General features: G+C 64.4%; 99 protein-coding genes and 1 pseudogene (1 of these 100 running past the window's edge). 39 read left to right on the forward strand and 61 right to left on the reverse strand.

The features are described 5' to 3' along the window. From IM733_RS06865 to IM733_RS06955, 19 genes are all read right to left on the reverse strand, one after another. On the reverse strand, positions 1-215 hold the 5' portion of the coding sequence (locus IM733_RS06865) for a curli assembly protein CsgF (protein ID WP_248920147.1). It extends 205 nt beyond the left edge of the window; 215 of the gene's 420 nt are visible here — the first part of the coding sequence; its start codon is at positions 213-215; its stop codon lies off the left edge, out of view. Then, positions 212-604 (reverse strand): curli production assembly/transport protein CsgE, encoded by a 393-nt coding sequence (csgE, locus tag IM733_RS06870; protein WP_248920148.1) that lies wholly within the window; start codon positions 602-604, stop codon positions 212-214. The genes IM733_RS06865 and csgE overlap by 4 nt, the downstream gene beginning before the upstream one ends. Next, the gene (locus tag IM733_RS06875) at positions 601-1,122 is read right to left on the reverse strand and encodes a type II secretion system protein (protein WP_248920149.1); all 522 of its coding nucleotides are present in this window, start codon (positions 1,120-1,122) and stop codon (positions 601-603) included. The genes csgE and IM733_RS06875 overlap by 4 nt, the downstream gene beginning before the upstream one ends. After that, on the reverse strand, positions 1,097-1,471 hold the full coding sequence (locus IM733_RS06880; RefSeq protein ID WP_248920150.1) for a type II secretion system protein: 375 nt from the start codon (positions 1,469-1,471) through the stop codon (positions 1,097-1,099). The genes IM733_RS06875 and IM733_RS06880 overlap by 26 nt, the downstream gene beginning before the upstream one ends. A 5-nt stretch (positions 1,472-1,476) precedes the next feature. After that, positions 1,477-1,947, reverse strand: a complete 471-nt coding sequence (locus IM733_RS06885) for a type II secretion system protein (protein ID WP_248920151.1) — start codon at positions 1,945-1,947, stop codon at positions 1,477-1,479. Then, positions 1,944-3,791, reverse strand: coding sequence for a secretin N-terminal domain-containing protein (locus IM733_RS06890; RefSeq protein WP_248920152.1), 1,848 nt, complete (start codon positions 3,789-3,791; stop codon positions 1,944-1,946). Before IM733_RS06890 ends, IM733_RS06885 begins: the two co-directional genes overlap by 4 nt. After that, positions 3,788-4,294 (reverse strand): hypothetical protein, encoded by a 507-nt coding sequence (locus IM733_RS06895; RefSeq protein WP_248920153.1) that lies wholly within the window; start codon positions 4,292-4,294, stop codon positions 3,788-3,790. The genes IM733_RS06890 and IM733_RS06895 overlap by 4 nt, the downstream gene beginning before the upstream one ends. Next, positions 4,294-4,845 carry a type 4a pilus biogenesis protein PilO gene (gene pilO / locus IM733_RS06900; protein ID WP_248920154.1) on the reverse strand — a complete coding sequence of 184 codons (552 nt, stop codon included), beginning with the start codon at positions 4,843-4,845 and terminating at the stop codon, positions 4,294-4,296. The genes IM733_RS06895 and pilO overlap by 1 nt, the downstream gene beginning before the upstream one ends. Continuing rightward, entirely contained in the window at positions 4,832-5,374 is a 543-nt protein-coding gene (locus tag IM733_RS06905; RefSeq protein WP_248920155.1) for a PilN domain-containing protein, read from the reverse strand. Before IM733_RS06905 ends, pilO begins: the two co-directional genes overlap by 14 nt. A gap of 1 nt (position 5,375) precedes the next feature. Continuing rightward, positions 5,376-6,158 carry a hypothetical protein gene (locus tag IM733_RS06910; RefSeq protein WP_248920156.1) on the reverse strand — a complete coding sequence of 261 codons (783 nt, stop codon included), beginning with the start codon at positions 6,156-6,158 and terminating at the stop codon, positions 5,376-5,378. Then, positions 6,139-7,824, reverse strand: a complete 1,686-nt coding sequence (locus IM733_RS06915; protein WP_248920157.1) for a GspE/PulE family protein — start codon at positions 7,822-7,824, stop codon at positions 6,139-6,141. The genes IM733_RS06910 and IM733_RS06915 overlap by 20 nt, the downstream gene beginning before the upstream one ends. A 57-nt stretch (positions 7,825-7,881) precedes the next feature. Next, entirely contained in the window at positions 7,882-8,412 is a 531-nt protein-coding gene (locus IM733_RS06920; protein WP_248920158.1) for a response regulator, read from the reverse strand. 239 nt (positions 8,413-8,651) lie between these two features. Then, entirely contained in the window at positions 8,652-9,293 is a 642-nt protein-coding gene (locus IM733_RS06925; RefSeq protein WP_248920159.1) for a SurA N-terminal domain-containing protein, read from the reverse strand. Positions 9,294-9,418: 125 nt separating this feature from the next. Continuing rightward, positions 9,419-10,894: an ABC transporter substrate-binding protein gene (locus IM733_RS06930; protein WP_248921135.1), complete on the reverse strand. Its 1,476-nt coding sequence runs from the start codon at positions 10,892-10,894 to the stop codon at positions 9,419-9,421. Between the two features lie 143 nt (positions 10,895-11,037). Continuing rightward, entirely contained in the window at positions 11,038-11,664 is a 627-nt protein-coding gene (locus IM733_RS06935; protein ID WP_432760414.1) for an SCO family protein, read from the reverse strand. 26 nt (positions 11,665-11,690) lie between these two features. Further along, positions 11,691-12,344, reverse strand: a complete 654-nt coding sequence (locus IM733_RS06940; protein WP_248920161.1) for an SCO family protein — start codon at positions 12,342-12,344, stop codon at positions 11,691-11,693. Further along, positions 12,341-14,320: a cytochrome D1 domain-containing protein gene (locus IM733_RS06945; protein ID WP_248920162.1), complete on the reverse strand. Its 1,980-nt coding sequence runs from the start codon at positions 14,318-14,320 to the stop codon at positions 12,341-12,343. Before IM733_RS06945 ends, IM733_RS06940 begins: the two co-directional genes overlap by 4 nt. A gap of 335 nt (positions 14,321-14,655) precedes the next feature. Further along, entirely contained in the window at positions 14,656-14,919 is a 264-nt protein-coding gene (locus IM733_RS06950) for a DUF3077 domain-containing protein (RefSeq protein WP_248920163.1), read from the reverse strand. A gap of 31 nt (positions 14,920-14,950) precedes the next feature. Beyond that, on the reverse strand, positions 14,951-15,169 hold the full coding sequence (locus tag IM733_RS06955) for a hypothetical protein (protein ID WP_248920164.1): 219 nt from the start codon (positions 15,167-15,169) through the stop codon (positions 14,951-14,953). A gap of 712 nt (positions 15,170-15,881) precedes the next feature. Between IM733_RS06955 and IM733_RS06960 the strand changes: the two genes are divergently transcribed. Next, positions 15,882-16,454, forward strand: a complete 573-nt coding sequence (locus IM733_RS06960; protein ID WP_248920165.1) for a glyoxalase superfamily protein — start codon at positions 15,882-15,884, stop codon at positions 16,452-16,454. A 207-nt stretch (positions 16,455-16,661) separates the two neighbouring features. Here IM733_RS06960 and IM733_RS06965 read toward each other — a convergent pair whose 3' ends face one another. From IM733_RS06965 to IM733_RS06985, 5 genes are all read right to left on the reverse strand, one after another. Beyond that, complete coding sequence (locus tag IM733_RS06965; protein ID WP_248920166.1) at positions 16,662-17,771, reverse strand: hypothetical protein; 1,110 nt, start codon at positions 17,769-17,771, stop codon at positions 16,662-16,664. A gap of 453 nt (positions 17,772-18,224) precedes the next feature. Then, positions 18,225-20,801, reverse strand: coding sequence for an AAA family ATPase (locus tag IM733_RS06970; protein ID WP_248920167.1), 2,577 nt, complete (start codon positions 20,799-20,801; stop codon positions 18,225-18,227). Between the two features lie 235 nt (positions 20,802-21,036). Further along, positions 21,037-26,877 carry a manganese-oxidizing multicopper oxidase MnxG gene (mnxG, locus tag IM733_RS06975; protein ID WP_248920168.1) on the reverse strand — a complete coding sequence of 1,947 codons (5,841 nt, stop codon included), beginning with the start codon at positions 26,875-26,877 and terminating at the stop codon, positions 21,037-21,039. A 149-nt stretch (positions 26,878-27,026) separates the two neighbouring features. Then, positions 27,027-29,117: a putative bifunctional diguanylate cyclase/phosphodiesterase gene (locus IM733_RS06980; RefSeq protein ID WP_248920169.1), complete on the reverse strand. Its 2,091-nt coding sequence runs from the start codon at positions 29,115-29,117 to the stop codon at positions 27,027-27,029. A gap of 127 nt (positions 29,118-29,244) precedes the next feature. Next, positions 29,245-30,114 carry a LysR family transcriptional regulator gene (locus tag IM733_RS06985; protein ID WP_248920170.1) on the reverse strand — a complete coding sequence of 290 codons (870 nt, stop codon included), beginning with the start codon at positions 30,112-30,114 and terminating at the stop codon, positions 29,245-29,247. 220 nt (positions 30,115-30,334) lie between these two features. Between IM733_RS06985 and IM733_RS06990 the strand changes: the two genes are divergently transcribed. Next, complete coding sequence (locus IM733_RS06990; protein ID WP_248921136.1) at positions 30,335-31,327, forward strand: NAD(P)H-quinone oxidoreductase; 993 nt, start codon at positions 30,335-30,337, stop codon at positions 31,325-31,327. A 259-nt stretch (positions 31,328-31,586) separates the two neighbouring features. Here the strand turns inward: IM733_RS06990 and IM733_RS06995 are convergent, their stop codons facing one another. The 9 genes from IM733_RS06995 to IM733_RS07035 form a co-directional block, all read right to left on the reverse strand. Next, positions 31,587-34,430, reverse strand: a complete 2,844-nt coding sequence (locus IM733_RS06995) for a hypothetical protein (RefSeq protein ID WP_248920171.1) — start codon at positions 34,428-34,430, stop codon at positions 31,587-31,589. Between the two features lie 188 nt (positions 34,431-34,618). After that, positions 34,619-35,182, reverse strand: coding sequence for a nucleotidyltransferase family protein (locus IM733_RS07000; RefSeq protein WP_248920172.1), 564 nt, complete (start codon positions 35,180-35,182; stop codon positions 34,619-34,621). Beyond that, positions 35,179-36,150: an XdhC family protein gene (locus IM733_RS07005; RefSeq protein WP_248920173.1), complete on the reverse strand. Its 972-nt coding sequence runs from the start codon at positions 36,148-36,150 to the stop codon at positions 35,179-35,181. The genes IM733_RS07000 and IM733_RS07005 overlap by 4 nt, the downstream gene beginning before the upstream one ends. A gap of 3 nt (positions 36,151-36,153) precedes the next feature. Beyond that, the gene (locus IM733_RS07010) at positions 36,154-37,365 is read right to left on the reverse strand and encodes a c-type cytochrome (protein WP_248920174.1); all 1,212 of its coding nucleotides are present in this window, start codon (positions 37,363-37,365) and stop codon (positions 36,154-36,156) included. Between the two features lie 2 nt (positions 37,366-37,367). After that, entirely contained in the window at positions 37,368-37,907 is a 540-nt protein-coding gene (locus IM733_RS07015) for a (2Fe-2S)-binding protein (protein ID WP_248920175.1), read from the reverse strand. Next, positions 37,900-40,731 carry a xanthine dehydrogenase family protein molybdopterin-binding subunit gene (locus tag IM733_RS07020; protein ID WP_248920176.1) on the reverse strand — a complete coding sequence of 944 codons (2,832 nt, stop codon included), beginning with the start codon at positions 40,729-40,731 and terminating at the stop codon, positions 37,900-37,902. The genes IM733_RS07015 and IM733_RS07020 overlap by 8 nt, the downstream gene beginning before the upstream one ends. 524 nt (positions 40,732-41,255) lie before the next feature. Continuing rightward, positions 41,256-42,392, reverse strand: a complete 1,137-nt coding sequence (locus tag IM733_RS07025; RefSeq protein ID WP_248920177.1) for a glycerate kinase — start codon at positions 42,390-42,392, stop codon at positions 41,256-41,258. 138 nt (positions 42,393-42,530) lie between these two features. After that, positions 42,531-44,351 carry a di-heme-cytochrome C peroxidase gene (locus tag IM733_RS07030; RefSeq protein ID WP_248920178.1) on the reverse strand — a complete coding sequence of 607 codons (1,821 nt, stop codon included), beginning with the start codon at positions 44,349-44,351 and terminating at the stop codon, positions 42,531-42,533. Positions 44,352-44,486: 135 nt separating this feature from the next. After that, the gene (locus tag IM733_RS07035; protein WP_248920179.1) at positions 44,487-45,581 is read right to left on the reverse strand and encodes a sugar diacid recognition domain-containing protein; all 1,095 of its coding nucleotides are present in this window, start codon (positions 45,579-45,581) and stop codon (positions 44,487-44,489) included. 163 nt (positions 45,582-45,744) lie between these two features. On the opposite strand from IM733_RS07035, the gene IM733_RS07040 reads away from it, so the two are divergent. After that, positions 45,745-47,070, forward strand: a complete 1,326-nt coding sequence (locus IM733_RS07040; RefSeq protein ID WP_248920180.1) for an MFS transporter — start codon at positions 45,745-45,747, stop codon at positions 47,068-47,070. Between the two features lie 72 nt (positions 47,071-47,142). Here the strand turns inward: IM733_RS07040 and IM733_RS07045 are convergent, their stop codons facing one another. Beyond that, positions 47,143-48,246: a P1 family peptidase gene (locus tag IM733_RS07045; RefSeq protein ID WP_248920181.1), complete on the reverse strand. Its 1,104-nt coding sequence runs from the start codon at positions 48,244-48,246 to the stop codon at positions 47,143-47,145. Positions 48,247-48,263: 17 nt separating this feature from the next. Then, positions 48,264-49,628, reverse strand: a complete 1,365-nt coding sequence (locus IM733_RS07050; RefSeq protein ID WP_248920182.1) for an APC family permease — start codon at positions 49,626-49,628, stop codon at positions 48,264-48,266. A gap of 297 nt (positions 49,629-49,925) precedes the next feature. Between IM733_RS07050 and IM733_RS07055 the strand changes: the two genes are divergently transcribed. Beyond that, positions 49,926-50,711, forward strand: coding sequence for a helix-turn-helix transcriptional regulator (locus IM733_RS07055; RefSeq protein WP_248920183.1), 786 nt, complete (start codon positions 49,926-49,928; stop codon positions 50,709-50,711). A gap of 65 nt (positions 50,712-50,776) precedes the next feature. On the opposite strand, the gene IM733_RS07060 is transcribed toward IM733_RS07055, so the two are convergent. The 3 genes from IM733_RS07060 to IM733_RS07070 all read right to left on the reverse strand — a co-directional run bounded on the left by IM733_RS07060 (position 50,777) and on the right by IM733_RS07070 (position 54,588). Next, complete coding sequence (locus IM733_RS07060) at positions 50,777-52,159, reverse strand: aspartate aminotransferase family protein (protein ID WP_248920184.1); 1,383 nt, start codon at positions 52,157-52,159, stop codon at positions 50,777-50,779. A 22-nt stretch (positions 52,160-52,181) separates the two neighbouring features. Continuing rightward, entirely contained in the window at positions 52,182-53,672 is a 1,491-nt protein-coding gene (locus IM733_RS07065; RefSeq protein ID WP_248920185.1) for an aldehyde dehydrogenase, read from the reverse strand. A 67-nt stretch (positions 53,673-53,739) separates the two neighbouring features. Continuing rightward, entirely contained in the window at positions 53,740-54,588 is an 849-nt protein-coding gene (locus IM733_RS07070) for a helix-turn-helix transcriptional regulator (protein ID WP_248920186.1), read from the reverse strand. Positions 54,589-54,957: 369 nt separating this feature from the next. Here IM733_RS07070 and IM733_RS07075 point away from each other — a divergent pair, with 369 nt between their 5' ends. From IM733_RS07075 to IM733_RS07085, 3 genes are all read left to right on the forward strand, one after another. After that, positions 54,958-56,028, forward strand: coding sequence for an enoyl-CoA hydratase/isomerase family protein (locus IM733_RS07075; RefSeq protein WP_248920187.1), 1,071 nt, complete (start codon positions 54,958-54,960; stop codon positions 56,026-56,028). Between the two features lie 16 nt (positions 56,029-56,044). Beyond that, entirely contained in the window at positions 56,045-57,196 is a 1,152-nt protein-coding gene (locus tag IM733_RS07080; RefSeq protein ID WP_248920188.1) for an acyl-CoA dehydrogenase family protein, read from the forward strand. A gap of 160 nt (positions 57,197-57,356) precedes the next feature. Then, entirely contained in the window at positions 57,357-58,247 is an 891-nt protein-coding gene (locus tag IM733_RS07085; protein ID WP_248920189.1) for a universal stress protein, read from the forward strand. A 94-nt stretch (positions 58,248-58,341) separates the two neighbouring features. Here the strand turns inward: IM733_RS07085 and IM733_RS07090 are convergent, their stop codons facing one another. From IM733_RS07090 to ptrR, 4 genes are all read right to left on the reverse strand, one after another. Beyond that, positions 58,342-58,863, reverse strand: coding sequence for an acyloxyacyl hydrolase (locus tag IM733_RS07090; protein WP_248920190.1), 522 nt, complete (start codon positions 58,861-58,863; stop codon positions 58,342-58,344). Between the two features lie 210 nt (positions 58,864-59,073). Beyond that, positions 59,074-59,817, reverse strand: a complete 744-nt coding sequence (locus tag IM733_RS07095; protein WP_248920191.1) for a phytanoyl-CoA dioxygenase family protein — start codon at positions 59,815-59,817, stop codon at positions 59,074-59,076. Between the two features lie 92 nt (positions 59,818-59,909). Next, positions 59,910-60,353: a carboxypeptidase regulatory-like domain-containing protein gene (locus IM733_RS07100; RefSeq protein ID WP_248920192.1), complete on the reverse strand. Its 444-nt coding sequence runs from the start codon at positions 60,351-60,353 to the stop codon at positions 59,910-59,912. 109 nt (positions 60,354-60,462) lie between these two features. Beyond that, the gene (ptrR, locus tag IM733_RS07105) at positions 60,463-61,335 is read right to left on the reverse strand and encodes a putrescine utilization regulator PtrR (protein WP_248920193.1); all 873 of its coding nucleotides are present in this window, start codon (positions 61,333-61,335) and stop codon (positions 60,463-60,465) included. Positions 61,336-61,440: 105 nt separating this feature from the next. Here ptrR and IM733_RS07110 point away from each other — a divergent pair, with 105 nt between their 5' ends. Beyond that, positions 61,441-62,826 carry an aldehyde dehydrogenase family protein gene (locus tag IM733_RS07110; RefSeq protein ID WP_248920194.1) on the forward strand — a complete coding sequence of 462 codons (1,386 nt, stop codon included), beginning with the start codon at positions 61,441-61,443 and terminating at the stop codon, positions 62,824-62,826. A gap of 39 nt (positions 62,827-62,865) precedes the next feature. On the opposite strand, the gene IM733_RS07115 is transcribed toward IM733_RS07110, so the two are convergent. Next, on the reverse strand, positions 62,866-63,765 hold the full coding sequence (locus IM733_RS07115) for a helix-turn-helix domain-containing protein (protein WP_248920195.1): 900 nt from the start codon (positions 63,763-63,765) through the stop codon (positions 62,866-62,868). Positions 63,766-63,915: 150 nt separating this feature from the next. On the opposite strand from IM733_RS07115, the gene IM733_RS07120 reads away from it, so the two are divergent. The 9 genes from IM733_RS07120 to IM733_RS07160 all read left to right on the forward strand — a co-directional run bounded on the left by IM733_RS07120 (position 63,916) and on the right by IM733_RS07160 (position 72,777). Next, positions 63,916-65,274: a glutamine synthetase family protein gene (locus tag IM733_RS07120; protein WP_011534065.1), complete on the forward strand. Its 1,359-nt coding sequence runs from the start codon at positions 63,916-63,918 to the stop codon at positions 65,272-65,274. Between the two features lie 174 nt (positions 65,275-65,448). Then, complete coding sequence (locus IM733_RS07125; protein ID WP_248920196.1) at positions 65,449-66,537, forward strand: polyamine ABC transporter substrate-binding protein; 1,089 nt, start codon at positions 65,449-65,451, stop codon at positions 66,535-66,537. A gap of 13 nt (positions 66,538-66,550) precedes the next feature. After that, positions 66,551-67,846 (forward strand): NAD(P)/FAD-dependent oxidoreductase, encoded by a 1,296-nt coding sequence (locus IM733_RS07130; RefSeq protein WP_248920197.1) that lies wholly within the window; start codon positions 66,551-66,553, stop codon positions 67,844-67,846. A 172-nt stretch (positions 67,847-68,018) separates the two neighbouring features. Continuing rightward, entirely contained in the window at positions 68,019-68,696 is a 678-nt protein-coding gene (locus IM733_RS07135) for a DUF3313 domain-containing protein (RefSeq protein WP_248920198.1), read from the forward strand. 262 nt (positions 68,697-68,958) lie between these two features. Next, a complete protein-coding gene (locus IM733_RS07140) occupies positions 68,959-69,552 on the forward strand; it encodes a DUF1842 domain-containing protein (RefSeq protein ID WP_248920199.1) in 594 nt (197 codons plus the stop codon). A 22-nt stretch (positions 69,553-69,574) separates the two neighbouring features. Continuing rightward, entirely contained in the window at positions 69,575-70,024 is a 450-nt protein-coding gene (locus tag IM733_RS07145) for a DUF1842 domain-containing protein (RefSeq protein ID WP_248920200.1), read from the forward strand. 154 nt (positions 70,025-70,178) lie between these two features. Beyond that, a complete protein-coding gene (locus IM733_RS07150) occupies positions 70,179-71,096 on the forward strand; it encodes an AEC family transporter (RefSeq protein WP_248920201.1) in 918 nt (305 codons plus the stop codon). A 48-nt stretch (positions 71,097-71,144) separates the two neighbouring features. After that, the gene (locus IM733_RS07155) at positions 71,145-71,756 is read left to right on the forward strand and encodes a cell wall hydrolase (protein ID WP_248920202.1); all 612 of its coding nucleotides are present in this window, start codon (positions 71,145-71,147) and stop codon (positions 71,754-71,756) included. Positions 71,757-71,922: 166 nt separating this feature from the next. Further along, a complete protein-coding gene (locus IM733_RS07160) occupies positions 71,923-72,777 on the forward strand; it encodes a CAP domain-containing protein (protein ID WP_248920203.1) in 855 nt (284 codons plus the stop codon). 102 nt (positions 72,778-72,879) lie between these two features. On the opposite strand, the gene IM733_RS07165 is transcribed toward IM733_RS07160, so the two are convergent. Then, entirely contained in the window at positions 72,880-73,845 is a 966-nt protein-coding gene (locus tag IM733_RS07165; protein ID WP_248920204.1) for a GlxA family transcriptional regulator, read from the reverse strand. Positions 73,846-73,945: 100 nt separating this feature from the next. Between IM733_RS07165 and IM733_RS07170 the strand changes: the two genes are divergently transcribed. Next, positions 73,946-74,557, forward strand: a complete 612-nt coding sequence (locus IM733_RS07170) for a LysE family translocator (RefSeq protein WP_248920205.1) — start codon at positions 73,946-73,948, stop codon at positions 74,555-74,557. Here IM733_RS07170 and IM733_RS07175 read toward each other — a convergent pair whose 3' ends face one another. Together IM733_RS07175 and IM733_RS07180 are read right to left on the reverse strand one after the other, a co-directional pair. Beyond that, entirely contained in the window at positions 74,558-75,757 is a 1,200-nt protein-coding gene (locus IM733_RS07175; protein ID WP_248920206.1) for an MFS transporter, read from the reverse strand. Between the two features lie 156 nt (positions 75,758-75,913). Beyond that, a complete protein-coding gene (locus IM733_RS07180) occupies positions 75,914-76,813 on the reverse strand; it encodes a LysR family transcriptional regulator (protein WP_248920207.1) in 900 nt (299 codons plus the stop codon). Positions 76,814-76,887: 74 nt separating this feature from the next. Between IM733_RS07180 and IM733_RS07185 the strand changes: the two genes are divergently transcribed. Beyond that, the gene (locus IM733_RS07185) at positions 76,888-77,217 is read left to right on the forward strand and encodes a cupin (RefSeq protein WP_248920208.1); all 330 of its coding nucleotides are present in this window, start codon (positions 76,888-76,890) and stop codon (positions 77,215-77,217) included. On the opposite strand, the gene IM733_RS07190 is transcribed toward IM733_RS07185, so the two are convergent. Then, the gene (locus IM733_RS07190; RefSeq protein WP_248920209.1) at positions 77,205-78,575 is read right to left on the reverse strand and encodes an MATE family efflux transporter; all 1,371 of its coding nucleotides are present in this window, start codon (positions 78,573-78,575) and stop codon (positions 77,205-77,207) included. The genes IM733_RS07185 and IM733_RS07190 overlap by 13 nt on opposite strands. A gap of 103 nt (positions 78,576-78,678) precedes the next feature. On the opposite strand from IM733_RS07190, the gene IM733_RS07195 reads away from it, so the two are divergent. The 3 genes from IM733_RS07195 (at position 78,679) to IM733_RS07205 (ending at position 83,455) form a co-directional block, all read left to right on the forward strand. After that, complete coding sequence (locus tag IM733_RS07195) at positions 78,679-79,272, forward strand: TetR/AcrR family transcriptional regulator (protein WP_248920210.1); 594 nt, start codon at positions 78,679-78,681, stop codon at positions 79,270-79,272. A gap of 136 nt (positions 79,273-79,408) precedes the next feature. Then, positions 79,409-81,805: a glucose/quinate/shikimate family membrane-bound PQQ-dependent dehydrogenase gene (locus IM733_RS07200; RefSeq protein WP_248920211.1), complete on the forward strand. Its 2,397-nt coding sequence runs from the start codon at positions 79,409-79,411 to the stop codon at positions 81,803-81,805. 258 nt (positions 81,806-82,063) lie between these two features. Beyond that, positions 82,064-83,455, forward strand: a complete 1,392-nt coding sequence (locus IM733_RS07205; RefSeq protein WP_248920212.1) for an APC family permease — start codon at positions 82,064-82,066, stop codon at positions 83,453-83,455. Positions 83,456-83,469: 14 nt separating this feature from the next. Here IM733_RS07205 and IM733_RS07210 read toward each other — a convergent pair whose 3' ends face one another. After that, positions 83,470-84,222, reverse strand: a complete 753-nt coding sequence (locus tag IM733_RS07210) for a methyltransferase domain-containing protein (RefSeq protein WP_248920213.1) — start codon at positions 84,220-84,222, stop codon at positions 83,470-83,472. Positions 84,223-84,327: 105 nt separating this feature from the next. On the opposite strand from IM733_RS07210, the gene IM733_RS07215 reads away from it, so the two are divergent. After that, the gene (locus IM733_RS07215) at positions 84,328-84,996 is read left to right on the forward strand and encodes a class I SAM-dependent methyltransferase (protein WP_248920214.1); all 669 of its coding nucleotides are present in this window, start codon (positions 84,328-84,330) and stop codon (positions 84,994-84,996) included. Positions 84,997-85,041: 45 nt separating this feature from the next. On the opposite strand, the gene IM733_RS07220 is transcribed toward IM733_RS07215, so the two are convergent. Continuing rightward, entirely contained in the window at positions 85,042-85,950 is a 909-nt protein-coding gene (locus tag IM733_RS07220) for a hypothetical protein (protein WP_248920215.1), read from the reverse strand. A 344-nt stretch (positions 85,951-86,294) separates the two neighbouring features. On the opposite strand from IM733_RS07220, the gene IM733_RS07225 reads away from it, so the two are divergent. The 3 genes from IM733_RS07225 to IM733_RS07235 all read left to right on the forward strand — a co-directional run bounded on the left by IM733_RS07225 (position 86,295) and on the right by IM733_RS07235 (position 89,250). Continuing rightward, positions 86,295-87,131: a bifunctional allantoicase/(S)-ureidoglycine aminohydrolase gene (locus IM733_RS07225; RefSeq protein WP_248920216.1), complete on the forward strand. Its 837-nt coding sequence runs from the start codon at positions 86,295-86,297 to the stop codon at positions 87,129-87,131. Positions 87,132-87,253: 122 nt separating this feature from the next. Continuing rightward, complete coding sequence (locus tag IM733_RS07230) at positions 87,254-87,853, forward strand: START domain-containing protein (RefSeq protein ID WP_248920217.1); 600 nt, start codon at positions 87,254-87,256, stop codon at positions 87,851-87,853. A 215-nt stretch (positions 87,854-88,068) separates the two neighbouring features. Then, positions 88,069-89,250 carry an MFS transporter gene (locus IM733_RS07235; protein ID WP_248920218.1) on the forward strand — a complete coding sequence of 394 codons (1,182 nt, stop codon included), beginning with the start codon at positions 88,069-88,071 and terminating at the stop codon, positions 89,248-89,250. Here IM733_RS07235 and IM733_RS07240 read toward each other — a convergent pair. Then, a complete protein-coding gene (locus IM733_RS07240; RefSeq protein ID WP_248920219.1) occupies positions 89,209-90,258 on the reverse strand; it encodes an alpha/beta hydrolase family protein in 1,050 nt (349 codons plus the stop codon). The genes IM733_RS07235 and IM733_RS07240 overlap by 42 nt on opposite strands. A gap of 137 nt (positions 90,259-90,395) precedes the next feature. Next, positions 90,396-91,007 carry an FMN-dependent NADH-azoreductase gene (locus IM733_RS07245; RefSeq protein WP_248920220.1) on the reverse strand — a complete coding sequence of 204 codons (612 nt, stop codon included), beginning with the start codon at positions 91,005-91,007 and terminating at the stop codon, positions 90,396-90,398. 133 nt (positions 91,008-91,140) lie between these two features. Here IM733_RS07245 and IM733_RS07250 point away from each other — a divergent pair, with 133 nt between their 5' ends. Both IM733_RS07250 and IM733_RS07255 read left to right on the forward strand, forming a co-directional pair. Then, on the forward strand, positions 91,141-92,043 hold the full coding sequence (locus tag IM733_RS07250) for a LysR substrate-binding domain-containing protein (protein ID WP_248920221.1): 903 nt from the start codon (positions 91,141-91,143) through the stop codon (positions 92,041-92,043). Then, the gene (locus tag IM733_RS07255) at positions 92,036-92,416 is read left to right on the forward strand and encodes an MmcQ/YjbR family DNA-binding protein (RefSeq protein ID WP_248920222.1); all 381 of its coding nucleotides are present in this window, start codon (positions 92,036-92,038) and stop codon (positions 92,414-92,416) included. The genes IM733_RS07250 and IM733_RS07255 overlap by 8 nt, the downstream gene beginning before the upstream one ends. Positions 92,417-92,437: 21 nt before the next feature. On the opposite strand, the gene IM733_RS07260 is transcribed toward IM733_RS07255, so the two are convergent. Together IM733_RS07260 and IM733_RS07265 are read right to left on the reverse strand one after the other, a co-directional pair. Continuing rightward, positions 92,438-92,839: a DUF1294 domain-containing protein gene (locus IM733_RS07260; RefSeq protein WP_248921137.1), complete on the reverse strand. Its 402-nt coding sequence runs from the start codon at positions 92,837-92,839 to the stop codon at positions 92,438-92,440. Next, positions 92,839-93,669: an undecaprenyl-diphosphate phosphatase gene (locus IM733_RS07265; RefSeq protein WP_248920223.1), complete on the reverse strand. Its 831-nt coding sequence runs from the start codon at positions 93,667-93,669 to the stop codon at positions 92,839-92,841. The genes IM733_RS07260 and IM733_RS07265 overlap by 1 nt, the downstream gene beginning before the upstream one ends. A gap of 389 nt (positions 93,670-94,058) precedes the next feature. On the opposite strand from IM733_RS07265, the pseudogene IM733_RS25670 reads away from it, so the two are divergent. The 11 genes and pseudogenes from IM733_RS25670 to IM733_RS07315 all read left to right on the forward strand — a co-directional run. Next, positions 94,059-94,730 (forward strand): annotated as a pseudogene (locus IM733_RS25670) (cache domain-containing protein); the annotation flags it as partial. Positions 94,731-94,868: 138 nt separating this feature from the next. Next, on the forward strand, positions 94,869-95,603 hold the full coding sequence (locus IM733_RS25675; protein WP_432760415.1) for a methyl-accepting chemotaxis protein: 735 nt from the start codon (positions 94,869-94,871) through the stop codon (positions 95,601-95,603). Positions 95,604-95,803: 200 nt separating this feature from the next. After that, positions 95,804-96,370, forward strand: a complete 567-nt coding sequence (gene pnuC / locus IM733_RS07275) for a nicotinamide riboside transporter PnuC (protein ID WP_248920225.1) — start codon at positions 95,804-95,806, stop codon at positions 96,368-96,370. Further along, complete coding sequence (locus IM733_RS07280; RefSeq protein WP_248920226.1) at positions 96,367-96,918, forward strand: AAA family ATPase; 552 nt, start codon at positions 96,367-96,369, stop codon at positions 96,916-96,918. Before pnuC ends, IM733_RS07280 begins: the two co-directional genes overlap by 4 nt. Before the next feature lie 294 nt (positions 96,919-97,212). Then, positions 97,213-97,653 carry a hypothetical protein gene (locus tag IM733_RS07285; RefSeq protein WP_248920227.1) on the forward strand — a complete coding sequence of 147 codons (441 nt, stop codon included), beginning with the start codon at positions 97,213-97,215 and terminating at the stop codon, positions 97,651-97,653. Between the two features lies 1 nt (position 97,654). Then, a complete protein-coding gene (locus IM733_RS07290) occupies positions 97,655-98,227 on the forward strand; it encodes an adhesin (protein ID WP_248920228.1) in 573 nt (190 codons plus the stop codon). 52 nt (positions 98,228-98,279) lie between these two features. Further along, on the forward strand, positions 98,280-99,764 hold the full coding sequence (locus tag IM733_RS07295; RefSeq protein ID WP_248920229.1) for a heme utilization protein: 1,485 nt from the start codon (positions 98,280-98,282) through the stop codon (positions 99,762-99,764). Between the two features lie 66 nt (positions 99,765-99,830). Next, entirely contained in the window at positions 99,831-100,511 is a 681-nt protein-coding gene (locus tag IM733_RS07300; RefSeq protein ID WP_248920230.1) for a C39 family peptidase, read from the forward strand. Between the two features lie 32 nt (positions 100,512-100,543). Further along, a complete protein-coding gene (locus IM733_RS07305; RefSeq protein ID WP_248920231.1) occupies positions 100,544-101,290 on the forward strand; it encodes a hypothetical protein in 747 nt (248 codons plus the stop codon). Between the two features lie 46 nt (positions 101,291-101,336). Continuing rightward, positions 101,337-102,620, forward strand: a complete 1,284-nt coding sequence (locus tag IM733_RS07310) for a hypothetical protein (RefSeq protein ID WP_248920232.1) — start codon at positions 101,337-101,339, stop codon at positions 102,618-102,620. Positions 102,621-102,765: 145 nt separating this feature from the next. Further along, positions 102,766-104,955: an LTA synthase family protein gene (locus IM733_RS07315; RefSeq protein WP_432760416.1), complete on the forward strand. Its 2,190-nt coding sequence runs from the start codon at positions 102,766-102,768 to the stop codon at positions 104,953-104,955. 113 nt (positions 104,956-105,068) lie between these two features. Here IM733_RS07315 and IM733_RS07320 read toward each other — a convergent pair whose 3' ends face one another. The 8 genes from IM733_RS07320 to IM733_RS07355 form a co-directional block, all read right to left on the reverse strand. Then, positions 105,069-105,875: a CpsD/CapB family tyrosine-protein kinase gene (locus IM733_RS07320; protein WP_044488146.1), complete on the reverse strand. Its 807-nt coding sequence runs from the start codon at positions 105,873-105,875 to the stop codon at positions 105,069-105,071. An 11-nt stretch (positions 105,876-105,886) separates the two neighbouring features. Beyond that, positions 105,887-107,455 (reverse strand): GumC family protein, encoded by a 1,569-nt coding sequence (locus tag IM733_RS07325; RefSeq protein WP_248920234.1) that lies wholly within the window; start codon positions 107,453-107,455, stop codon positions 105,887-105,889. 21 nt (positions 107,456-107,476) lie between these two features. Next, positions 107,477-108,592, reverse strand: coding sequence for a hypothetical protein (locus IM733_RS07330; RefSeq protein ID WP_248920235.1), 1,116 nt, complete (start codon positions 108,590-108,592; stop codon positions 107,477-107,479). A gap of 28 nt (positions 108,593-108,620) precedes the next feature. After that, on the reverse strand, positions 108,621-109,175 hold the full coding sequence (locus IM733_RS07335; protein ID WP_248920236.1) for a polysaccharide biosynthesis/export family protein: 555 nt from the start codon (positions 109,173-109,175) through the stop codon (positions 108,621-108,623). A gap of 314 nt (positions 109,176-109,489) precedes the next feature. Next, positions 109,490-109,666 carry an EPS-associated small membrane protein EppA gene (gene eppA, locus IM733_RS07340; protein WP_167535660.1) on the reverse strand — a complete coding sequence of 59 codons (177 nt, stop codon included), beginning with the start codon at positions 109,664-109,666 and terminating at the stop codon, positions 109,490-109,492. A 432-nt stretch (positions 109,667-110,098) separates the two neighbouring features. Beyond that, positions 110,099-111,217: a glycosyltransferase family 61 protein gene (locus tag IM733_RS07345; RefSeq protein WP_248920237.1), complete on the reverse strand. Its 1,119-nt coding sequence runs from the start codon at positions 111,215-111,217 to the stop codon at positions 110,099-110,101. A 45-nt stretch (positions 111,218-111,262) separates the two neighbouring features. Continuing rightward, positions 111,263-112,417, reverse strand: a complete 1,155-nt coding sequence (locus IM733_RS07350) for a hypothetical protein (RefSeq protein WP_248920238.1) — start codon at positions 112,415-112,417, stop codon at positions 111,263-111,265. Positions 112,418-112,764: 347 nt separating this feature from the next. Next, a complete protein-coding gene (locus IM733_RS07355; RefSeq protein WP_248920239.1) occupies positions 112,765-114,999 on the reverse strand; it encodes a putative bifunctional diguanylate cyclase/phosphodiesterase in 2,235 nt (744 codons plus the stop codon). Between the last annotated feature and the right edge of the window lie 45 nt (positions 115,000-115,044).

Raw genomic sequence — 115,044 nt, forward strand, 5'->3', positions numbered from 1 at the left:
CTGGTGCCGGCGAACGCCGAGGCACGATCCTTGAGGTCCGGGTCGTCGTGGTCGTTCTGCGCCTGGGCGTTGTTGAGCAGCCAGGTGCCGTTCAGCGGGTTGCCGCCGAACGCCGGGTTGACCGGCGTATACACCAGCTCCGTGGCCAGGGCCTGGCCGGCGAGGCTGGCAGCCAGCAGGCAGGCGGCGATACGCAGGGGGGTGTGGTGGCTCATAGCTCGTCCCTCTCCAGGTCGGTGGTGTCCTGCAGCAACCGTTGCAGCTTGCGCTGGACGATCTGCTGGCGGACCAGGTCCGCGGCCTCGATGGCCTCGTCCTTCAGTTGCGTGGTGTTGGGCGGCAGGAAGCGCCGGTACACCACCTCGCGTTCGTATTCGACGGTGACCAGGCTGCCCCAGCGGGCATCCGGGCGTTCGCGCACCACCAGGTTGAAATCCAGCCGGCTGGTGGCGCGCAGCCGGTCGCTGAAGGCGTAGTAGAAGTCGTGGCCGATGTGCGAAATGGTGTTGTCGACGATGAAACCCATCATCTCGTCCTCGTCACCGGCGTGTGCCTGGCCCGCCAGCGCCAGGCACAGGCACAGGGCGATGGCCAGGCGGTTCATGGCGCGTCTCCCGGGCCGTTGTGCCGGCGCGCGCCACCGGCACCTTCGGCGAAGGCCTGCTCGGCGACGAACTGCCAGTCGCTGTAGTGCTCCAACCCCTCGAAACCGCTCCACTGGGCATCGAAGCCGCTGCGCTTGAGCGGCTGCGCATCGGAGCGGCTGTGCACGCCGGTGATGCGGCCATCGACCGCGCGCAGCAGGCCCCAGTCGTCGCTGCCGGTCAGCGGGTCGGGATACAGCCTGCGGATATGCCGGCGTGGCGTGGGGAAGCGGTTATCCTCGACCAGCTCGCCCAGGCCCTGCGGGTACTGGGCCAACCCCGGCGAGGCACGGTAGTAGCTGCGCAGGGCCTGGGCGTACTGGCCGCCCACCCACAGCAGTTGGCGCTCGTGCTCGCGCTGGGCGCTGGTGGCCCACAGCGTGCCGGTGGCGGCCAGGGCCACGCTGCTGACCGCGATCAGCAGCAGCACGCCCAGGTAGGTGAAGCCGGTTTCACCATTCGGCATAGAGGCTGCCATCGCGCGCCCTCCCACTGGCTCCGCTCTTGATGTCGGCCACCCCGCCCGCCACACCCTCGGGCGGCGGCACCAGTTGCCAGCCATCGCGGCGTTCGCTGATTGGGTCGAGCGGGGTATTGCGCAGGTAGCGCTGCTCCACCAGTTGCTCGAGGGAATCGGGGTAGTGCCCGGTGTCGCCGTAGTAGTGGTCCAGGGCCTCGCGCAGCACCGCCAGGCTCTGGCGCAGGGTCGCCTCGCGGGACGCTTCGAGGCTATTGAAGTAGCGCGGCAAGGCGATGGTCATCAGGGTCGCGATGATCGCCATCACCACCAGCAGCTCGATCAGGGTGAAACCTTGGTTGCGTTTCATCACTGTCACCATTGCCCGTAGGGGATGCCGTTCAGGCCTTTGCCTGTGGCGGTGGAATACACGTCGAACACGTCCTCGCCGTCGCGCGGGTTGTCGGCGCTGCTGGCGTAGGCGCGCAGCCCCCAGCCCCCCTGGTCGTCGGCCTTGGCCGGGCGCAGCGGGTCGTGGGGGATGCGCCGCAGGAAGTAGAACCGCGCGCCCTTGGCGCTGCGCACGTCGCGCACGCCCTCCACCAGCACCTGCAAGCTCGGCGGGTAGCCGCTGGCGTTCAGGCGCTCCTCGATATAGCCGGCGTCGAAAGCGCGCTTATAGGCGTCGATGGCGTCGCGGATCTGGTACAGGGCCTCGCGCAGCTGTTGTTCCTTGCCACGGCGCACCACGGTCTCAGTCAGCGGCGCGGCCAGGCTGGCGAGCAGGCCCAGCAAGGCCAGGGTGAGCACCACCTCGATCAGGCTGAAACCCTGTTGGCGGTTCATGGCCGCGGCACCACGGCCATCTGGCCTTCGACCATGGGCACGCTACCCGGTTGTGCGTCGCCATCGCTCGCGGGCAATGGCCGGGCCATCTGCCGCACCTGCATGCTCGACTCGGTGCCGGTGCCGAATTCCATGTCCGACGGGCTCTGGTACGGCAGGTTGCGCACGATGCGCGGGGTGATCGCCAGCACCAGCTCGGACTTGCTCATGTCGTCCTTGTTGCTGCCGAACAGCCGACCCAGGCCGGGAATGTCCCCCAGCCCCGGGATCTTGTTGCCGCTGGCGTTGTGGTCGTTGCGCACCAGCCCGGCCAGCACCTGGGTTTCGCCGTCGTGCAGGCGCAGGCTGGTCTGGGCATTGCGGGTATCGACCTGGACCGGGATAGTGCCCTGGCGGGTCGCCTCCAGCGGCGTGGCATTGCTTACCTCCAGCGCCACCTTGATCGCCACCTCATTGTTCAGGTGCACGGTGGGCTGCACCTCGAGCTTCAAACCGACATCCAGGTAGGTGACGCTTTCGGTGATCACCGGCCCTTGGGTGGAAGGGACGGAAGTGGCGCTGATGATCGGCACCCGCTGGCCGATGTGGATGCGCGCCTGTTCGCGATTGCTGACCCGGATCACCGGGCTGGCCAGGGTGTTGATGTCCTTGTCCTGGGCGTTGATCTTGGCTTGCGGCGCCGGCGAGATGCTGATGCGGCTGGAGTCGATGCCGCGCAACTGGTCGAGCACGCTGACCGACTTGCCGTCGCTGGTCAGCACGCCAAACGTGTTGGGCCATTGCAGGCCGAGGTCGAGGATGCGCGAGGTGGCCACCTCCATCACCTCCACCTCCAGCACCACCTCGGGGTTGGACTGGTCCTGGGACTGCAGCAGCTTCTCGGCCATGCGCACCGCGTCGGGGGTGTCGCGCATGGTCAGGGTGTTGAGGCGTTCGTCGACGAACACGTCGCGGGTCTTGAGCATGGTCTTGAGCATGTTCATCGCGGTGTTGGCGTCGATGCTGGTCAGGTAGAAGGTGCGCATGACCAGTTCCTGGTAGTCCTTGGTCTTCTGCGGCGAGTCCGGGTAGACCAGCAGGGTGTTGTCGTTGACGATCTTCTGGCGCAGCTGGTTCTGCTCCAGCAACAGCGCCACGGCGTCCTCGATGCGCACCTCGCGCACGAAGATGGTGGCTTTCATGTCCGGGCGCAGGTCGCGGTCGAAGATGAAGTTGATCCCGGCGACCTGGGCCAGCACCTCGAAGATGGTCTTCAGGTTGGCGTCGCGAAACTCCAGGGTGACCGGCCGCTCCAGCTTGCTGCGCAGTAGCGGGAACGGCTGGGCGGTGCGCGCCTGGACGTTCTCGATATCGCTGCGCAGCATGATGCCCTTCTGGTTCTGCGGGTCCAGGCGCAGCACCTCGCGCATGTAGCGCTCGGCGCCGAACAGGTCGCCCTGGCGCAGCGCCGCCTGGCCCAGGGCGACACGCTCGTCGAGGGTGCGGATCAGCTCCAGCTGGCGGATGCCCTCCTGCGCGCGGCGGTTGTTCGGCTCGAGGGTCAGCACCCGGCCGTAGCCCATGCGCGCGCCGGCAAAGTCGTGGCGGATGCGGTCGCTGTCGGCCTGGCCCAGCAGGGCCTCGACCGCCGCCTGGCGGCCATGGGCCAGGGCGATGTTCAGCTCGGTGTCGCGCGGGTCATCGCGCAGGGCTTCCTCGAGCCGGGCGATGCCGGCCTCGTACTGGCCCTCCTTCATCAGTTCGGCGCTATCCTTGCGCACGGCGCTGGAGCCGCATCCGGCGATGGCCACGCACAGGGCCAGCAGCAGGAACGGAGCAGGCGTGCACGACTTCGAAGGCTTCATGGTGCGCTCCCTACAGACAGGGTCTGTGGCTGGTGCAGTGGCAGGTAGACCAGGCTCAGCTCGCTGGCCGAGACCCGGTCGAGGCGGTAGGTGTCTTCGATCACGTCGCCCTGGCGCACGACGTAGAGCTTCTCGCCGTTCTGCAGGAACACCTGCAGGTCGTCGCGGTCGCCCAGGCGGCCGACGAACTGGAACGGCAACGCCGGCGCCGTGGGCGCGGCCACCACGGGGGCGGTGACCACGGGTTGTTCGGTGACGGTGGCCAGGGGTTGCGGTGGGGTCCATTGCTGGGCCGGGAACAGGTCCCTGGAAGCCTGTACCGGCCCTTTCGCCGCTGAAGCCGCTCCTACAGATTCCGTAACCGCCGCCGCCCCTGCAGGAGCGGCTTCAGCCGCGATTGAAGCCAACTCGTCTTCCTTGCCGAACCAATGCCCCGGCGCCCACGCCAGCAAAGCACTGACCCCAAGAAACCCACCCCACAGCACCACGCGCTGAATGTTCATCACGACCTCGACAGGTAAAGGGTCATGCGTACCCGGCCGGTGAGTTCACGCTCGCCGATCCGCTTGCGTTGCAGCTCCAGGTCTTCCAGCACCAGGGTCGGCAGCTGGCCCAGCAGCGCCTTGAGAAACCCGCGGATCTGCGGATAGCTGCCGCGCACCGGCAGGACGATCTGGTAGCGCGCCAGCTGGGTCTTGGGATCGACGCCCAGGGCATACTCGCCGCGGGCCAGGCTGATGCGCTCGGCCTCGGCCAACCGGTACAGGCGCTCGATCAGCTCGCTGGCCTGGGGCTGGCCGGGCAGTTGCTGGCGCAGATCGTCCAGCGCCTGTTGCTCAGGCTGCACCTGGACTTTCAGCTCGCCACGCGCCAGGCGCCGCACCTGGACGCTGGCGTCCGCCTCGCTGGCACGCAGCTCGCGCACCTGCTGCCACAGCGGCAGCACCCCGGCCAAGGCCACCGCCGCCACCAACAGGGCCATCAGGATCGCGGCCAGCCCCACGCGCCCCAGGCGCTGGGCGGCCTCAAGCAGGATCAGGCTAGGGACGCGCATGGCCGGTCTCCCAGGTGGCGGTGAGGTTGAAACGCACGGGATACTCGGCCTGCCCAGCAACGATCTCGTGGTTGAGCAGCGACACATCCGACAGCGCTTCACTGCGTTCCAGGCGCTGGTGGTACTGCAACATGGCCTCTAGGTCGCGGGCCTCGGCCGTGATGCGCACCTGCCCTTTACGCGCATCGGGCGTGAGGCTGAGCAGCGCCACATCCTCCTGGGGCATGGCCTCGAGCATGGCGAACAGCTGCTGCCAGGGCCGTTGCAACTGCTGCGACACGCTGCGCATCTGCGCCAGGCGCTCGGCCTGCTCGCGCACCACCGCGCTGCTTTGTGGCGCGGCGCTGGCCGGGCGGCGACCGAGTTGCAGCTCAAGCTGATGCACACGGGCTTCCAGGCCCGCCTGCTCGCTCACCAGCTGTTGCTGGGCCAGCACCAGCACCGCCAGCGCCGCGCCCCCCAAGGCCAGCAGCGCCCAGGCCAGCGAGCCGTTGCGCCGGGGTTGGAATTCCAGGTCGAGGCGGCGCATGTCAGGCCACCGCCCGCCACATGGCGCACAGCGGATCGGCCTCGCCGGCCAGCGGGCACAGCTGCACCGCACCGATATCCGCCAGCGCCTGCCGCCCGGGGGCATGCAGGTAGACCCGTGGCGGCGGCCCGCCGTACAGCTCGCAAGTGCGCGCGATCAATGCCTGCAGGGCCTGGTCGGTGTCGGCGCAGCCCTGGGCCAGCACCTGTTGCCAGGCGCCGTCCGCTGCCAGCAGCAGCACGCTGCGGCGTGGCTCGGCGAGCACGAAGAGGAAATCCCCCTGCGCCATCCGCGCCGCGCAGTGGTTGTAGGCGGCCATCAGGTAAGGCTGTACCGAGCGCAGGCTCAGGCGGCGCTCCCGGCCCAGCTCCCGCAAGCCCTGCAACAGCGCCTCTGGCAGTGCCGTGGCAATGCGCGCGGCACCGGCAGGCTCCGGCGACAGCATGATGCGCCAGTCATCCAGCGGCTGCCCGTAGAGTTGCTCGAAACAGGCTCGGGCATAGGTGTCCAGCTCGCGGGGCGTGCCGATGGCAGCACTCCAGGGCACCAGGCAGAAGCGGCTGAAGCGCGCCGACAGCAGCACCCGCAGTTGCCCACCCTTCACCGGGTGCGCACCGAGCAGTTCGCCCAGGGCGTCCAGCGCCGCGCCCCAGGCCGGTTGTGCGGCCTGGCAGTCGAACGGGCGGCTGCCCAGCCAGTGATGGTGACGACCGTGCCAGCCTCCCAGGCCGACACCCTCGGCGCCGAGCACGGCGCAATAGTGATCAGGCAATGAATGTGACACGGTTGATCTCCTCCAGTGTGGTTCGGCCCGCGCGGACCAGGTCCAGGGCCGAGGCCCGCAACAGGCGCAGGCCGCGCTGGCAGGCCAGCTGGCGGATCTGCGCCAGGGGCCGGCGTTCGACGATCATCTGCCGCAGGTCGTCGTCCAGGTGCAGCAGTTCGGCGATGGCGCTGCGCCCGCGATAGCCGCTGCCGCGGCACTGGCCGCAGCCCTGGGCGCGCATGAACCGCCAGCCCGCTACCCCGTCACGGCTCAACCCCGAGGCCGCGAGCAGTTCGTCGTCCGGCACGCAGGCCACCGCGCAATGCGGGCAGGCCAGGCGCACCAGGCGCTGGGCCAGCACGGCGTTGAGCGCCGAGACGAAGCTGTACGGGTCGACCTGCATCTGGCTGAAGCGGCCGATCACGTCGAACACGTTGTTGGCGTGGATGGTGGTGAACACCAGGTGCCCAGTGAGCGCCGACTGCACGGCGATCTGCGCGGTGTCCGGGTCGCGGATCTCACCGACCAGGATCTTGTCCGGGTCGTGGCGCAGGATCGAGCGCAGGCCACGGGCGAAGGTCAGGCCCTTTTTCTCGTTGACCGGGATTTGCAACACCCCGGGCAGTTGATACTCGACCGGGTCTTCGATGGTGATGATCTTGTCGACGCCGTGGTTGATCTCGCTGAGCATGGCGTACAGCGTGGTGGTCTTGCCGCTGCCGGTGGGGCCGGTGACCAGGATCATGCCGTAGGGCTCGCTGGCCAGCCGGCGCAGGGCGCGCAGGGTATCGTCCTCGAAGCCCAGGGCCTGCAAGCGCACGCCGCTGGCCTTGTCCGACAGGTCCTGCTTGTCGAGCACCCGCAGCACGGCGTCCTCGCCGAAGATGCTCGGCATGATCGACACGCGAAAGTCGATCTGGCGCTCGCCGATGGCCACCTTGAAGCGGCCGTCCTGGGGAATGCGCTTCTCGCCGATATCCAGCTCGGCCATCACCTTGATCCGCGAGATCACCTGCTCGGCGAAGGCGCTGCCGCTGGCCTTGCCAGCGCCGTTGAGCACGCCGTCGATGCGGTACTTGATGGTCAGGCCCTGGCCGGTCATACCCAGGTGGATGTCGCTGGCGTGCTGCTTGAGGGCGTCATAGAGGGTGGCGTTGACCAGCTTGACCACCCGGCTCTGGTCTTCGCTGATGCTGGTCAACGACAGGCGTTGCAGTGGGTCGGCGTCACTGCCGGCCTCGCTGTTGCTGTCGAGGGTATCGACGGCGTGGAAGCTCTCTTCGTGACGCGCCAGGAACGCCGCCAGGTCGGCGGCGTGGGTCAGGTACAACGGCGCACCCTGCAAGCAGTCGTCGATCCAGGCCAGGCGGGCGCTGTCGAAGGGGTCGGCGAACACACCGACCCGTTGCCCTTGGTGTTCGACCAGAACGAATTCGCGTTTCAGGCACTGGGCCAGGTTGACCTGGTCGAAGGCAGGCTTGCTGTCGAACAGGGCCTGGGGGGCGAGCACCGGGTAATGCAGGGTGGCGGCCAGGCGCTGGGTGAAGGTGGCGGGCGGGTCGTTGGCGAGGCGTTCGAGGTGGGTCAGCAGGCGCTCTTCACCTGCCAGGGTGCGGGCCTGGTTCAGCAGATCGCGAGCGTAGCCCTGCGCTTTTTGTGAGTCTGTATCGAATGCCTGGGACATGGCCTGCGACTCCGCTCAGGGGCGCGTCGCAGGCTGGGGAAGTGGCCGCGGGCGCCGCTATTCCCCGGTGAGCAGTTGGTCGTCAGGTTCGGTGGGCTGGCCACCGTTGCGTCGGCGGTCGGCCAGGACCCAGCTGCCATCGTACAACTGCAAGGGGAACGACTCGTTGCTGTTCAGGCGTCGTTCGACGAAACCCTCGGCCGGGCGGTCCGTGGCCTTGCGCTGGCGCTCGATGCCCATCAGGTCGAAGATCGCGCGGGCCAGTTCCATCAGCGGGAACGGCTTGAACAGAACATGGCTCACACCCAGTTCGGCGGCCCGCTCACGCACCTCGATGGTCGGGTGGGCGGTGATCAGCACAAAATGGCACGGCCTGTTCCTGCGCACGGTCTCCAGAACCTGAAACCCCTCCATGTCGGGCAAGCGATAGTCCAGCACGATCACATCCGGCGCCAGGGTTTCAGCCTCGCTGATGCCGCTGGCGCCATCGTGGGCGACGTGGACTTCCAGGCCTTGCGCCTGCAGATAGGCTTGCAGGTTCTGCGCAAGGGTCTGTTCGTCATCGACTACCAATACTCTGTTCACCAAGGTCCACTCCCATGAACTGCCCGGTTTCCCGGACTACGAAGTGCGGCCTTGTAGAGGCTTGAGCAGGCTTCGTGCCAGGCATGAAGGGGCATTGCGCACCACATTCAACTAACTGTTTCTTATCGAAATTTTTATATCGCCCGGGGCTTGCGTGCGCGCACTCCCCCATAACCGGGGAAGTGATGGCATTTGGCCAAACCCGCTTTCCCCACTGTTGGGGAAACGCCTTGGTGGGCGGCTCAGTCGGCGCGCTCCACTGTAGCGGATTCACGCAAACGTTGGCGCACGGCCTGGCGAGCCTGGCCCTGCAACTTCGCGACGAGCGCATCCCTGGCCAGGCGCGGGTCCGGTTCCGATAAGACAGAAGTAGTATCACTTTGGTTCTGCATCCCTTGCAGTCTTTGCCGGTTGGCGTGTTGGAAGGCCGCGATCTCGGCGGCGCTGGGCTCGTCGACCACGGTCAGCCGCGCGAACGCTTCCTGGGCGGCCATCTCATGTCGAGTGTAGTCAGCGAAGCGGTCGTGATCGAAGCCTGCCTCTTCCAGACGGCGGGCAAACACGGCCGGGCTGCCGAAAGCGGCCTCGATGTCGGCGATCCGCGCCCTCACCTGCTCATCGTCGATGACGATGCCTTGCCGGCGCGCCTCCTGCCACAGCAGCTCCTTGTCGATCAACTCGTCCAGTGCTTGCTCGCGCAGGCGCTGGTACAGGTTGGGGTTGCGGATGCTGGCCACCGCCCGCCCCTGGGCCTGGAGGTACTCGGTGAAGTAACGCTCCAGGCGTAGCGCGCCGATTTCCACGCCGTTGACCCGGGCCACGGGGACGTCGGCAAAGATGGCCGGGGTGACGCCCAGCAGCAGGCACAGCAGCAAGATACGCATGGCAACCTCCTCTCATCGTGTCGTCTGGCACGCCCCTTGTAGGAGCGGCTTCAGCCGCGATCCCCCGCCAGCGGGTGCCCTGCACCGTGTTGGATTCATCGCGGCTGAAGCCGCTCCTACAGCATTCATGGCGCCTGCGCCGCGGCGCGATACGGCGCGACCTCGGTGAAACCCGGCCCCGGCAAGCTCACCGCGACCACATGAGCACCGGCCATGCCCTGCCGCCGCCCCGGGCCAAAGCCCAGGGGTGGGGTGAGGCCGGTGTCGAGCGCATGCAACTGCTCCAAGGCGTTGATCAATTGCTCACGGCTGGCGTCCCGCCCGATCCGCTTCAACGCTTCGGTCAGCAACCGCCAGGCGCACAACGTGCCGACCTGCAGCGACGCCTGCCGGGCATCCAGCCCCTGGCGTTGACGAACCCCGGCCAGCGTCGCCCGGCCCGTGTCGGTCCAATCACCTGGGACGAACGGGTACGCCAGCAACAGACGCTGCGACCACTGCGCCGAGAGCGTCGGCAGCACGCTGGCCACCTGGCTGGAGGCGGCGAACAAGTACGGTGTTCGCCCCTGCGCCTGCAACGTCGCGGCCAGTTCGGCAAAGGCCGGGGCACCACCGAGGAAAAGAATGCCCTCAGCGCTCGGTGCCTGGCCATTGAATGCCTGCGCCTCGGGCAAGGCAAAACCCAGGCTGCGCAAGCGGCCCTGTAAGGCGTTGGCGGCGGCCGCCTGGTTTTCGCCGGCAAACACCACCTGCAAGGTATCGCCGCGCAGACCGAGCCCATCACGCCCATGCACGGCCAGGCTGAGCAACTGCTCGGGCAGTGAGGGCAGCGGGTCGAACACCGGCGTAGCCCCGCCGTCACGCGGCGTGCTGCCGATCAGGGGCACGCCTTCGCGGGCCAGCGTGGCACTGTCCAGCTGCGCGGCCAGTGGCGCGATCAAGGCGAACACCTGCTCCTGATGCAACAACCTGTCCAGCGCCTGCCCGGCGCTGGCCGGATCGTACCCAGGGTCCAGCGCGACCAGCTGCAAGCGCCGCCCATGCAAGCCACCTTGCTGGTTGATCTGGGCGACGCCATCCTCCAGCACCGCTTTCACCACGCGCCCAGCCTCGGCCAGGGGGCCGCTTTGCGGCAGCAGCGTGCCCAAGCGCAGCACCCCCTCCTCCAGCCCTGGGTCGCGTTCCTCACCCAGGCGTTTAAGGTAGGCCGTCAGGTTGCGCTGGTCGGCCAGGCTCAGCTCGAAGCGCGGCATGGCTGGGTCCAGGCGGTTGCCGGCAGGGTCGATGCCGCTGCGGATGACCTGCGCCAGGCTCGATTCTGTATAGGCCGGGTAGCGCCGGCTGTTGGTTTCGCGTACGCCCGGCCCAAGGGCCAGGCGCTGCCAGTCCAGGCTCGCTGGCCGCACCCCGCCCTCACTGCGGCCGCGCCCGTCGTTGCCATGGCAACTGGCGCAGGGCAGCACACTGGCGGGTACCGTGATGTCGCTGGCGCCGACCCGGGCCAGCAGTTGGGCGTCGCTGCTGGACACCCCTTCGCGATACAGCCGCTTGCCGGCCTGCTCCTGGGCTGTCAGGTCGAGGGCTTGGGCCGTGTTGCACATTACCAGGCACAGCAGCAACGCTCTGATGCCTGCCGCCCCCCCCGTAGGCGCCGGCCTTGCCGGCGAACAGCCTAGCCTGGCCACCGCCAGCCCCATGCCCCCACAGCCGATGTGTCGCCCATTGGCCCAGCGGCTCATGATGCTCACCGCCCCGCCAACGGCTGCGCCAGCAACTGCATGCGCTGGGCAATCGCCGCAGGCGGCGCGTCGGGGCGGACCTTGCTCCAGCGCTTGCCCGCCACATCCCCGGCGATCAGTTGCGTCGAGTGCTGCTCGGGGCTGGGCAGGAACTGCCCCAGACGCCCCAGCACCAAGTCGACGCTGGCTTTATCGCCGGTCAGGAACAACCAGTTGGGCCCGTCCACGCCCTGCTTCACGGCAAAGGCCTTGAGTACATCGGGGGTGTCGTTGAGCGGGTCGCTGCTCACCGAGACGAAGGTCACCTGCGCCGCCAGTTCCGCGCCCATCGCCTCGCGCACCTCGCGCAATTTACGGGTGATCAACGGGCAGGCGTCGTTGCAGTGGGTGAACATGACATTAAGCAGCACCACCTTGTCCTTGAGTACATCGCTGTAGAAACGCAACTCGCGGCCGTTCTGGTCCTTGAGCACGGTGTCGGTGAACCAGGTCTGCGCATCACGCGTACCACCGCCACTGGCCATTGCCTGGGGCGCGGGCTGCGGCGCCGGGGCATGGCCCTCATGGGCGTAGGCCACCGAGGCGAGAATCCACAAACAGGCCACCAGCACCACCCAGTCGAAACTGCGCATGCCGGCCGGGCGTGGGTTCAGGCTGCTCATGGCTGCACCTCCTGGCCGGCAATGGCCGTGGTCTTGGCATGCACCCGCCGGGCACTGAGGCGGTTGAGCTCGGTGATCAACACGTTGGGGTCGGTAAAGCCGTAATAGCGCGTCCAGTGCCCGGTGCGGCCGTCGCCCACCAGGATCAGCGGCGGGTGCTCGCTGAGGTTGGCACTGAAGCTGCCCAGGCCCTTGAGCGTTTCACTGATGGCGTAGGGCGAACCGGTCAACCAGCTCCACCCCGGCCCGTGCTGGAAGGCCCGGGCATAGCTGGCCAGGCGCTTGGCATCGTCACGCTGCGGGTCGACGCTGATCGACACCAGGCGGATCTCCTCGCCCACCCGCCCACCCAACTGCTGCTGGACCTTGCCCATGATCGACGACACCACCGGGCACACCGTGGTGCAGCTGGTATAGATGAAGCCCATCACCACCAGGCGGTCCCCCACCAGGTCCTGCTCCAGGCGCACCGGCATGCCGTCCTGGTCGAGCAGCGACACATCGGCGAAGCGCACGCTGGCCTTTTCCTGGTGGGCCGTCGGCGGTGGCGCGGGCGGGCCACCATGGTCGTGCCCGCCATGGGCCAGGGCCAGCTGGCTGGCCAGCAGCAGGCTAAGGGCGATCAGTTGGCGAGGATGGTTGGCGTTCATCGCACACTCCTGGGTTCCCCTTGGGAAGCGGTAGGCGCCGCGGCGGCCGGCAGGACCCGCAGGCTGGTGTAGTTTTCTTCGGCGAACTTGCGCCCCAGGCTCGGCGATTGCACATGCAGGTACCAGGCGCCGGCCTCGGGCAGGGTCAAGGCGGCCTGGTACTCGCCCTCGCCCACTTCGTCGAGCGGCAGGTTGCGCGGCAGCGACGACGGCGCCAGGAAGTAGCGCAGGCTCAGGTCGCCCAGGCCCGTGCGCGGCTTGCCGTCCTCCCTCAGGATGCGCACCCGCGCCATGAACGGGCTGTGCTGCAGCAGCGGCCGGTCGGTACCGATGAACTCCGCGCGCACCGCCTTGTGCCCGCCGGCCTGGGGCAGTGCCGCCACCACGGTGCTGAAGCAATGGATGATCTGCGGTTGATTGAGCAGGAACGCCACGTCGAAGGTGCCTGCGGCCGGCAGCCTGACCGTCGAGCCATACACCCCGGGCGCCACCTCGCGCAGGCTGCGGTCGATGACGATCGCCGCGCGGGCCTGGTGGCCACGGTTGTTGTAGCCAGACATCGGTGCGTTCATGCCTTCGGCATAGAAGTAGGTGGTGTTGTCCACCGGGTTGACCACGAACACCGCGTTGTCGTCGCGGGACACGCTCAGCCCTTGGGCCAGCGGCAGGTCGCCGGCCTGGCGCGGCGCGGCGGGGCCGGCCTCGAAGCCCTGGACGATCGGCGTGCGCCCCTGGCCGAGGCTGGCCAGGTTGATCATGCTCACCTTCGGCGAAGCCAGGCCGCGCACATAGGCGTAGGCCTTGGTGAAGGTCAGCTGGTACGGCTCGGCGGCCACAGGAATGCGGTGGATCAACTGGTCGGTGCTGGCGTCGATCACCAGCGCCTGGTTCTCCAGGGTGTTGAGCACCACGCCAAAGCGTCCGTCGCCGCTGAAGCGCATCGGCCCCAGGCCCTGCTCGGCCTTGACGGTGTGCCGTGGCAGGTGGCTGCGAGCATCGATCACCCGCACCGTGCCTTCCTGGCCATCGACCACGTAAACCGCCTGGGACAGTGGCGAGTAGGTGACGGACAGGGGCTGCGGCCCCACCTCCAGGGTCTTGGCCAGGCGCATCTCAGTGGTGTCGATCACGCTCAGGGTGCCGGCGTCGCGGTTGCTGACGAAGGCGTAGCGCGAGTCGGCGCTGAAGGCGATCTCGTGGTGCCCGGAGCCGGTGCTGAACGACTTCAGCGTGGTGCGGCTGGGCACGTCGATCACCGTCACCCCACCCTTCGCTGGGTTGTCGCTGTTGTTGCCCACCCACAGCAGGCGCTGGTCGGGTTGCAGCGCCACCCGCAACGGCTGCGCGCCGGCCTCGAGGGTGGCCACACGGCGGAAGGTCTCGGTGTCGATCAGCGCCACCTGGCCGCGTTCGGGCATCGACACGAACACCTGCTTGTCGTCGCCGGTGGCCACCCAGTCCATGGGCCGGCCTGGCAGGTCGATGCGCGCCAGGGTGCTGGTGACGCCGCCCACCGAGACGGTCGGGTCGATGACCGTGAGGCTGGCGTCCTTGTTCAGCACCAGCAGGAAGTAGCTGTTCAGGTCCAGCAGCGGCCGCGCGCCGATGCTGCTTTTGAGGAACAGCGCCACCCGCGCCTTGCAACTGCTGTCGCGGTCGCCAGGTGGCGCCGATTGCGCGGGGTCCAGCCAAGCGCCGGGGGCCATGCCCGACAGCGGCTGGCCGCTGCTCTGGTCGCTGACCTTGAAGCGGATATTGGCGAAGTCGCCCTCGCGCAGTTCGCTGCCGGCCAGGGGGCTGGCCTCGAACTCCACGGTCACGCCGTCGCGGCTGAGGCGGTGTTCGGCCAAGGGGTCGGTGGTTTCCTGCAAGAGCTCGCGGGGGTCGCACCAGAGCTTTTCGTAAGCCACCCCCAGGCCGATCAGCGCCAGGCCGATCAGCAACCCCAGGTAGGCGGGGCGCAACTTGCCGCTCATGTTGGCGCGCCTCGGTGGCGGGGGGTTGGATGCGGCGCGCGCGGGGCGGCGCCTTCGAGCGGGATGACCATGCTGCACCTCCACGGAGACCTAGGGTTCTGTGGAGGGAGTAGCAAGCGTTGTGCCACTGATGAAGTGCTTTTAGATCAGTGGGTTGGAGAATCAATGCGAGAAAGTTGGGGAGCAGTCCCCAAGGCGATTCCCCGAAGGCGGGGGGGCACTTGGGGCCGCTGCGCGGCCCATCGCGGGTAAACCCGCTCCTACAGGATCTGTGGTGACCGCAATCCCTGTAGGAGCGGGTTTACCCGCGATGGGCTGCAAAGCAGCCCCGAATATCAATGCACCATGCCCAGCTCGGCATCATCCATCAGCGCCTTGGCCAAGGCACTCAGGTAGTGGGCCGCCCAGACCATGCGTTGGTCGTTCTCCATCACCCCGACCAGGGTCAGGTGGCGCACGCAGTCCATCAGTTCGGAGGATTGTTCGCGGGCGTGCCGGCATGGGATGCCGGGCTCGATGCAGAACAGCGGCTGGGTGTTGTTTTCACCCTGGTAGAAGCGGGTCTGGCCGACGGTGGTGTTGGGGTCTTCCGGTGTCATGGGGATCTCCTTGAAGTGGGCATTTCAGCCATCAGTGCAGGGTTGCCTGCACTTGCGCCAGCGCCGAATCCAGCAAGGCCTTTACCGTCTCCATCTCGTGCAAAGCAGCCAGCACGAGCATCGAGCCGGGGGACCGGGAAATGAGCTGGATGGACTGCTGGGCGACGGCCAGGGCGCAGTGGACGTGTTCGGAGGTCTGGACGAGGGTGTCTTCAAGGATGGTGGGGGGATCGGGGACTATCTTCAGCATTGATCTACTCCTTAGTCGGGCGGTCACCAACCCGCTGTCAAACAGGTGGTGACAGCTGTACGTAGGTTGACAGACCGGCGGAGTTGATCAGTAACCGGCGCACGCGAGCGTGCCCTACGCACAGCCGCCATTGAAGGACTAGCCATGCGATCACCCCGTAGCGGCCTGTCAAAGCCATGTCGCTGATTGCAGCGACCCAGCGAGACTAGAGGGCACTGATTGCCACCGCAACGGAAAAACGGCGCGCGCATTATCTTTGGGAAACGACCTACAAGAAAGCGGCTAAATCTGATGATCTTTTGCGGTTGGCATGCCATGAACCAGGTCGCCGTTTCAACATCGCCCCCTCGCGACCATGATTCGAAGCATCAGGAATGTCGCCTGGCACAAGCGCTGCGGCGAAAGTCACACGCGCTTGCCGGTGGCAATTCAATGGCATTGTTTTTTGCACACTACCTAGAAAGCGCCACAATAGCCATGATGGTGTTAGGTGGGGCTCGCCGCTTACCAACGTCGGAATTGACTAGGGGCTGAAAAAGCTGAGGCTTCGTCTTGCAAATAGGAGCGACCTGGAATAGCTTTGGTTTCGGCTGCTTGCTGCCCGCCCCCTCCGCTAAAAGGTGAAAGCAAGAAACACCTCTGGTGATTCTCACCGGCAGGTCGCAATGGAGGGACGACACCCAAAGGGACGCCGGAATTTGGGGATTCGACCATGCTTACGACCACTGCATTAAAAGAGCAGAGCAAACGCCTGCGAAATCATCTCGCCAAAAACAATATTGTCCTCTCCCATAGTCAGTGCCTGGAGGCCGTTGCAGCCCTGCACGGCCATAGAGACTGGAATACAGCCAGTGCTGTGTTGGGAAAGGCTGAGCCTGTTCCCGACTATCCAGATGCATCTCTCCAACAGAGCCCCGTGTCTCAGTCCTCAACCGGTGCCACCGCTGAGCTGTCAAAAAGTAGCCAGCCTGAATACCCGGCTTACCAGCCATTGAAAGTTATCAACCGCGGGGTGGGCTCGCTTGCAGGATGCCTCAACGCTGAGGGGAAACTCTTAGTTGAGAACACTGACCAAGCGAAGCTTCTCGGCTTCATGCTAGGTGACAGCTCCTTGCAGAATCCTGAAAATCTTTTGATTGTGTTGAAACCATCAAAACTCGCTGGTCATTGGAAATGTGAAGGGCGAGACCATAGGCTTGGTAGTCCTTGGATCTCTCCTCCATTCATATTCAGCTTGGAAGACAGTGATAGCAGCGAGACTTCGAAAGCTCAACAGGCTCACTAGCGCAGGCTGCGCTATCATCGGATCAAAAAAAGCCGTGGCATCGCTCCGGCTTTTGATTTTGAGAAACGGGACAGTGAATCCCTCTCAACGTTTCGCTCAAAGCACCACGAGTGAATGACAGTGGCATGTGGCGCTTCGAAGGCTGCGCTCGGCCGAGCGCAGATCTGAGACACAGCTTGGGATCTGAGAGTCTGAGCGTCGCTATTGTCAGCCAACACCAGGGAATGGCTGCTCTTTATAGCCTTCGCCCAAAAGCATTTTCAGCTCACGATTTTTCAGATCCCATGCTTCCTTTAAAGTGAGAGCTGGAGAATCAACGATCTTCATCAGACCACGTTGAAGGGGTACATATAGAGGGTTTGCTGCTCGAGGGTTGATTACAAGAGAGCCCGGACGCAATAGAGTTTCACAGAGACGATCCTCAGTCTCAGCCTTCTCGCGCAGCAGCATCAGAACGCCGTAGTCCTCCCTTAGCGTCACCTGGAGCACAGCAGAAATTACTGACGCGCGCTGAGCAATTTCGGCAGCCTCATCCTGTTCAGGCGTTTTAAATAGGCTCACAGGCACCGGCCCACGAGCACTACCATCCCGTGCAGGCTCAGGCCGGTTATCCACGATCTCCCTGTACGTGCTCTTCCTAACGTGATTTATCCCCTCGCTGTCCGGCTCCCAGATAGAGTGACCAAAGCCATAAACGGCATGCTCAGCAAGGGATTGGCCACCAACCCCAGCATCAGCGTTGTGACTTACTCCGTAGAAGAATGAATCAGGACAAAGGAGCGCATCGTTCACTACGATTACAAGTACATCCTCAGTGCCGATCACTCCATCTCTCAGATAGCCTTCGTATTTGCCGAGCTTCTCTGCAATCGCCGCAGTCACTCTGAGTAACGTTCGTTGCCGTAACTCAGTCGCAGCGTTAGGGCAAGGACGCAGCGGATCATGAGATTTGAAGAGCTCCTTGATTTTTGTGTCGTCGCCGGTCGACGGAGTGATTAGCTCAAGACAGATTTGCTTTCCATCTTGCCGCACCAGGAAATCCGGTCCCCAGCCATTCGGCGATGGTTTGGGGTCGTACCCTGCATGCTCAAGGCGCTCAAAGAGCAAGATTTCGCCCAGGCGCTGGGCAGATTTATTGACGTTTGCAGAGCACAGCTCGTTAAGAAATTGTGCGTCGGCGCACCCACTGGCATTAAAGCGCGCGTAGGCGGCCAGTAGGTTTTCATGAGCTTTCTCGACAAACTCGGCAGGAAAGCCTTGCCCGTACCGCCGATGTAGTGTTGCCTTCCAGCGCTGGAATACCTCTTCGATGTTCATCACCGCCTTCACCTCATCCTGAAATTCGCCCTGCAGCCGAAGCCGCGTCAAGGGCACAACGACTTCCGTAGAGCCTTTGCTACTCAATTAGCTCGGCGCCGACGTAGCCTACCCCAACCTACACGGGGATTCCACACGCACTTGGACACTGACTCCACGGCCACTTGGACAGTGTTTTTTCACCGATCAGTCCCAAGCTCAGGTGAGCAGCGACTCAGGATTATTCACTACCATCGACCTCATTTATCGAAGCGAGGATGGTCAGATACTCAAACATAATGGCGCTTGGTGGCAGATGATCTCTCTGTTGAATGCTCAGGCGACAGTTGGAGCTGTAGACGGAAAGGGAGCGGTGCAGATAGCTACGCAAAACCAAGGTTGGTGTGGTAACTGGGTGAAAAAGTATCCCCCCTCCAGACAAGCGCCCTCAGGAGAAGGCGCTGATGAGGCTCGCTAAGCTACCGCGGCACGACGTTTGATCAACTGGTCGCGCCAGGCCCCGAGAGTCTCCAAATCTTGGCGCAGCTCAGGTTCATCCGGAATCACGATAGGTATCTCACTCGACTGACTGTGCTCATAACAGCTGTATTTGGTCATGAAATCATCAAGCAGCTTGCAGTCCTCAAGCAGAATGCCCCGGATGTCACGGAGTCGACCATCGGTCTGGACACCTCGCCTATGCCTTAGCACGACCTTGTTGAGTAAGTCCTCTTCGATAGTACGCTCCAGAAGCTTACGGAACTCGCTGCAAATACTCTGAGCCAGGCGTTGATAAGCCGCTGCACCATCCGCCTCCCCTGCTTTTTTCGCGACTGCCAAGCGGTTGAGCAACAAGTTATTGGCTTTCTTAGTCGTCGCATTCCACACCTCCTGGTCAGCAGGATGTCCAGCAACACCTCCGTAGGATTCGATGCGCATCTGTCGGAAGTGCTGTTTTTTCCATTCGTCGCCGACCTTCCTGGCCAGCTCGTCCAGAACGCCATACAGAGATAGGCGGTGGGTCAGGATTATCACCTGACGGGTTTTCGCCAAAGCTATTAGCCGGCAAGCGACGGCCCATTCAAAGTCGTGATCCAATGAGGAAATCGGGTCATCGAAGATAAACGGTGCGGAGCCCGGCCGCTCGCAGACGTCAGCTAGAAATGCCGCCAGCGAGATGATACGCCGCTCCCCTTCACTCAAAACCCCGTGCGGCTGGATCTTCGCGTCCTGGGCACCCTTAAGTCGAATTTGGTGCAGCACTACGGCGTTGCGGGTTCGAGCTTTTACCAGTTCGACCTGGATACCATGGGCCCCAAGTGCCTTGAGCTCTTGGTTAAACCGAGCGACATAAGCGTCGGTCACCACTGCTAACGTTACCTCGGCTGCTTTGGTGGAGATCGGTCGAGAATTGGTCAGCGCCTTCCAGTCCTCATACTCTTTGATCTTCTTAAGCCGCTCCACCTCAGCGCGCACTGCGGCGGCCTGTTGGGTGATCCATTTGCGCGCTTCCAGAGCAAGCTTCTCTCTCGTGGCGTGAGCACGGTCAAATTGCACAGCGTCAGCTTCATATTGTGTGGCAGTCTCGGCCAGCTCCTCACCATACTGGGTGAGCGTCTTGATGTTTGTCGTTTGAGATGCAACAGGTAGTGCGGGTGCATCAGCCTCATGATTAATCAGAGCTGCACGCGTCAGCGCAGCGTTCCTCCAGAAGCCTTTCAGGAAATCTGGCCACTCCTGTGCACCCAGTCCAGCAGCTTCGCATTGAGTCGCTATTTCCTGATCGCCCTGGATTCTGGGAAGCGCCTCCAGGGCTTGCGTATACAGCACTTCTGCTTGCTTGGCATCGGCCTCAAGTTTTCCCTGAACGTACTGTTCGAAATCCTTAAGCCTGCGCTGGGCCTGTTCATCCAGGGTCTGTTGGCAGAGGGGGCAGCGAGCCTGGTCATGGGTGGCTGGGAAAGGGTGCTGCGGATATGGCGTGGACGAGAAAGCCCGTGCTGCCTCCCACATAGCTCGCCAAGTGGGAATTCCGACCCCGTCCAATTCCGCCATGTTTATTTTGGCGCTCTCGACGGCAGCCTGTCGCTTTTGTGCTGCGGTTTGCCTGAGTTCGCGTAAAGACTGGAAACTGGCGCCCCCATAGGACTGCTCAGCAATGGTCAATGCTGTGATGACCTTTTGTAACTCGGCTTTTGTCCGTCGCTTCTGAACAGCTAACGCTGCCGGATCCTCAGCCTTCAGCCGTTCTGTGAGCGCAACAAGCTGCTTTTCATCATCCGCCTTCCAAACCAAGACTTCATCCAATTCAGCTGCGGTCGCTGTCCCAAGACCCTGGTATAAGCGTTTGCCTGGCGTGCCATCGTAAATGGCGGGCAACTGCGGCAGCGCGGTTACTAACCTTGACTGTTCTGCGGTCAAGGCATCGCGAACCTGTTCAACAACGCCAGCGAGCTTTTCAAACAGACTTACAATGGGCGGGATGTAGGTCGCGGCACTCTCTGCAGTCAAATAATGGCTAGCCTCATCGCTGTCGAAGATATCTATGTCGCGAAGCGCTTCTAACGTAGGGTGACCGACATGCCATTCATGTGCCGTTTCCTGGCCGTTGAGTTGGACGGTGACGTGACATTTGCTAGCTGCCGGAGCGGCTTTGAACACGTTGGCTTTCAGCTCGCTGGCTCGCGGCTTGCCTGAGAGTTTTTTCAATATCCGGGTGTAGCTAGATTTCCCTGATCCGTTGTGACCGTAGATGACGGAGAGATTTTCAGATCCGAACTCCAATGGAACACGAGGTGCCAAATTTTCGATTCCAGATACCTCACTAATCTTTACAAGCCGAAGTTCCCGGTGTGCGGTATTTCCCTGACTGAGCTCCGCAAATGGCCTGTGCTTCGAGGCCTTGCGTCCATCCGGTGTCTTGATAATGGCAACCAGAGCTGCGATATCAGTCCCATCCACCTGCCCTTGCTTCAAGAGTCGATCCGCCGCCTCTTGCAACCAATCGCTTTGTCTATGAAGCCACGAAAGGATATCCACCTGCGCCTGCATACTTGCCCACTCCTAGACAGTTAGTCTTGGCAAAACGCTAGCAAAGGGCCATGAACCTCGCCATTTTCTACCAGTATTGCCTGGTAGATCTTTGACGGAGCGATTGACAATTTACGTGGACAATCGACTCTAAGCTTTGCGGGGCAATGCCTGGGAGCTGGCGAAGCCTTCGATGCGCCGCGCGGGCGGCGCTCGATCTCATAGACGCAACATCTCTCTCACCAGGCGCCCTCCTTCACTGCGCCGGCGCCACCGCTGGCGGCGCCTCGTTGGTCACCCGCATAATCCCCCACAACCCCGAGGTATTCCCATACGCCGCATAGTCGCGGAACAGGTAATCCCCCGGCACCGCGTTGGCCCCGCCGGCACTCGGCAGCATGAAGCTGAAGTGCGCCGCCGGCAGCACGCTCTCCTGGGCGCCGATGTACATCGCCATCGGGTTGTAGCCGAAGCGCACCGAGCCAATGCCCGGCAACCCCATGGGGTAACCGTCCACATCGCTCTTCTCGGCCTGGTAATTGTGCAACGGCCACACGTGCCCATCGAGCTGGTAGGTCATGCCACGGCTGCCGCCACTGGGCATCACGATATGGTTGCGCAGCGGCTGCCCCGGCTTGGCATACAGCACCGGGGTCTGCGGATCGCCACCGACCAGGGCGTTGCTATACGCCATGTGCACGTTGGGAATATCCGCGAACCCAAGTCCGTCGGCACGGCCGAACGGTGCGTCCGGCGCCACCCCAAAGCGCAGCCACAGCGGCTCGGTCTTGTAGTTCACCGCCATGTTGCCGTTGTCCTGCGGGTCGCCCGCCGCGCCATTGCCCTCGGTATTGATGCCTGCCACCGGGCGACCATCGGCCCAACGCATGTTCAACGCCCGCTGCCACACCGTGACGAAGTCGCGGTAGTCCGGCTGGCCACTGACCTTCACCGTGGCCTGGGCGCGGCTGGCCGTGTCCTCGGTCCAGGTGGCGGTCTGCGGCAGGATGCTCATGCCCCCCACCAGGCCCTTCTGCGGTTGCTTGATGACATCCGCCGGGGTGAGGTTGAGGCCGCCGAACTCGATGGCGGTGGTGTTGATGTTGTCCACCGTGCGCCCCAGTTGCAGGGTCGGCTTGCCTTCACGCTCCAGGTGCCCGGCGTAGTACTGGTACACCTTGGTCGGCCAGGCGCCGCTGCCGCCACTGCGCGGTGGCACGGTCTGCACCGGGTTGAGGCCGACGTTGACGCCGTCCGACTTGGTGATGTCGTAGGCCAGCAGTTGGGCGTGCAAGCCCACATGGCTGGACGGGCGCATCAGGTTGTTGGCAAAGGCGGTGGCGCCCTCGCTGTCGAAGCGGTCGCGCTTGACCACGTTGTGCATCACCGCGGTGCTGGGCAGGTCCGGCATCACCAGCGGCAGGCGGTTTTCCAGGGTGATGCTGATGCAGTCGCCGGCGTTGGCACGCAGGATCAGCGGCTCCACCGGTACCCCGGCCTTGAGCTTGCCGGTGCTGGCGTCGAGGTCAGCCTTGCGCACGTACAGGATGGCAGTCGGGTCGTGCAGTGGCGCGCTGTGGCCACCGATGGTGAAGGTCTCGCCATCCTCCGGGTCGACCCCGCTGACCAGCGGGATGCTGGTGCGCCGGCTATTGAACACCAGGGTGCCGCCGTTGGCCTTGAGCGGGCCGCCGACATGCTGGCCGATCCCGGCCGGGTCGTTGATGCTCACCCCCTGGCGGTTCTCGAGGATGTCGTTGGCCAGTGCCGCCACCACTTCATAGCTGCGCTTGACCGTCGGCCGGGTGCCCACGCCAGTGGGGTTGGCCGTGGTTTTCGGGCAGATGCCGTCGAAGTTCACGGTGTTGCGCATGGCCACCGGCTGCGGGTTGTTGGGCAGCGCGAACAGGTCGGCGCGCTGGGCGGTGTAGTTGCGCATGATGCCCCAGATGCCGTTCCAGTAGCCCTCCAGGGCCGCATCCAGCGAATACAGGTAGTCACCGTTGGTGGCGGCGGAGCTTGAAATCATCGACACCGGCGCCATGAAGCCCAGTTGCTCGGAGATGCCGATCATCTGCGACGACTTCCACCCCGAGTTGGAGCTGTTGCCGAAGCCCGAGCCGTTCTGCAGCCACTTCACGCCGTGCAGGGTGACGTTGTGCTCTTCTTCATGGCCACCGGCGTGCATGCGCAGGCGCACGTTGTCGCCGGAATAGGTGCGCAGCATCGGCGTGAAGGGGTCGCCTGGCTCGCTGCCAGCCTTGTTGATGTGCGGCGGGAACAGCGTGGTGCCGCCTGTTGGACCGACCGCCTGGGTGATCGCCGAAGGTGCCAGGTTCATCGCTGGGATGGCGCGGTCGGTGCGGGTCTGCAGGGCGTAGGCCAGGTCGCCGCCCAGGCCGTCGGCCTGCATGCCGCGCTTGCCGTCGGGGCCGACCTTGTTGGGGTCGAACACGCGCAGGGCCAGGGGTTCGTTGCGGTAGTTGACGACGAACATGCCGGGGTCGTCCACCGAGATCGCCTGCGGGCACGGCCGGCTTGGGCAGCCGGGGTTGAGGCCGCCACGGGTCTCGACGATGGCCTCCAGCAGGTTCGAGGCCTTGCCGCGCACGGGCGGGTTGATGGCGTAGCGGAAGCTGTCGGCGGTGGCCGGATAGCTCTGGCCGTCGGGGATACCGTTGGGGCCGGCGCCCACGTACACACCGGCTTCATAGGCGTGCTGGAAGTCGCTGTACTCGAGGAAGAACTCGCGGTAGCTGTCGTTCTTGCCGTCGCCGTCGTGGTCGCCGGTCTGGATCACCGCCTGCCACGAGGTCGGGCCACCGTCCTGGCGGCTGGCCGGGTTGTACAGTTGTTCGCCGGTTTCGGCGTGATACCAGGTGGAGCCGGCCGGCTCGGCCAGCACGGTGGCATACAGGCCCAACTGCTGGTGGGTCGATGGGCCGAGGTGGTCGTGGGTGAAGATGGTGCCCAGGCCGCGGTCGACGTTATGCACGTTCACCAAGGGGTCTGCGAACCAGCGTTGCATGGCCGTGCGCGCACCCAGCCAGTCGGCCCGGCCGAAGCGCCCGAAGTACGGGTGCTGCTTGGCGTTCGGGCAGGCGGCGGTGCCGTCGCGGGCATCGCCTTCGGTGCAATTGTTGAACGCGCGGATGGCATGCACCCGCTCCACCACGCTGCCGGGCGAGAGAATCCCGTCCTCGTAGTTCCAGCCGTTGGCCGAGCCGTCGGCGGCGGTCAGGTCCCACTTGGGCAGGTGGATATGCTGGCCGATCACGTCGGTGGGCGTGCGTACCTGGTAGTCGTCCATCTCGTAGAACGATGGGATCAGGTTGGTGTGCACGTACTGGGTGCAGTCGAAGGTGTTCATGCGCAGCACCATCGGCTCTGGTGGGCGCTGCTTGGTGATCACCGGCCAGGCGTCCTCCCACAGCGCCAGGATGCGTGCCTGCGGGAAGTGGTAGCCGACTTTGTTGTACACGGCGTCGAACTGGATGTTGGCGGCCTTGTAGATACGCGGCCGGTCGGCGGTGAAGGTGGACGAACCGCGGAAACTCATGCCGGTGAGGTTTTCACCGCTGAAGAACTCGCCAATGCCCGAGGACTGGGTCAGGCGCTTGCCACGGTCATCCATGCACGGCTCGTAGTACGGCGCGCCCGCCGTGGGCAACGCGCCGTTGGTGCGGAACGCCTTGGCCACCGGCGAACTGCCGGGGATCAGGGCGAAGCTGGGGTGCTCGGCCTTGGCATGGAACTGCATGGCCGCCTGCTCGACCTCGGTGCCCTCTTCAGGCAGGTAGATCGGCTTGGCCTTGTGCACCACCTTGGAGAAATCCAGCTTGGTGGTGGTGGTCACTGCCTCGCCGCCAGCCGACACGCCATCCAGCGCGTGGCGCCCGAGGCCGCCGTCCCAGCCATCGACCTGATTGGGGTCGAGGTTGGCCCACAGCGCCTTGCCGCTGTCTTTGAGCTGGCGCGCCAGGGCCGGGTCGAGCATGTCCAACGGCGGGGTCGGCGGGCGCTGGCCGACGCTGCTTTCCATGCCGCCGATCCAGAACGGGTAGCCGGGGTTCTTCAGCGAACCGTCGGCGTTGCGGTTGGTCTCGCTGCGGTCGACCAACGCCAGGGAGCCGACAGCGCGTGGCGTGGCAGGCGCGTCCGGGTGGTCATCGCCCTCCTCGCCCTCGTCATGCTCGGCCACCAGGGTTTCGGACAACTTCGGCACCACGGTCACGTTGCCGGGCATCGGCGCCATGGCCTTGCCGGGCAGCGGCACGATGGCCGGGATCGGCGTGCCGGCAACGATCTCGCCGTCCGGCAGTGCCCGGGCGCCCGCAGCGGGTTTGCCGTTACGCAGGGCAAACGGCGTGCTGTGGTAACCATTGGCGCCCTCGCCGCTCACCTCAAGGCGAGTACCCGGCTCGAACACGTCGTGCACCCGCCACATGGCCCACATGCCCTGGGCGAAGTGCGGGTAGAAGTGGCAGTGGTAGATGGCGTCGCCCGCCACGCGGTTGCGGTTGCCCGAGCCGCCGTTGGCGATTTCATAGGTGTAGCCCACACCCGGCCCGATGCCCTGGGCATCGATGTAGTCAGAGTTGTCGTCGTTGGGGTTGAACAGCCACTGGTGGCCATGCAAGTGGAATATGTGCTGCTCGTGGCCATTGTGGGTGTTGCGGAACTTGGTGAAGTCGCCGATGTAGCTGTGGTGCACGTTGGCCGGCTCGGCTGGGTACAGGGCCATGGTCGCCTTCACACCCGTCGCGCTGGCCGGCGGCACTTCGCCTGGGCGGATGTGCTCGAGCCCGACGTTGGCCGGGATGTCCACCAGCGTGCCGATGTCGCCCACGGTATGGGCGCTGAGGAAGAACTCTTCATAGGCGCACGACAGGCAATCGTGCATCGGCCCCACCCCCAGCCGGTTGGCCACCACTTCGGCGCCCATGCCGCCGGCGGCGTAGTTGATCATGAACGAGTCGCGGGCCGGTTCCAGCACATGGCCCATCACCGGGTCCGCCCAGTAGCCGGGGAAGGCCTGGGTGCCGGCCACTTCATCGGCGAATTGCGCGGCGAAATCACGGAACGCCTCCAGCCGGTTGGGCAGCGCCGGGTTGCGCTTGCCCACGCTTTCCAGGGGGTAGGTGGCTTTCGGGAAACTGCCGTCCGGGTTGGGGCCCATGACGATGGCATCGGTCTCGCTGTTGAGGATCTCGTTGCCGTCGACCATGGCGATGATCGGCTTGCCGGCCTTGCCTTCGGCGATCCACGGTTCTGTCTGCGGGTAGCGCGCCGCGTAGTCGATCACCGGCTGGCCGGTGGCCGTGCGCCCAGTGGTGGCCAGGCGCATTTCTTCTTCGGTGAGGGTGTTGCGGTAGGTGCGCCCGCCTTTCGGTACCACCACCACCTGGCCGAACAGGCCGTTGGCGACGTTGCCGGCGTTGCCCTCGCCACCGAATGGCGCGCCACGGCTGGACACGGCGAAGGCGCCTTCGCGCTCGGCGTACAGGGTGTAGCTGCGGGTGCTGCCCGGGGCGACCAGGAAGTTGCCGTTGCGCCCGGTGTTGGCGGCGATATCAGCGATGCTATTGACCGCCTGCATGCCGTTGACCTGGAAACCGGTGTGGCGGTCGGTGACCTGCTGATCAGCGACGAAGTGCTCGTCACCCTCGACCTCCGGCACCTCGGCCTCCTGCCCCTCTTCGCCTTCAGGTTCTTCTGGGTGGATGCCGTGCTTGTTGGGGTTGGCCTGGTAGGCCAGCAGGTTGGTCAGGTTGACCGTCAGGCAGTCGCCTGCGGCCACCCGCAGCACGATCGGCCGCGGGCGCTTGTCCGGGCGCAGGGTGACCTTGCCCGGCACCGCCGCGCCGCCCTTGTTCAAGGGCACCTGGTGCTCATCCACCACGTCCTGGCGCAGGGCGAACATCATGCCGTTGGCGTTCTGCGCGCCAAGGCGGTTGAACATCAGGGGCTGGTCCAGGGCCACCACGTTGGCCGTCAGCGTGCGCTGGCACTGCACGGCGGCCTCGCCGCTGGCCTGCCAGCCCAGCAAGGCCAACAGCAAGGTGGACAGAACAGGGCCTTTGCACGGGGTCGACATGGGGCACCTCCGGAGGACACGGGGACTCTGGAGGGGTGGGGAGCAAGTCTTATGCCACGAAAATAGGCATTGATTTTCAATGGCCTGAAACGACAAAGGCAGCGCACTGGGGCCTATTCCCCAGCCGCTGCCCCTGAATCGGGTGAAGCTCAGCTAACGGTGTGCCCGGCTTTTTTGCCGGCCTGCTCCAAGCGTTGCATGAACTGCTCGGGCGGCACCGGTTGCCCCAGCAAGTACCCCTGCAGCGAATCGCACCCCAGGCGGGTGAGGAAATCCTGCTGACGGTCGGTCTCCACGCCTTCGGCGACGATACGCAAGCCCAGCGCCTGGCCCAGGGCGACGATGGCCGAGACAATCGCCGCATCGTCGCTGTCCTGCTCCAGGTCGCGGACGAAACCACGGTCGATCTTCAGCTCGTTGGCCGGCAGGCGCTTGAGGTACATCAGGCTGGAATAACCGGTGCCGAAGTCGTCGATGGACAGGTCGACGCCCATGTCGGACAGGCGCTGCAGCACTGTCAGGCTGGCGTCGGCGTCGCGCATGGCGGTGGTTTCGGTGATTTCCAGGGTCAGCCGGTTGGCCGGCAGGCCATTGTCGTTCAACGCCCGCGCCACGCTGTCCACCAGCCCGGCATGGCAGAACTGGATCGCCGACAGGTTGACCGCGATGCGCCAGTCGGCGTGGCCCTGGTCCATCCACTGGCGCATCTGCCGGCAGGCTTCGCCCAGCACCCACTCGCCAATGGGGATGATCAGGCCGGTCTTCTCGGCCAGGCCGATGAAGCGGTCCGGCAGCATCAGGCCATGGTGCGGGTGCTCCCAGCGCAGCAGCGCCTCGGCGCCGATGGGCTGGCGCGCCGCTGCGTCGAACTTGGGTTGGTAATGCAGGCGGAACTGGCCCTGCTCCAGTGCCGTGCGCAGGTCCTGCAGCAGTTGCAGCTGCTGGCGCGCATTGGTGTTCATCGAGGCGTCGAAGAACCTGTAGCCGTTCTTGCCGGCGCTCTTGGCGTGGTACATGGCGGCGTCGGCGTTGCGCAGCAGTTCGTGCTGGTCGGCGCCGTTGCCCGGGTACAGCACGATGCCGACACTGGCCGTCAGTTGCAGGTCGTGCTCGGCCACGCGGAATGGCCGCGACACCAGGTTGACCTGCTTGACCGCCACGCCCATGGCGTCGTCCGGCTCGCCCAGCTCGACCAGCAGCACGAACTCGTCGCCGCCGATCCGCGCCAGGGTGTCCTGGCTGTGCAGGTGCCCGCGCAGGCGTGCCGCCACCGCCTTGAGCAGCAGGTCGCCGACATGGTGGCCGAAGGCGTCGTTGACCGGCTTGAAGCCGTCCAGGTCGATGAACATCAGCGCGAAGCAGCCGCCCTGCTCGGCTACCCGGCCAATGGCCTGGTCGATGCGGTCGGCCAGTAGCGTCCGGTTGGGCAGGCCGGTCAGGGTGTCGTGCAGGGCCAGTTGAGTGAGCTCCTGGTTGGCCAGGGTCAGCGAACGCGCCAGCTCCGCCGTGCGCGCCTCCAGGCGGGCATCGAGCACCGAGGTCAGCAGCGCCACCGCCAGCACCGCCAGGGTGGTGATCAGCACCAGGTAGTCCAGGCCATCGCCGGCCAGGCCGTCGACCAGCGCACCGCAGTAACTGCCGGTGGGGAAGTTCGCCGCAGCCATGCCGGTGTAGTGCATGCCGACGATGGCGATGCCCATGACCACCGCCGCCAGCCCCCGGAACTGCCGCACGTAGGGCGTGTGCTGGCGCAGGCGGAAGGCGATCCACAGTGCGGCAGCCGAGGCACCGACGGCGATGGCCAGCGAGGCGCCGAACAGTGTCGGGTCATAGTCGATGCCCGGCTGCATGCGCAATGCCGCCATACCGGTGTAATGCATGCAGGCGATACCGCTGCCCATGATCAGCGCGCCAAAGCCCAGTTGCATCAGTGGCAGTTTCGGCTGGCTCACCAGCCACAGGGCAAAGCCCGAGGACGCCACCGCGATCAATAGCGACAGCGCCGTCAGCGTGGTGTCGTAGCCCAGGCTGATCGGCAGGCTGAACGCCAGCATGCCGATGAAATGCATCGACCAGATGCCGATGCCCATGGCGAAGGCGCCGCCCAGCATCCACAGGTGCACCGCCCGGCCCTTGGCCGTGGCGATGCGCCCGGTGAGATCCAGGGCCGTGTAGGAGGCGAGAATGGCCACGCACAGCGAGATCAACACCAGCGAGGAGGAGTAGCTACCGATCAGCATGTGCACACCCAGGAGCAGGCCACGGAAGGGCCCAGAAAAAGCCGATGATTGTACTCAAGCTTTGGCGAAACGCACGGGGTTTTCACGCGGCGTAACGGATCCAATCAGGGGGGTTCACCGGGCAAGATCAGGCATATGCAGCGAACGCCCGAACCAGATGGTCGATCACCACGCGCACCCGGGCGGTGTGGCGCAGGTCCTGGTGGGTCACCATCCACACTTCATAGGGCTTTGCCCGTGTGAGGTTTGGCCAGAGCCGCTGCAGGCCGTCACGCAGGCCAAGCTCCACAGGGATTTCACCAATGCCCAGGCCCTGGCCGATCGCCCGGCGCAGCATGAGGCTGGCATTGGCCGCCAGGACCACCCTGCCCTCGCCGATGGGCACGTCGACCAGGGCGGGCCGGGCCTGGTCGCGCCAGTACGGCTCGTATACCACCAGTTCATGGCCCGCGAAACTGCCGACGGCCGGCACGCCCCGGCGCTGCACATAGTCCGCCGAGGCGAACAGCCCCATGGTCCAGCTGGCCAGCTTGCGCAGGACCAGGTCGGGGTTGTCCGGGCGCAGGTTGCGGATGGCGATGTCGGTTTCGCGCTGGGACAGGTTGACGACCTCCGAGCTGCCGCTGAGCAGCACGCGGATGTCGGGGTATGCCTGATGCAGCTCGGCCAGCGCCGGGATGACGAAATCCTGGGCCAGGGAATCGGTGGTGGCGATGCGCACTTCGCCGGCCAGTTCGTTGTCGGCGCCGCCGATGCGCCGGGTCAGTTCGAGGGCGGCCTGCTCCATCTTCAGCGCCGCTTCCACGGCTACCTCGCCGATGGCGGTCAGCTGGTAGCCGGCCGGGGTGCGCAGGAACAGGGTCGAGCCCAGGTCCGCTTCCAGCGCCGCCACCCGCCGGCCCACGGTGGCCTGGTCGACCCGCAACACCCGTGCGGCGCGGCGCAGGGTCTGTTCGCGGCTCAGGGCCAGGAGCATGCGGGCGTCGTCCCAGTTCAAATGATTCATTCCTCGCGGGGGTGTGCTGGCCGTATGGGCCTGTTCGCCAGCAAGGCTGGCTCCTACAGGGTCATGTTGCCTGAAGCAATTTCGCAACGCTGCGCCGCAAAATCGCCGCGCGACCCCATTGTGGTTGTTCCCTACCCTGTCATCCAGCGGGCCAACCAGGCCCTTGTTCAGAATGACAGAGGTGCCCATGCGTCACATCATCCCGTCCCACATGACCGCCATCGACATCACTCAACCCGGTGGCCCGCAGGTCCTGCAACCCACCACTCGCGAAACGCCGCGCCCAGGCCCACGGGAAGTGCTGGTGCAGGTCCATGCCGCTGGCGTCAACGGCCCGGACCTGCTGCAACGCAAGGGCCTGTACGCGCCACCGCCCGGCGCCTCGGATATTCCAGGCCTGGAGATCGCCGGCAGGGTCGTCGCCGTCGGTGAACAGGTCAGTCGCTTCGTCATCGGCGACGCGGTCATCGCCCTCGTGCCGGGCGGCGGCTACGCAGCGTACGCGGTGGCCGACGAGCGCACCAGCGCACCGCTGCCGCATACCCTCACCATGGTCGAGGGCGCGGCGCTGCCGGAAACCTTCATGACCGTCTGGGTCAACCTGTTCCAGCGCGGGGGGTTCAAGGCGGGCGAATCGGTGCTGATCCACGGTGGCGCCTCGGGCATCGGCACCACCGCCACGCAACTGGCCAAGGCCTTCGGCGCCTCGAAGATTTTCACCACGGTCAATGGGGCCGGGCAACAGGCCGCCAGCCTCGACCTGGGCGCCGACCTGGCCATCGACTACACCCGCGAAGACTTCGTCGAGCAGGTGCTGCGGCATACCGACGGCCAGGGCGTGGATGTGATCGTCGACATCATCGCCGGTGACTACGTCGCCCGGAACTTCAAGGCCGCGGCCATGGATGGGCGCATCGTGCAGATCGGCGTGGTCAAGGGCCCAGCCACCGAAGTGGACCTGTTCCCCCTGCTGGTCAAGCGCCTGACCCATATCGGCTCGACCCTGCGCGCGCGCAGCATCGACGACAAAGCCTCGATCCTCGCCGATTTGCAGGCCAGGGCATGGCCCCATGTACACAGCGGTGCGGTGAAACCGCTGATCCACGCGACCTTCCCGCTGGCCGCCGCGCGCCAGGCCCATGAGCTGATGGAGTCTGGCCAGCATATCGGCAAGGTGGTGCTGAGCGTGGCACACCAGGGCTGAAGCGATCAGCCCAACGCGCCACTGCCCAGGGCGATCCTGATCGCCTGGGCGGTGGCGGCCACGCCAACCCAGGGCCCGCCCAGTAGCCGTTACGGCTGCTTTCCGGCTTGGTCTTTCAGTATCGAAGCTCGCGCCGCCCAGGTTTTAGGGAAATCCAGAAGAAGACTTCCCAAGTCGGGTGACGGCCTCATGGGCGACTATTCCTTTACGAAATGCACCTATGTGAAGTCCAGACAAAGCAAATGTCTTCACTCAACCTCTAGGGTATGTACTGCGCATTAACACTATGCACATAAGAAGTTCTCCCTTGAATAAATATTTTTAGCGCAAAACTTCTTGGAGCATAGGAGGTGGTCAGCGTCCACGTTATCCCTTCGTTCAAGTAAACCAATCTACCGAGGTCTGGCCTCGACGTTAACCACGGGACATCATCAACTTCCAACTTAGCCTGTAAAGCAAGATCGCGTATAGGGCTGCCAGGCCTAGGCTCAACCGACAACGCAAGCTCAGTATCTTCACGAAACAATACTGGGTGAACGCCATCGTAGGGTTCACCATTAACCTTGATCTCTAATTCATCAAGAAATCTTGCCGACGCTAGCACTATATTTTCCCAGCTAAAACCCTTGAATCCCACCATATGAAAATCAAGTCCAAATAGGCCACTGGTGCCCTTCTTACCACTGATCTCCCATTCCAACCCCTCCTCCGTCATACAGCGTTCTTCGCCGTAGTCCGGCTCGACTTCCACATTCACCTTAGGCAGGCCGCCTTCCTTGAAGCCCAGGCTGACGGGGCCATCCCCCAACAGCAGCGCACTATCACGTTTCGGCTTGACTTTTAGAGAATATTTTACGCCTCGTAACAGTATCGGTTTCAACGGCCAAAGCACGGTACTGAGTGTGACATTCACTTCATCAATCAAGTTTTCCGACCGCAATATCGCGTCCCTCGAGACAGTCGTCACGAACCCCGGCATTTGAATATCAAGTCCGAATGTACCCCTGGCCGTACCCTTTACCTCCCACTCCAACCCGCTTGCGGTCAGGGCCCTCTCTTCCTTGTAGGGCGGAGATGCCGGCACCTGACTCGCGTCGGTCAGGCTTTTAGCTATGAAATCCAATTTGCATTTTTCGCCCAGGCTCGCCAGTGGGCTGCTGGGCTCGACCCTGATCTTGCGCGACTTCTCTAGATGGAAGATCAACAGATCATTCCCCGTATCGCCATCGACCATCACCGTCACTTCGTCACTTAAATTCGGTGACAGCAGCACCACCCTCGTCAACGTCGTCTTGCCCTCAAAGCTCTCGACGTGAATCGCCAGGCTCAAGCTGCCACTGACGCTCGCCCCCGTCAGTGTCCAGCTCAGCCCCTCTGCGGTCATTTCCTGCATGGCGGCATAGTCTGGATTCGCGGGTACCTGCCCTTGCTGCAACTCTTCGCTGGCAAAGGTGATCCAGCCCTTGAGCGTTGTGCCTCCCAAGCCACTGTTCGGTTGCGGCTTCAGCTTGATCATGAGCGGTGTGTTGCGACGCAAGACCAGCATGTCATCGCCTAACGGGATATCACTGTCGTCGATGAATACCTGCGCTTCCTTGTCCAGCTCGCTGAACAGCGCCAGCGCCTCTGGTAGAGCCAGACCAGCGGTGAAGCCAGGCATCTCGACCCGCAGGCCAAAGCGGCCGCCGTTACCCGTGATCAGGGGGGTGAGCGCCCACTCGACGCCCCCCTCCGTTACCTCGCCTGTCTCGCTGCCGTAGGCCGGGATGGCGGGCGCCTGGCTTGCCGGGAAGCGGCTTTCGATTTCGTTGAAATGCAATTTGGCGGTCAGTTTCATCTGGGCCAGCGGGCTCCCTGGCTTCGGCACGATGCGTACGGCCTTGGCCACCCCACGGTGGAAGATGGGCCACTGAACCTGCGGGTCGACATCGACGTTGAGCTCGGCTTCGTCAGCCAGCTGGGTCGACATCTGCACCCCGGGCAGCTGAAATGGCATCTCAAGCTCCGGCACTGTCGCCTCCAGGGCGAACACGCCACTTTCGGTGCCGCCAGTCACATCCCAGCTGAGCCCGTCCACGCCCATCACCTGCGCACCCTTTGGCATGAAATCGATGCCCAGTTGCTGGCTCTCCGCTCGCCAGCCCAACGTGACCGACTTGCCGATAAAGTAACTCGTGTCGAGTTTGGGCTTGATGACCAGCTGGTACTTGCCCGCGCGGTTCAGGCGCATCCCCAGCGCCGAAGGTTCCGTGACCGGGCCATCCAACGCCCGCAGCTCCACCGTCAGCTCGTCAGCCCAAGGGCTTTCGAGAAACGCCAAGATCGTGACCTCTTGGCAGCTCGACTGCTGCAGCGCATCCTCGCAAGTGGCCGTGAACATCAAGCCCTTACGATCCCCCACTTCTTCCGCCGTGGGCTTGTACACCAGCTTCGACTCACCGCTCGCGTCGGTCGGGATGCGCTGGTACTCCTTGCCTGCGAGGTACCACACCACCATCGCATCCTGCAGGGCGTGTGACTCATCGAAGGGGGTCTTCACCGTGGCCGTCAGGGTGGTGCTGTTCCCGCTCTCGACAATCGGCACGATCCCGTCCCATGTCAACTCAGTGATGCCGTGGCGAAAGTGGCCCACGCTGGCTTCGATCAAGTACTTGGGCGCCTGCCAGTAGCTGCTCAAGGCTACCGTCACATCACCGGATTTCAGGTGCTCGCCAGCGCGCGCCGACAACTGCCACTTCGTGCCATCACCAGTTCCCTTTCTCTGTGCCTGCTGGCGTTCACCGGCGAGCAGAACCTGGTAGCCGTCTTCCCCATCGCCGTCATCGTCGACAAATTGAGGGGTAGCGCTCAAGCCGTAGCCGCCTGGAGCAGTGTCACTGGGCGCCACCCAGCGCAGCCCGAGTTTCTGCCCTATCCAGCTACTGCCATCCGGCGCTCTGACTTGCAGCTCATGTTCGGCACCGTGACACAGCTTCAGCGGCGTTGTCGTCTGGACGACATCCTCGGAGCCATCCGGCTTGAACAGGACCAACCGCAAAGGCGAAATGGCCGCTTCGTGGGTTTGGAGTGAAGTGAGCGTTTGGGGGACTTCGTTCTTGGTCATTGCGATCTCCGGCCGGCGTCTGCACCGTGTGACGAAGACCTTAGCGAACGTGCCTGGCCAGCGAAACTGGCAGAAATGCTAGGTATCCAGCCTGTGAAGGCTCAGCTGTTCCCTGCCCGAGGCGTGGTCGGCGTGCATCCTGCGAGGTGTTTTGGCCGGCAACGATCGTGAAATGCGAGCAGAGCACGCTAGCCGAGCGCAGCCGGCGTATCGACGTCGCGCAATACCCCGGCGTCGCTCACCTCGACCACCCGCCAGTGTTGCCGATGCCGTTGCAGCACCGAACGCGCGCCCGCGTCACCCGCCAACTGGGCCAGTTCAGGCCAGTAGCTGCGCCCGAACAGCACCGGATGCCCATTCTGCCCCTGATGACGTGGCACCACGATGGCCGTTGCACTGGCCGCTTCGATCAGGTGCCGGAAGGTCTGCGCCTGAACCCAGGGCATGTCGCCCAGCACGATGGCCACGGCTTCGGCGGCGCAATCGTCGAGCGACGCGGCACCGGCCGCCAAGCTATGGCCCATGCCATGTCCCGCCTCGGGGCTGGCGACGATGCGACAACCCGCGGGCAGCTCCAGGTCCTCGCCCTGCTCGCCAGCACGCAACACCACGCGCACTTCGTCGAACACCGCCAAGGCGCGTTCGACACTGTGCTGCAACAGGCTGCGGCCATCGGCCAGCAACGCGCGACGCTTGTCAGCACCGAAGCGCGAACCTTGCCCCGCCGCCAATACCAGCGCGACGACGCTCACAATGCCTCGCGGGCAATGCCACTGCGGGTACGCAGGATATCGGCGAGCACTGCCAGGGCGATCTCGGCCGGGGTCTTGCTGCCCAGGTTGAGGCCAATGGGCGCGTGGATGCGTGCCATCTGCGTGTCGTCCAGCCCGCCGATACGGCGCAGGCGCTCGCGGCGCTTGGCGGAGGTTGCGCGCGAGCCCATCACGCCTATATAGAAAGCTTCGGTCTGTACGGCTTCGAGCATGGCCAGGTCATCGATCTTCGGGTCGTGGGTGAGCGCCACCACCGCAGTGTCGCGGTGGCAGCCACCGTTGGCGATGAACACCGACGGCAGCTCACGGCGGATTTCTACCCCGTCGAGCACCACGTTGTCCATCACCTCGTCCCGGGGGTCGCACAGCACCACCTCGAACCCCAGGCCCTTGCCGAACTCGGCGCAGAACTGCGCGACGCTGGAATAGCCCGCCAGCAACAGGCGCTGGGCGGCGCCGACGCGCAAACGCACCCGGCCCTCGCCCTGCTCCACCCGTGGCCCCTGGCTGTGGTCGTCGCACACCTGGCGTTGGCCGGTGCTCAGGTCGACCTCGCGCAGCAGGCGACGGCGCCCGCGCAGCGCCGCCTCCAGTTCACCGAGGTGGGCCTGGGTGGCACAGTCGCCGGGCAGGTTCTCCACCAGCACGTCGAGGATGCCGCCACAGGGCAGGCGAATATTCGAGCGGCTGTCGCTGCCGTCGCCATAGCGCACCACAGCCACCGCCTCGACGAACTCGCCGGCGGCAACGCGTTCGAGAAAGTCCTCCTCGACGCAGCCCCCGGACAGCGAACCGACCCAGTGCCCGTGATCGTTGACCGCCAGCAGCGAGCCCGGCGCACGTGGCGCCGAGCCGTAGGTGCAAAGCACCGTGCACAACCAGACGCGCAAGCCATCGCGCGACCACTGCGCCGCCTGTTGCACCACCTGCAGGTCAAGATGCTGCACGGGTCAGTCCGCCTTCAGCTGGGCCAGCTGCTCAGTGGTCAAGTCGCCCGGCAGGCCGCCCCAGGCTTCGCGCAGGTAGTTGACCATGTCGGTCAGTTGCTGGTCGTCGAGCTTGTCGGCGAAGCCCGGCATCGGCTGCATGCGCTCGAAGCCGGTGAACTGCTGTTCACGGATGCCATCGACGATCGCCTTGACCAGGTTGCGCGAGTCGGCCTGGCGCAGGATGGTGTTGCCCTGCATGGCCACGGCGATGTGCGGCTTGCCCTCGCCTTCGCCGCCATGGCAGCCGGCGCAGACGTTGAGGTACTGCTGGCGGCCGCGCTTGGCGCTCTCGCCCAGGGTTTCGTGGGCGACGGCCTGCACCACCTTGGCCGCCGGCGGCTGGTCGCCCAGCAGGTAGGTGGCCATGGCCGACAGGTCGCTGTCCTGCAGATGCTGGGTGCTGTGGTGCACCACCGGGTACATCTCGTTGAACATGCTGCCCTGGGCACTCATGCCGTGCTTGAGGAAGGTGGCCAGGTCGGCGTGGTTCCAACCGCGATCAGCCAGGTCCTGGGCCAACAGGCTCGGGGCCAGGTAGCCCTGCAGCAGGCCACCGGTCAGGCGCTTGTCTTGCTGCAGCGCACCAATGGGGTTGCGCGGGGTGTGGCACTCGCCGCAATGGCCGAGCACCTCGACCATGTACTGGCCGCGCTTCCAGGCCTCGCTGTTGCCCTTGCCCTCCTCCAGCCGCACGCTCTTGCCGTACAGCATGTTCCAGCCCATCAGGCCCAGGCGCACGTTGAACGGGAAGCTCAGGCTGGTCTCTGGCGCCGGGCGGTTGATCGGCGCCACGGTCTTCAGGTAGGCGTGGATGGCGTCGGCGTCCTCGCGCGGGATCAGGTGGTACGAGGTGTAGGGCATGGCCGGGTACAGGTTGGCGCCGTCCTTGCGCTTGCCTGCGGTGAGGGCGGCGAAGAACTCGTCGTCGCTGTAGTTGCCGATGCCGTACTGCTTGTCCGGGGTGATGTTGGTGCCGTAGATGGTGCCGAACGGCGAATGGATCGGCAGGCCGCCGGCATACGGCGCGCCGCCTTCGGCGGTGTGGCAGGCCATGCAGTCGGCGGCGCGGGCGAGGTACTCGCCGCGCTTGACCTGTGCCGGGTCATCGGCCTGGGCGCTGAAGGCCATTACCGCGCCGATAGCCATCGCCAGGCCACTCAGAACGTGCTTCATGCTCAACCCTCCTTGACCAGGCCGAGGTCGCCCAGCACTTCGCGGGTGGCCTCGTAGTAACGCACATAGCCGGTGCAGCGGCACACGTGGTGGCCAAGGCTGGCCTCGATGGCGTCCTCCAGCTGGCTCTTTTTCAGCGGTTGGCGCTGGGCCTTCTCCACCAACACCGTGGCGGCGTTGACGAAGCCGGGTGCGCAATAGCTGCACTGGAAGGCGAAACGGTCGACGAACTTCTGCTGGACCGGGTTCAGCTCGCCAGGGTTGCCGGCCTCATCGAGCTTGGCGTGGCCCTCGATGGTGCGCACTTTCTTGCCTTCGAAGTAATGCGCGCCGGTGATGCAGGTGCGCACCTCCTCGCTGGTGCCGTCGGGGTTGTCGACGATCACCACGCAGGCGTGGCAGATGCCCTGGCCGCAGCCCAGGCGCGAACCGGTGAGGTTCTGGTATTCGTGCAGGTAGTCGATCATCGCCAGGTCGTCGGGGACCACTTCGGTGACGACAGGTTGACCATTGAGGGTCAGTTGCAGCTTGCGGTCAGCCATTGAGGGCCTCCTTGACTCGGGCGGGGGTGATGGGCAGGTCGCGCACGCGCTTGCCGATGGCGTGGGCCACGGCGTTGCCGATGGCGCCAACCACCGGGATCATCACCACTTCGGCGATGCCTTTGGAGGGGTCGGTGGGTGACAGCGGCGGCAGGATCTCCGAGGTCTGTTTCCACACCGCCACATGTTTGGCCATTGGCAGGCGGTAGCGGTTGAAGTTCCAGTCGCCCTCGCCCGGGCCGCCCTCGTACAGCGGCATTTCTTCCAGGAGTGCGTGGCCGATGCCCATGGCGATACCGCCTTCGAGCTGGCCCTTGACCAGCTCCGGCACCAGCACCCGGCCGCACTCGACCCAGCTGTGGTGGTTGAGTACCGTCACTTCGCCGCTGCCCTTGTTCACCTTGACCTCGACGAGGGTCGCCACCGGGCTGTAGTAGGTGACCATGGCGTTGTTCAGTTGGGTGGCCGGGTACGTGGCGTTCTGCCGGTCCAGCAGGTGGAAGCCGTTGCTGTTCATCTGCGCTTTCTTGGCGTTTACCGCGCCGTCGCCGTACTTCACCGCCACGGCGTCGAGCGGCAGGCGTTCGCGCACGCCGTCGATGACGAAGTCGGCCTCGGCCCAGCTCCAGCGGTTGAAACCGTGCACGCTGACACCGGTGACCAGGCCCATCTCATGGGCTTTCTTGGCCAGCGTGGCGAATGGAATGGGCGCCAAACCGTTGCCGGTCAGCTCACCGTTGACCCACACCGCGTTCTCGCGGCGCACCACCAGCGGGTTGGCCTGGCCGCCATACGGGCCTTGGCTCCACAGCGCCATGGCCGCCGGCCACAAACCGTGGTTGAACAGCACGCGGGCGGCTTCGCGGGTGGCGTGGCTGAAGTAGAACGCCGAGTTGGTCGCCGACGACGGCGAAGCCAGTTTGCCGACCCAGCGCGGGTTGCGCAGCGCGGCGTCCTGTTCGGCCTGGCTGATCAGGTACGGGTTGCCGCTGGTGCTCAGTTGCAGCTCCGGCCACTCGGTCTGGGCGGTCTTCACTTCGTCGGCGACACGGCCGAGGAAATCGCTGACCACCAGGGCTTGCGAGGTCGACATGCCAGTGCCCAGTTCAGTGCCGATATGGCGCAGGCTAATGCGCCCATCAGCGGTGAACTCGACGGCCGCCATCGGCGCCTCGGAGCCGGTGCCGAAATCTTTCTGGGTGATGGCGAAACCAACCCCATACCAGTTGTCGTGGTCCTTCTTGTCCTCGGCCTGCTTGCGCGCATGGCGGTTTTTCCACCAGTCATGCTCGGCGGCCTTGTCGAGGATTTCATGCAGGCGCAGGGCACCGGCAGGCACCGCGCCCTGGGTGTTCTTCATGCCCGACTTGAGCGCGTTCTTGCGGCGCAGGTCGATGGCGTCAACGCCCAGGCGGTCGGCGATCTCGTCGACCATCATCTCGGTGGCGGCCATGCTCTGCAGGGTGCCGTAGCCGCGCATGGAACCAGCCTCGACGCCGCGGGAATGATAGGCGGTCACCGACAGGTCGTTCTGCGGCATGTAGTAGATCGATTGCGCCGCAGTGGCGCCCACGGCGGCCACCGACGGGCTGTAGTTGATGCGCCCGCCGCCGTCGACGGTCATGTCGGCGCGGAAGATCTTGAAGCTCATGTCCCGCTTGTCGACGGCCAGCTGGTAGCGGATGTCGAACGGGTGGCGCTTGATGCCGCTCTGGAACTGCTCGTAGCGGTCGTTGGCCAGGCGAATCGGCACACCGGCACCGTACAGGGCGGCGACGGCGGCGTAGAACACGAAGATGTTGTTGTCCTTGGAGCCGTAGCCGACGGTGTAGCCAGGGTGCATGTTCAAGTGCTTCAGGGCGAAACGCGACGGCTTGATCATGTGCACGCATTCCTGCGCCACTTCGAACGGGCACTGGGTGGCCACGACGAAATGCAGGGTGCCGGTGGCCGGGTCGTACCAGCCGTTGCCGTTGTCCGGCTCCAGCGCGGCGGGCTCGATCGACGGGGTCTTGTAGCGTTCGTCGAACAGCAGCCAGTCTTCGGGCGGCTGCTTGAGCTGCTCGTCGATGCGCTGGGCGTAGAACATGCCCTGCTCGGTGAGGGTGCCGTGCTGCTTGGGCTCGGCGGTCCATACCGGTTTGCGGGCGAGGATGGTGGGGAACAGCATGGTGTTCTTGAGGCTCGAGTACTCGTCCTCATCGAACGGCGTCTTGCCGCCCACGCGCACGAAACGGAAGCTGCCGTAGGGGTCGCGCTGGTACAGCGGGGCCTGGGCGCCGTAGCGGATCGCCTTGTCGTTGAACTGCAGCTTGAGCTTGGCCTTGCGGAAGCGTTCGAAGTCGTTCCAGATCAGGATCGCCACCGGGTGGCCGATGAACATCGGTACCTGGCCGGGCGGCAGTAGCGGGTCTGGCGAATGGGCTTCAGGCCAGGCGATGCCGTCCTTCTTCAGGTCGTCGGCGGTGACGATGCGGTCGGGCTGCAGGTCGGCGCCGAGCAGCGACAGGTCATGGCCTGCGTAGATGCGGTCGGCCTTGGTGGCCTTGAGCAGCATGGCGTGGCCTTGCTGCTGCGGCCAGCCGGGCATGTCCTTGGCGCGGATGTCGCGGGCGAAGACTTTGTTGCCGCAAACTTTGGACAGCGCGTCGTTACGGAAACGCGCCTTGCCGTCGTGGTTCATCCACTTCTGTGGCGAGGTGGTGACCTTGTTTTCCATCAGGGCGGCGAAGGCCTGGCTGCCCAGCGGGGCCAGGGTCACGCCGACACCGGCGATCAGCCCGCCTTGCAGGAACGAGCGCCGGGAAATATCACGGTTGGACATGGTTGATCCTCTGGGCGGTCGGGCGCCGCCCATGCTTTGTTCTGGTGCTGTGAGACACGGAGGGCGCGCAATTTCACAAAATCTGACCTTTAAGTCAAGATACACGGCTTGTTACATGCGCTTAAAGTCAAGCAGACAACTTGTCGCGGGCTGGGGAATTGGCTTCGGCTTTCAGCGTGTGGGTTTGGGGTTTTGTGGGCATATCCATCGGCGATGGAGACGCTGATTCACCTTTGCGCCCTTGCGGCGGCCTACTTTTTTCTTGGTGTATGGGCTGGAGACATGGTGAATCGGGCATCAAGATCAAGAGCCCGGCGAGGCTGCTGCGCGCTCACAGAAGCGAAGAGCGGAAACTTTGATGGGTTTGTAATGGTGTAATAGTCGGGGTGTTTGCACCCATGATTCGCCGGCAAGGCCGGCTCCTACACGGGTGGTGTACATCGCCCGGTAGGCGCCGGCCTTGCCGGCGAAAGGGCCTGTTCGGTCAGAACAACCCCCTTGTCCCCACGGTGAACAGGTGGCGCCTATCGGCCGGCCACTTGCCACAACCGCGCCACATCCTCCGCCCGCGCCTTGAGCAGCGCACCGGCCTCGGCGCACGCCTGCTCCAGCGTCATCGGCCCGCTGGCCAGGGCGAACGCGGCATCGATACCATGGGCATACAGCTGCTGGTAACCCGTGCCCAAGGTCCCGGCCAACACCACCACCGGCACACCATGGCGCTTGGCCGCCCGCGCCACACCCAACGGGGTCTTGCCCCGCAGCGTTTGCGCGTCGAATCGACCCTCGCCGGTGATCACCAGGTCGGCGCCCCGCACCAAGGCGTCCAGCCCGGCCAACTCGGCGACGACCTCGACACCTGGGCGGAAACGTGCCCCCATGAAGGCCTTGGCCGCAAACCCCATGCCGCCGGCCGCGCCGCTGCCTGGCTCTTCACGTACATCCTTGCCCAGCAAGCGGGCGCAGTGGTCGGCAAAGTGCCCCAAAGCTTGGTCCAGCGCCTGCACCTGTTCCGGGCTGGCGCCCTTCTGCGGGCCGAAAATCGCCGAGGCACCATTGCTGCCGCACAGCGGATTATCAACATCGGCAGCGACCTCCACCCGCACCTCGGCCAAGCGCGGATCCAAGTCGCTGGCGTCAATGCGATCCAACCGAGACAACGCCAGCCCACCTTCTGCCAGAGGCTGGCCGTCGACATCGAACAGACGCAGGCCCAGCGCGCGAAGCATGCCGCTGCCACCGTCGTTGGTGGCGCTACCACCAATGGCCAGGACGATACGCCGCGCACCGGCTGCCAAGGCCGCTGCGATCAGCTCGCCGGTACCCCAGGTGCTACTGCGGCAGGCATCGCGCTGGGCGCTGGGAAGCAACTGGATACCACTGGCCTGGGCCATCTCGATCACCGCCGTGCGGCTTTCCGGCAGCCAGCCCCAACCAGCCTCGACAGCCTCACCCAGCGGGCCACGCACCTGAAGGTGACGCAGCTCGCCATGGCTGGCGGCGAGGATCGCCTCCATGGTGCCTTCACCACCGTCGGCCATCGGGCATTCGAGCAGTTCGGCCTCGGGCCAGACTACTGAGAGGCCGCTGGCGATGGCCTGGGCGACGCCAGCAGCATCGAGGCTGTCCTTGAACGAGTCGGGGGCGATGACGATCTTCATGGGATTCTCCTGTCCTGATGACCGCATGCTGACAGGTACGACCTACCGGCGCTTTGGTCGGATGCACAAAACAGGAAGTGGCGTGTTTGGGCGTTTCCAACACCCCTGGGGCCGCGCAATCCCCCGGCACCGCGCGCCTCACAGTGTTTTCAGGTATTCGAGCAAGGCCATGCGCTGCTCGGGCTCGAGCGAACCGACACCATAGTCGTGGCCTGCGTTACTGTTGCCTCGCAGCGTGGTGTCGAAGCGGAAGCGGTTGCCCTGCCCTTGCGTGGTGACGAAACCGACGTTTTTCGGGTCGAACTCGGTCGTGCCGGTGTAGAACACTTTCATGCGCTGCGTCGGTGGCAACAGCAGCTCATACAGGCTGGCAACAGAGCCGTTATGCAAATAGGGAGCGGTTGCCCAGATGCCCGTAAGTGGCCGTGCCTTGTAAGCCAGGGTCGGCACACTGTCCGCTGCGTTGTAGCAATTGATTTCGCGCAGGTCTTGCTCATCCTTGGCGGTGAACAGCGCGCGGTTACGTAAACCGCGCACGCGCTCAGGTTTTACCGGGACGCCCAGGAAGCCCCCGGCGACCAGTTCGGCGACATCGTGGCGTTGGCCCAACAGCGTTTGCTTGACCGTTACCGCCAGCATGTTGGCAACCCGGTCATAGGGCTGGACAGGCTGCGACTTTTCGCCCTTGAAACTGGGTGCCGACATGCCTGCCAGCACGCCGGCATCGGATTTGTACTGATAGGCGTTGCAGGCCATCCCCGGGTCGGTGCCGATGCGTTCGGGGGACTGGGTTTCCTGGCTGGCGATCGTCACCATGTGCGCCTTGATCGGTGTGCGCAGGTCGGTGCGTTCGAGCTTGGCATGGCAACTGTCGCACTTGAGGTGGTCGTACAGCCTGGCGCCTGTGGCCACCAGCGCCTTGTCGGGCACGCCCAGCACCGCATCGGGCCAACGCGGTGGCTTGAGCGTACGCAAGGACTCCTCGAGCACTTCCAGGTTCTTGACCTTCACGCTGGAGACGAAGCCTCGCAGCCATTTAGGGTCCTTCACGGGCACCACATCGGCGAACACACCGATCACCTCGCCGACATTGCGCCCCAGCGCGCCCACATCGATGCTCTGATGCTTGAGCACAGTCAGGCGCTGGTTCTGCACCATGCCGTTCCACTGCACCTTGTCATGCTGCGGCACGTTCCACAGGAACGGGTAGCTGACCGGTGCGTCGGCGGCGTTGGCCTGCGGGTTGGCCGCCCCGCTGATCTGGCTGACTTTGTTGAGGATATGGCCGACCGCATCAAGCCGCCCGGGGCCGTACTCGATGGCATTGCCATTGAGCTCGCGATTGCGGGCATAAAAGGCGTTAAGCCGCGCCAGCGACTGCATCAACTGCTGGCGGTTGCCTCGGCTGTCCTGGTTACCCAGCACAGCCTGGGCAAAGCGTTCAAACTTGGTGGCGTCGCGCTCGGTTTCCCGCATGGCGCGTTCCATGTCGTTGAAGAAGGCCTGGAAGTCCGCATTGGTCGGCCCGCCCTGGACCACCATGGCCTGCCCTTGGTAGCGCACGGTGCTGGTATGGCAGGCCGAGCAGTTCATGCCCAACCAAGCCTCCCGGTCACCCTGACCGGCATACCAGCGCAAGCGGGTGTAGGACAGGTGGCGGTCATTGTTGTCATCGGGGACGAAGCCGGCCGGCAGGAGCAACGTACGCCCTTGATACTGCGCCTGATACGCCGTGTAACCGTAGTTGGCCAGGTTGCGCTCGGTGATGAAACGGCTTTGCTGGCCGGGAGCCTCCAACGCTTGGGCCCAGGACAATGGTATGTAGCGCGACCCTTGCGATAGCTGCTGCCAGTTGCCGAGCGTCTGGCCATCCCAGCCTTGGTCCAGGTCGACGGCGTGCGCGGTCGTTGCCAATGCAAACAGCCCCCACAACAGCGTCACCTTCCTTGATGTGCGCATCGCAGCAACTCCTTTGCTTGTCCCGATCAGCGCACTGTAGCCCAGCACCTGCAGGACACCAGGGCGATGGCATAACAATGGCGGCATTAGCAGAACGTAGCGCTAGCAAGAATCAGAGTTACCTACGACCCTCTCTCAAGCCCGAATCAGTTGCAGCCCCAGGTACAGACTGAGCATGCCCTCCATCCGCAACGGATCCACCTCGCCGACTTCGGCAATCCGCTCCAGTCGGTAACGCAGGCTGTTGCGATGGATCCCCAGGGCATCGGCGCAGGCCTGGCTCTGCCCGTCATGCGCACACCAGGCACGCAGAGTGGCGAGGAGCTGGCCACTGGTATCCTTGGCGCGGATACGCTGCAGCGGCTCGAGCAGTTCGTCCAGGGCATCATCGTTGCGGTGGCGCCAGAGCAACGCGGGCAGGCGGTAGCGCGCCAACGAGAGCAGGCATTCACGGGGCAGCACTTCACGGCCGTAGGCCAGCAGGTCGCGTACCCGCCGGTATCCGCGGCGCAGTTGGTCCAGGCTCTGCGCCGGGCTGCCCAAGGCCAACCGCTCGACGCCCCAGCCATGGCGTTGCAACCGCTCGACCAGGCGCGCCTCGTCCAGCACAACGCCCGCCGGCCGGCACCACAGCAGCGATTGCCGGGCGGGGCTGACGCACCAGCTGTCCGGGTAACGGCTCATCAGCCACGCCGACAGTGCCTCGGCCGGTGGCCCCGATTGCAGCTCGAACAAGCAGGGAATGCGTGGCAGGTTGGGCTTGAGGCCAAGCTGCTGGGCTTCATCGACCAGCCGAGGCGAATCGCCACTGCCGCCCAGGAGCAACGCCAACAGGTCATCGCACCGCTGGCGCCGCCACTGCTGCTCCACCTGCAGGTGGCGCTGGGCCAACAGCATCTCGGCGGTCATGCGCACCAGCTCGCCGTAGGTGCGCAATTGCTGCGGATCACCGGTCAGCCCCAGCACGCCGATCAGTCGGCCGTCGAGCATCAACGGCAGGTTCACGCCGGGTTGCACGCCCTTGAGGCATTTGGCGGCCTCTACGTCGAGCTCGACGATCCGGCCATTGGCCAGCACCAGTTGGGCGCCTTCGTGGCGGGTGTTGATGCGCTCGGGTTCGCCACTGCCGAGGATCAGCCCCTGGCTGTCCATCACGTTGACGTTGCACGGCAGGATGGCCATCGCCCGGTCGACGATGTCCTGGGCCAGGTCGTGGTCCAGCTCGAACATGCAGGGTTCCTTGCAGTGGCGGGTGTTGTTCAGTAGCACAGCCGCCCGCGCCCGGCGCTGTGCGAAAGCACAAAGACAGCCGCGCTACACTCCCCGAGACTCTTCGAGGCGAGCGCCGGAACAGGCGACGCGGTGCACAACCATAACAAAAGAGAACCCGATCATGGCACATAGCCCCGCCCTTGACCAAGGCATCGAGATCACCCGCGACGCGCTGTACCGGCGTGTCACCCTGCGGCTGATCCCGTTCATTTTCATCTGCTACCTGTTCAACTACCTGGACCGCGTCAACGTCGGCTTCGCCAAGTTGCAGATGCTCGACGCCCTGAAGTTCAGCGAAACGGTGTACGGCCTGGGCGCCGGCATCTTCTTCATCGGCTACGTGCTCTGCGGCCTGCCCAGCAACCTGGCGCTGAACCGCTTCGGGCCGCGGCGCTGGATCGCGCTGATGATGATCGCCTGGGGCAGCTTGTCCACCTGCCTGCTGTTCGTCACCACGCCCACCGAGTTCTACACCCTGCGCCTGCTCACCGGCGCCGCCGAGGCGGGCTTCTTCCCCGGCGTGGTGCTGTACCTCTCGCGCTGGTTCCCGGCTGATCGCCGTGGCCGGATCATGGCCCTGTTCATGTCGGCAATCCCGGTTTCCGGGCTGCTGGGTGGGCCGTTCTCCGGTTGGATCCTCAACCATTTCGCCGCGGGCCAGCATGGCCTGGCCGGCTGGCAGTGGATGTTCCTGATCCAGGGCCTGCCCACCGTGGTGCTGGGTGCGCTGGCGATCGTGCTGCTCAGCGATGGCTACCAGAAGGCCGCCTGGCTGAGCCCGGCCGAACGCCGGATGATCGAGGCCGACCTCCAGGCCGACGCCGCGAGCAAGCCTGCCACCCGCGGCGGCAGCCTGCTCGCGGTGCTGACCAACCCGTTGATCTGGACCTTCGGTTTCATCTACTTCTGCATCCAGAGCGGGGTCTACGCGATCAATTTCTGGCTGCCGTCGATCATCAAGAACATGGGCTTCGACAACCCGTTGCTGATCGGCTGGCTGAGCGCCATCCCCTACCTGCTGGCCGGGGTGTTCATGATCGTCGTCGGCCGCTCGGCGGACCTGCGCAACGAGCGGCGCTGGCACCTTGTCGTGCCGATGCTGATGGGCGCCCTGGGGCTGCTGATGGCGGTGAACTTCGCGGCCAACCCGACCATCGCCATCCTCGGGCTGTCGATCGCCACCATGGGCGCGCTGACCGGCCTGCCGATGTTCTGGCCGATGCCTACCGCGCTGCTCAGCGCTGGTACCGCTGTGGCGGGCCTGGCGATCATCAACTCGGTGGGGCAGATGGCGGGCTTTCTCAGCCCGTACCTGGTGGGGTTCATCAAGGACCAGACTGGCTCGACCGATGCAGCGCTGTATGCGCTGGCGGGGTTGATCTTGGTGGGTAGCATCGTGGCATTGCGGGTTTCGCGCGCGGGTCGCAGTACACTGGTTCAAGCCTAGGTCTCGCTGGCGAACGGGGCGACGCTGAAATCGGCGTTGGCCCGGTTCGCCAGCAAGGCTGGCTCCTACAGGTTAGCGGGCCGCCGATTTCCAGCCCGTTTGATGTAGCGCCGTCAGTAACGTGTCCCCCTCCAGCGCCGGCACCACCAGCCCACCCTTGCCCACCATCGTGCGCCCTGCCAGCAAGGCATTGACGATGGCCTCCTCCACCGCCTCCGCCGCTGCCATGAACAGCGCCGAGATGTGGTCGTTGTTGAGCATGCGCACCTGGGTGCACTGCGCCAGGTCCTGGCGCGCATAGTCGGCCGGTGGCAGCCCTTCGTTGCCGGTGGCGAACGCCAGGAAGATATCGCCACTGGAGTCCTCGGTGCCGCCACCAGTGCGGGCGATACCGATCGACGCCCGCTGGGCCAGGCGCTGGCACTGGTGTGGCAGCAAGGGTGCGTCGGTGGCGATCACCACCACGATCGAGCCCATGCCCGGCGTGCCGCTGCGTTGCTCGGCAAACGGCGATGGCAAGTGCCCCAACTGGCGCCCGACCGGGTAGCCATCCACCCGCAATTCCCGGCGCTGGCCATGGTTGGCCTGGACCAGAGCGCCAACGGTCCAGCCGGCCTCCAGGCGCCTTGAGGCGGTGCCAATGCCCCCTTTGAACTCATGGCAAATCATCCCCGTGCCACCGCCCACCGGCCCTTCTGCCACCGGCCCCGAGCTGGCGGCATCCAGCGCCTGGCGCACCTGCGCCGGCGTCACATGCTGGCCCCAGATGTCGTTGAGCACACCGTCGTAGGTTTCCATCACCACCGGCATGCACCAATACACGGCCTCGTCCGGCAGGCGCTCGCGCTCGGCGGCGATCAGCGCGTCGCGCACCACGCCGACGCTATGGGTGTTGGTGATGGCGATCGGTGTGGTCAGCAGGCCGGCCTCGCGGATCCACTCCAGCCCGGTGGCGTCGCCATTGCCATTGAGCACATGGCAGCCGGCGAAGCACGGCTGCAGGCGCGCCGCGCCGGGGCGGGGCTCGATGACGGTCACCCCGGTGCGGATCGGCGCCGGGCGTTGTTCGTCGATCAGGGTGCTGTGGCCAACCCGCACCCCCGGTACATCGGTAATGGCATTGAACGGGCCCGGGGTGCCGTGGCCGAGGGTGATGCCCAATTGACGCGCACGCATGTCTGCTCCTTGGATGTTCACAGTTTCTGGAAGGTCGGGCTCAGCCGACCGTGGGTGCTGTAGAGGGTGATCGACACCGCCAGCAACCCGAGGATGATCAGCAAGTCACGCCACGACGCCTCGCCCAGCAGCGTTACCAGCAACCAGCCGGCGCCGCTGACCGCCAGCAGTGCGGGCAATGGCCACAGCGGCATGCGATACGGGTGTTGGTGATCGCGGCGCAGTACCCGGCTGCACAGGGCGCAGGCGGCGACCACCAGGTAGATCAGCAACAGCAGCAGCACGGTGAAGGTAGTCAGCTCCTCCAGGCTGCCGGACAGGCTCAGCAACGCCGAGGGGACCGCGAAGAACAGCGTCGCCAGCCACGGCGACTCCCAGCGGGGATGGATCACGGTGAAAGCGCGGTTCAGGCCAGGTGTCCAGATCGCGTCGCGGCCACTGCTGTAAACCACCCGCCCGACTTGGATGACGATCGCGACAATGGCGTTGAACACGGAGAGGAAGATCCCGGCGCTCACCAGCCGCGCCAGGGTTTCGTTGCCATGGACGGTGAGCAGGTAGCCGATCGGGTCACCGCTGATCAGCATTGCCTCCAGCGAGGGCGCGCCAATCAGCAGCGCCGCCAGGGGGATCACCTCGATGGCCACCACCACCGCCAGCGACCACATCACCGCGCGATGCACGGTGCGGCCACGGTCTTTCATGTCTTCGGCCAGCAACACCGCGCCGCCATAGCCGTTGAAGGCGAACAGCGCCATGCCCACCGCCCCCAGCACGAGTGCCCAGGGCACCGCGGTCAAGGCACCCTGCTCGAGCATCTGCGGCTGCAACAGGCTGGCCGCTGGTTGGCTGGCGTGGCCGAAACCCAGTACCACGATCACCAGCAGCGCGGCGACCTCGCAGAATAGGAACAGTCCGGTGATCCAGGCGTTCAGGCGGATGTTGAGAATGCCCAGGGCATAGCTGGAGACGACGATCATCAGTGCCACGGCCTGAGTATCGAAGCGCGTACCCAAGGCGTTGTTCAGGTAAGTGGCGGCGCCCGCGGCAAGCACCGGCGGGATGAACAACATGGAGGCCAATACGGTGAGGAAGGTGGCATAACCCGCCAGCCCGCCGAACACCCGCTTGGCGTATACGTATTCACCGCCAGCGGAGCTGTGGGCACGCCCCAGTTCGGCATAGCACCAGGCGAACATCAGTGCCAGGGCCGCGGCCATGACGAAGGACAGGAAGGCACCGCTGCCGGCCTGCTGGATGGCGAACGGGGCGATGACGAACACGGAGCTGGCCGGGGTGACCCCCGACACGGTGATGGCGACCACATCGAACACGCCCAGGCGCGGCTTGAGCGCGCTGGCGGGAGCTTCGCTGGAGCTCATGGCGTTTTTCCTCTGAATTGTTATTGGTGGTGAGGGGAAAACCGGTCGGGCGGCCGCGGGACCTGGGCTGGACTGTAGTGTGTGGCGGCGGGGCGGCCAATTACCCTATGGGGGTACGCCCCTTGACGGAAGGCAAGCAACATCCCAAGACTGGGCATGGCCGTTGTAGAAGCGGCTTCAGCCGCGAAGGGGGCAGCACGGTGGGTGGCACCGGCTTCGCCGGTGTTCGCGGCTGAAGCCGCCCCTACAGGTGTGTGCCATGTCGATAGAGACCGCGAACAACAGCAACGGGGCCGCATGCACAACTTGTTTACCGAAGCCAGTACCCACGCGGGCTTGGCCCGCACCATCGAGCAGATCGGCCAGCCACGCTTCTGGCGCCAGTTGATCCTGCTGGTGCAGCAGTGGCTGCCGTTCGACAATGCCCTGGCGATGCTCTACCCCCGCGAAGGGCTACCCAGGGCGTTGGAAATCCACGATACCCGGGGCGAAGGCAACCCCGAGGCCATGGCCCTGTACCTGAGCGGCCTGTACCAGCTCGACCCGTTCTACCAGGCATGCCAGGAGCGCATCGGCGATGGCCTGCACCGCCTTGAAGAGGTGGCACCGGACCAGTTCCGCCAAAGCGAGTACTACCTCAAGTATTTCCACGACCATGTGCTGGAGGACGAGGTGCAGTTCCTCCTGCAACTGGGCGATGCCGGGGCACTGTCACTGTCGCTGGGGGCGCGCGAACGGTTCGACACGGCGTGCCAGGGGCTGTTGGCGATGATCAGCCCTTGGGTGTTGGCATTGATGAGGCAGCACTGGCAGGGCCAGGGCCAACGCCCGGCCATGGCCAGCCAGGTGCGCGATGCCATGAGCCTGTTCGGGGCGAAGGTGCTGTCGGAGCGCGAGCTGGAGATTGCCCGGCTGGTCCTGCGGGGGTATTCGTCGAAGGCCATGGCCGAGCGGCTGGCGATTTCACCGGAGACGGTCAAGGTTCACAGGCGGCACTTGTATGCCAAGCTGGATATCTCATCGCAACCGGAGCTGTTTTCGCTGTTCCTGCAATCATTGGGGCATGATCCGCAGGATCCTTGAGCAACATCGCGGGGCAAGCCCGCTCCCACCGGGTTGTGGGCGCGGGCTTGCCCCGCGATGGGGCGTCAGCGTCTACCCACCAGGCGCGCGGCACGGTCCACGGCAATCCGGGTCTTCTCCACCAACTCGTCCAGCTCCGAACGACGGGCCACCAGCGCTGGTGCCATGATCATCCGCCCCAGGGTCGAGCGGATGATCACCCCTTCCTCGAAGCCGAACGTGCGGCACTGCCAGGCCAGGTCGTTCTCGTTGGCGAAGCGCTTGCGCGTGTCTTTGTCCTCGGCAAACTGCAACGCCGCCACCAACCCCGCGCCCTGCACTTCGCCGATCAACGGATGGTCGCCGAACACCTCACGCAAGATGCGCTGCAGGTACGGCCCGGTATCCTCCTTGACCTGGCGCACGATCCCCTCGTCACGCAATGCCTTGAGGTTGGCGATGGCCACCGCCGCCGCCACCGGGTGCCCGGAATAGGTCAGGCCATGGGCGAACACCCCGCCACGCTCCACCAGCGCCTCGGCAATACGCTTGCTCAGCACCAGGCCGCCCATGGGCACGTAGCCGCTGGTCAGGCCCTTGGCGATGGACAGGGTGTCGGGCTCGAAGCCGAAGTGCTGGTGGGCGAACCACTCGCCGGTGCGCCCGAAGCCGCCGATCACCTCGTCGGCGCACAGCAGTACATCGTACTGGCGGCAGATACGCTGGATCTCGGGCCAGTAGCTTTCCGGCGGGAAGATCATCCCGCCCGCGCCCTGGAACGGCTCGGCGATGAAACCGGCGACGTTCTCGGCGCCCAGTTCGAGGATCTTCTCCTCCAGTTGCAGCGCGCAACGGCGGCCGAATTCGGCCGGTGTCAGTTCACCGCCCTCAGCGAACCAGTACGGCTCGTCGATGTGCGCGACGTCCGGAATCAGCCCCCCCATCTCGTGCATGAACTTCATGCCGCCCAGCGCCGTGGCCGCCAGGGTCGAGCCGTGGTAACCGTTCCAGCGGCCGATCATGATTTTCTTCTGCGGCTGCCCGACCACCTGCCAGTAGCGGCGCACGGTACGGATCAGCACCTCGTTGGCCTCGGAGCCGGAGTTGGTGTAGATCGCGTGGCTGTAATGCCCCGGCAGCAGGCTGAACAGCAGCTCGGACAGCTCGATCACCGCTGGGTGGGTGGTGTGGAAGAACAGGTTGTAATAGGCCAACTGGTCCATCTGCGTGGCGGCGGCGGCGGTCAGGTCCTTGCGGCCGTAGCCGAGCTGGGTGCACCACAGGCCAGACATGCCGTCCAGGTAGCGGCGGCCGTCGTTGTCCCACAGGTACAGGCCTTCACCACGGGTGATGACCCGTGGCCCCTCGGCATTGAGCGCCTTCTGGTCGAGGAAAGCGTGGATGTGGTGCGCGGCGTCGCTGGCCTGGTAGTCGCGGGTGTCGCGCTTGGGCGAAAAAGGTGCATTCATTGTTGTTCTCCTGGGGTGAGGATCAGCGCAGCTGGATCCAGGTGGTCTTGAGCTGGGTGTACTTGTCGAACGCGTGCAGCGAAAGATCACGGCCAAAGCCGGACTGGCGGCCGCCACCGAACGGCACGGTGACGTCCAGGGCGTCGACGGTGTTGACCGACACGGTGCCGGCCTTCAGCCGTCGGGCCACACGGTGGGCGCGGTTGAGGTCGTCGCTCCATACCGACGCGGCCAGGCCGTAGAGACTGTCGTTGGCCAGGGCGACGGCCTGGTCCTCGTCATCGAAAGTGCTGACCGCCAGCACCGGACCGAAGACTTCATCGCGGGCCAGGGCCATGTCCTGACGCACACCGGTGAAGATCGTCGGCAGGATGAAATTCTGCGAGCCGTTCACGCTCAGGCGTTCACCGCCGCACAGCAGGCGCGCGCCCTCTTCCCGGGCTTGGCCGATGGCAGCCTCGATACGCGCGGTCTGCGCGGCATCGACGATGGCTCCGGCGCGGCTGGCCGGGTCGAGCGGATCGCCCGGCAGCCACTCGCGAGCCTTGAGCACCAGGCGCTCGACGAACGCGTCATGGATCGAGCGGTGCACGTACAGCCGCGAGTTGGCCGAACACACCTCGCCCTGGTTGAAGAAGATGCCGAACGCGGCCTTCTGCGCCGCCAGGTCGAGGTCACGGCAGTCGTCGAACACCAGGTTCGGGCTCTTGCCACCGCACTCCAGCCACACCTGCTTGAGGTTCGACTGCGCCGCGTACTGCATGAAGTACTTGCCCACCTGGGTGGAGCCGGTGAACACCAGGCCGTCCACGTCCGGGTGCAGGCCCAGGGCGCGCCCGGCGCTTTCACCCAGGCCCGGCACCACGTTGAACACGCCTTCCGGCAGCCCGGCCTGCAACGCCAGCTCGGCCAGGCGCAGGGCCGAGAACGGCGACTGCTCGGCTGGCTTGAGCACCACACTGTTGCCTGCGGCCAGCGCCGGGGCGACCTTCCAGGCGGCCATGTCCAGCGGGAAATTCCACGGCACCACCGCACCGATCACCCCCAGCGGCTCGCGGGTGATCATCGCCACGGCGCTGCTGGCGGTCGGCGCGACCTGGTCGTAGCGCTTGTCCAGCGCCTCGCCGTACCAGGCGAACACCTGGGCCGCGCCAGGTACATCGATGCTGTAGGCGTCCATCACCGGCTTGCCCATGTTCAGTGAGTCGAGCAGCGCCAGCTCCTCGCGGTGGGCCAGCATCAACTCGGCCAGGCGCACCAGCACGCGCTTGCGCTCGCCCGGCGCCATGCGGGCCCAGGGCCCCTGCTCGAACGCGCGTCGGGCCGCGCGCACCGCCAGGTCGACTTCGCTGTCGGCGCAGGCGGCGACTTCGGCCAGGCACTGGTTGGTCGCCGGGTTGATGGCCGCGAAGGTGGCGCCGTCGCGGGCCGCGACCGGGCGCCCGTCGATCAACGCGGTGGTGATGAAGCGTTGCCGTGCAGCGCGTTGCTGCCAATTGCTTTTCGTATGCACGCAGGTCTCCCCTCCGGCCACGCACGGGCCGGTGATTGTCGTTTTATGGATGCGCTGAAGCGGTGGTTCAGCGCCGTCGCAGGTAGCTTTCCAGCGGGTCCTTGCTCAGGCCTTCCTGGGCCTGGGCCAGCGAGGCGATGAACAGTGAGAACAGCTCGGCCTGGGTGGCGATGTCGAGCTTGGCGTAGAGGTGCTTGCGGTGGGTCTTGACGGTGTCTTCGCTGATGCCCAGGCGCTCGGCCAACGAGCGCGTGGAGTGACCGCGCAGCAGGTACTGGGCGATATGACACTCGCGCTCGGTGAGCAGTGACGAACCGAAATTGTTCAGCGCCGCGTTGATCTGCCGCCCCAGCGCGCTCTCGAAGCGCCCGCCTTGGTTGTCGGCGTCCAGGTGCCCCCAGTGCCGGCGCACCACCGCGACTATCCAGGCGGCGATGCACTTGAGCTCGGCCACCTGGCGACTACCCAGGCGCCGGGTACTGCCCAGGGCCACGGCGATGGACAGTTGCTCATCCAGCGGCACCAGGTAGTTGAGTTCATCTTCCAGGTGGGCATGGCGATAGAACGCGGTGTAGTACTCGCTACGCGTGAAGTGGTCGGGAGCGACATCGCTCAGGCGGTAGCAGCCTGCGCGCATACCGTCCATGCAGGCGCGGTAGAACGGGCATAGCAGGTAATAGCCATCCAGGTACTTCTGCACATTGCCCTCGGGCAGCCAGGGGCCCTCTTCGTCCCTGGCGAACAGCGCCGATGGCAGGCCCTTGCGCGGATAGAGGAACACCGAGATCGCCTGGCACGGCGCCAACTGGTTGAGCGCGGCGAACAGCGCCTCGACGAAACCGGGCGTGCCGATGGCATCGACCACACGGGCCATGCGGGCGTACCAGTCGGGTGAGTTCAGCTGGGCGTTGCTCATTATTGTCGTCCCCGCCAGGGTGAGTGCTGGGCGGGATTGTTTCATGGGGGCGCTGGAGCGGCTATCACCCTTCGGGGTGAGCGCCCTCACGCAACCGGCGCCCTGCGACAACCCCCTAGGAGCCGGCTTGCCGGCGCACACCGGCAAGGCCGGTGCCAGACACCGCGGTGCCTGTTTCGCGGGTGAACCCGCTCGCACATATTGCTACAGTGCCGCGTCGGGCCAGGAATGCGCAGAACGACAAAAATGCAGGATAGCCCTGCAGATTTGCCAATTGTGCAGGGCAAATTTGCATGACAGGATCCAGCGACCCGCCCGCGCACTCCAGGACTTCACTTGGAAAATCAATAACAAAGCAGGGAGACCGCGATGACCGCGTACGCTCAACCCTCGGCAACGGATCATGTACTGGCCGAGGTCCGCAATCACATCGGCCACCTCACCCTCAACCGCCCCGCCGGCCTCAACGCCCTCACCTTGGAGATGGTACGCAGCCTGCAGCGCCACCTTGACCAGTGGGCCCTGGACCCGCAGGTACATGCCGTGATGCTACGTGGCGAAGGCCCCAAGGGCTTTTGCGCCGGGGGCGATATCCGCTCGCTGCACGACAGTTTCAAGGCCGGCGAGACGCTTCACGAAGACTTCTTTGTCGAGGAATATGCCCTCGACCTGTGCATCCACCGTTACCGCAAGCCGATGCTGGTACTGATGGACGGTTTCACCCTCGGTGGCGGCATGGGCCTGGCCCAGGGCTGCGACCTGCGCATCGTCACCGAGCGCAGCCGGCTGGGCATGCCCGAGGTGGGCATCGGTTACTTCCCGGACGTCGGCGGCAGCTACTTCCTCTCCCGCGTGCCGGGCGAGCTGGGTATCTACCTCGGTGTCAGCGGCAACCAGGTCAAGGCGGCCGATGCCCTCTATTGCGGCCTGGCCGACTGGTATCTGGACAGTGAAAAACTCACTGCCCTGGATGACGGGCTCGATCGCCTGACGTTCGGCGCCAACCCGCTCAAGGACCTGCAAGGGCTGCTGGCCAAGCTGGGTACCCAGTCGCTGGAAGACGCGCCACTGGCAAAACTGCGCCCGGTGATCGATCACTTCTTCGCCCTGCCCGATCTGAACAGCATCCTCGAGCAACTGCGGGCCGTGGCCATCGGCGACAGCCGCCAATGGGCGCTGGATACCGCCGACCTGCTGGAGACCCGCTCGCCGCTGGCCATGGCCGTAACCCTTGAGCTGCTGCGCCGCGGCCGACGCCTGGCGCTGGATGACTGCTTCGCCATGGAACTGCACATCGACCGCCAGTGGTTCGAATACGGCGATATCATCGAAGGCGTACGCGCCCTGATCATCGACAAGGACAAGCAACCGCGCTGGAACCCGCCCACCCTGGCAGGCCTGACTGCCCAGCGGGTCGACCAATTCTTCGAAGGCCTGTGAGCCTGGGAGTACACAGATGCAAGACCTTGAACTGAGCGAAGAGCAGATCATGATCCGCGACATGGCCCGGGACTTCGCCCGCGGCGAGATCGCGCCCCATGCCCAGGCCTGGGAGAAGGCCGGCTGGATCGACGACGAGGTGGTGCGCAAGATGGGCGAGCTGGGCCTGCTCGGCATGGTCGCCCCGGAGCAGTTCGGCGGCAGCTATACCGACTACGTGGCCTATGCCCTGGCGGTCGAGGAGATCTCCGCCGGCGACGGCGCCATCGGCGCGCTGATGAGCATCCACAACTCGGTGGGCTGCGGGCCGTTGCTGGCCTACGGCACCCCGGAACAGCAACAGGCCTGGCTACCCCGGCTGGCCACTGGCGAGGTGATCGGTTGCTTCTGCCTGACCGAGCCCCAGGCCGGCTCCGAGGCGCACAACCTGCGTACCCGCGCCGAGCTGGTCGATGGCCAATGGGTGATCAATGGCGCCAAGCAGTTCGTCAGCAATGCGCGCCGGGCCAAGCTGGCCATCGTCTTCGCCGTGACCGACCCGGAGCTGGGCAAGAAAGGCCTGTCGGCGTTTCTCGTGCCCACCGACAACCCGGGCTTCAAGGTCGACCGCAGCGAGCACAAGATGGGGATCCGCGCCTCCGATACCTGCGCCGTGACGCTGGACAACTGCCACATCCCGGCTGCCAACCTGCTTGGCGAGCGCGGCAAGGGCCTGGCCATCGCCCTGTCCAACCTCGAGGGTGGGCGTATCGGTATCGCCGCCCAGGCCCTGGGCATCGCCCGCGCGGCGTTCGAGGCGGCATTGGGCTATTCCCGTGACCGCATTCAGTTCGGCAAGCCGATCAACGAACACCAGAGCATCGCCAACCTGCTGGCCGATATGCAGGTGCAGGTCAATGCCGCGCGGTTGCTGATCCTGCATGCCGCGCGCCTGCGCACGGCGGGCAAGCCGTGCCTGTCGGAGGCCTCGCAGGCCAAGCTGTTCGCCTCGGAGATGGCCGAGCGGGTGTGCTCCATGGCTATCCAGGTGCATGGGGGGTATGGGTATCTGGAAGACTACCCGGTAGAGAAATACTACCGGGACGCGCGGATCACCCAGATCTACGAAGGGTCCAGCGAGATCCAGCGCATGCTGATCGCGCGGGAGTTGAAGCACTACCCGCTGTGAGCCGGTTCGCCCGCAAGGCTGGCTCCTACCTTGGACGGTGGGGGCCTGCCTTGCCCGCTGTACCCGACTAGACTCAATGGACGACACCCTGGCCGCAACGCACGGTCAAGGCCAGATAGACCAGGCAAGAACGGGGGGCTGCCACACGTGGAGGTGTGCGATGAGCCAGTTCAAGCGGTTGTTCGTCATGCTCGGCCCGCAGATGCGCTACAGCCCTGCCTTGCAACGGGCGGCGGCGCTGGCCGAATCCAGCGGCGCCCTGCTGGATATCAATATCTTCGTCGACGATGTCGATACCTTCGGCCTGATGGCTGACAGCCGTGAGCGTGAACGCCTGCTCGACGACAATCGCCAGTGGCTCGCGGACGCGGCGGAGCAACTGCGCGACAGCGGGCTGGATGTCTCGACCGAATTGCTGCTGACCCGCGACCCACTGAGCAGTGTCATCGAGCAAGTCGAACGCCTGGGCTGCGACCTGCTGGTCAAGGACGTGCAGCACGAACCCGTGCTCAAGCGCCTGCTGGTCACACCCCTGGACTGGCAACTGCTCAAGGATAGCCCGGTGGCCGTGCACCTGGTCAGCGATATCCGCCTGCCCCTGCCGCGCCAAATCGCCGCCGCGGTCGACCTCAACAGCCATGGCGCCGGCGAACACCTGGACGAACAGGTGATCCACAGCGCCCATGCCCTGGCCCTGCAATGCAACGCCGAACTGCACTTGCTGCACGTCTGCGACGCAGCCAGGACCCATATCGCCGACTTCGGTGCCGGCACGGTGACCATGCCTGGGTTCGACGGCAGCGTGCGCGTGGCCCAGCGGGCAGCCTTCAACCGCCTGGGCGATCATCATGAAATTGCCTTGGAGCGCCGGCATTTTCTCGAAGGGCCGGCGATCAAGGCGATCGCCCACTACATTGCCCAGAGCCGGGTGGATGTGATCGTCATGGGCAACCACCGGCACGACGCCATGCAGACGTTCCTCGGTGGCACCACGGCGCATGTGCTGGAGCACCCGCTGTGCAACGTGCTGGCGATCAAGGCCGCGCGCTGACGCAAACACACACCCTGTAGGAGCCAGCCTTGCTGGCGAACCGGGCCACCGCGGTTCGCCAGCAAGGCTGGCTCCTACAGGGTCAGGTGTGGGTTCAGAAGCCCTTGCTGTAGAACAGCGAGTACGACTCGATGCCGTCGTTCGGCTGCTTGAGGCCGGCGTTGGAGTAATGCATGGCGCGCAGGCCGATCTTCTGGTCGGCCGGCAGTTTCAGGCCAAAGCCGATACGGTCTTCGAAGTTGACCGACGAGCCCATGCGCTGGTCGCCCACGTCGGTCTTGGAGAACGCCGCCAGGCCGATGCCGGCCTCGATGAACGGGGTGTAGGTGAAGCCGCTGAACTCGTAGACGAACACTGGGCTCAGCGACAGCGAGTGAGCACCGCTGGCATCCCCCCCTTCCCAATAGGTGTACGCGGCGTCCCAGTAACCGGTCACGTAGCCGGTGTTGCTTTCCAACCACTTCTTGTCCCAGTCGAACGACAGGCCTATGCGGTAGGTCATGTCGCCTTGGCCTGTAGCGCCTACGGCACCGGAAACCTGCGCGGCCTGGGCCAGGTTGGCCCCGGCGAAAGCCAGCACGGCGGCTGCCAAGGAAGCGGCGAGACGGGTTTTCATCAATGACTTCTCCTGATGGTCTTCACGAACAGGCCATTGCCTTCCTGGCCTGTGGCAAGCGGGGGCTTCAGCCCCTCGTTGTGCACGTGCGACCCGACACGCCCCCACCGGGTCACAAGTGGTAATAATTTTTCGATTATTGTCTGAATAATCTCAAAGTTGAAGTGTTTTGCCACTATTGATGAAAGACAGTCCGTCCCATTCGCAGGTTCAATCGTATTCCGACTCCACATGCTCGCCCAGCAACCTGCGTTGTCTTGGCGTAGCCGCCGCCAGCACTTCGGGGTTGAAGTGCCAGTTGAGGTAAGGGGAAAACTTCTGCGCCACCATCCGCCGGCCATAGTGCACCTGGAGCATGTCGCGAATTTGCCCGTTGCTGCGGTTGGCGCCACCGGCATGCCAGCAATCGCTGCGAAAGACCAGCGCGTCACCGGCCTTGCAGAGGATGGGCACGGCACCCTGCCCCTGCCAGGTGTCTTCACCCGACCTGGGCGCACGGCCCGCATGATGACTGCCAGGCACGACCCAGGTCGGCCCCAGTGTCAGGTCGATATCACAGAGATAGAGTTGCGCGGTGAGTATCTGCATGGGCTGGGTGAACCGTTGCAGGCTGCTCAGCCACTCGGGCAACTCCATGGGCAGGTGATCCAGGTGCAACCCCAGGCCAGGGTAGCCGGGGTGGCTGCGCCATGCCGTCTGGCCAATCACGTGGCAATCGGCGCCCAGCGCGGCTTCAGCCAGCTCTATCAACGGTGGCAGGTCGAGAAACGGCAACCACAACGGATCGCGGTTGAAGACGCACTTGTAGTGTTCCAGCAGCCCTTGGTAGTCCCAGTGGAACGGTTGTAGGTCGTCGATGGCACAGCGCAGCAATGCGATTTGCAGCGGCGCCAGCACACCGGGAATCACGGTGTACCCCTCGCACAGCGCCTGCAAACACGATTCAGTACTCATGCTACCCCCCTTGTAGGGGCCGACTTGCCGGCGAACCACCCCCCAAGCCAACCCAAAGAGAACATTTGTACTCCTGTCAAATCAACGCCAAATCAATGCCAATTCAGGTCTACCCTGGCAGGCGTCTTGCCATCCACCGCCACCAGTTGCTGCAAGGTCTGGCCATCAGCTGTGCCCGTTACCCGGTAGTGTCCCGGTGGCAATTGCACGAAGATCAGCGGGCCAACATCCTGCAAGGTCAATACCGGCTGCCCCTGGGCCGACTGGATATCCACCGTGGCACCGCTCTGGAACTGGCCATCGCGGCCGATGGAAAGGGTGATGTGCAAATCGTAACCTTGAGTACGACGCAGGGCGTTGGCTTCATCCTGGCCGATGCCACCCTGCAGGTAGCGGATGCCGTTCTGTTGCTGGGGTTGCAGCTGCACGCCTTGTGGGTCGATCGGGGCATTGAGGTCGGCGGCGGCCGCCAGGGTCCAGGGCATGGCCAGGGCCAGCATCAGTGCCGCGCACAGGCCGTAGTGATGGGTACGCATGGTGCATTCCTCCCTCTGGGGGATGGTCTACACAGTTTGGATAATTTCCAGGCGCCGTCGTTCGCACATCTGCGCGCCGTTAGTCCGTGCATCGCGGCTGAAGCCGCTCCTACAAGGCTGCGTCGCGACGCTCTTCAAGCAACTTGATGAACATGCTCAAGCTGCGCGATACCGTCCCACGCCGCCACACCAGCCAGGTCTTCAGGTAGCGAAAATCCTCCGCCATCGGCCAGGCGCTCACCGTGCTGCAACCCGGCATGTTGTCGAGCATGCTGCGCGGCATCATGGCAAGCCCTGCGCCGGCACTGACGCAGGCGAGCATGCCGTGGTAGGACTCCATCTCGTGGATCTTGCCCGGCACGGCCTGGTCATGAACGAACCAGCTTTCGAAATGATGGCGGTACGAGCAGTTGGCACGGAAGGCATAGATGCTCGCGCCGTTGACGTCGCGGGCGCGGGTCACCGGGGGGTGGTTGAGCGGCGCGATGACCATCATTTCCTCCTCGAACACCGGCATGCCCTCGAGGGTCGGGTGCAGCACCGGGCCATCGACGAAGGCGGCGACCAGCCGCCCGGACAACACCCCTTCGAGCATGGTCCCCGAGGGCCCGGTGGACAGATCCAGGTCGACCTTGGGGTAGCGCTGGTTGTAGGCCGCCAGCAGCGCCGGAATGCGTACCGCCGCCGTACTTTCCAACGAACCCAGGGCGAAGGTGCCCTGCGGATCCTCGCCGGCCACCGTCAGGCGCGCCTCGTGCACCAGGTCGAGGATGCGCCGGGTGTATTCCAGGAAGTTCCACCCGGCAGGCGACAGGCGCAGCCGGCTCTTCTCGCGGATGAACAGCTCGACCCCCAGGTCCTCTTCCAGCTGCTTGATGCGGGTGGTCAGGTTCGACGGCACCCGATGGATATGCTGTGCGGCAGCGCTGATGCTGCCGTGCTCGGCCACGGCCTTGAACATCTCGAGTTGCACCAGGTCCACAATCATTCTCCAAACGTGAATGTTTCGCTCAGTATTATTCAGTTTTCATTAAAACGCGCCACCTCTAGTCTGGGCCCACCCCTTTAGAACAATGAGCGTCCTGCCATGAGCGAGATCAGCAGCCTGACCCACGCCATCTCCGTCGACCCCTTCAGCGGCGAACAGATCGGTCACTACGCCTTCGACACCGACGCCGCACTGGAAGCGGCGCTGCAACGCGCCAAGGTGGGCTATGGCCAGTGGCGCAAGGTGTCGCTGGGTCAGCGCAGCGAATACCTGCTCGCCCTGGCGCAGGCCCTGCAAGCCAATGCCGAAGCCTTCGCCCAGATGATCGCCCGCGAGATCGGCAAGCCGATCACCCAGGCCCGTGGTGAAGTCAGCAAGTGTGTCGGCCTGTGCCAGTGGTACGCCGAGCACGGCCCGGCGATGCTCGCCCCCGAGCCGACCCAGATCGATAAAGCCCGCATCGAGTACCGCCCGCTCGGCCCGATCCTCGCCGTGATGCCATGGAACTTCCCGCTCTGGCAGGTGCTGCGTGGCGCCGTCCCGGCCCTGCTGGCCGGCAACACCTATGTACTCAAGCATGCCCCCAACGTGATGGGCAGCGCCTACCTGTTGGCCGACCTGTTCAAGCGCTCCGGCCTGCCTGAAGGCGTGTTCGAGGTGCTCAACGTCACCCCCGAAGGCGTCACCCGCGCCATCAACGACCCGCGCATCGCCGCCATCACTCTGACCGGCAGCGTGCGCGCCGGCATGGCCATAGGCGCCCAGGCGGGTGCTGCCTTGAAGAAGTGCGTGCTGGAGCTGGGGGGGGCCGACCCGTTCATCGTGCTGGCCGATGCCGACCTCGATGCTGCGGTCAAAGCGGCGGTGATCGGCCGCTACCAGAACACCGGCCAGGTCTGCGCCGCGGCCAAACGCCTGATCGTCGAAGAAAGCATCGTCGAGGCGTTCACCGAGAAGTTCGTCGAAGCCACCCGAGCGCTGACCGTCGGCAACCCGCTTAAGGACGCCACCTATATCGGCCCGATGGCCCGCTACGACCTGCGCGACGAGCTCGACGGCCAGGTCCAGGCCACGCTGGCCGAAGGCGCCACCTTGCTGCTGGGCGGGCACAAACTCGAAGGCGTGGGCAACTTCTACGCACCGACCGTGTTCGCCAATGTCACCCCTGAGATGACGGCGTTCAAGCAAGAGCTGTTCGGCCCGGTGGCAGCGATCATCAGCGCCCGTGACGCCGATCATGCGGTGGAACTGGCCAACGACAGCGAGTTCGGCCTGGCCTCGACCATCTACACCGCCGACTATGCCCTGGCCGAGCGCATGACCGAGGCGCTGGACACCGGTGGCGTGTTCATCAACGGCTACTGTGCCTCCGATCCCCGCGTGGCGTTCGGTGGCGTAAAGAAGAGCGGGTTCGGGCGCGAGCTGTCGCACTTTGGGGTGCGTGAGTTCACCAATGCGCAAACCGTGTGGCTGGATCGTAACTGAGGCCGCCATCGCGATGACCGGGCATCGAGCCAATCGCAGCTACTGCCCGCGCCCTCGCCTGAGGGTTTCACTCGGCAGCTCCCTGAACAACTGCCGGTAGCTGTCGGAGAACCGCCCCAAGTGCCAGAACGACCAGCGCATGGCCACCTCGGCCACGGTCGCATCGCCTGACAGCAGGTCGCGCCGTGCGCCATTGAGCCGGCGCAGCCGCAACCAAAGCGCCGGCGGCATGTCGGTAAAGCCCTTGAACGCCTGCTGCAACTGGCGAACCGACACATTGGCGACCTTGGCCAACGCCACCAGGTTGAGGGTTTCGTCAGGGCAGTCGGCGGCCCATTCGCTGACCCGGCGCATGATCGCCCGCGCTTCGTCACGCCGCCCCAGCGCCTCGCGCGGCAAACGTTGCCCGGCATTGTCGAGGATGAACAGGCAGTCCTCCAGCAACTGCTCGGCCAGCGCCCTACCCTCCAGCGGGCAATCGGCCTGGCCAAGGCGGGTGAGCGTAGCACTCAGCCAATTACCGAACAGGGCGTTCTGCTGGCAGGCCAGCGGCACCATGAACAACCCGCGCAGGCGCTCTACATCCAGGCCATGGTTGGCCAGGAACGGCTGATCGAACACCACCGCCACCTCCTGGTAGTTCTCGGGCGTGATCCAGATGTTGCGGCTGTCTTCATTGAGCAGGTAGAGGCTGTTTTCGCTGCGGTCGAAACAGAACGCCAGCGCGCCGCTGGGGGCGCGGAAGAACTGTTCGACCCGGGTATTGAGGCGCTCTTCGTACACCTCCACGCCCTCCAGCCCCAACCAGCGCAGCTGGCCATTGAAATGCCCCGGGGACATCTGCCGGTACTGCTGCTGCCAACCAGGGGTGGCGCGGGTTTGCTCGGTCACATCGGTGGTACGGAAGTCCTGGACTTGCAAGGCGTTTGGCGTTGTCACGCACTGTCCTATTGCACTCTTTTGGTGCATTCAACGGCGAAGAAAGTGGATAGATCGCCCTCGCGGGCTGCGCCCAAGATAGTCCCCAGCGTCACCCGTGGGAAGTGCCCACTGGCGAGCGACGCACAACAACCCAACCAAGAGGTCTGTATGAACGCCCCCTTCGATCAGCTGTCCACCTGGCTGAAAGAACACCGGATCACCGAAGTCGAATGCGTGATCAGCGACCTGACCGGCATCGCCCGCGGCAAGATCGCCCCGACCGCCAAGTTCCTCCACGAGCGCGGCATGCGCCTGCCCGAGAGCGTGCTGCTGCAGACCGTCACCGGCGACTACGTCGATGACGACATCTACTACAGCTTGCTCGACGCCGCCGACATCGACATGGTCTGCCGCCCCGACCCCACGGCGGTGTACCAGATCCCCTGGGCCATCGAACCGACCGCGATCGTCATCCACGACACCTTCGACAAGCAGGGCAACCCCATCGAGCTGTCGCCGCGCAACGTGCTGAAGAAGGTGCTCAAGCTGTATGCCGACAAAGGTTGGCAGCCGATCGTCGCGCCGGAAATGGAGTTCTACCTCACCCAGCGCTGCGAAGACCCGGACCTGCCGCTGCAAGTGCCGCTGGGCCGTTCGGGCCGTGCCGAAAGCGGTCGTCAGTCGTTCTCCATCGACGCTGCCAACGAATTCGACCCACTGTTCGAGGACGTCTACGACTGGTGCGAGATCCAGGGCCTGGACCTGGACACGCTGATCCACGAGGACGGCCCGGCGCAGATGGAGATCAACTTCCGCCACGGCGACGCCCTCGACCTGGCCGACCAGATCACCGTGTTCAAGCGCACCCTGCGCGAGGCGGCGCTCAAGCACAACGTCACCGCCACCTTCATGGCCAAGCCGATCACCGACGAGCCCGGCAGTGCCATGCACCTGCACCAGAGCGTGGTCGACATCGCCACCGGCAAGCCGATCTTCGCCAACGACGACGGCAGCATGAGCGAGCTGTTCCTGCATCACATCGGCGGCCTGCAGAAGTACATCCCCAAGCTGCTGCCGATGTTCGCGCCCAACGTCAACTCGTTCCGCCGTTTCCTGCCCGACACCTCAGCGCCGGTGAATGTCGAGTGGGGTGAGGAAAACCGCACCGCCGGCCTGCGCGTACCCACCTCCAGCCCCGAGGCGATGCGGGTGGAGAACCGCTTGCCCGGCGCCGACGCCAACCCGTACCTGGCGATCGCCGCGAGCCTGCTGTGCGGCTACATCGGCATGGTCGAGAAGATCGAGCCGAGCGCGCCGGTGCAGGGGCGTGCCTATGAGCGGCGCAACCTGCGCCTGCCGATCACCATCGAGGACGCGCTGCAGCACATGGAGGATTGCGAGGTGGTGCGCGAGTACCTGGGGCAGCAGTTCGTCCAGGGTTACGTCGCGGTCAAGCGCGCCGAGCACGAGAACTTCAAGCGGGTGATCAGCTCGTGGGAGCGGGAGTTTCTGCTGCTGAGCGTGTGATCCCTGATTGATTTGAACGACCGCTGCAGGAGCGGCTTCAGCCGCGATCACCCGCGAAGCGGGTGCCAGCACCGCGTTGCCTGCATCGCGGCTGAAGCCGCTCCTGCAACGAACGCCGCCACACCGATCCATCGTTAATACCACGACCAAGAAAAAGACCAACGAGGTGTCGACATGCGTCATCCGAAAACCCTGATCCCCGCAACCTTTGCTCTGCTGTTCTGTGCCGCCGCGCACGCCCAGCCGACGGTGAGCGTGTACAACTGGACCGACTACATCGGTGACACCACGCTGGCCGACTTCCAGGCCAGTAGCGGGATCAAGGTGGTCTATGACGTGTTCGACTCCAACGAGACCCTCGAAGGCAAACTGCTGGCCGGGCGCACCGGCTATGACGTGGTGGTGCCTTCGAACCATTTCCTCGCCCGCCAGGCCCAGGCCGGCGCGTTCCTGGCGCTGGACCGCAGCAAACTGCCGAACTGGCGGCACCTGGACCCGAAACTGCTCAAGCAGCTCGAGCAGAACGACCCGGGCAACCAGTACGCCGTGCCGTACCTGTGGGGTACCAACGGCATCGGCTACAACGTCGACAAGGTCAAGGCAGTGCTGGGTATCGAGAAGATCGATTCCTGGGCGGTGCTGTTCGAGCCTGAGAACCTCAAGAAGCTCAAGCAATGCGGCGTGGCGTTCATGGACTCGCCTGACGAACTGTACCCGGCCATGCTCAACTACCTGGGCATGAACCCACGCAGCGAGAAGGCCGACGACTACAGGCAAGCCGAGGCCCGCTTCCTCGAACTGCGCCCCTACATCACCTACTTCCACTCCTCCAAGTACGTCTCCGACCTGGCCAATGGCGACGTCTGCATCGCCTTCGGCTACTCCGGTGACGTGCTGCAGGCCGCGCACCGCGCCGAAGAGGCCGGCAATGGCGTCAAGGTCGCCTACAGCATCCCCAAGGAAGGCAGCAACCTGTGGTTCGACCTGCTGGCCATCCCCAAGGACGCCAAGAACCCCGAGCAAGCCCTGGCCTTCATCAACTACCTGCTCGACCCCAAGGTGATCGCCAAGGTCAGCAAGGCTGTCGGCTATGCCAACGCCAACCCGGACGCCCAGGCCGACATGGACCCGGCGCTGGTGAACAACCCCGAGATCTACCCACCACAGGAAGTGCTGGACAAACTGTATGTCTCGACCATGCAAAGCCCCGGGATCCTGCGGCAGATGACCCGCTCCTGGAGCAAGATCAAGTCCAACCGCTGAGCCGAGCACACCCATGCCACAGATGACAGAACACACCGCCTCCTACTACGCCGCGAGCGCGCGACGGAGCACCCTCTATCCCGTGCTCGACCAGGACCTGCAAGCCGACGTGTGCGTGGTCGGCGGCGGCCTGACCGGCGTCAATGCCGCCCTGGAACTGGCCGAGCGCGGCCTGTCGGTAATCCTGCTGGAGGCCCGGCGCATCGGCTGGGGCGCCAGCGGGCGTAACGGTGGCCAGCTGATCCGAGGGATCGGCCATGACGTAACAGGTTTTGCCCGGCATGTCGGCCAGGATGGCGTGCGCTACCTGAAGCAGGCGGGTATCGACTCAGTGGCCTTGGTCGCCCGGCGCATCGAACAATACGGCATCGACTGCGACCTGCGCTGGGGCTTCTGCGAACTGGCCAATACCCCGGCGCAGTTCGCCGCCTTCGAGGAGGAACAGCGTGACCTGGCCGAGCTCGGCTATCGCCACGAGACGCGCCTGGTCGAACCCGGGCGCATGCATGAGATCGTCGCCAGTGACCTGTACGCCGGCGGCCTGGTGGACATGGGCTCCGGGCACCTGCACCCGCTCGACCTGGTCCAGGGCGAAGCCCGTGCGGCCCATGGCCTGGGTGTGCGGATCTTCGAGCAAAGCCCGGTGCTGCGCATCGAGCACGGCAGCACCGTGACCTTGCACACCGCACGGGGCAAGGTCCGTGCCCGGAGCCTGGTGCTGGGCTGCAACGCTCATCTGGATGAGCTGGAACCGCGCCTGAGCGGCAAGGTGCTGCCCGCGGGCAGCTACGTGGTGGCCACCGAGCGGCTGCCTGAGCCGCTCGCCCGCAGCCTGATCCCACAGCATATGGCGCTGTGCGACCAGAAGGTCGGCCTGGACTATTACCGCCTGACCGCCGACAACCGCCTGCTGTTCGGTGGCGCCTGCCACTACTCCGGGCGCGACCCGAAGGATATCGGCGCCTACATGCGGCCCAAGGTGCTCAGGGTATTCCCGCAACTGGCCGACGTGCGCCTGGACTACCAGTGGGGCGGCATGATCGGCATCACCGCCAACCGCTTCCCCCAAGTCGGCCGCCTGGGCCAGCACCCCAACGTCTACTATGCCCAGGGCTACTCCGGGCATGGCCTGAACGTCACCCACTGGACCGCGAAACTGCTGGCCGAGGCTATCGCCACCGAGCACAGTTACGGGTTCGATGTGTTCAGCGCCGTGCCGCACCTGACCTTCCCCGGCGGCAAGGCCCTGCGCTCGCCGTTGCTGGCCCTGGGGATGCTTTGGTACCGGCTGCGCGAGGCGTTAGGCTGAAGCGCGCAAGCCCCTGTAGGAGCCAGCCTTGCTGGCGAACAGCCCCAACGCCGGTCTAGAGGCCCGCTTGCGCCGGGTTCGCCTGCAACGGTTGTGCGAGCAAAGGGCGCTGGCCATCCGCCAAGCACCTGCTAGCGTTGTTCTGGCCATCCCCCTCACGGAACCCGCCATCATGATGCACCTGCCTCGCACCACCCTGTTGTGCGCCGCCCTGCTGGCCCTGGTCGCCTGTTCCAGCAACCGAGTCGACCCCAAGGACTATTCCGGCTTTCTCAAGGACTACAGCCGCCTCAAGCCCGCTGAAAGTATTTCAGGCGCACCGGTGATGCGTTGGGTCGACCCAGACATCAAGGCCAGCCAGTACACCAAGGTGTTCATCGAGCCGAGCCAGTTCTATCCCAAGCCGCAGCCAACCAACGTGATCTCCGCGCAGACCCTGCAGGAGATCACCCGCTACTTCAACGACGCCATGCGCCGGGAACTGGGCAGCGTGCTCACCCTGGTCAAGGAGCCCGGCCCGAACACCATCGTGGTGCGCCCGGCGATCACCGCAGTGTCCACCAGCACCGAGGGCCTCAAGCCCTACGAAGTGATCCCCATCGCCCTGGTGGCCGCGGCGGTCAACACCGCCGCCGGTGGCCGCGACCAGGACGTCGACATCGCCGTTGAGGCCGCCTTCCTCGACGGTGCCAACCAGAAGGTGCTGGCCCAGGTGGTGCGCAAGGGCAGCGGTAAAGAGCTGGAGAACGACACCACGCAATTGACCCTGAACGACGTCAAGCCGGTGCTCGATGGCTGGGCCAGCGATATGCGCCGCAGCTTCGTGGCCATGCGCGACAAAAAGCGCTGAGCCACTCGTCGGAGATAATGCAAAAAAGCCATCACCGCCTGCCGGGCCTGCTTAACTCAAGCGGGCTGCCAGGCAGGCGGCCCGTATACCACGGATGGGTTGCCCAAGTTGGCTGCCAACAGCCTCTCGCACCCGTCGGCCCGTTCTCATGACGTAGCCCGACGGCCTTTCGAGCGCAAGCCAGCTCGAACGCTCTCCCCTCCTACCGCCTGCGCCAGCTGACATAACCGTTCTTCACTCATTGAATGCAATGGAGGCAATCATGTCTGAATCGCTGCTCGCACCGTCGGAAGGCCTCTTCCCGGTGTCCTACCTGATCGGCACCAACGCGCCAGGCGCCCCGCGCCTGCAGCTGGACCTGCTGGTCTACACGCCAGACCGGAGCGTCAACGGTCACGCGACGATCACCCAGGCCACCAACCCACCGTTGGACCTGAGCCTGGATGTCTGGGGCACCTACAGCTACCTCACCGTGCAGCCGCCAAGCGAAGGCAAGATCCTGCTGACGGTGCGCGGCAACCACGGTGGTCCGCATGCTAACTCGCCGGAGCAGTTCGAACTGCAGGCATTGCTCGACCAAGATTGGCAGAAAGGTACGGCCAACTACCGCTATTACAACGGCCAGCGCTGGATCGAGGTGGACAATGTACCGGTCGTGCTTGATCCGAAGCGTGTCCAGACGCTAGCGAATGTCGACCTGTCGACCGAACTGCACACCGCCACCCTGGAGGCTGTTATCGCCACCGGTGACGTGGCCCAGCTCAAGCAACTCGCCAGCGGCGCCGTGGGCAAGGCTCTGGACCAAGCCCTCGCCTCGACCAAGAGCCCGGCCTCCAAGGCCGCCAAGAAAGCCTGAGCAGACAACAAGGAGAATCAGCATGACCATCGGACTGTTCCATACCCGCCTGAACGTCAGCAACGGCTCGCTCGGCGCGCCGAACCTGACTCTCGACCTGATTGTGAACACCGTGTCGAAGAAGGTCACCGGCAAGGCCACCGTCATACAGACCACCCATCCGGTACAGGTCTTCCATGCCAACGTATGGGGCAAGTACAGTGAACTGCTGTTCGCACCGCCCAGCAGCCACTCGATCATCCTGCACCTGGACGGTAGCCCTAGCGGCCCGCTCAGCCAGATCGCCCAGACCTTCCACCTGCAAGGCCTGCTCGATACCGGCTGGAACAACGGCACCGCCAGCTACCGCTACTTCACCAACGGTCACTGGGTCAACCAGCACGGCCGCGTGCGCAAGGCGCCGGAGATCGTCCACCAGCACCAGCCGGCAGAACGCCTGAAAGCGGCCATCCGCCACCTCGAAAGCGTCTGATTCACGTCATGTGACTGTGCGGGAGCCGGCGTGCCGGCTCCCTCATCGTTTGGCACCATGCAGTTATCCTCATCACTCCCTGCAGAAAACAACGTTTTTTCCAACGCACACTCCCCGCTAGGCTGTGTCCGTAACCGACCACGGACCCACGCCCATGCTTGCGCTGCTGCTGACCACCCTCGTGCCGATCATCCTGCTCATTGCCCTGGGAACCTGGCTGCGGGTACGCGGCTTTCTCGCCGAAAGTTTCTGGCCCGGCGCCGAGCGCCTGAGCTATTACGTGCTGCTACCGTCGCTGTTCCTCCACGGCCTGACCACCGCCAACCTCGATGGCGTGCCGGTGCTGGGCATGGTCGGCGTACTGATGCTCTCCACCCTGCTCGTAGCCCTGCTGCTGGTGCTCTACCAGGGGGCGGCGAGCCACGATGGCGCCGATTTCACCTCGGTGTTCCAAGGCGGCGTGCGCTTCAACAACTACATCGGCGCCACCCTGGCCGCCGGCCTCTACGGCAGCGCCGGGATTGCCCTGGCGGCGGTGGCCAACGCCGCCATCGTGCCCCTGGTCAACCTGCTTTGCGTGCTGGTGTTCGCTCGTTTCAGTGCCCGCCACAGTTCACCGGCCACGGTGCTCCGGGCGATCTTCGCCAACCCGCTGATCGTCGGCTGCGCCGGTGGCCTGTTGCTGCGGGTCAGCGGCCTGGGCCTGCCCGCAGGGCTGGAACCCACGGTGAAAGCGCTCGGCCAGGCTGCCTTGCCCCTTGGACTGTTGTGCGTGGGCGCGGCGCTGGGCGGTGCGCGCCTGGGCCAGCAGGCCAAACCGCTGCTGGCCGCGTCGCTGTTCAAGTTCCTGGTGATGCCCATGACCGCCTGGGGCCTGTGCCGGCTGTTCGGGCTGGGCGGCCAGGCCGCGGTGGTGGCAGTGCTGTTCCAGGCGCTGCCAACCGCCTCGTCGTCCTATGTGATGGCCCGGCAAATGGGCGGCAACGCGCCCCTGATGGCGACCATCATCGCCCTGCAGACCGTGGCAGCCGCCGTGACCCTGCCCCTGGTGCTGAGCCTGACGCTGAATTGAACACGCACGGCTAGACTCACAGGCAACCCACCCTGCGAGACCTCGACCATGCGCCCACTCTGGATGTGCCTCGGCTTGCTCCAGGCCCTGCTCGCAGGCTCTCTCGGCGCGGCCGACAACCAGAAGGCCGCCGTGGCCGAGGACAAGGCGCACAAACTCGAGGAAAAAGTCGTCGAGGACGCGCCGCCCCCCAAGCAGCAGGAAAAACTCAGCCCGGGCGAGGTACAGGCGGTCGACCCGGCCGGGCAGGCCCCCATGGACGACAGCATCACCTGCCTGGCCCGCACCCTCTACTGGGAAGCGAAAGGTACCGACGCCCAGGACATGAGCGCCGTGGCCAGCGTGGTGCTCAACCGCCTGGGCCACGATGGCTTCCCCGATAGCATCTGCGCAGTGGTCAAGCAGGGTGTGGAAAGCAAGAGCTGCCAGTTCTCCTGGTGGTGTGACGGGCGTCCCGACCAGGTGGAGGAAGAGGAACGCTATGCAGTGGCCAAGGAAATTGCACGCAAGGCCCTCAACCAGCAGCTCAAGGACTCCACCGATGGTGCGCTGTACTTCCACGACCGCAGTGTGAGCCCCGACTGGGCCAAGACCTACCGCAAGACCGCCGAGACCACCCATTTCCTGTTCTACAAGCCGAATCAGGCGCTGGCCAGATAGGCCGGACATGCGAATACTTATCAAGTGACCGCACTTTTGCCATCATCGACGGTCTATTGCCCCTTTGCCGCACTGCACAGGGCCGGGTCAAAACCCGTGCGCTTGTGTAGGATGAGCAGCGCGGACCGGCTTGCACCCCGGCGCTGCCAGTCATAGGGAGATCCACATGCGCGTCCTGTCATCCGTTGCCTGCCTCTTCGGCCTGTCGCTGCTGGCCTCGACCAGTGCCCTGGCCTTTACCGGCGAGGAAGCGCAACTGATCGATACGATCAATGTCTATCGCAGCCAGGCCCAGCGCTGCGGTGGCGAAGCCTCACTGGAACTGCCGCCGCTTAACAGCGACACCCGCCTGGCACTGTCGCCGGAGGGCACCCGCGACCTGCAACAGGCCATGAGCCGCGCCGCCTACCCCATGGTCAACGTCCAGGCCATCAGCCTTAGCGGCCCGCGCGATGCCCAGGCGGCGATGAGGGCCATCGAGGAAAGCTTCTGCCAGGTCGTGCTCGACCCACAGTTCGTCGATATCGGTGTCAGCCAGGAAGGGCGCGACTGGCGCATCGTCCTGGCCCGGCCGCTGCTCAGCGGCCGCCTGGGCGACTGGCAGGCCGAGGGGCAGAAGCTGTTGCAGGCGATCAACGCCGCGCGCAACGTGCCACGCCAGTGCGGCGGCCAGCCCTTCCCCGCCGCCCCGGCGCTGGCCTGGAACAACACGCTGGCGGGTGTGGCCGCCAACCACACGCGCAGCATGGCCAACCAGAACTACTTCGACCATATCGACCGTGATGGCCGCACTCCCGGTGATCGCGCCGAGCTGGCCGGCTACCTGTACCGGCAGATCGGCGAGAACATCGCCGCCGGGCGCGACACTGCGGGCAAGGTGGTCGATGGCTGGCTGGCCAGCCCCGGGCATTGCGCGACGCTGATGAACCCGGATTACCGCGAGTTGGGGGCAGCGTATGCGATCGACCCGAAGAGTGATGCCGGGATCTACTGGACGGGGTTGTTCGGTACTCCGCAGTAGGTGTTACCCTTTTCGCCAGCAAAGCTGGCGCCTACAACAAACAGACCGCCTGCAACCCATAGCAGCCAGCCTTGCTGGCGAACGCAAGGCACAGCCTTGCCTCTATCGCTCCCTGCGCAACGCCAACGCCGTGCAACCGAACCGCCGCTTCACCCACTTGCCCAGGTAACTGGCATCCCCCATCCCCACCTCGTCGGCGATTTGCGCCAGGCTGTGGCTCGAGTTGAGCAACCGCCACCGCGCCTGCTGCAAGCGCATTTCCTGCCACCAGGCCTTGGCACTCATGCCGTGACTGGCCTGGAACTGCCGGTCGAGCTGACGCCGGCTGATGCCCAGCTCTGCCGCGAGCTGTTCGATGGACAGCCGCGCCGCCAGGTGATGGCGCATCAATGCCAGGGCACGCTGCACCTGGCGCCCCTGCCCCGGCCCTGCCTCCAGTGAACGCAGGGCGTGGCGGCTGTCACGGCTTTCGTCCACCAGCATGTCCGCCAACCCCTTGAGTGCCCTGGCCCGGCCACAGGCGCGCGCGATCAGTTCCACCGCCAGGTCGATGGCCGCAGTGCCGCCCGCGCAGGTAATGCGAGGGCCGTCGAAGCAGTACAACTGCTCGGTCAGTACCTGTACATGTGGGAAGCTGGCCCGGAACTCGGCCTCGTGGCGCCAGTGCACCACTACCTTGTATCCATCCAGCAAACCGCAAGCTGCCAGCAGGAAGGCGGCATTGTCGACGCCGACCAGCTTCACCCCGGCCTTCACCGCACGCCTGAGCAAGGCCCGATACGCAGGGGCCAGCACCGCCGTTGCGCAGGCGTTGCGCCCGCCGAACACCACCAGGTAGTCGAACTCGCGCCACTCGACCTGTTCCGGCGTCACCTCCACCTGCAGCACCGCGCCGCTGCTCGACGGTACCGGCTGCCCGTCCAGCCCCAGTACGCGCCAGTGGCAGTAGCGCTGGCGGCTGTAGTCTTCGTCATCGGCGGAAAAACGCAGCTTGTCGAGAAAGGCGCCCAGGGGCAGCAGGGCGAACTCAGGCAAAGGCAAGATCAGCAGGCGCAAGTCGGGGGTCATGCAGAGCGTCCAGATATCACCATGAAATGACCAGATCATACGCTGTGTCGGCAGCGACCTGTTTCATACTGGCGCCCTGAAAACCCCCAAGGCACCTCTCATGGCACTCGATACCTGGCTCATCTACCTGCTTGCCTGCATCGGCCTGTCGTTGACTCCAGGCCCCAACAGCTTGCTGGCGCTCACCCATGGCGCGCTCTATGGCGCCAGGCGCACGCTGTTCACGATCATTGGCGGCGGCGTGGGCTTCACGGCCCTGATCGCCCTCACCCTGTTTGGCCTGAGCGCGCTGTTGCTGGCCTCGGCGTCGTTGTTGAGCGTGATGAAGTGGGTGGGCGGCGCCTACCTGGTATGGCTGGGCATTCAGCTATGGCGCACGCCGGCGTTGCATCTGCAACCACTTGAAGCCAAGGCGAGCCTGAGCAATGCCGGCCTGTTCCGCCAGGGCCTGCTCTCGGCCGTGGCCAACCCGAAGGTCCTGCTGTTCTATGGTGCCTTCCTGCCCCAGTTCATCGACCCGAACCGGGGGTTGACGATGCAGTTCGTGGTGCTGGCGGCGACCTTCGCCTGCGTGGAATGCCTGGTCGAATGGCTGCTGGCACGCCTGGCGTTTCGCATCCGCCCCTGGCTGGCCAAGGGCGGCAGGGGCTTCAACCGTTGCTGTGGCAGTCTGTTCGCGCTGATCGGCATGGCGCTGCCTTTGGGGCGCTGATCAGCCTTTGCGCGAAACCATCAGGAATGCCAGCAGCGCCAAGGCAGGCAACGTGGCGCCCGCCAGTGCCACGCCGCTCCAGCCGAACTGCGCGTAGACAGCGCTGGCCACCGCCGAACCCACGGCACCGCCCAGGAAAATGCTGGTCATGTACAGCGCGTTGAGCCGGCCACGGCTGGCCGGATCGAGTGCGTACACCTCACGTTGGCCGATCACCATGTTCATCTGCACCGCGAAGTCCAGCAACACGCCCGTCAGCCCCAGGCCGATCACACTCATGCCAGGCGCGCTCAGGCCGATCAGAAGCGCCACGGGTGCCAGGCCCATCGCCAGCAGCGAGCCGCGCCGGGCGTGTCCCGCGTCGGCCAGGCGCCCGGCCATCGGCGCCGCCACGGCCCCCACCGCCCCCACCAGGGCGAACAGCGCGATCTGGCTCTGCGACAAGCCATGCTCGCCTGCCAGGGCCAGCGGCACCGCTGTCCAGTACAGGCTGAACGCCCCGAACATCAGCGCCTGGTACAGCGCGCGCTGGCGCAGCAGCGGGTAGCGACGCAGTAGAACGACCAGCGACACCATCAGCCCGGCGTAGCTGGCCTTGTGCTCGGGCATCCGGCGCGGCAGGGTCAGCGCCAGCAGCAGGATGATCGCCAGCATCACGCCTGCCGCACCGATGAACACCGCCCGCCAGCCGAAGTGGTCGGCCACCAGGCTCGACAGTGGCCGCGCCAGCAGGATACCCAGCAGCAGCCCACCCATGATGTTGCCCACCACCCGGCCGCGTTGCTGCTCAGGCGCCAGGTGGGCGGCCAGCGGGATGAGCATCTGCACCGCCACCGAACTGAAACCGATCAGCAAGGCATAACCGAGGAACAACTGCCCCTGCCCATGGCCGCTACTGCCCGCCAGCAGCAGGCTGACGGTGGCCAGCACCGCCGTGGCGATCATCAACCGGCGGTTTTCCAGCAGGTCGGCCAACGGCACCAGCAATAGCAGGCCCAGGGCATAGCCAAGCTGGGTCAGCGACACGATCAGGCTGGCCCGCTCGGTGGACAGCCCCAGGTCCGGGGCGATCAGGCTGACGATTGGCTGGGCGTAGTAAATGTTGGCGACGATGGCGCCGCAGCAGAACGCCAGCAGCGTGACCAACGCCCGGCTCAGGCCTGGAGCCGACGGCTGGGCGACAGCGAGGGAGGGATTCATAGGGGGTTGCCTCGGGAAACGACGGAAAGTGCGTGCATGGTGCCGTGCAACGCCTTTGCAGAGAATCCGGTGCCAGCGCAACGGGCCTTTGCGCTGGACGCAACGCTCTCGACGCAAGCGTTGCGCTCTACAAGGTTACCGCCAAGCACCATCTCCTCACCCCGCCAGCAGCGCCTCGCAGAAACCGACAAAAGCCATCACCCGCCTCGACCCCCGATGATTGGGCAGGTACAACGCATTGATGCTGGTACTGGCCGCCCCGGGGCTGGCCTGCCAATCGTTGAACAACCGCTGCAGCCGGCCAGCGGCGACATCCTCGCGCACCAGCCAGTCGGCGAGCAGGGCGACGCCGCTGCCGGCCATGGCCGCCTCGCGTAGCAGGTCGGCATTGGCACTGCGCAAGGGGCCGGCGACATCCAGCTCCAGCGCCTGCTCGCCGCGCTTCAAACGCCATGGCCTGGCCGACTGGCCATAGCGAAAACGCAGGCAGGCGCAGTCGGTCAACTGCCGGGGGTGCTCCAGGGGCGGGCGCTGCGCCAGGTAGGCCGGGCTGGCCACCAGCCAGCGCTCGAAGCGCCCCAGCGGGCGGCACACCAGTTCATCGCTGGGCGCCGGCTCCCCCAGGCGAATGGTCATGTCATAACGCCCATCGAGCAGGTCGTCGAAGCGGTCGCTGAGGTCGATGTCCAGCTCCATCCCTGGGTGGCGCGCCAGGAAGGCGCCCAGGTGCGGTGCGATCACCCGCCTGCCGAACTCCACTGGCAGGCACAGGCGCAGCACGCCGACCGGCTCCTCGCCCCGGTCGGCCACACGGGCATCGGCCTCGGCCAACGCCTCGAGGATGTCCCGCGCCCGCTGGTAGTAACCCGCGCCCGCCTCGGTCAGGCTGACCTGGCGCGTCGAACGGTTGAGCAAGGACGCGCCCAGTTCGTGCTCCAGCGCATCGACCAGGCGGGTCACCGAGGATGTCGCGACCCCAAGCTTGCGCGCGGCGGCGGAAAACCCCTGGGCCTCGACGGTGGCCATGAACACCTTGATCGCCAGCAGCTTGTCCATTGCGATTATTCCTGGGGCAAAACCCGGAACCTTCCTACAATCAGCGGCTGTAATCAACCACGCCAGAGGCCGCCATGCTCGCCAACCTCTTCACCGCCCTGCCCACCCCCGATCCACAGGCCGCCGAGCAATTCGACGACCTGCTGCGCCGCCCTGGCCTGCGTATCGAGCGCATCGTCTCCAGCGGCCAGGCCAGCCCAGCGGGCTTCTGGTACGACCAGGCCGAAGGCGAGTGGGTCGTGCTGCTCAGCGGCAGCGCAGGTTTGCGCCTGGAACACGAGCCCCAGGCACGCGTACTGCGCCCCGGCGATTACCTGGATATCCCGCCCCACTGCCGCCACCGGGTGGAATGGACCGAGGCCGGCGTGGCCACGGTATGGCTGGCGGTGTTCTACGGCGCCTGAAGCAGCGCCTGCTCTGCCGGCCGGGCCTGCAACCAGTAGAAGCGCCAGGGCAGCAGCAGTGCCGCCACGGCCAGGCCACAGGCAAAGCCGACCCACACGCCCACCGCCCCCAGTTCGGAATGGAACGCCAGCCAGTAACTCAACGGCAGTGCCAGCAGCCAGTAGCTGACCATGGTCACGCCCACCGGCCAGCGGTAATCCTGCAACCCACGCAACGCGCCCAACGCGGTGGACTGCAAGCCATCGGCCACCTGCATGGCGGCTACCACCACAAACATCGGCACGGCGATGGCGACGACCTGCGGGTCATCGCTCATGGCTTCGGCGATTCGGCGCCCGAATACGGCCAGCAGCACCGTGGCGATGACCATCCAGGCGGTCACGCTGATGAAGGTGGCGCTGCCGATGGCCCGCACCCTTGCCGGCTCGCCACGCCCCTGGGCCTGGCTGATGCGGATGCTCACCGCCGCGGCCATGCCCAGCGGCAGCATGTACAGCAGCGCGCCGATCGACTGCACCACCTGGTTGGCCGCCAACGCCGCATTGCCCAGCCAACCCAGCATCCAGGCGGCGATCACCACCGCACCAGCCTCGGCCAGGTAGCCCAGCCCCAACGGCCAGCCCTCGCCCAGCAGCGTCCGCCAATGCAGGGGTTGCCCACGAGGTGCCTGGCGGTAGCGCGCCAACGACGGTGCCAGCCGCCAGTACGCCAGGGCCAGCAGCACAGCCAGCGACTCGGCGATCACCCCGGCGATACCGGCGCCCACCAGCCCCAGCGCGGGCAGGCCGAAATGGCCATGGATCAGGCCGTAGCTCAACGGGATGTTGAACAGCACCGCGCTCATCACCAGCAGCACCGCCACCCAAGGGCGGCCGATGGCTTCCAGCACATCCTTGAACACCACCGCCAGGCAATACGGGATCAGGAACACCGCCATGGCTTGCCAGTAGGGGGTCAACAACGCCACGTCCGGCAACGGCACACCCAGCCACTGCAACACCGGCAGGCTGGCGAGCATTGCCAGGCAGCCGAGCACACCGACCAGCAGCCCATAGCCAAGGCCGGCGCGCAAGGTGCGCGCCACCGCGCCCGGATCGTCGGCACCAAAAGCAAGGCCGGCACGTACGCTAAGCGTGGCGAGCATCCCGTAGAGCCCAGCGTGAAAAATCAGGCCGGCGCTGGCGGTCAGCGACACACACGCCAGCACCAACGTACCGAGCGATGCAAGCAGCACGGTGTCGGTCAGGCTGATCAATTCGGCGGCCGACAGGCCCAATACCAGCGGCAAAGCCAGGCGCAACAGCCCCGGCAGCTCACCCAACCAGGCGCTCTGCGGGCGCAGGACAGAAGCAGTCACGGTGAAAACCTCCATTTGACATACGCAGCGTATGCTAATGCCATTTATTGACATACGCAACGTATGCTAATTTGCAGTCGCCACCTTACACTTGGAGAACCGTATGCCCGCCCCCCGTCGCAGCCGCGCCGCCATGAGCGCCGACACCACCGAGCGGCTGATCGCCGTGGCCCGCCGCCAGTTCAGTGAAAAAGGCTTTGCCGCCGTGGTCATGGACGACCTCTGCGCCGAGGCCGACCTCACTCGAGGCGCGCTGCATCACCACTTCGGCGGCAAGGCCGGGCTGTTCACCGCCGTGGTGCAAAGCCTGCTGGAGGACATCAATCGATTGCTGGACGAGCGCTTCGCCCTGCATGACGACCCGTGGGAGGGCTATATCGACACTTGCCTGTACTACTACGACCTGCTGCACGACCAAGCCTTGCGCCGCATCCTTCTGCAAGACGCCCCCGCGGTGCTGGGCACCCGTCTGCGCGAGCTTGAGGAAGCAAGCTACATCGGGCCCATGGCCCAGGGGCTGGTGGAGTTGCAGGAGGCCGGCAGGTTGCGGGCGTTCGACGCGGTGGCCATGGCCCATCTGATCAATGGCGCGATGGGCGACAGTGGCATGTGGGTGATCGCCCAACAGGATCCGCAGGCAGCCGCGGAGCGCGTGAAAACAGCGTTGCGCTGTTTGTTGGAGGGGTTGCAATGCTGAGGTCGAACGCCCTACGCCAAGGTGGACAACCCCGCCTGGAAACAGGCGGCAAGCGGCGCCAAATAAAATGTACTAACTTGTTAATTAGCTTGCTAAGGGCATACACTGCGCCGTATTCCACCTGCGAGATCCCTGCATGAAAGACACACCGCGCGCCTCAACCCTCATCCTGGTCGGCCTGGGCGTGGTCATCGCCCTGCTCGGCCTGTTACTGGCCGCCGGCGGCATGAAACTGGCCGGCCTGGGCGGCTCCTGGTACTTCCTCATCGGCGGCCTGGCCATGGCTATCGCCGGTGTGCTCATCGCCCGCCGCAAGCCGGTCGGTGCCTGGCTGTACGCCGTGTTCCTGACCGGCACCGCGCTCTGGGCGGTGAGCGACGCCGGCCTGGTGTTCTGGCCGCTGTTCTCACGCCTGTTCATGTTCGCCGCGATCGGCCTGGTGGTGGCGCTGGCCTACCCGCAACTGGTGCGGCGCAAGGCCCGTGGCGCCTATTATGTGGCCGGTGTGCTGGCCGTGCTGCTGGCCATCGCCGCGGGCAACCTGTTCGTCGCCCACCCCAGCGTCGCCCCCACCGGCAAGGGCCCGGGCCTGACCCCGGTCGAGGCCGGCCACCAGCAGAAAGACTGGGCCCACTACGGCAATACCGAGGGCGGCAGCCGCTTCGCCGCGCTGGACCAGATCAACCGCGGCAACGTCGACCAGCTCAAGGTGGCCTGGACCTACCACACCGGCGACGTGGCCATCAGCGATGGCAATGGCGCGGAAGACCAGCTGACCCCGCTGCAGGTCGGCGACAAGGTGTTCATCTGCACCCCGCACAACAACCTGATCGCCCTCGATGCCGATACCGGCAAGGAACTGTGGAAGAACGCGATCAACGCCCAGTCCAAGGTCTGGCAACGTTGCCGCGGCATGGCCTATTTCGACGCCAGCGCCCCCATCGCCCAGCCCACTCAACCGAACAGCTCGCCAATCACCACCGCCAGCGTACCGGCCGGCGCCAACTGCCAGCGTCGCCTACTGACCAACACCATCGACGGCCGCCTGATCGCCGTCGACGCCGACACCGGTGCGTTCTGCCAGGGCTTCGGCGATAACGGCCAGGTCGACCTCAAGGCGGGCCTGGGTGACGTGCCCGATGCTTACTACCAACTGTCTTCGGCGCCGCTGATGGCTGGCACCACCGTGGTGGTGGGCGGCCGTATCGCCGACAACGTGCAGACTGACATGCCCGGCGGCGTGATTCGTGGCTTTGATGTGATCACCGGCGCCATGCGCTGGGCCTTCGACCCCGGCAACCCGTTGGACCGCAATGCCCCGGCCAAAGGCAAGAGCTACGTGCGCAGCACCCCCAACAGCTGGGCACCGATGTCCTACGACCCGGCAATGAACACGCTGTTCCTGCCGATGGGCTCCTCCTCCACCGACATCTACGGGGTCGAACGCAGCCAGCTGGACCACAGGTACGGCGCCTCGGTGCTGGCCCTGGACGCCACCACCGGCAACGAAAAGTGGGTGTACCAGACGGTGCACAACGACCTGTGGGATTTCGACCTGCCGATGCAACCAAGCCTGGTCGACTTCACCCGAGACGACGGCCAGACCGTGCCTACCGTGGTGATCGGCACCAAGGCTGGGCAGATCTATGTACTCGACCGCGCCACCGGCAAGCCGCTGACCCAAGTCGATGAGGTGCCGGTCAAGCCCGGCAACATTCCCAACGAGCCGTATTCCCCGACCCAGCCGAAGTCCGTCGGCATGCCGCAAATCGGCGCACAGACACTAACCGAGTCGGACATGTGGGGCGCCACCCCCTATGACCAACTGCTGTGCCGCATCGACTTCAAGACGATGCGCTACGACGGCCTGTACACCGCGCCCGGCACCGACCTGTCGCTGAGCTTCCCAGGCTCGCTGGGTGGCATGAACTGGGGCAGCATTTCCACCGACCCGGTGCACGGTTTCATCTTCGTCAACGACATGCGCCTGGGCCTGTGGATCCAGATGCTCCCGTCGCAGAACCAGGGCTCGGCGGCCTCCGGTGGCGAGGCACTGAACACCGGTATGGGTGCGGTGCCGCTCAAGGGCACCCCTTACGCGGTGAACAAGAACCGCTTCCTGTCGGTGGCCGGCATCCCCTGCCAGGCCCCGCCGTTCGGTACCCTGACCGCCATCGACATGAACACCCGGCAGATCGCCTGGCAGGTGCCGGTTGGCACCGTCGAGGACACCGGCCCGCTGGGGATCCGTATGCACCTGCCGATCAAGATCGGCCTGCCGACGCTGGGTGGCACCCTGGCGACCCAAGGTGGCCTGGTGTTCATCGCCGGCACCCAGGACTTCTACTTGCGCGCCTACGACAGCGGCAATGGCAACGAGATCTGGAAGGCTCGCCTGCCGGTCGGCAGCCAGGGTGGCCCGATGACCTATGTGTCGCCCAAGTCCGGCAAGCAGTACGTGGTGGTCACCGCTGGCGGCGCGCGCCAATCGACCGACCGTGGCGACTATGTGATGGCCTACGCATTGCCATAGACCGCGTCGTCCCCGTTCGCCGGCAAAGCCCGTGTAGGTGGGGCTGCAGGTCAAGGCGACCTTCTGGCGCCCTGTAGCAGCCCGCCTTGGTGGCGAATTTCAGAACCGGGGCTGCCCCCGGTTCGCCAGCAAGGCTGGCTCCTACAGCGTTGCGCCAGCTTTTTGCTCTGCATCGACCACATTTTTACTAATTTCCCCACCCCGGCCCCTGTTCCACTATCTGGCGCAACTACAACAACAACGAGCGGGGAAACTCTCATGAGTGCAAGTGCATCCGTGCCTGCCAGCGTGCAGCACGATCAAGCCGGTTTTCGCCGGGTCCTGGGGCTGGGGTCGCTGCTGGCGGTGGCGGTCGGCCTGGTGGTATCGCAAGGGGTGATGGTGATGATGCTCCAGGGCGTCGGCGCCGCTGGCCTGGGCTTCATCGTACCGTTGGGGCTGGCCTACCTGCTGGCCCTGAGCTACGCCTGCTCCTTCTCCGAACTGGCCCTGCTGGTGCCGCGCGCCGGCAGCCTGTCGAGCTACACCGAGGTCGCCCTCGGGCACTTCCCAGCCATCCTCGCCACCTTCTCCGGCTACGTGGTGGTGGCGATGTTCGCCCTCTCGGCCGAACTGCTGCTCCTGGACCTTATCATCGGCAAGGTCTACCCCGGCGTGTTCCCCCAGTACAGCGTGGCATTTGGCGTACTGGCCGTGTTCACCCTGCTCAACCTCATGGGCATCGACATCTTCGCCAAGTTGCAGAGCGCCATGGCGGTGGTGATGGTCGTGGTGCTGTTGATCCTCGGCGTCGCCGCGATCAGTAAAGGCCATGCCGAGGGCGCCACCACCACGCTGCTGCACGTTGACTGGAACCCCATGGGCGCGGGCGTGCTGGCCTTGACCGCCATGGCCGTGTGGGGGTTCGTCGGCGCCGAGTTCGTCTGCTCGCTGGTGGAAGAAACCCGCAAGCCCGAGCGCAATATCCCGCGCTCGATGATGATCGGCCTGACCGTGATCTTCGCCACCATCGGCCTGTACGGCTTGGGCGCGCTGTTCCTGGTGCCACGCGAGGCCTTGGCCAGCGATGCGCTGCCGCATTACCTGTTCGCCACTACCGTGTTCGGCAAGACCGGCGAGATGTTCCTGGTGATCGCCGCAGTGACCGCCACCTGCAGCACCCTGAATACCTCCCTGGCCGCCATTCCGAGGATGCTCTACGGCATGGCCTGCAATGGCCAGGCATTCCCGCAGTTCAAACGGCTCAGCCCGCGTGCGCGCACACCGTGGGTGGCGGTGCTGTTCGTCGCGGCGATCACCGGCCTGCCGATCCTGCTGATGGGCCAGGACGCCGCGGCGATCAACCTGTTGCTACTGGCGGCTGCGCTGGCCTGGTTGCTGGCCTACATCATCGTCCATCTCGATGTCATCGCCCTGCGCCATCGCTACCCGCACCTGACGCGGCCTTTCCGTACGCCGTTCTATCCGCTGCCGCAGTTGTTCGGTATCGGCGGCATGCTGTATGCGATCTGGAACGCCTCGCCCAGTCCGGACATGAGCCTGAAGATCTTTGGTACGGCGGGCGTGGTGCTGGCGGTGGTATCGCTGATCGCACTGGTGTGGATCAAAGTGGTGATGAAAAAACCGCTGCTGCGGCCTGAACCACTCTAAAGCGGACGTGGCGTTCAGCGCTTGCGCCCGATCACGCCGAACGCCACGTCACCGATGTAGATGGCCGATGTCGCCCGGCGCTCGGCGTCCAGGCGGGCCTGCAAAGTCTCGATGCCGACCTGCCTCGCCGTCGCCACGCCCAGGGCGACGATCCGTGGCAGGCAGGCGCGGACGATATCGCCCAAGGCGTAGGGCTGATCGGGTGCCTGTACCAGCAACTCGGCGCGCAGATCCTCGACGGCGAGCCCCGCTTCACTGAAGAGGCGCTGCAGGTTGAAACCGATGTGCAAGTCCGCCCCTTCGAGGGCGATCATGCGCTGCAGCCAAAGTTGAACCTTGCGGTGCAGCGGGAACGGTTCGAGGCTGGCCGGCACCAGGGTCGTGTCATGCTCTTGAAACACCATCACCCCGCCAGGTAACAGATGCCGAGCCAGCGTGCGCAAGGCCTTCACCCCATCCGCCTGGTACATCAGGACCCGACGACCAACGATGGCGTCGAACCACCCGAGGCTATCCGGCAGCGCGTACAGATCACACGGGATGAACATCGGTGTCGCAGCGCCTGCAGGCGCTTCGCGTTGGCCTGCGCACGCGAGCGCCTCGACCTGCTGGTCGACGCCGACCACCGCGCCGTCTCGCCCCACGAGCCTGGCCAGCAGCCAGGTCACATCGCCCTTGCCACAGCCCACGTCGAGTACCCGCATGCCAGGGCCGATCTCGGCATCGAGCAGCAGCCGGGTGGTGAAATCCGTTGTCGAAAGTGCCATGCGCCGCTCCTTCGCGAAGGAGCGCCAGTGTGCCGAGCAAAGGCTCACAGGCACAAGGGCGAATCTGCTCTATCCTCACTCCACCCCTGCCTGGCGAACCCGACCATGACCACCCCCGACAACGCCCTGCTGCCCAGCTGGCAACACAATGCACCCGCCTGGATCGATGCCGTGCGCTCCGGCGCCATCGAATCACGCCGTCAGGTCACCGACCAGGCAATCCTCGTTGCGCTGCTGGGGCGCCAGCCTGAGCGTGCCCTCGACCTGGGCTGTGGCGAAGGCTGGTTGCTGCGGGCCCTGGCTGATCGCGGGGTGCAAGCTGTCGGGGTGGATGGCGAAGCGACACTCGTCGACGCCGCACGGGCAGCGGGCTCGCCAAGCGTGTACCTGGCCAGCTACGCGCAACTGGCGGCAGGCGAAGTGGAGATTGGCCGCGACTATGACCTGATCTGTGCCAACTTCGCCCTGTTGCAGCAAGACATCATTCCCCTGCTCACGGCGATGCATGGCTTGCTCAAGCCCGGTGGCAGCCTGCTGATCCAGACCCTTCACCCCTGGACCGTGGCGGGCGGAGATTACCAGGATGGCTGGCGGGAGGAATCGTTTACCGGCCTTGCGGGTGATTGGCGACCGATGCCCTGGTATTTCCGCACGCTGTCCAGCTGGTTGAAGGCGGTGGAAATGGCAGGTTTCAGCCTCGTCGAGCTACAGGAGCCACAGCATCCGCAAAGCCCGGTACCACAGTCGCTGTTACTTGCTTGCCAACGCGCATAACCCCGTAGGCGCCAGCCTTGCTGACGAACCGCCCCATCGCCAGGCTCAGGCCTCGGGCTCACCGTGGCCACTTTCAACCTCAGCCGTACTTTGCGAAACGGGCGGGCTCAAGCGCAACACACGATCACGACCGCCCTCTGCCAGCAGGTAACCGCCATGCCCGTCAGGCACGATGGCCTGGGGCGCCTTCAGGTAGCTCAACACGACATGCCGCGAACCATCGCCATCGATGCGCAACAGGCGGGCACGGTGGGTGGAGTCCTCGCTGATCCACAGGCCACGCTGGTCGCAGAGCAGGAAGGTGGGGTTGCGCAAACCCTCGACCACCACCGGATCGTCGCCGTCCGCGTGGAGCGCACGGATCTTGCCAGTGGCCTTCTCGGTGTACAGCAGGCGCCCGTCGGCGCAGCGTGTCAGGCCTTCGGTCTCGGTCAGGCCAGCGCGCAGGACCTCAAGCTGCCCGTTGCGCCAGTCGTAACGCATCAACCGCCCGTCACCCTTGCGGTCTTCGATTGCATAGAGATGATCGCCATCGTTGTACAGCCCCTGGACGTTGTTACCCTCGAACAGCACCGTGACCTGACCATTGCGCGACAGGCTGACCGGCGCCCCGCCCACTTCCTGGCTGAACGCCCAGCCACCATCGACCGCCACCATGCCATCCGGCTTGGACAGGCCCTCGAGGACCACCACACGCTCACCGCTGGCGCTGATCTGCAGGATACTGCCCTTGCCGCCATTGAGCTCACGGCTGACCAGCAGGCTGCCATCGGCCTGGGGTAACAATGAGGCGGCGCGAGTCACCGAGTTGTGCAGCACCTGCACCTCCCAGCCGTCGGCTGCCTGTACCGGGTAGAAGCTCTGCCAGGCAAAGAAGCCCAGGGTGCCGGCCACAAGGCCAGCCGTGGAGGCCAGGGCCAGGCGGACAGCTCGCCTGCGCAGGATTTGCGTCATCGAATCGGCTCCTTGGAAGAGCGCGTGATCCTAGCAAGGTGATGTGAAAAATTTGTCGAAGAGGAACAGTGTCATGACCCGGCAATAGTGGACAGCCTTGTTCCCCCGGCAGGTCATTTCCTGCAGCGGTATCTTCCTGTCTCGCTCAACGCCGGCGCTGCTCTGCACCCCAGGGAAACCTTGCCCTGGCAGCGAACCTGGAAATTCAAAAATCAAATACCGGGTATTTCAACATTTAATTTGTGGATGCCACGAGCAGGCTCTTATGCTGTCCCTGCATCCCCTGCACGCACCGGCCGGTGTGGAGAAAGGCACGGGGAGAGAACAACAAGTCGAGACCGTTCATGTCGAAACCTTCCTACTTCGCCCCCCACGGTGGGCACCCGGCTCAGACCGAGCTGCTGACTGACCGTGCCATGTTCACCGAAGCCTATGCCGTCATCCCCAAGGGCGTGATGCGTGACATCGTCACCAGCCACCTGCCGTTCTGGGACAAGATGCGCATGTGGGTCATCGCCCGCCCGCTGACCGGTTTCGCCGAGACCTTCTCCCAGTACATCGTCGAAGTCGCCCCCGAAGGCGGCAGCGAGCGCCCTGAGCTGGACCCGAACGCCGAAGCGGTGCTGTTCTTGGTCGAAGGCCAGATCGACATCACCGTCGAAGGCAAGCACCACACCCTGGTACCGGGCGGCTACGCCTTCCTCGCGCCAGGCGCCGAGTGGAGCCTGCGCAACAACAGCAAGGCCAACGTCACCTTCCACTGGCTGCGCAAGCACTACCAGAAAGTCGAGGGCCTGCCGGTTCCCGAGTCGTTCGTCACCCACCGTGACAACGCCACCGTCATCGAGATGCCGGGCACCGAAGGTGCGTGGAAGACCACCCGCTTCGTCGACATGGCCGACATGCGCCACGACATGCACGTCAACATCGTGACCTTCCAGCCGGGCGGCGTGATTCCGTTCGCCGAAACCCACGTCATGGAACACGGCCTGTACGTGCTCGAAGGCAAGGCGGTGTACCGCCTGAACCAGGACTGGGTCGAGGTCGAGGCCGGTGACTTCATGTGGCTGCGCGCCTTCTGCCCGCAGGCCTGCTATTCCGGCGGCCCTGGCCCGTTCAGCTACCTGCTGTACAAGGACGTCAACCGCCACGTGCACCTGACGCTCAACCCGCAGCGCTGATCGCCCTTCGCCGGCAAGCCGTCTCCCGCAGGGGCTGGCTTGCCGGCGAATTTCTTTCCGTGGCAACCCCTCCGTTTGCCGCGCATACTGGCCACTCGTCCCCTGTGCGCGCGGTACCGGCCATGAACCGCTACCCCCTGTTCGCCGCCTTGCTGTTGTCAGCCACCGCCCTGGCCGCCGGCGCCTGGAACCTGGCTTATGACCGCGAAGGCATCCGTGTCTATCTAAGCGCCGTCGCCGAGTCGCCTTACCAGCAATTCCGCGGCGTGAGCACCATGAAAGCCAGCGTACGCACCCTCACCGACTTGCAGGAAAACCTGCGAGTGGCCTGCAAATGGTTGTATGCCTGCGATCAGATGCGCCTTCTGGAGGTCGATGGCGACAGCACCTGGGTGTACCTGACCACCAATCTACCCTGGCCCACCCTGCCTCGGGATATCGTGCTGAAGGTGCGCACCGAGCGTCTGGACGATGGCTCGCTGGTACGCCACCTGAGTGCAGAACCGAGCAAACTGCCCGAGCAGCCGGGGCTGATCCGTGTGCGCCACCTGCGGGGCGAATGGGTCATGAAGCCGTTGGGCGAACGGCTGACCGAGGTCACCTACCAATTGCAGGCCGATCCGGCTGGTGATGTCCCAGGCTGGCTGGCCAACCGGTTCGTGGTCGACGCCCCGGTCGTTACGCTCAGAACGCTCAGGGCCGTTGCCGAACGGCAACACTGACATCTCCTCCTTGACTGGCGCGGCCCTTGTAGGGGTCGGCTGTGCCAGCGAAGCAAGCGGCGCGGTGGATGGCACCGGCTACACCGGTGTTCGCCAGCAAAGCTGGCTCCTACAGGGGTCAAGTGCTGCGCGAATTATTCGTTAGCCTGCTTCCTTTTTTGCCACGCAGCGCCCATCATGACGCCACGCCCCACCGCCTGCCCGCGAACGAGCCCATGACCGCGCAACAGCCTGCCCCCGGCAATACCTCCGGCATCACGCTGCAGATCCTCTCCATCGTCTTCTATACCTTCATTGCCTTCCTCTGCATCGGCCTGCCGATCGCGGTGCTGCCTGGCCATGTACATGACCAACTGGGCTTCGGCGCGGTCATCGCCGGGTTGACCATCGGCCTGCAATACCTCGCCACCTTGGTCAGCCGCCCATTCGCCGGCCAAGTCGCCGACACCCTGGGCGGCAAACGCGCCATTCGCTATGGGCTGTATGGCATCGCCGGCTGCGGCGTACTGACGCTGCTCTCGGCATGGGCCCTTGCATTGCCCTGGCTGAGCCTGGCGCTGTTGTTGGGCGGCCGCTTGCTGCTGGGTATCGCCCAAGGGCTGATCGGCGTCGCGACCTTGAGCTGGGGAATCGGCCAGGTGGGGCCTGAACACACCGCACGGGTGATCTCATGGAACGGTATCGCCTCGTATGGCGCCATTGCCATTGGCGCACCGGCGGGCGTACTGCTGGTGGGCAGCCTGGGTTTCGTGGTGCTGGGGCCTGTCCTGCTGACGCTGGCAATAATAGCCCTGCTGGTGCTTCGCACTCGCCCTGAGGTGCAGGTGGTACGCGGTGAGCGCCTGCCGTTCTGGTCGGCGTTCGGCCGGGTCGCACCTTGCGGTTTGGGGTTGACCCTGGCATCGATTGGCTACGGCACCCTGACCACCTTCGTCACGCTCTACTATCTTGAACGCGGCTGGGTCGGCGCAGCCTGGTGCCTCAGCGCGTTTGGCCTGTGCTTCATCCTGTCGCGGCTGCTGTTCGTCAATGCGGTCAACCGCTTCGGTGGCTACAACGTAGCGGTCACCTGCATGGCCACAGAAGTACTGGGGTTGACGTTGCTGTGGTTGGCGCCTTCACCACTGTGGGCGATGCTGGGCGCCGGGCTGACCGGATTCGGCCTGTCGCTGGTGTACCCCGCCCTGGGTGTGGAGGCGATCCGCAAGGTCCCCAGCAGCAGCCGTGGGGCGGGGCTGGGCGCCTATGCGGTGTTCTTCGACCTGGCCCTGGCAATCGCCGGGCCATTGATGGGCGCGGTGGCCGTACAGCGGGGGTACGCCTCGATCTTCGCAATTGCCGCCCTGCTGGCGCTGTCAGGGGTGGCCTTGACCCTGCTGCTGGCTCGCCGCGGCTGAGCGCTCGGCCGGCTCCGGCGCACCCAGCGCCTGGCTGAAGAACGCCGTGGTCTCGCTGCGCAGCGAACGGTGGATATGGCGACGGTCGACGCCGTCGGCATCCTTGCACAGCACGGGCATGCGCAGGTGTTGCTCATCATCGCAGGGGGCCATGAACACGAAGTGCCCGGCCCCAGAGAGCAAACGGTAGTCTGGCGAGACCGGTAACTTGCGCGCCAGTGCATCGGCATTATGCTCGAGGGCCAGCAACTGGTCGTTGTCACCGCTGTAGATCAGCGCGGGCACGTGTACGCCCGCCAAGGCGTGACGACCGAACATCAGGCTCAACGGTGCCATCAACATCACCGCCCCTACGCGTGAGTCCGCTCGTGGAGCCAGCTCGCTGTGGTCGGCGATCAGCACGCCGTGGGTCTTGCAGGCATCGGCGTCCGTGGGGCGTACCTGGCAGTAGCGGCGCAGGCGCTCGAGGTCGGGCCGGGCGCCCGACAGGATCAAGGCGGTCTCACCGCCCGCGGAATAACCGATCACGCCAACCTTGCCATCGTTCAGATAAGGTGCCAGCAGCTTGTCTGCGCGCACCGCCGTGATGGCAGCACTGATCTGCAAGGGGCGGCCGTAGAGATTGCTGAGGGTACCCAGCCGGCTGTGATCCCTGCCGTTATCACCGGGATGGATCACCGCCACCACCACGAACCCTTGCCGCGCCAGGCCATTGGCCAAGTCATGCAGGGCCATCGGGCTGCCCGCGTTGCCGTGGGAGATGACCAGCAAGGGAAAGTGCCCCATGGCCACCGGTGCATCTTCAGCGACCCGGGTCTGATAGCCTTCGATGCGCACTGGGCGCGCCTCGCCGCTGGAGGGATAGAACACCAACGCCTGCATGGGCCGGGCATCCACCGGGTCAGTCAAGGTGAGCCGATGCAACCCAGCTACCCACGACGCCGCGTCGGCCTGGGCCATCAGGCTGCCGAGCAGCACACAGGTGATCAAGGTGAGGAATCTGTTCATGCGCAGGTGCTCCCACGCCCGCATGGCGGACGTACTCGCCAGCTTAGAACCGGTTTCACTCGCCCAACATGAAAAAAGCATGAAAAAAAGCCGACTGGCGCCCTGGGCGACGGTCGGCTTTTTTATAGCTTGGTGGATCAGGCTGCGGCGAACAGCTCACTGGCGATCTGCGCCTGGGCGGCGTCGATGGCCTTGGCGCGGTGCTCCGGGCCATAGGCCAGGCCGTGCGCGCGGACGATTTCCAGGTCGGTGACACCGATGAAGCCAAGGAACACTTTCAGGAAGTCTTCGTGGCCCACGCCGGTTGGCTGGCCGTGGTGCAGGCCACCGGCAGTGGAGACCAGGATCACCTTCTTGTCACCGCACAACCCTTCAGGGCCGGCTTCAGTGTAGCGGAAGGTCTTGCCGGCGACGGCGACGCGGTCGATCCAGGCCTTGAGCTGGGTCGGCACGGTAAAGTTGTACATCGGCGCACCGATTACCACCGCGTCGGCGGCGAGGAACTCTTCCAGGGTTTCGGCGCTGAGCTTGGCTTCATGGGCCTGGGCGGCATCGCGTACTTCCTCGGGGGTACCGGCGGCCACCAGGGTGGCGGCGGAGAAGTGGCTGATGGCGTCGGCGGCCAGGTCACGGTAGACCACTTCGATGCCTGGCTCGGCGGCTTTCCAGGCCTCGACCACTTCGCGGCTCAGTTGGCGTGAGGCGGAATTGTCGCCCAGGATGCTCGAATCGATATGCAACAGTTTCATGGGACTCTCCTGTGAAAGAAGACCGCGGCGGTGGGCGATCACGATGGAGAGAATCCTATCGATACAGCGAATGGCTGATAAGCCAGCAAAAATGCGTTAGTTTGTTCCACTGATGGAACAATGAGACGGCCAAATGCAAGACCTCAACGACCTCTTCTACTTCGCCCGGGTGGTCGAAGCCGGTGGTTTCGCCGCCGCCGGGCGCCAGCTGGGCATCCCCAAGTCACGCCTGTCACGGCGCATCGCCGAGCTGGAGGAGCGCCTGGGCACGCGCCTTCTGCAACGCACTACCCGGCAACTCAAGCTCACAGCGGTGGGCGAACGTTACCTGCACCATTGCCAGGCCATGTTGCTGGAAGCGGAAATGGCCGATGAAGTAGTGGCCAGCATGTCCAGCGAGCCCCGTGGCCGGTTGCGGGTGTCTTGCCCGGTGGCCCTGGCCCATGCCTTCCTGCCGGATGTGATCAGCCGCTTTCTCGCCCAGTACCCGCTGGTACAGCTGGACATGGTGCTGCTCAATCGTCGAGTGGACCTGATTTCGGAAGGCATCGACGTCGCGCTGCGGGTGCGTGACCTGGGCGATGAAGACCCGGCCCTGGTGACCCGCCGCCTGCGCCAGGCGCAGATGCAGTTGGTGGCCGCGCCGGGCTTCGCCGATCACATTCGCGAACCCTCCGAGTTAGCTACGCTACCCGTGCTGGGCGCGGCCGAGGCCGACCGCCTGGTGCATTTTCGCCTGTTCGGCCCCAACGGGCGCCAGGAGGATGTCGCCCTGGAGCCGCGCCTGGCCATCGACGACTTTGTCGTGCGTAACGCAGCGGTGCGCGCGGGCCTGGGTTTCACCGCACTACCCAGCATGTTCTGCGAGCAAGAGCTGGCACGTGGCGAGTTGGTTCGCCTGTTGCCAGACTGGTCGCTGCCGGGCGGCTATCTACAAGCGGTCTACCCGCACCGGCGCGGGTTGCTGCCTGCGGTCAGGGTGTGGATCGACCACCTGGCCGCCTCGTTCGAAGCCTGTGGAGAACGTTATGTCTGAGCAAAGGATGACCGAAGCGCAGGTTGCGGCGTATTGCCTGGGCCTGCCTGGAGCACGGGAAGATCACAAGTGGGGCGGGGTCCGGGTGTTCTCGGTGGCGGGCAACAAGATGTTCGCGATACAGAGGCTCAACGGTGATGGATTGGCGTTCAAGGTTGCCGACGAGCTATTCCTGGGTTACTGCGATCGCCCGGGTATCCGCCCGGCGCCCTATCTGGCCAGGGCCAAGTGGATCAGCATGGAGCAACCCTACCCCATGGGCCGCGACGAGCTCAGCGACCTGCTGCGCCGCTCGCACCAACTGGTGGTGCGGCGGCTGCCCAAGCGCTTGCAGGTGGGGATGTTGCTTACGGGGGCGGACGCGCCGTTGTAGGGGCCGCGCCAAACCTGGGCATTACACCAGCCGACCCAACCAGCGCCCACCCAGCAGCAGGTGGTCGGCCCAGAACACCTGGTGCAACAGCACGATGCCCCAGAACATGGCCTGATACGACACCTTGCGGGTCTTGTGCCGGAACAACTGCTGCGCCAGGAGCGCCCCCGGCCAGCCACCCAGCAGCTCACTCGCGTGCAGCACCTTTTCCGGGGTTCGCCAGGCCTGGGTACGCGCCTGCTGCTTGTCCTGCCAGTACAGCAGCAGGCTGACCAGGCTCACCGTCGGATACAACGCCAAAGGCACCCAGGACTGGCCATTCAACCCCATCTGGAGGCCGCCCAGCACCGGCAACAGGCATAACCCGGCCAGTACCAGAAGCTTCAGGCGTGCGTTGCGCACGCTTTCCTGCCCACGCGCCATCAGCCGTGCGCCGTCGACCAGTCGACCCAACCGAACTCCCAGGTCGCCAGGATCAGCAAGCCGAAGGCGATGCGGTACCAGGCGAACACCGCATAGCTGTGGTTGGCAATGAATTTGAGCAACCCACGCACGGCGATCATGGCGAAGATGAACGACACCACGAAGCCCAGGGCGAACACCGGCAAGTCGCCTGGCTGGAACAGTTCGCGGTACTTGTAGCCCGAATAAACCGCCGCCCCGACCATGGTCGGCATGGCCAGGAAGAACGAAAACTCGGTGGCGGCCTTGCGTGACAGGCCGAACAGCAGGCCACCAATGATGGTCGAGCCGGAACGCGAGGTCCCTGGGATCATCGCCAGGCACTGGACGAAACCGATCTTCAACGCGTGGTGCCAACTCATCTCGTCGACATGGTCAACCTCGATGCGGTGCTGGCGACGCTCCGCCCAGAGCATGATCACCCCGCCGACCACCAGCGCCGCAGCCACGGTGATGGGGTTGAACAGGTATTCATGGATCAGGTCGGCGAACAGCACCCCCAGCACCACTGCCGGGAAGAAGGCGATCAGCAGGTTAATGGTGAACCGCCGGGCAGGTGCTTGGGTGGGTAGCCCCAGCACCACATCGAAGATCTTGCGGCGGAACTCCCACACCACGGCGAGGATGGCACCGAGCTGAATGATGATGTTGAACGCCATGGCGCGCTCACCACCAAAGTTGATCAAGTCAGCGACGATGATCTGGTGCCCGGTACTTGAAATCGGCAGGAACTCCGTCAGGCCCTCGACCACGCCCAAGATAATTGCCTGCAAGGCACTCCAAAAATCCATCATTCCCCCAGTGAAACGCTGCCGGTGGCAGGCCCCTTGTTTTTGATTTGCATGTTCGTGCCTATGGAAGGCGAGGCTGTTTTACAGCGACAGTTGGTCGCAAAGCCAGCTGAACCGTTCAGTGGACTAAAGGTTTCATCTGGCGCGGCCGAAATCCTAGCAGAGCGCCCCTTTGAAGGCTTGCATTACCTGCAACACGGATTGTCTCGGCGGGCACTTAGCCGTTGGTCGAGTAGGGACTGCCGGCAAAGCATGCTTGGATGCCTTGGATAAAAAGAAAAACTCCGGAGTAATGCATCATGAAGACCCTGAGGTCGATGTCGATCAGCCGCCGCCTGTGGCTGATTTTGCTGGTCGCCGTGGCCATGCTGGTGGTACTGGGGCTTTTGATGCTGCGCCAGATCCATGGCGACCTGTATCAGGCCAAGGCCGAGAAGACCCGTCACGTGGTGCAGACCGCCGCCGGCGTGCTGGCCTATTACCAAGGCCTGGAAGCGGCCGGCACGCTCAGCCGCGAGGCCGCGCAGCAACAGGCGCTGACCATTGTGCGTGGCCTGCGCTACGACCAGAACGATTATTTCTGGATCAACGACCTGACCCCGCGGATGGTCATGCACCCGGCCAACCCCAAGCTCGATGGCCAGGACCTCTCCGCCATCCGCGACCCCGACGGCTTCGCCGTGTTCAACGAGATGGTCGCCCTCGCCCGCAGCCAGGGCGCCGGGCCGGTCGATTACCGCTGGCCCAAGCCCGGGGCCAGCGACCCCGTGGCCAAGACTTCTTACATACAGCTGTTCAAGCCCTGGGGCTGGATCATCGGCTCGGGCGTCTATGTCGACGATGTGCAGGCTGAATTCGCTCGCCAGCTACGCGACGCCTCGCTGCTGGGCCTGGGCATCGCCCTGTTGATGACCCTGCTGGTGGTGCTCATCGCCCGCAGCATTGCCCAACCGCTGCAGGAGGCAGTACAGGCCATGGGTAATATCGCCAGTGGCGAAAGCGACCTGACCCGCCGCCTGGATACCCATGGCCGTGACGAAATCACCCACCTGGGTGAGCACTTCAATCGCTTCAACGGCAAGTTGCAAGGCGTGATCGGCCAACTGCAAGGCGCCGCCCACGCCCTGGCCGAATCGGCCAGCCACGTCGGCGACAACGCAGGTTCCGCCCAGGCCCGCAGTGCCCAGCAGTCGTTGCAGATGGACCAGGTGGCCACGGCGGTCAACGAGGTCACCTACGCCGTGCACGATGTGGCCAAGCATGCCGAGCAGGCCGCCAGCGAGATGCGCAATGCCCAGCAGCAGGTCGGCCACGGCCAGCAGGCGATCCACGGCAGCCTTCAGCAGATCGACCGGCTCTCGGCGACCATCGACCAGGCCGTCAAGGTCATCCGCGAACTGGCCAGCCACAGCACGAAAATCGGTGGTGTGCTCGAAGTGATCCGCTCGATCGCCGAACAGACCAACCTGCTCGCCCTCAACGCGGCCATCGAGGCGGCCCGGGCCGGTGAACAAGGGCGCGGCTTCGCCGTGGTCGCCGACGAGGTGCGCCTGCTGGCCCAGCGTACCGCGCAGTCGACCGCCGAGATCCAGACCATGATCGAGCACCTGCAGGGCCAGTCCGAAGCGGCGGTGAAGGCCATCGACACCAGCAGCGAAGCCTCGCGCCAGACGGTCGAGCAGGCTCGCGAAGCGGGCACCAGCCTCGACGCCATCAGCCAGGCCCTGGGCAACCTGGGCGCGCTGAACGCTTCGATCGCCAGCGCCACCCTGCAGCAATCGCACGTGGTGGAGGAGATCAATCGCAACGTGACCGAGACCGCCGATCTTTCGCAGCAGACCGCCGAGGCGGCGCGCCAGTCCAGCGATGCGGGTGCTGCACTGGCGCGCTTGAGCGAGGAGCTGGAGCAATTGTTGCGTCAATTCAGGGTTTAGATCGGCAAGACCGCAGACCGCGAAGCGGGCACCGGCCTTGCCGGTGTTCGCCGGCAAGGCCGGTGCCTACAGTGATCGCGCAAGGCTTGGGACTGGCGCGGCCTGGGTGGGGCGAAGAACTTGCCACCGACGCTTGTGGCTTGAAGCGTGTGGCGTGAAGCTTGTAGCATCCCGCCCTCTCCTCTCTCCAAGGAACGCCGATGTCCGGCCTCGAACTCTTCGCCGCCGCGCTTGGCGTCATCGCCGTCTGGCTCACGGTCAAGCAAAACCCCTGGTGCTGGCCGATCGGCCTGGTGATGGTGGTGCTCTACAGCTGGATCTTCTATGAGGAGAAGTTGTACTCGAACATGCTCCTGCAGTTGGTCTTCGCGGTGCTGCAACTCTATGGCTGGAGGCAATGGACCCGCTCCGACCACGTCGAAGATGCCCGCCAGGTTTCCAGCCTCGGCCTCTCACAGGTCGTCGGCGGTCTGGGCGTGGGTCTGTTGGGCAGCCTTTTGCTTGGCGCGGCCATGGCCCATTGGACCAATGCCACGCAACCCTGGCTGGATGCCGCGCTGACCGGTTTCAGCCTGGTGGCGCAGCTGTGGATGGCGCAGAAGCGCCTGCAATGCTGGGCACTGTGGGTGGTGGTGGATGTGATCTTTGTCGGCCTGTTCCTGTACCAGGGCCTGTACCTCACCGCAGCCTTGTATGCCCTGTTCACCCTGATCGCCGTACGCGGCTGGCTGGAGTGGCGCCGTGACCCAGCGCTGGCCGGCGCATGAAAGTCCTGGTGCTGTGTGGTCCTGAGTCCAGCGGCAAGAGCTGGCTCAGTGGCCAGATCCAGGCGCACTTCGGCGGCGAACTGGTCGGCGAATACGTTCGTCACTTCATCGACGAGCAAGGCCGCGATACCTGTTACGCCGACATCCCCGCCATCGCCCACGGCCAGCTGGCCTGGGAAGACAACGCCCGCGCCCGCCGGCCAGAGCTGTTGATTCTCGATACTCACCTGCTGAGCAACCTGCTGTGGAGCCGGGCGCTGTTCGGCGACTGTCCGGCCTGGATCGAGCAGGCACTGCTCGAGCGCCGATATGACCTGCACCTGCTGCTCGACCCGATGGGCGTCGACTGGGTGGGCGATGGCCAGCGTTGTCAGCCCGAGTTGAGCCAGCGCCAGGCGTTTTTCGACGACAGCCTTCAATGGTTGCAACACCACCAGCAACCGCTTCAGGTCGTGGGCGGAGATTGGCCACGACGCAGTGCAGCGGCCTTGAACGCCGTGCAACGTCTGCTCGACGGGAAAACTCCGGTTTGCGCCACCGAGTGTTAAGTCGCTGACACACCCCATGCACCTAAGTGCCCGTCACTGGGCGGCGCCCGCCCGCCCGGGGTCGGAGTGTCACGCCGGTGAAACAGCCCCGCAAGCCCGTTCGAGGGGATAAACACTCCTACAGGCTCGAATCGCCCGAGCGTTTGTCTCAACGCTGATACAGCGGCTTCCTGGCGCCCTCACCTTTCCAACGCAACCCATTGATTCTCAAGAATTAACAAAAACCGGCACACCTTCTGCTTTCTTCCCGGCAACGCTGAGCAGGGCCAGCGACCTGAAGAAGGAATTGCCATCGTGAGGACACCGAAAAAAGGCATCAATAGCCTCCTGCTGGTCGGTTGCGCACTGGCCTGCGGCGTGAGCGTGCCCGTGTACGCCGACAACGGCATCATCGTCATCACCCGCGATGTACAACCGCGCATCGCCACGACCCGCCCCCTTGCCCCCGACCCCTACCCGACCACCGCCAATGCCAACCCGTCGGCGCATATCCTCACCCAGACCAACGAGTTGAGTGATGGTGACTTCGCCGGCATCAGCAGCGGTTCGGGCATCAGCACCCTGATCACCCAGCAGACCAACAACATGGGCGCCAACATCAGCACCCAGAACCAGTTGCCGAACCTGGCCGGGGGGCGCGGTGCCGGGTCCGGCGGCAATGGCATCTCCAACATGGTCAACTCCGGCGTGCAAAAGGGCATGGGCGCGCTGAATATCCTGACCGGAGGCCAGTAACATGAAACACACCGTGTTGATTCTGGCCGCGCTGTGCAGTGCGTCGGCGTTTGCCCAGGGCCCAGTGGTCAACAACGCTGACATCGACAACTCCGGGGCCCAGTACCTGGGCAACGTCGGTGTCAACCAGGCCGCTGGCGACCAACAGCAACAGGCCAATGCCCGGGCCTTCGCCATTGGCCATGACGCCAATGCCAGCACCCAGATCCGCCAGCGGCTGCGCAGCCAGGTCGACCCCACAGTCGACGCCCAAGCCAATATCAAGGGTGATTCGTTCAGCCACGGCAGTGGCGCACTGGGTGTCAACCAGAGCGCCGGTGCCGCCAACCAGCAAGCCAATGCACTGCGCATCAGCATCAGTGCCCAGCCGCAAAGCATCGACGACAGCGTCCTTCTGCAACAGAACGTGGCGCTGATCAACAGCTCCGATCCGACTGATCTCGCACCCGGCCATCGCCAGGTCACCACCAGTGACCAGGCATTCACCGGTAGCCGTGGGGTGGTTCAGTTGAATCAGAGCGCCGGGGTGGGGAACCAGACGGCTAACACCCTGAGCGTACGGGTCGCCAATTGACCCAAACAGGTAAGAACAACACTTAACCTAAAATAAAGTACGGAGAATCACCATGAAACCCTCGATGGCACTCAAGCCTCTGGTTTTCGCAATTGCTGCGGTCATGGCTGTTGCTGTACAAGCTGGGCAGAATGATCGGCGTGGCCACCACCACGGTCACTATGACCCACCTCCAACCAAGGTGAGCGTCACCGCCACGGCCAAGGCGACTGACGTGCAAAGAAGTACCAACAACAAGATCAAGAACGAAGGCACTATCAACAATGCCGAGATGAGCAGCTCCGCCGCAGGCGCAAGCGGCAACGTCGGTGTCAACGTGGCGGCCGGTAACGGCAACCAACAAGACAACGCCGCCGCCATCGCCAACGCCGGCTCCGATCTCGGTGACCGTGACAACGCCTTCGTCTTCGGCAATGCCACTGCAACCGCCAAGGTCGACCAGACCAGCAGCAACAACAAGGTCTACAACTGGTCGACCCAGAACTCCGCCGTCATGAGTGGTTCGGGTGATGGCAGCAGCGGCAACGTGGGCATCAACATTGCCGGTGGTGATCTCAACCAGCAGAAAAACACCATGGCCATTGCCAACAGCAATGCACCACTGGGTAATGCCACCGCCACTGCCTCCGCCAACCAGAATGGCCCTGGCCTGACAGTGGAAAACAACGCCGACCGCACCTACCGTGTGGACACGCTGACCTTCACCACCACGAAGAGCGGTTCGTCCTCGCGTAGCGGTTCGTTCGACGCCAGTGTCGACAAGAGCTCCAGCTCCAGCTTCAGCGTAGCGGGCAACAGCAGCAGCAGCGCCAGTGGCTCCCACAACAGCAGCTCTAGCGGTTCGAGCAGCAGCAACGCCAGCGGCTCCAGCAGCAGCAGCGCCAGTGGCTCCAACAACTGGGACGCCAATGGCTCCAGCAGCTGGAATGCCAGTGGCTCGGCCAGCCGCGACCACAGCTCGTCGTCGAGTGCTTCGCTGAACGCTTCGCTTGATGCCAGTGCTTCGGGCAGTGCTTCTTCGTCTGAAACCGCCGGCCGCTTCACCCGCTCTCGCAGCGCCGAGTTCGACGCCTCGCTCAACGCCTCGCTTGACGCGTCGATCGACAAGTCGCACCAATCGTCGAGCAACTCGTCCTATGACAAGTCCCGTGACTCGTCGTTCGACAAGTCGTTCAGCTCTTCGTATGACCGCAGCCGTGACTCGTCGTATGACAAGTCTCGCGATTCTTCGTACGAAAAAGCACACGAATCGGCATGGGAAAAAGCCAGCGCTTCGGCCTTCGAGAAATCCGGCGAGAAAGCCTCGCAGTCTTCGGACAGCATTTCGAAGAGCTACAACGAAGCTAGCGATTTCTCGCTTAGCAACTCCGTCTCGTTCCAAGTGCTGACCCCGACCGGCTGGGCCAACCCTGTGACCAACACTGCAACCCTGAGCGGTTCGGTTAATGGTGGCAGCGGCAACCTGGGCGTCAACGTGGCAGCCGGTGTGGGCAACCAGCAAAGCAACTCGCTGGCCATCTCCAACACCTCGATGTAACAGCCGTGGCCTGGAGGCCCCCTTCGGGGGGCCTTCTTCACGAGCGAACCAGGGGGGACAGGGAAAATGCGCATTATCGCCTTGGTATTTTTGCTGTGCGTGGCCAGTGTGAGCGAGGCCGCCCAGATGCCGCTGTCCGTACTGCCGGGTGGCGCAATGATCTACAAACCCGTGCAAAGCATCCGCGAGCGTAAATTCGTCGACCTGGTCCAGCAGAAGACCGACTTCAGCTGCGGCGCCGCGGCGCTGGCGACCATCCTGCGCCAGGCCTACTGGCTCGATGTCGATGAAGAACACATCATCAAGGGCATGCTCGAGCATTCAGACCAGGACCTGGTGCGAGTCCAGGGCTTTTCCATGCTCGACATGAAGCGCTACGTGGAAAGTCTCGGCATGCGTGCCCGCGGTTACCGGGTGGCCCCCGAGACCTTGAACAGCATCCGCATTCCCGTGGTGGTCCTGATGGACATCCGCGGCTACAAGCACTTCGTGGTCATGCAGCGGGTCGACAAAGGCTGGGTCTATATCGGTGACCCGGTGCTCGGCCACAAACGTTTCACGGTCGACGACTTCGTCAAGGGCTGGAACGGCATCATCTTCGCCGTCATCGGCCAGGGCTACGACAAGAGCAATGCCTTGCTCGACCCACCACTGCCGCTGTCCGCCAAGAACCGCATCAATAACTTCACCCCGGTGCAAGACGCTGAGCTGATCGATTTCGGCTTCATCCGCAGCGACTTCTTCTAATGAAAAGGAGCACCACGCTCCGGGAGCATCCCATGAACACACGCATTTGGCTGGCACTGGCGTGCCTGGCAGCCAGCCTGTCGACGCAGGCAGAGACCTTCAAGCCCATCGAGCTCAAGGACCAGGAGCTGGCCAACCTGCGCGGCCGCTACGTCCTGCCTGGGCGGATCGTCAGCTTTGGTATCGTCATGACCAGTACCTGGCAGAATGCCAACGGTGAAGTGATCGGCGCGACGTCCTCGATGCAGATCCAGCATTCGACCATCACGCCGCAGTTCTATGTGTCGATGATCAATGAAAACGGCAATGGCTCCTCTTCATCGCAAAGCAGCGGGACTGGCAGCGTAACCGGTGGCAGTGGCCTGAACACCACCCAGGGCGTCACCCAGGTCGTGCGCGCCGCCGGCGACTTCAACGCGGCGCAGAACAATGTCGATATCAATGTCACCAAGGGCAACGAAGCACCCACGACGCAGCCCCAGGGGCAAGTCCTGGCAGCAGGCTCGACGGTGATGGGCAGCAACGGCGCAGGCACATTGAGCGTTTCCGCCAGCAATTCAGGGCTGCAGCTCAATATCGACGCCGGCAACAACCAGGGCAGCAGCCTTCAGCGCCTGGCCCAGGGCGGGCTGATGCAGAACACCACCTTGCTGGGTTCCGGCAACCGGGTGAACAACCTCACCTCGCTGAATATCGTGTTGCGCGACGGTGCGGCGGCAGCCGGATCGGTCGGTACCAACCTTGACCAGCTCAAAGGCCTACGCACTTCCGGATACTGATCTACGCTCAGTCTCATCTTTTGTAGTCAGAAGGGACGGCTAACTCATGCACCGATTGTCAGCACTCAGAGCTATTGTCTGTTTGAGTACCCTGGCTCCGGCCAGTTTGCTGCACGCGGCAACGGACCCGCAGGTCGAAGCGCTGAAACAGGAACTCATCCAGTTGAAGCAGCGCTACGAGGCACAACAGAACGCGCTGATGGTGTTGGAGCAACGGCTTCGCCAGGTGGAGGAAACACCAGCGGCCGCGCCACCCAAGCGCCTGGTGCGGTCCCCTGCGGAGAAGGCCAAGGGCGCGCAGACCGTGGCTTCGGGGGCACCGGGCGCCTCCGGCAGCTCGTATGGCCAGTCGCTCCAGGACGATTCGCAGCCCGCGCAGAGCGTGTCCAACCTGTATGACGAAGCCAGCGGCTTCTTCGGCGGCGGCAAGTTCAGCGTCGAAACCGGGCTAACCTACTCGCGCTACGACACCCAGGCGCTGGTGCTCAACGGTTTCCTGGCGCTGGATTCGATCTTCCTCGGCAACATCAACATCGACCGCATCAAGGCGGATGTCTGGACGCTGGACCTGACCGCACGCTACAACGTCGACCAGCGCTGGCAATTCGACGTCAACGTTCCAATCGTCTATCGCGAGTCCACCTATTCTTCCGGCGGTGTGCAAGGCTCCGGCAAGAACGCCTCCGACGCCAGTGTCACCCGCGACCCCGAGATCGGCGATGTCAACTTCGGTGTCGCCTACAAGTTCATCGATGAATCGGAAAACTGGCCCGACGCCGTCGCGACGCTGCGCGTGAAGGCCCCGACCGGCAAGGACCCCTACGGCATCAAGCTGGTCCAGGCCGACCCTTCCAACGACAACCTGTTCGTGCCCGAAAGCCTGCCCACCGGCAACGGCGTCTGGGCGATCACGCCAGGCATCTCGCTGGTCAAGACCTTCGACCCGGCCGTGCTGTTCGGTAGCCTGTCCTACACCTACAACATGCAGGACTCGTTCAGCGACATCAGCCCCACGGTCAACACCAAAGTCGGGGGTGATGTAAAACTCGGCGATTCGTGGCAGGTCGGCGGCGGTATCGCATTTGCCCTGAACGAGAAGATGAGCATGTCGTTCTCGGTCACCGACCAGTTCGCCCGCAAGAGCAAGATCAAGCAGGACGGCGGCGACTGGCAGTCGATCACCAACAGCGACTACAACGCGGCGAACTTCAACGTCGGCCTGACTTTCGCCGCCTCCAACAACCTGACCATCGTGCCCAACCTGTCCATCGGCCTGACCGAAGACGCGCCGGACTTCACCTTCAGCCTGAAATTCCCCTACTACTTCTGACCTTGCCAGTTGAATGGGCCTGCCGTGCGGGCCCGTCATTTGGTAACCAACCTTGTCCTACAGACGCTGCGTATGCGTGGCCTGATATCATTCGGCACATTTATGTGACGATTTGATGGCAAGAAGGAACGCTTACGTGAGAAACATGCTTGGCCACCCACATGCCCGGTTGATCACCCTGGGCACGCTGGTACTGGCCATTCCCCTGGCTGCGCGCGCCCTACTGGGCTGGTCCGACCCGCTGGGGTACCTGTCCGACCTGGCGATCGGTAGCCTGCTGGTGCTGCTGTTGCAGCGTGCGCCGCTGTGGCTGGCGCTGCCCGTGGTACTGGCCTGGGCCGGCCTGCTGATCGCCTCTGCCGAACTGGTCAGCGCGGTCGGGCGCCTGCCCAACCAGGCGGACCTGACCTACCTGTTCGATCCACAGTTCATGGAGAACTCCACCGGCGGCGCCCTGGCCAGGCCTTGGTTGCCTTGGCTGCTGTCGGGCGCCCTGCTCGCCTGGCTGGCGACCGCCTGCTTCGGCACGCGTCGAGGCGCTGCCCTGCCGCGCAAGGCCTGGGCCGTGCCGGCGGTGTTGCTGGCGATGCATTGGGGCAGCCAGCAGCTCGCGCCGTCGGAGGCCGATCAGTGGCGTCAATACAACCTGCCACACCAGCTGCTCTCGGCGGCGGCAGGGCAGTTGCAGCAGCAGGCCCAGGTGCTGGTCATGGGGGAAACACCTGTCATGCCACTGCCCATTGCCGGCCTCACCCAGGCCGACCTGCACGGCCAGCGGCTGTTCGACGGCCCGGGCTCGGCGCGCAACCTGCTGATCATCACCGTCGAAGGGATCCCCGGCACCTATATTCGAGCCAACCGCCAGGCCGTAGGCAGCCGGTTCGACGAAGAGCTCATGCCCAATCTCAGCCGCTGGGCCGAACGCGGCATGAACACCCCCGACTACGTACTGCATACCCACCAGACCATTCGTGGCCTGTACGCCATGCTCTGCGGCGACTACGACAAGCTGGCCAACGGCACCCCGAAAGGCGTCGAACTGCTGACCCAGGACGTGCGCAACCAGGCCTGCCTGCCCGCACAACTGCGCCAGGCCGGCTTCAGCACCCACTACCTGCAAGGTGCCGGGCTGCGCTTCATGGCCAAGGACCGGATCATGCCGCACATCGGTTTCGACCAGGTGCACGGCCTGGAGTGGTTCAACAACGCGAACTACCTGGAGTTCCCCTGGGGCAAAGACGACCGTGCGTTCTTCGAAGGTGCCCTGGACTACGTGGGCAAACTGCGCAAGCAGCCACAACCCTGGATGCTCACCCTGCTGACCGTGGGCACCCACCAGCCCTACTCCGCCCCCGACGACTACTTGCAGCGCCATGCCACCGCCAAGCAGGCCGCGGTCGCCTACCTCGACGACGCCCTGGGCGGTTTTCTCGACGCCCTCGAACGCCAGGGTGTACTGGAGGACACCCTGGTGGTCGTCACCTCGGACGAGTCCCACGGCATCGATGGCGTGCGGCTGGCGTCGTCATGGGGGTTCAACCTTACCCTGGCGCCTGAACAACTCCAGTTGCCCAGGCTCAACCGAGGCACCTATGGCCATGTCGACCTGACCGCTTCGCTGCTCGACTACTTCAGTCTGCCGATCCCGGCCGCGCTGGCGGGGCGATCGTTGTACCGCGACTACGACAGCGGCCGTGAAATGATCGCCTACACCAATGGCGTGCTGCGCTACCACGATGGCCAGGGCACCTTTAGCGAATGCGACTTCCAGCAGCGCTGCCGGCGCTATGCCAGCGAAGGTTTCATTACCGAGCAGGCTCGCTTCGTGGGCCACGGCGAACACACCCTCGGCCCACAGATCAGCTTGCTGGCCACCACCCTCGACCAGTCGCTGCTCAACACCCCGCTCAACCTGCGCTACCAGTTCGGCGGCCCCGCGCCCATCGCGCTGCAGGACCGCATCCGTGACGACTGGGCGGACAACCTCATCGGTGCGCAATACCTGGAAATGCCCGAGGGCTCGCGCACCCGGGTACGCATCAAGATCCGGGCGCTCGACCCGAAACATGAAGCCTATATCCAGCTGAAGGCCAAGGAGCGTGAGCAGGATGTGGCGCTGGGGCTGCCCGAGGAAGTGCGGGTAACGGCCGACCAGCCATTGGAAATAGAGTTCGGTTTCGACAACCCCATCGAGCGCAAGGCGTTCTCCTTCCACCTGCTGGGCTACGGCGGCGGAGAGGTCGAGGTCAGTGATTTCAGCGTGATCACCGCGCTGCCAGGCGAGGAAGAAACCCTGGAGGAGCGCGTGGACGGGCATATCGCCCAGTCCACCTGACGGCGATATCTTTGTAAGAGCGGCTTTAACCGCGATGCGCCGCGCGAGCGGCGCTCGATCTCATAAACTCCACAACAACACCGACCAACACGTTGATGGGCTGGCCGTGCACGTCAATAGTAGGAACGCTTCTGCGGCTCCGCCTTGTTCAATACCGCACCGATCAGGTTGGCCGTGGCCAGGTGATACAGGCAGTCCTCGATCTCCTTCTTGCTGTTCACGCCGTTGGCGACCACCAGCAACACACAGTCGAACTTGGGCAACACGGTGATCGCATCGTCGGAACTGAGCAGCGGTGGCAAGTCGAAGATGCAGATACGCGACTCGTAACGTTCGCGCAGGTCGCTGATCAGGTTGCTCACCTTTGGCGAAGACAACATTTCAGTGGACAACGGTATCGGTTCACGGGTTGGCAACACCACGAAACGCGGCAAGGTCGGGTTGACCATCACCTCTTCGAGCCCCGACTTGCCGGCCAGCAGCTCGTTGAGCGCCTTGTCCATCGGCAGCCCGAGGGCACTGCCGACTCTCGGGCGACGCAGGTCGAAGTCAACCAGCAACGCCGTCTTGGTCGTGTGGTGAGCGATGCTCATGGCCAGGTTGATCGACAGCACCGTCTTGCCGGCTTCGGGCGTCGGCGATGTGATTGCCAGGGTGCGCCACCCCTTCTCTTCCATGGTCTGCAGGATCTGCGTGCGCAGCAGGTCGAACGCCCAGCTCATGTTCGAGTTCTTGTTGTAGGCCACGATTCGATTGCGCTCCAGATGCTCCGCACGCAGTGGCACGACCTTGGTCTGAACATAATCGAAGGGGCCCAGCAGTTCATGCTGCTCCACCAGTGGCACGGGCTGCGGTGTCTCCGAGGCACCCGGTGAAACCTGATGAAGGTTCTTTCCAACAACCGGCGTAATCCTGTCCATCGTGACCTTCCCTATGCAAACCGAGCCATGACTTTGAACAGCAGAACATCCAGCGGCATATAGAACAGGTGGATGACCACCAGCAGAACAGCCGCCAGCAGAATACCCACGCTGACCAGCATCACCCGCCATTTCCTGCGCCGAGCCAGATCCGCCTGGGTAGAGATGTAGGGCACGGCGACCAGCACACGTTTACCCAGGACGCTTTCCAAGGCCCCCACGCCGCGTATGCGCTGGTTCAGCAACTCCAGCAGCATGACCAATGCACCGCCACCGGCCGGTGCCAGCACCAGGCCAAGGGCGACGATTTTCTTGCGATTGGGCTTGACCGGTTTCTCGGGCATCAGCGGGGGTTCGAGCAGTACGAAACGTTCAGCCTTGTTTTCCTGCTCCAGGCTCTCGGTGATCTTGGCGCCCATTTCCTTGGCGCGGATCTCCTCGTACTTCTTGCGTGCGTTGTCATGATCGCGCATCAAGGTGACCAAGCCACGCTCGACCTGTGGCGCTTCGAGAATCTGCGCCTCGTAGCTCTCCATCTTCTTGGTCAGCTCGCGCTTCTGCTGGGCCAACGAAGCGATCGTGTCCTGCGCCGCGACAATCTTGGCCCGGGCTCGGGCCACATCAAGACTGACCGATACCGCCGCCAGGCCCTTGCCGTCGGTGGCGCCCTCAAGCGCCTGGATCTTGCGTTTAATCGCGATCACGTCGGGGTGTGCCGGGGTGTACTTGGTCAGCAACCTGGTGTATTCGGCCTTGAGGCTGCCCAGGTCCTGCGGCTGCTCGGCGGCAGAGGGGCGAGTGCCGTCGGGGCGAGTGGCCAAGCCGGCGTTCGCCGCCGACAGTTCGAGCTCCAGGTAGCGCAGCTCTTCCTGGGCATTCTTGTAGTCGCGGTCCACTTCCCGGAATTCCAGCTCCGAGCGTGACAACATGCTCATGCGCAGCGACTGGTTCTCGGGTAAGGCGTTGGCGTGGGCCTGTTTGAAGTCCGCCAGCTGGTTTTCCAGCGTGGCCAGCTCGGTACCCAGCTTGTCGGCTTCCTGGGTCAGGAATTCGGTGGTTTCACTGGCGCGCTCGGTACGTTGCTTCATGTTCTCGTTGAGAAACAGCGTCACCAGTTCGTTGGCCACTTCCTTGGCGACTTCCGGGCGCTTGTGCTCGAACGACACGCTGAACGCCACGGTGGTCTCGCCCCGCCCTTTGACGAAAGTGCTGAGGGTGGTCACGACGATGGCGTTGCGCATCTGGTCGATCTTGTCGGCTTCGCTGAACTGTCGGCCCTTGTCAGCGAACAGGTTGTACTTGTCGATGATCTGCAACAGGTTCTCGCGGGTCATGACCCGTTGGCGGATGACCTCGATACGCTCATCGGCGAAGCTGTTGTTGTTGTTGGACACCAGTTCCGGCGAAATCTGTTGCGACTCGACCAGAATGGTGCCGGTCGACTGATAGACCGGCGGCACCGAAACCGCCACCCCCACTGTCGCCGCCAGGATGACCACCGCCGTCACCCCCAGCAGCAGGGCGCGGTCCTTGATGATAGCGATGTAGTCTTTCAGGGACAGCTCGTATTCAGATTTCATGGCGGCCACCCAACTGAGGATTCAGAGGTCGGGAAATCTATAAGTCAGCGTAAGTCCAGCGATTGTAGCTTCGGCATCGGGCGAGCCATTTTGTTGGCGCTCCTTGTACATCAACGATAGGCGCAGATCCCAAAAAGGCGAGAATTGCCGACTGCCCCAGATGCTGTAGGTCTGCAGCGTGTTCGGCGTCTGCCCCTTGCTGTCCTGCCAGGCCGCGTCGACACCCACACGGTTGAGCTCGCTGAGCGCATAGCTCCAGCTACCGCGGATCATATCGAGTTCAGCGAAACCACCCTCGGCGCTGGCGACGGTGCTGCGCTCGGCACTGAGGCTGGCATCGGTGCGCAGGCCCCGGTAATTGAGCAATACGCCGCCTTCTCCGCGGCGCTGGCCTGAGCCGGACACCTGGCTGACGCCAAGATGCACGACGCTCTCCAGTTGATCGGAAAACTGGTACTTCATACCGATGGTCGGCGTGTAGCTGTTGGTGGCGACAGCCCCCGCGCTGGTCTGCTCAGGCTCATACCGCCGCACCCGCACGCTGCTGAAGACATCAGTGCGCTCGCTCCAGGCGTAGGTGTACTTGAGCGTGTTCGCGTACTCGTCGAAACCGGTCAGTGAGGTGATGTCATAACGCGCGTGGTTGTAGGTGGTTTCGTTGTCCAGAGTGCCCCGCTCGCTGAGCGCATAGCTCCAGTTCGCGGTCAGCGTGCTCAGTTTCTGCGTGCCGTCGGTGGTGACCACGCCGGTATCCAGCACGGTGCCGGAGAGTGTCGAGCTTTCGATGTACTGCCCACTCAAGCCGAAATGCCCGCGCTCGGTTTCCCGCCGCCAGCCCAGGCTGAGGTCGGGGTCCTCGCGATTGCCCAGCACACTGGTGTCGGAGGAATGCAGCACGTGCGCCCCCAGCCCCAGCCGCCACTCATCGCGGTCGAAAGTGCCGACTAGGCTGTAGCGTGGCTCGATCATCGTTCGCATCACACCCTTCTCGTCCGAGGTCAGGAGCAATGGGTTGCTGTCGTACTCGACGGTCGTGGGTACCACGACCGAGGATTGCCAGATGGACGCTTGGGCCAGGCCCGTGTACGGCAACATCAGTAACGCTGTTGCAACACTTGTTGTTCGAATAATAGGCACTATGAATTCTTAATTAAGTCGAGCAGGCTCACGGGACGACCAAGGTGTCGCCCGCCTGGAGTTGGAAGTTTGTCGAAAGATCGCGGCCGGAAACCAAATCCTTGTAACGTACCGGCAGCACTTTTTGTGAACTGCCCTGGCCGCGGATCACCTTGATGTCGCTTACGTCCGCAAATTTGTCCAGTCCACCAGACATGCTCAGTGCTTGAAGCACTGCAGTAGGGCCGGCCATCGACACTGGTCCGGACTTCACTACTTTACCCTGGACATACACAACGTTGCCGGCGGGGTTGATTACCACCACGCTGACATTGGGTTCGGCAAGATACTCTTTAAGCTTGACGCCGATTCTCTGCGCCGCGCCGGTGGCATCCAGCCCAACCACGTCTACGCGGCCCACCAACGGAAACGTGATGCTGCCATCAGGCAGAACAGTGGTTTCCTGGCGCAGAGTATCTTCCTGCCAGACAGAGATCATCACTCTGTCACCAGGGCTCAACAGGTAGGGAGTTGGTTCATTGGCGCCAGATGCACCGGACCACAGCATCAGCACGCCCAACAGGGGAAGCAGCAAACGCACCATGAGGGGTCCCTCCGGCCAACGGGTGGCCATGCAAAAGAGCACTGAACGAGAACAGCACACTACCTCTTCGCTCCGCTTCGCAGCCACACGGCTCGCTGCGGCGACCCCGATCTTCCTGGAGGTCCGCTTCACCAGCGCTGCCATCACCGATAAGTTATGGTGCTGGCTGCTGATACTGGCTAGTGGAATATAGCAATCGCCGGGGAATTCTCAAGCGGTTGACAGTATTGTCGATCGCCATTGCCGTCGATTGGCTGACGCAGACCTTGAAAGAAGCTTGGATCGGGTCAAGCTCAAGCCTTCCAGGCAGGCCGTCAGATCCGTTTTCTGTTCGCAACCGCGACAAAACCGATGACGGCAAAGCCAAACAGCCAACCTGCCGTCGCCAACGGAATGACACTTGACTGATTGATATAAGAATCGGCCGCTCGCGCTGCGCCACTAATAAGCACCAACAGGAAAATCGACTTGATGAACAGTGTCGAGCGCATATTCCCCTCCTGGAAAGAGGACAACCGTTGTAGGTGAGCGGTAGTTTCCATCGCCCGTAAAATGAGCTTATGGGCACAATGACATTACGTCAACGATCCGGCACCATGATAAAAATCAATCGGGCATCATTACGCTCGTCAAAATTCCGCCAACAAATAATGCAACTGTCTTTCCCTACACTCAGCGCATGATTTTTTTGCTAAACACCAAAGCAATCAAGTATTCAAACACTTTTGCGCAACAGTCCTGTCAACGGTACGTCGTTATCATCCCTGTTTGACGGCGGACAGAGAACAACACTGTGTTTCATCCGCGAACATCAAGCGAGAATGATTGTGCTTTTCGATCATTATTTGACACGGTGGCGCCAACCTTGAAACCGTTGCAATAGTCCGGCCTATGCCACTCCATGCACGACCCACGCAAGCATCTCAGGATGGCAACAGGTCCAACGTGCGTTCGACCTCGTCGATATCGATCCTGAAACCTTCGCCCTCCGGCACGCCTACCACGAAGGCATAGTGCTGCTGGTCCCGGTCGGTCAGGTACTTGTAGTAGCTGACAAAACGGTTCGGTGGCTGCAACGCCAGCAAGGTGCTGCCTGCCTGCATGACATTGACACCATGAACCAACTGGCTCCCCTCGACGCCAATCACCACCCGCGCCCCCGCGCAGGCCGCAATGATGGTCGGGACATCGTTTTTCATCGGGTCGATGACCCGAAAGCCACGGTGCTGGCGCAGGTGCTCGGCGATCTCGAGCTCATTGCGCAGCAAACGCAGGTCACCATCGCTACCCCGCAGGATGAATACGCCGGGGTGCGGTGCATGTTGCACATGCGACAGCAGTTTGTCGCCCATCGCCCGGTAGCGCAGGTGCCGATTGCGGTTGTTGCTCAGGTCGTCGAACAACACCAGTTCGCGGATGAACGCACCGCGTAAGCGCAGGGGCTGCATCCCCAGCCAGTCTTCGTAGGCCGGCCCTTGAGTGAACAGAGGGAATCGCGCGGATGGCGCGGTGGTGATCGGAATGCCCTCCTCGCATGCAAGGGCGTAGGTCGGGCAGTCTTCCATCAGCCAGGTGCCGAACCAGGTATTGCCGTTCTGCGTGCAATAGGCCGCCGCGCGTTCAAGCTCATGCTCGACGATAATCCGCGGGAAGGTGCAAGGTTTCAGCGACAGCCAGTGGCTGGCGTCACCTTTGTACAGGGCGCCGTCGACCAACCAGACATCCTTTATCAGGTAGCCCCGTGTCGGGCCTTGCTCCGTGGTGATGCCGCCCTCCATGGTGCGCCCAGGATGCACGTAGGGGTAGAAGCGCTTGCCTTCCCAGCCGGTCACCCGCTCCATCTGGTTGGGCAGGTAGATCGCCGGAGGCGAGAGCGTGGTTTCGCCCGGGGCGATATCCCAGCTTTTCGCCGCCACACGCTTGATGTCCAGGTCCGCCTTGCGCGCAAGGCGCTTCCTCGCCATGTACTTGTAGGCAGCGAGGGTCCAGGTATGCCGACTGGCTACGGCCACTTCGCTGAGCTTCGAAATATCGCTTTCCATGAGGCGTCCTCCCTTGAGGATGGCGGCGGTGAGCCGGCACTGGGCTCAATTGGAAAAGATGCGCTCCATCGAGGGGGGCGTCTGCAAACTGGCGTAGCGCGTGCGCAGGGTCTCGAGGAACTGCTCGCCAGCGCGACCGGCGCCGTAGAGATAAATCTTGTGCAGGCCGCCAAAGACCATTTCGTGATAACGGTCGGCGACTTCCTCATCACTGGCGTCATCCGGCAAGCCCAGGTGCAGCGTCAACTTGCTACCTTCCACGGCGAACAGTGGCGTATCCCAGAGGAACTGCGCCACACCCGCCTTGGGCAGGCGCACGAACATGTAGGCATGATTGCCCAGTGAATCGATATCGCCACCACGCCTTCTCTTCCACTTCAACAATCCGTCATCCGGGCGGGCCAGGCACAGGCCAATGTCGTAGTAGTCGAAACCGTGCTCCAATGCCCATTCCAGTGCCATGAACGTGGTGATGGAGTTGACCTCGCGCAGGCGCTTGGGGTCCGAAAACACCGCTTCGCAATAGCCGAAGCGCAAGGTGCTCCAGTACCGTTTGCCGCCCCGGGTGATCTCGCAGCCCAGGTGGCAGGCCACCACCTCTCCATCGAAGGTGATCAGGTCGAGCCGCCCCACCCCCTTGGCCAGGCGAAACACATCGTCGGTGGGAAACTGCGCCGCATGGATACCCTGGCGCGCTGTGGCATAAGGCCGTAGCAGTTCCCTGTCGGCCATGGCGATCTCTTCATCGTCAAGGGTCTGGCGCATCTGGTACAGGGGCCGGTGCTTGCGAATGCTGCGACGCAGTTCACTGTCGTAGCGGGCGGTTATCTCATCGAGGGAACGCCCCAGGGGCACCACGGCACTCAAATAATGAGGCACATTCAACGCCCCTGACGTGGGCATTTCGCTGACCACGACCACATGACCGGATGCGCTCGAGCGTTTTTCGCCTTCCACGACCGGCACATCCCCATGGGATTTGCCGCCGATCAGCAACTTGGCCATGGCCCTTTGCTGTTTTCTACCGATGTAGAGGATCTCGTACGGGCTCTCCTGCTGTAACTTGAACCTGGCGACTTCCCAACGCCAGAAGCAGGCGCGACTGAGCAGATCACGCAGTTTGTTAGAAGTATTTCTTATTTCGTAGCGCAGGGAAGGTGATAGGAGTGTCCGGGCAATGGCCGCCAAGTGCGCTTTCATGTCTTCTCCGATGTCCATGCATGCTGCCGGTGGGGGCAGATCAGAAAAATTGGCTTGCCCTTTAATATCGCGCGTAATTACTTGACAAACATGACAAACACTTCGCAAGCAACTCATATTCAGTAACAAGTAAAGATGCGCGACCCAACCTTGGCAAGCGGCCAATTGACATCAATGCTGCATTTTAAATGACGTCAATTTTTCTATCAGACCGTTCGCGCTTGTAAAACCACCGTTTATAGCTATTGCTTCGGTATAACTAACGTCTTCCTTATCCCTTCGATATTGAAAGCGCCCAGCGCCATGTGCCGCGGCGCCCTGTCAGGGCGTTGCTCAACCTCTGCCCCTCATGCACCACGGCGGCGGCTTTCATTGGCCGCCAGCCATCGCGCCAGGTCGGCGGCGGGCATCGGCCGCCCGAACAGGAAGCCTTGGCCCTGATCGCACCCGGCGTTACGCAGGAAGTCGAACTGGGCCTGGGTTTCGATGCCCTCGGCGGTAATCCTGAAACCCAGGGCATGCCCCAGGTCGATGATTGCCCTGGCCACGGCCACGGCGTCGTCGTCCTCGGGCAGGTCCTTGATGAAGGCCCGGTCGATCTTCAGATGGTCGATGGGCAGTGCCCGCAGGTAGGCCAGCGACGAATAACCGGTGCCGAAGTCGTCCACCGCCGTGGCCACGCCCATGGCCTGCAACTGGGCCAGCACCGCGCAGGCTTGCTGCTGGCTTTCCATCAGCAGGCTTTCGGTGATCTCCACCTCCAGCAGGTTCGCCGGCAAGCCGTGGCGCTCCAGCGCCGACGCCAGGCTGGTGACGTAGTCGCTGCGCTCGATTTGCAAGGCCGCCACGTTGATCGCCATGGGCCCAGGCAAGCCATCGCCGGCACGCCAGGCGGCCAGTTGGGCGCAGGCCAGCTCCAACACCCGTTCGCCCAACGGAATGATCAGGCCGGTGCGTTCGGCCAACGGAATGAATTCGGCCGGAGACACCAGGCCATGGTGCGGATCGCGCCAGCGCAGCAGTGCCTCGACACCTTCCAGCTGCCCACTGAACAGGTCGACCTTGGGCTGATACCACAGCTCGAATTCGTTGTGCTCCAACGCCCTGCGCAGGTTGCGCTCCAGCTCCAGGCGTTGCTGCAGGCGCTCGGTCATGTCTGGGTGGTATGGGCGCCAGGCGTTGCGCCCGCTCTCCTTGGCCGCGTACATGGCGGTGTCGGCGTGGCGCAGCAGGCTGTCGGCGTCCTCGCCGTGCTGCGGGCTCCAGGCCAGGCCGATACTGCCAGTGACCAGGGTGGCATTGCCGTTGAGGTCGAATGGCCGCTGCAGGCAACGCAGCAAGGCACGGATCTGGTGTTGCACCTGGCCCTGGGCGCCCTGCAGCATGAACACGAACTCATCGCCGCCCAGGCGGCACACCCGATCCTGGCTGTGCAGCTCCTGCAGGAAGCGTGCTGTGGCCTGCTGCAGCAGCAGGTCGCCCATGGGGTGGCCGAGGCTGTCGTTGACCTGCTTGAAGCCGTCGATATCGAGCATCAGCACCGCCAGGCCATGGTCCTGCAGGATGGCCTCGGTCAGTTGCTGCTGGAACAGCACCCGGTTGGGCAACCCGGTGATGGTGTCGTAATGGGCCAGGCGCTCCAGCTGGGCCTGGTACTGGCGCAGCACCCGGTTGCGTTGTTCGAGCAGTCGCTGCTTGCGATTGAGCTGGGCGACAAACAGGCTGAACAAAGCGGTGCAGCTCAAGGCGAACAGGAACAGCGGCGAGGCGAACAGGTCCAGCCCTGCCGCGCTTGCCCGGGGCGCGGCCACCAACTGCCAGACACCGCCAGGCACATCGACGCTCATCTTCACCTGGGATTCGTCGAACAACCGGGGGTCGCCCCAGATCAGCGCACCCTCCGCCCCCTTGCCGTCGACACCGCGCACGGCCAATTCGAACTCGGTATCCGGACGCAACCCAGCGGTGAGCAGCAGCCGGTCGATATCGGCCACGATCGACACATTGCCCCAATAGAACTGCACGCCACGCTTACCCGTGATGAACACCGGGCGTCGATAGATCAGCGCCCTGCCGCCCTGATACAACTGCAAGGGGCCCGCCAGCACGGGACGCGCCTGGTCGCGGGCCGACTGCAGCAGCGGGAACTGGTCGGGCAACTGGCGATAGTCCAGCCCGATCAAGCGTTCATTGCCCCGCATCGGATAGACATCGACGATCACATCCCCCGGCGCCAGCGCGATATGGCGCATGTAGGGGACCGACTGCAAGGCGTCGCGGGCCATGCCATGGAAGTGCGCCGGGCTGATACCGCCATCGGCGGCAATCAACTGGGCGATGCCTTCGGCCTCACCAAACGCAGCACCCAGTTGTGCCTCCAGCGCCCCGCGCATTCCGGCCAGGCGCGCGGCAAGATTACCCAACTGCTCGTTGCGTTCGCGCTGCGCATCGAGGTAGCCGAGGGCGACCGACAGGCCGATACCGACCACAGCGAAGCCGACCGGCAACAGACGATTCAGCGTTTGGCGCAGCGTGCTCGGATTGGGCGGAAGCGCTTCATGGGGGAACTGGGAGAGGGTCATAGGCAGGCGACGAATGGGTATTGAGCAGTTATCGGCGCGGGGCGA

The organism is Pseudomonas entomophila, from assembly GCF_023277925.1.
In the GTDB taxonomy this organism is placed as follows: Bacteria; Pseudomonadota; Gammaproteobacteria; order Pseudomonadales; family Pseudomonadaceae; genus Aquipseudomonas; species Aquipseudomonas entomophila_D.

What these genes read in the sequence shown, in the direction of transcription:
- IM733_RS06945 (WP_248920162.1), bottom strand. Translation starts at nt 14,320, where the DNA reads ATGAGCGGCAAGTTGCGCCCCGCCTACCTGGGGTTGCTGATCGGCCTG.
- IM733_RS07130 (WP_248920197.1), top strand. Translation starts at nt 66,551, where the DNA reads ATGCCACAGATGACAGAACACACCGCCTCCTACTACGCCGCGAGCGCG.
- IM733_RS07080 (WP_248920188.1), top strand. Translation starts at nt 56,045, where the DNA reads ATGCAAGACCTTGAACTGAGCGAAGAGCAGATCATGATCCGCGACATG.
- IM733_RS07335 (WP_248920236.1), bottom strand. Translation starts at nt 109,175, where the DNA reads ATGGTGCGTTTGCTGCTTCCCCTGTTGGGCGTGCTGATGCTGTGGTCC.
- IM733_RS07050 (WP_248920182.1), bottom strand. Translation starts at nt 49,628, where the DNA reads ATGAGCTCCAGCGAAGCTCCCGCCAGCGCGCTCAAGCCGCGCCTGGGC.
- IM733_RS07310 (WP_248920232.1), top strand. Translation starts at nt 101,337, where the DNA reads ATGCACCGATTGTCAGCACTCAGAGCTATTGTCTGTTTGAGTACCCTG.
- IM733_RS07145 (WP_248920200.1), top strand. Translation starts at nt 69,575, where the DNA reads ATGACCATCGGACTGTTCCATACCCGCCTGAACGTCAGCAACGGCTCG.
- IM733_RS07135 (WP_248920198.1), top strand. Translation starts at nt 68,019, where the DNA reads ATGATGCACCTGCCTCGCACCACCCTGTTGTGCGCCGCCCTGCTGGCC.
- IM733_RS07280 (WP_248920226.1), top strand. Translation starts at nt 96,367, where the DNA reads ATGAAAGTCCTGGTGCTGTGTGGTCCTGAGTCCAGCGGCAAGAGCTGG.
- IM733_RS07320 (WP_044488146.1), bottom strand. Translation starts at nt 105,875, where the DNA reads ATGGACAGGATTACGCCGGTTGTTGGAAAGAACCTTCATCAGGTTTCA.
- IM733_RS06915 (WP_248920157.1), bottom strand. Translation starts at nt 7,824, where the DNA reads ATGTCCCAGGCATTCGATACAGACTCACAAAAAGCGCAGGGCTACGCT.
- IM733_RS06995 (WP_248920171.1), bottom strand. Translation starts at nt 34,430, where the DNA reads ATGACCAAGAACGAAGTCCCCCAAACGCTCACTTCACTCCAAACCCAC.
- IM733_RS07235 (WP_248920218.1), top strand. Translation starts at nt 88,069, where the DNA reads ATGACCGCGCAACAGCCTGCCCCCGGCAATACCTCCGGCATCACGCTG.
- IM733_RS07020 (WP_248920176.1), bottom strand. Translation starts at nt 40,731, where the DNA reads ATGTCCAACCGTGATATTTCCCGGCGCTCGTTCCTGCAAGGCGGGCTG.
- IM733_RS07095 (WP_248920191.1), bottom strand. Translation starts at nt 59,817, where the DNA reads ATGAGTACTGAATCGTGTTTGCAGGCGCTGTGCGAGGGGTACACCGTG.
- IM733_RS07125 (WP_248920196.1), top strand. Translation starts at nt 65,449, where the DNA reads ATGCGTCATCCGAAAACCCTGATCCCCGCAACCTTTGCTCTGCTGTTC.
- IM733_RS07220 (WP_248920215.1), bottom strand. Translation starts at nt 85,950, where the DNA reads ATGACGCAAATCCTGCGCAGGCGAGCTGTCCGCCTGGCCCTGGCCTCC.
- IM733_RS06980 (WP_248920169.1), bottom strand. Translation starts at nt 29,117, where the DNA reads ATGCTGATCGGTAGCTACTCCTCCTCGCTGGTGTTGATCTCGCTGTGC.
- IM733_RS07015 (WP_248920175.1), bottom strand. Translation starts at nt 37,907, where the DNA reads ATGGCTGACCGCAAGCTGCAACTGACCCTCAATGGTCAACCTGTCGTC.
- IM733_RS07225 (WP_248920216.1), top strand. Translation starts at nt 86,295, where the DNA reads ATGTCGAAACCTTCCTACTTCGCCCCCCACGGTGGGCACCCGGCTCAG.
- IM733_RS07100 (WP_248920192.1), bottom strand. Translation starts at nt 60,353, where the DNA reads ATGCGTACCCATCACTACGGCCTGTGCGCGGCACTGATGCTGGCCCTG.
- IM733_RS07215 (WP_248920214.1), top strand. Translation starts at nt 84,328, where the DNA reads ATGACCACCCCCGACAACGCCCTGCTGCCCAGCTGGCAACACAATGCA.
- IM733_RS07230 (WP_248920217.1), top strand. Translation starts at nt 87,254, where the DNA reads ATGAACCGCTACCCCCTGTTCGCCGCCTTGCTGTTGTCAGCCACCGCC.
- IM733_RS06935 (WP_432760414.1), bottom strand. Translation starts at nt 11,664, where the DNA reads ATGCGCAGTTTCGACTGGGTGGTGCTGGTGGCCTGTTTGTGGATTCTC.
- IM733_RS06895 (WP_248920153.1), bottom strand. Translation starts at nt 4,294, where the DNA reads ATGAACATTCAGCGCGTGGTGCTGTGGGGTGGGTTTCTTGGGGTCAGT.
- IM733_RS07010 (WP_248920174.1), bottom strand. Translation starts at nt 37,365, where the DNA reads ATGAAGCACGTTCTGAGTGGCCTGGCGATGGCTATCGGCGCGGTAATG.
- IM733_RS07300 (WP_248920230.1), top strand. Translation starts at nt 99,831, where the DNA reads ATGCGCATTATCGCCTTGGTATTTTTGCTGTGCGTGGCCAGTGTGAGC.
- IM733_RS06880 (WP_248920150.1), bottom strand. Translation starts at nt 1,471, where the DNA reads ATGAAACGCAACCAAGGTTTCACCCTGATCGAGCTGCTGGTGGTGATG.
- IM733_RS07195 (WP_248920210.1), top strand. Translation starts at nt 78,679, where the DNA reads ATGCCCGCCCCCCGTCGCAGCCGCGCCGCCATGAGCGCCGACACCACC.
- eppA (WP_167535660.1), bottom strand. Translation starts at nt 109,666, where the DNA reads ATGCGCTCGACACTGTTCATCAAGTCGATTTTCCTGTTGGTGCTTATT.
- csgE (WP_248920148.1), bottom strand. Translation starts at nt 604, where the DNA reads ATGAACCGCCTGGCCATCGCCCTGTGCCTGTGCCTGGCGCTGGCGGGC.
- IM733_RS07250 (WP_248920221.1), top strand. Translation starts at nt 91,141, where the DNA reads ATGCAAGACCTCAACGACCTCTTCTACTTCGCCCGGGTGGTCGAAGCC.
- IM733_RS07045 (WP_248920181.1), bottom strand. Translation starts at nt 48,246, where the DNA reads ATGCGTGCGCGTCAATTGGGCATCACCCTCGGCCACGGCACCCCGGGC.
- IM733_RS07355 (WP_248920239.1), bottom strand. Translation starts at nt 114,999, where the DNA reads ATGACCCTCTCCCAGTTCCCCCATGAAGCGCTTCCGCCCAATCCGAGC.
- IM733_RS07160 (WP_248920203.1), top strand. Translation starts at nt 71,923, where the DNA reads ATGCGCGTCCTGTCATCCGTTGCCTGCCTCTTCGGCCTGTCGCTGCTG.
- IM733_RS07255 (WP_248920222.1), top strand. Translation starts at nt 92,036, where the DNA reads ATGTCTGAGCAAAGGATGACCGAAGCGCAGGTTGCGGCGTATTGCCTG.
- IM733_RS06875 (WP_248920149.1), bottom strand. Translation starts at nt 1,122, where the DNA reads ATGGCAGCCTCTATGCCGAATGGTGAAACCGGCTTCACCTACCTGGGC.
- IM733_RS07325 (WP_248920234.1), bottom strand. Translation starts at nt 107,455, where the DNA reads ATGAAATCTGAATACGAGCTGTCCCTGAAAGACTACATCGCTATCATC.
- IM733_RS07290 (WP_248920228.1), top strand. Translation starts at nt 97,655, where the DNA reads ATGAAACACACCGTGTTGATTCTGGCCGCGCTGTGCAGTGCGTCGGCG.
- mnxG (WP_248920168.1), bottom strand. Translation starts at nt 26,877, where the DNA reads ATGTCGACCCCGTGCAAAGGCCCTGTTCTGTCCACCTTGCTGTTGGCC.
- IM733_RS06960 (WP_248920165.1), top strand. Translation starts at nt 15,882, where the DNA reads ATGCTTACGACCACTGCATTAAAAGAGCAGAGCAAACGCCTGCGAAAT.
- IM733_RS07060 (WP_248920184.1), bottom strand. Translation starts at nt 52,159, where the DNA reads ATGAATGCACCTTTTTCGCCCAAGCGCGACACCCGCGACTACCAGGCC.
- IM733_RS06990 (WP_248921136.1), top strand. Translation starts at nt 30,335, where the DNA reads ATGACCGCCATCGACATCACTCAACCCGGTGGCCCGCAGGTCCTGCAA.
- IM733_RS07055 (WP_248920183.1), top strand. Translation starts at nt 49,926, where the DNA reads ATGCACAACTTGTTTACCGAAGCCAGTACCCACGCGGGCTTGGCCCGC.
- IM733_RS06955 (WP_248920164.1), bottom strand. Translation starts at nt 15,169, where the DNA reads ATGCTGAAGATAGTCCCCGATCCCCCCACCATCCTTGAAGACACCCTC.
- IM733_RS07150 (WP_248920201.1), top strand. Translation starts at nt 70,179, where the DNA reads ATGCTTGCGCTGCTGCTGACCACCCTCGTGCCGATCATCCTGCTCATT.
- IM733_RS07180 (WP_248920207.1), bottom strand. Translation starts at nt 76,813, where the DNA reads ATGGACAAGCTGCTGGCGATCAAGGTGTTCATGGCCACCGTCGAGGCC.
- pnuC (WP_248920225.1), top strand. Translation starts at nt 95,804, where the DNA reads ATGTCCGGCCTCGAACTCTTCGCCGCCGCGCTTGGCGTCATCGCCGTC.
- IM733_RS07120 (WP_011534065.1), top strand. Translation starts at nt 63,916, where the DNA reads ATGAACGCCCCCTTCGATCAGCTGTCCACCTGGCTGAAAGAACACCGG.
- IM733_RS07075 (WP_248920187.1), top strand. Translation starts at nt 54,958, where the DNA reads ATGACCGCGTACGCTCAACCCTCGGCAACGGATCATGTACTGGCCGAG.
- IM733_RS07305 (WP_248920231.1), top strand. Translation starts at nt 100,544, where the DNA reads ATGAACACACGCATTTGGCTGGCACTGGCGTGCCTGGCAGCCAGCCTG.
- IM733_RS06890 (WP_248920152.1), bottom strand. Translation starts at nt 3,791, where the DNA reads ATGAAGCCTTCGAAGTCGTGCACGCCTGCTCCGTTCCTGCTGCTGGCC.
- IM733_RS06885 (WP_248920151.1), bottom strand. Translation starts at nt 1,947, where the DNA reads ATGAACCGCCAACAGGGTTTCAGCCTGATCGAGGTGGTGCTCACCCTG.
- IM733_RS25675 (WP_432760415.1), top strand. Translation starts at nt 94,869, where the DNA reads ATGGACCAGGTGGCCACGGCGGTCAACGAGGTCACCTACGCCGTGCAC.
- IM733_RS07090 (WP_248920190.1), bottom strand. Translation starts at nt 58,863, where the DNA reads ATGAAAACCCGTCTCGCCGCTTCCTTGGCAGCCGCCGTGCTGGCTTTC.
- IM733_RS06925 (WP_248920159.1), bottom strand. Translation starts at nt 9,293, where the DNA reads ATGCGTATCTTGCTGCTGTGCCTGCTGCTGGGCGTCACCCCGGCCATC.
- IM733_RS07155 (WP_248920202.1), top strand. Translation starts at nt 71,145, where the DNA reads ATGCGCCCACTCTGGATGTGCCTCGGCTTGCTCCAGGCCCTGCTCGCA.
- IM733_RS07350 (WP_248920238.1), bottom strand. Translation starts at nt 112,417, where the DNA reads ATGAAAGCGCACTTGGCGGCCATTGCCCGGACACTCCTATCACCTTCC.
- IM733_RS07345 (WP_248920237.1), bottom strand. Translation starts at nt 111,217, where the DNA reads ATGGAAAGCGATATTTCGAAGCTCAGCGAAGTGGCCGTAGCCAGTCGG.
- IM733_RS07165 (WP_248920204.1), bottom strand. Translation starts at nt 73,845, where the DNA reads ATGACCCCCGACTTGCGCCTGCTGATCTTGCCTTTGCCTGAGTTCGCC.
- IM733_RS07260 (WP_248921137.1), bottom strand. Translation starts at nt 92,839, where the DNA reads ATGGCGCGTGGGCAGGAAAGCGTGCGCAACGCACGCCTGAAGCTTCTG.
- IM733_RS07245 (WP_248920220.1), bottom strand. Translation starts at nt 91,007, where the DNA reads ATGAAACTGTTGCATATCGATTCGAGCATCCTGGGCGACAATTCCGCC.
- IM733_RS07210 (WP_248920213.1), bottom strand. Translation starts at nt 84,222, where the DNA reads ATGGCACTTTCGACAACGGATTTCACCACCCGGCTGCTGCTCGATGCC.
- IM733_RS07175 (WP_248920206.1), bottom strand. Translation starts at nt 75,757, where the DNA reads ATGAATCCCTCCCTCGCTGTCGCCCAGCCGTCGGCTCCAGGCCTGAGC.
- IM733_RS06940 (WP_248920161.1), bottom strand. Translation starts at nt 12,344, where the DNA reads ATGAACGCCAACCATCCTCGCCAACTGATCGCCCTTAGCCTGCTGCTG.
- IM733_RS06970 (WP_248920167.1), bottom strand. Translation starts at nt 20,801, where the DNA reads ATGCAGGCGCAGGTGGATATCCTTTCGTGGCTTCATAGACAAAGCGAT.
- IM733_RS07240 (WP_248920219.1), bottom strand. Translation starts at nt 90,258, where the DNA reads ATGAACAGATTCCTCACCTTGATCACCTGTGTGCTGCTCGGCAGCCTG.
- IM733_RS07265 (WP_248920223.1), bottom strand. Translation starts at nt 93,669, where the DNA reads ATGGATTTTTGGAGTGCCTTGCAGGCAATTATCTTGGGCGTGGTCGAG.
- IM733_RS07070 (WP_248920186.1), bottom strand. Translation starts at nt 54,588, where the DNA reads ATGAGCAACGCCCAGCTGAACTCACCCGACTGGTACGCCCGCATGGCC.
- IM733_RS07030 (WP_248920178.1), bottom strand. Translation starts at nt 44,351, where the DNA reads ATGCGCACATCAAGGAAGGTGACGCTGTTGTGGGGGCTGTTTGCATTG.
- IM733_RS07315 (WP_432760416.1), top strand. Translation starts at nt 102,766, where the DNA reads ATGCTTGGCCACCCACATGCCCGGTTGATCACCCTGGGCACGCTGGTA.
- IM733_RS07200 (WP_248920211.1), top strand. Translation starts at nt 79,409, where the DNA reads ATGAAAGACACACCGCGCGCCTCAACCCTCATCCTGGTCGGCCTGGGC.
- IM733_RS07170 (WP_248920205.1), top strand. Translation starts at nt 73,946, where the DNA reads ATGGCACTCGATACCTGGCTCATCTACCTGCTTGCCTGCATCGGCCTG.
- IM733_RS06950 (WP_248920163.1), bottom strand. Translation starts at nt 14,919, where the DNA reads ATGACACCGGAAGACCCCAACACCACCGTCGGCCAGACCCGCTTCTAC.
- IM733_RS07035 (WP_248920179.1), bottom strand. Translation starts at nt 45,581, where the DNA reads ATGTTCGAGCTGGACCACGACCTGGCCCAGGACATCGTCGACCGGGCG.
- IM733_RS07295 (WP_248920229.1), top strand. Translation starts at nt 98,280, where the DNA reads ATGAAACCCTCGATGGCACTCAAGCCTCTGGTTTTCGCAATTGCTGCG.
- IM733_RS07085 (WP_248920189.1), top strand. Translation starts at nt 57,357, where the DNA reads ATGAGCCAGTTCAAGCGGTTGTTCGTCATGCTCGGCCCGCAGATGCGC.
- IM733_RS07110 (WP_248920194.1), top strand. Translation starts at nt 61,441, where the DNA reads ATGAGCGAGATCAGCAGCCTGACCCACGCCATCTCCGTCGACCCCTTC.
- IM733_RS07185 (WP_248920208.1), top strand. Translation starts at nt 76,888, where the DNA reads ATGCTCGCCAACCTCTTCACCGCCCTGCCCACCCCCGATCCACAGGCC.
- pilO (WP_248920154.1), bottom strand. Translation starts at nt 4,845, where the DNA reads ATGCGCGTCCCTAGCCTGATCCTGCTTGAGGCCGCCCAGCGCCTGGGG.
- IM733_RS07140 (WP_248920199.1), top strand. Translation starts at nt 68,959, where the DNA reads ATGTCTGAATCGCTGCTCGCACCGTCGGAAGGCCTCTTCCCGGTGTCC.
- IM733_RS06905 (WP_248920155.1), bottom strand. Translation starts at nt 5,374, where the DNA reads ATGCGCCGCCTCGACCTGGAATTCCAACCCCGGCGCAACGGCTCGCTG.
- IM733_RS07040 (WP_248920180.1), top strand. Translation starts at nt 45,745, where the DNA reads ATGGCACATAGCCCCGCCCTTGACCAAGGCATCGAGATCACCCGCGAC.
- IM733_RS07205 (WP_248920212.1), top strand. Translation starts at nt 82,064, where the DNA reads ATGAGTGCAAGTGCATCCGTGCCTGCCAGCGTGCAGCACGATCAAGCC.
- IM733_RS06965 (WP_248920166.1), bottom strand. Translation starts at nt 17,771, where the DNA reads ATGAACATCGAAGAGGTATTCCAGCGCTGGAAGGCAACACTACATCGG.
- IM733_RS06930 (WP_248921135.1), bottom strand. Translation starts at nt 10,894, where the DNA reads ATGTGCAACACGGCCCAAGCCCTCGACCTGACAGCCCAGGAGCAGGCC.
- IM733_RS07025 (WP_248920177.1), bottom strand. Translation starts at nt 42,392, where the DNA reads ATGAAGATCGTCATCGCCCCCGACTCGTTCAAGGACAGCCTCGATGCT.